The organism is Duganella rhizosphaerae, assembly GCF_040364205.1.
GTDB lineage: Bacteria > Pseudomonadota > Gammaproteobacteria > Burkholderiales > Burkholderiaceae_D > Rugamonas > Rugamonas rhizosphaerae.
The window spans coordinates 170,949-285,736 of record NZ_BPWK01000001.1; the positions used below are offsets into that span (position 1 = coordinate 170,949).

The 114,788-nt window shown below is 63.6% G+C and carries 98 protein-coding genes, 1 tRNA gene, 1 pseudogene and 1 riboswitch (1 of these 101 only partly in view); of the genes and pseudogenes, 75 read left to right on the plus strand and 25 right to left on the minus strand.

All coding sequences use genetic code 11. From position 1 onward, the window contains the following. The 4 genes in view from RUGAMON1_RS00775 to axe2C are tightly spaced (at most 24 nt apart) and all read left to right on the plus strand, a layout consistent with a single transcriptional unit that may run on beyond the window. A protein-coding gene (locus tag RUGAMON1_RS00775; protein WP_445228709.1) for a glycoside hydrolase family 3 C-terminal domain-containing protein crosses the window boundary here: on the plus strand, window positions 1-1,492 show its 3' portion. The gene continues 731 nt to the left of window position 1, outside the view; 1,492 of the gene's 2,223 nt are visible here — the last part of the coding sequence; its start codon lies off the left edge, out of view; it ends in the stop codon at window positions 1,490-1,492. Window positions 1,493-1,516: 24 nt separating this feature from the next. After that, the gene (locus RUGAMON1_RS00780) at window positions 1,517-2,851 is read left to right on the plus strand and encodes a glycoside hydrolase 5 family protein (protein WP_445228710.1); all 1,335 of its coding nucleotides are present in this window, start codon (window positions 1,517-1,519) and stop codon (window positions 2,849-2,851) included. Window positions 2,852-2,862: 11 nt separating this feature from the next. Beyond that, window positions 2,863-4,068: a glycoside hydrolase family 27 protein gene (locus RUGAMON1_RS00785; protein WP_445228711.1), complete on the plus strand. Its 1,206-nt coding sequence runs from the start codon at window positions 2,863-2,865 to the stop codon at window positions 4,066-4,068. Continuing rightward, on the plus strand, window positions 4,065-9,188 hold the full coding sequence (gene axe2C / locus RUGAMON1_RS00790; protein WP_445228712.1) for a bifunctional acetylxylan esterase/glucomannan deacetylase AxeC2: 5,124 nt from the start codon (window positions 4,065-4,067) through the stop codon (window positions 9,186-9,188). The genes RUGAMON1_RS00785 and axe2C overlap by 4 nt, the downstream gene beginning before the upstream one ends. On the opposite strand, the gene RUGAMON1_RS00795 is transcribed toward axe2C, so the two are convergent. After that, the gene (locus RUGAMON1_RS00795; RefSeq protein WP_445228713.1) at window positions 9,175-9,858 is read right to left on the minus strand and encodes an LrgB family protein; all 684 of its coding nucleotides are present in this window, start codon (window positions 9,856-9,858) and stop codon (window positions 9,175-9,177) included. The two genes, axe2C and RUGAMON1_RS00795, sit on opposite strands and share 14 nt — an antisense overlap. Continuing rightward, window positions 9,855-10,262 (minus strand): CidA/LrgA family protein, encoded by a 408-nt coding sequence (locus RUGAMON1_RS00800; RefSeq protein ID WP_445228714.1) that lies wholly within the window; start codon window positions 10,260-10,262, stop codon window positions 9,855-9,857. The genes RUGAMON1_RS00795 and RUGAMON1_RS00800 overlap by 4 nt, the downstream gene beginning before the upstream one ends. A 77-nt stretch (window positions 10,263-10,339) precedes the next feature. Between RUGAMON1_RS00800 and RUGAMON1_RS00805 the strand changes: the two genes are divergently transcribed. Further along, entirely contained in the window at window positions 10,340-11,227 is an 888-nt protein-coding gene (locus tag RUGAMON1_RS00805) for a LysR substrate-binding domain-containing protein (RefSeq protein WP_445228715.1), read from the plus strand. On the opposite strand, the gene RUGAMON1_RS00810 is transcribed toward RUGAMON1_RS00805, so the two are convergent. Continuing rightward, the gene (locus RUGAMON1_RS00810) at window positions 11,224-13,851 is read right to left on the minus strand and encodes a TonB-dependent receptor (protein ID WP_445228716.1); all 2,628 of its coding nucleotides are present in this window, start codon (window positions 13,849-13,851) and stop codon (window positions 11,224-11,226) included. The genes RUGAMON1_RS00805 and RUGAMON1_RS00810 overlap by 4 nt on opposite strands. A 529-nt stretch (window positions 13,852-14,380) precedes the next feature. Here RUGAMON1_RS00810 and RUGAMON1_RS00815 point away from each other — a divergent pair. From RUGAMON1_RS00815 to ispF, 38 genes are all read left to right on the plus strand, one after another. After that, entirely contained in the window at window positions 14,381-15,631 is a 1,251-nt protein-coding gene (locus tag RUGAMON1_RS00815) for an ABC transporter substrate-binding protein (protein WP_445228717.1), read from the plus strand. Window positions 15,632-15,766: 135 nt separating this feature from the next. After that, window positions 15,767-16,651, plus strand: a complete 885-nt coding sequence (locus tag RUGAMON1_RS00820; RefSeq protein WP_332852617.1) for a carbohydrate ABC transporter permease — start codon at window positions 15,767-15,769, stop codon at window positions 16,649-16,651. Window positions 16,652-16,661: 10 nt separating this feature from the next. Beyond that, window positions 16,662-17,528: a carbohydrate ABC transporter permease gene (locus RUGAMON1_RS00825; protein WP_445228718.1), complete on the plus strand. Its 867-nt coding sequence runs from the start codon at window positions 16,662-16,664 to the stop codon at window positions 17,526-17,528. 24 nt (window positions 17,529-17,552) lie between these two features. Beyond that, window positions 17,553-18,692: an ABC transporter ATP-binding protein gene (locus RUGAMON1_RS00830; protein ID WP_445228719.1), complete on the plus strand. Its 1,140-nt coding sequence runs from the start codon at window positions 17,553-17,555 to the stop codon at window positions 18,690-18,692. 39 nt (window positions 18,693-18,731) lie between these two features. Next, on the plus strand, window positions 18,732-21,362 hold the full coding sequence (locus RUGAMON1_RS00835) for a TonB-dependent receptor (RefSeq protein WP_445228720.1): 2,631 nt from the start codon (window positions 18,732-18,734) through the stop codon (window positions 21,360-21,362). 91 nt (window positions 21,363-21,453) lie between these two features. Then, entirely contained in the window at window positions 21,454-24,090 is a 2,637-nt protein-coding gene (locus tag RUGAMON1_RS00840) for a TonB-dependent receptor (RefSeq protein ID WP_445228721.1), read from the plus strand. Window positions 24,091-24,105: 15 nt separating this feature from the next. Further along, window positions 24,106-26,688 (plus strand): family 20 glycosylhydrolase, encoded by a 2,583-nt coding sequence (locus RUGAMON1_RS00845; protein ID WP_445228722.1) that lies wholly within the window; start codon window positions 24,106-24,108, stop codon window positions 26,686-26,688. Between the two features lie 89 nt (window positions 26,689-26,777). Continuing rightward, the gene (locus tag RUGAMON1_RS00850; protein WP_445228723.1) at window positions 26,778-28,211 is read left to right on the plus strand and encodes an ABC transporter substrate-binding protein; all 1,434 of its coding nucleotides are present in this window, start codon (window positions 26,778-26,780) and stop codon (window positions 28,209-28,211) included. Then, window positions 28,183-28,890, plus strand: a complete 708-nt coding sequence (locus RUGAMON1_RS00855; RefSeq protein ID WP_445228724.1) for a response regulator — start codon at window positions 28,183-28,185, stop codon at window positions 28,888-28,890. Before RUGAMON1_RS00850 ends, RUGAMON1_RS00855 begins: the two co-directional genes overlap by 29 nt. Continuing rightward, the gene (locus RUGAMON1_RS00860; RefSeq protein ID WP_445228725.1) at window positions 28,883-30,346 is read left to right on the plus strand and encodes an ATP-binding protein; all 1,464 of its coding nucleotides are present in this window, start codon (window positions 28,883-28,885) and stop codon (window positions 30,344-30,346) included. The genes RUGAMON1_RS00855 and RUGAMON1_RS00860 overlap by 8 nt, the downstream gene beginning before the upstream one ends. Window positions 30,347-30,565: 219 nt before the next feature. After that, window positions 30,566-31,678 (plus strand): acyltransferase family protein, encoded by a 1,113-nt coding sequence (locus RUGAMON1_RS00865; protein WP_445228726.1) that lies wholly within the window; start codon window positions 30,566-30,568, stop codon window positions 31,676-31,678. A gap of 13 nt (window positions 31,679-31,691) precedes the next feature. Further along, on the plus strand, window positions 31,692-32,846 hold the full coding sequence (locus RUGAMON1_RS00870) for a glycosyl hydrolase family 18 protein (RefSeq protein ID WP_445228727.1): 1,155 nt from the start codon (window positions 31,692-31,694) through the stop codon (window positions 32,844-32,846). A gap of 161 nt (window positions 32,847-33,007) precedes the next feature. Further along, window positions 33,008-33,208, plus strand: a complete 201-nt coding sequence (locus RUGAMON1_RS00875; RefSeq protein WP_332852557.1) for a hypothetical protein — start codon at window positions 33,008-33,010, stop codon at window positions 33,206-33,208. 99 nt (window positions 33,209-33,307) lie between these two features. Further along, window positions 33,308-34,075 (plus strand): GIN domain-containing protein, encoded by a 768-nt coding sequence (locus RUGAMON1_RS00880; RefSeq protein ID WP_445228728.1) that lies wholly within the window; start codon window positions 33,308-33,310, stop codon window positions 34,073-34,075. A 20-nt stretch (window positions 34,076-34,095) separates the two neighbouring features. Further along, entirely contained in the window at window positions 34,096-34,704 is a 609-nt protein-coding gene (locus RUGAMON1_RS00885) for a tetratricopeptide repeat protein (protein WP_445228729.1), read from the plus strand. A 94-nt stretch (window positions 34,705-34,798) separates the two neighbouring features. Then, window positions 34,799-35,779, plus strand: coding sequence for an NAD(P)H-quinone oxidoreductase (locus tag RUGAMON1_RS00890; protein WP_445228730.1), 981 nt, complete (start codon window positions 34,799-34,801; stop codon window positions 35,777-35,779). 131 nt (window positions 35,780-35,910) lie between these two features. After that, entirely contained in the window at window positions 35,911-36,657 is a 747-nt protein-coding gene (gene tpiA, locus RUGAMON1_RS00895; protein ID WP_445228731.1) for a triose-phosphate isomerase, read from the plus strand. A 60-nt stretch (window positions 36,658-36,717) separates the two neighbouring features. Further along, entirely contained in the window at window positions 36,718-37,134 is a 417-nt protein-coding gene (gene secG, locus RUGAMON1_RS00900; protein ID WP_445228732.1) for a preprotein translocase subunit SecG, read from the plus strand. Between the two features lie 204 nt (window positions 37,135-37,338). Continuing rightward, window positions 37,339-37,423: transfer RNA gene (locus RUGAMON1_RS00905), tRNA-Leu, on the plus strand. 172 nt (window positions 37,424-37,595) lie between these two features. After that, window positions 37,596-37,955, plus strand: coding sequence for an NADH-quinone oxidoreductase subunit A (locus RUGAMON1_RS00910; protein WP_116988038.1), 360 nt, complete (start codon window positions 37,596-37,598; stop codon window positions 37,953-37,955). A gap of 3 nt (window positions 37,956-37,958) precedes the next feature. Further along, window positions 37,959-38,435: a NuoB/complex I 20 kDa subunit family protein gene (locus RUGAMON1_RS00915; RefSeq protein ID WP_008450353.1), complete on the plus strand. Its 477-nt coding sequence runs from the start codon at window positions 37,959-37,961 to the stop codon at window positions 38,433-38,435. A gap of 18 nt (window positions 38,436-38,453) precedes the next feature. Continuing rightward, window positions 38,454-39,044: an NADH-quinone oxidoreductase subunit C gene (locus RUGAMON1_RS00920; RefSeq protein WP_445228733.1), complete on the plus strand. Its 591-nt coding sequence runs from the start codon at window positions 38,454-38,456 to the stop codon at window positions 39,042-39,044. Window positions 39,045-39,048: 4 nt separating this feature from the next. After that, a complete protein-coding gene (locus RUGAMON1_RS00925) occupies window positions 39,049-40,302 on the plus strand; it encodes an NADH-quinone oxidoreductase subunit D (RefSeq protein ID WP_445228734.1) in 1,254 nt (417 codons plus the stop codon). Window positions 40,303-40,311: 9 nt separating this feature from the next. Continuing rightward, complete coding sequence (gene nuoE, locus RUGAMON1_RS00930; protein ID WP_332852564.1) at window positions 40,312-40,791, plus strand: NADH-quinone oxidoreductase subunit NuoE; 480 nt, start codon at window positions 40,312-40,314, stop codon at window positions 40,789-40,791. After that, entirely contained in the window at window positions 40,788-42,083 is a 1,296-nt protein-coding gene (gene nuoF, locus RUGAMON1_RS00935) for an NADH-quinone oxidoreductase subunit NuoF (protein WP_008450345.1), read from the plus strand. Before nuoE ends, nuoF begins: the two co-directional genes overlap by 4 nt. A gap of 22 nt (window positions 42,084-42,105) precedes the next feature. Further along, a complete protein-coding gene (nuoG, locus tag RUGAMON1_RS00940) occupies window positions 42,106-44,439 on the plus strand; it encodes an NADH-quinone oxidoreductase subunit NuoG (protein ID WP_445228735.1) in 2,334 nt (777 codons plus the stop codon). After that, window positions 44,439-45,521 (plus strand): NADH-quinone oxidoreductase subunit NuoH, encoded by a 1,083-nt coding sequence (nuoH, locus tag RUGAMON1_RS00945; RefSeq protein WP_445228736.1) that lies wholly within the window; start codon window positions 44,439-44,441, stop codon window positions 45,519-45,521. The genes nuoG and nuoH overlap by 1 nt, the downstream gene beginning before the upstream one ends. A 12-nt stretch (window positions 45,522-45,533) precedes the next feature. Further along, complete coding sequence (gene nuoI, locus RUGAMON1_RS00950; RefSeq protein ID WP_020702142.1) at window positions 45,534-46,022, plus strand: NADH-quinone oxidoreductase subunit NuoI; 489 nt, start codon at window positions 45,534-45,536, stop codon at window positions 46,020-46,022. Window positions 46,023-46,100: 78 nt separating this feature from the next. Continuing rightward, entirely contained in the window at window positions 46,101-46,739 is a 639-nt protein-coding gene (locus RUGAMON1_RS00955) for an NADH-quinone oxidoreductase subunit J (RefSeq protein WP_445228737.1), read from the plus strand. Next, a complete protein-coding gene (gene nuoK, locus RUGAMON1_RS00960; RefSeq protein WP_008450334.1) occupies window positions 46,736-47,044 on the plus strand; it encodes an NADH-quinone oxidoreductase subunit NuoK in 309 nt (102 codons plus the stop codon). Before RUGAMON1_RS00955 ends, nuoK begins: the two co-directional genes overlap by 4 nt. A 48-nt stretch (window positions 47,045-47,092) precedes the next feature. Beyond that, window positions 47,093-49,180 (plus strand): NADH-quinone oxidoreductase subunit L, encoded by a 2,088-nt coding sequence (nuoL, locus tag RUGAMON1_RS00965; protein ID WP_445228738.1) that lies wholly within the window; start codon window positions 47,093-47,095, stop codon window positions 49,178-49,180. A gap of 31 nt (window positions 49,181-49,211) precedes the next feature. Continuing rightward, complete coding sequence (locus RUGAMON1_RS00970) at window positions 49,212-50,714, plus strand: NADH-quinone oxidoreductase subunit M (protein WP_445228739.1); 1,503 nt, start codon at window positions 49,212-49,214, stop codon at window positions 50,712-50,714. A gap of 16 nt (window positions 50,715-50,730) precedes the next feature. Beyond that, complete coding sequence (nuoN, locus tag RUGAMON1_RS00975) at window positions 50,731-52,236, plus strand: NADH-quinone oxidoreductase subunit NuoN (RefSeq protein ID WP_445228740.1); 1,506 nt, start codon at window positions 50,731-50,733, stop codon at window positions 52,234-52,236. Further along, window positions 52,236-52,541: a DUF2818 family protein gene (locus tag RUGAMON1_RS00980; RefSeq protein ID WP_445228741.1), complete on the plus strand. Its 306-nt coding sequence runs from the start codon at window positions 52,236-52,238 to the stop codon at window positions 52,539-52,541. The genes nuoN and RUGAMON1_RS00980 overlap by 1 nt, the downstream gene beginning before the upstream one ends. 33 nt (window positions 52,542-52,574) lie before the next feature. Further along, the gene (locus RUGAMON1_RS00985) at window positions 52,575-53,129 is read left to right on the plus strand and encodes an NUDIX domain-containing protein (RefSeq protein ID WP_445228742.1); all 555 of its coding nucleotides are present in this window, start codon (window positions 52,575-52,577) and stop codon (window positions 53,127-53,129) included. Further along, complete coding sequence (locus RUGAMON1_RS00990; protein WP_445228743.1) at window positions 53,126-53,830, plus strand: hypothetical protein; 705 nt, start codon at window positions 53,126-53,128, stop codon at window positions 53,828-53,830. The genes RUGAMON1_RS00985 and RUGAMON1_RS00990 overlap by 4 nt, the downstream gene beginning before the upstream one ends. Window positions 53,831-53,839: 9 nt before the next feature. Then, window positions 53,840-54,553, plus strand: coding sequence for a 2-C-methyl-D-erythritol 4-phosphate cytidylyltransferase (ispD, locus tag RUGAMON1_RS00995; protein ID WP_445228744.1), 714 nt, complete (start codon window positions 53,840-53,842; stop codon window positions 54,551-54,553). A 14-nt stretch (window positions 54,554-54,567) separates the two neighbouring features. Further along, entirely contained in the window at window positions 54,568-55,056 is a 489-nt protein-coding gene (gene ispF / locus RUGAMON1_RS01000) for a 2-C-methyl-D-erythritol 2,4-cyclodiphosphate synthase (RefSeq protein ID WP_445228745.1), read from the plus strand. Here the strand turns inward: ispF and RUGAMON1_RS01005 are convergent. The 3 genes from RUGAMON1_RS01005 to RUGAMON1_RS01015 form a co-directional block, all read right to left on the minus strand. Continuing rightward, window positions 54,996-55,457, minus strand: a complete 462-nt coding sequence (locus RUGAMON1_RS01005; protein ID WP_445228746.1) for a DUF433 domain-containing protein — start codon at window positions 55,455-55,457, stop codon at window positions 54,996-54,998. The two genes, ispF and RUGAMON1_RS01005, sit on opposite strands and share 61 nt — an antisense overlap. Then, on the minus strand, window positions 55,429-55,722 hold the full coding sequence (locus tag RUGAMON1_RS01010) for a BrnT family toxin (RefSeq protein ID WP_445228747.1): 294 nt from the start codon (window positions 55,720-55,722) through the stop codon (window positions 55,429-55,431). The genes RUGAMON1_RS01005 and RUGAMON1_RS01010 overlap by 29 nt, the downstream gene beginning before the upstream one ends. Window positions 55,723-55,807: 85 nt before the next feature. Then, window positions 55,808-56,545, minus strand: coding sequence for an SDR family oxidoreductase (locus RUGAMON1_RS01015; RefSeq protein WP_445228748.1), 738 nt, complete (start codon window positions 56,543-56,545; stop codon window positions 55,808-55,810). Window positions 56,546-56,674: 129 nt separating this feature from the next. On the opposite strand from RUGAMON1_RS01015, the gene RUGAMON1_RS01020 reads away from it, so the two are divergent. Both RUGAMON1_RS01020 and RUGAMON1_RS01025 read left to right on the plus strand, forming a co-directional pair. Then, window positions 56,675-57,580 (plus strand): LysR family transcriptional regulator, encoded by a 906-nt coding sequence (locus tag RUGAMON1_RS01020; protein ID WP_445228749.1) that lies wholly within the window; start codon window positions 56,675-56,677, stop codon window positions 57,578-57,580. Window positions 57,581-57,635: 55 nt separating this feature from the next. Beyond that, window positions 57,636-57,932, plus strand: a complete 297-nt coding sequence (locus RUGAMON1_RS01025) for a hypothetical protein (protein ID WP_445228750.1) — start codon at window positions 57,636-57,638, stop codon at window positions 57,930-57,932. On the opposite strand, the gene RUGAMON1_RS01030 is transcribed toward RUGAMON1_RS01025, so the two are convergent. Then, a complete protein-coding gene (locus RUGAMON1_RS01030) occupies window positions 57,933-59,174 on the minus strand; it encodes an MFS transporter (RefSeq protein ID WP_445228751.1) in 1,242 nt (413 codons plus the stop codon). It abuts the gene before it with no gap. Between the two features lie 103 nt (window positions 59,175-59,277). Here RUGAMON1_RS01030 and RUGAMON1_RS01035 point away from each other — a divergent pair, with 103 nt between their 5' ends. Further along, complete coding sequence (locus tag RUGAMON1_RS01035) at window positions 59,278-59,889, plus strand: TetR/AcrR family transcriptional regulator (RefSeq protein ID WP_445228752.1); 612 nt, start codon at window positions 59,278-59,280, stop codon at window positions 59,887-59,889. Between the two features lie 124 nt (window positions 59,890-60,013). Continuing rightward, entirely contained in the window at window positions 60,014-60,622 is a 609-nt protein-coding gene (locus tag RUGAMON1_RS01040) for a choice-of-anchor C family protein (protein ID WP_445228753.1), read from the plus strand. A gap of 98 nt (window positions 60,623-60,720) precedes the next feature. Here the strand turns inward: RUGAMON1_RS01040 and RUGAMON1_RS01045 are convergent, their stop codons facing one another. The 4 genes from RUGAMON1_RS01045 to RUGAMON1_RS01060 form a co-directional block, all read right to left on the minus strand. Then, the gene (locus RUGAMON1_RS01045) at window positions 60,721-61,710 is read right to left on the minus strand and encodes an FHA domain-containing protein (protein WP_445228754.1); all 990 of its coding nucleotides are present in this window, start codon (window positions 61,708-61,710) and stop codon (window positions 60,721-60,723) included. After that, the gene (locus RUGAMON1_RS01050) at window positions 61,707-63,146 is read right to left on the minus strand and encodes a S1 family peptidase (protein ID WP_445228755.1); all 1,440 of its coding nucleotides are present in this window, start codon (window positions 63,144-63,146) and stop codon (window positions 61,707-61,709) included. The genes RUGAMON1_RS01045 and RUGAMON1_RS01050 overlap by 4 nt, the downstream gene beginning before the upstream one ends. A 33-nt stretch (window positions 63,147-63,179) precedes the next feature. Then, complete coding sequence (gene ribA / locus RUGAMON1_RS01055; RefSeq protein WP_116988059.1) at window positions 63,180-63,833, minus strand: GTP cyclohydrolase II; 654 nt, start codon at window positions 63,831-63,833, stop codon at window positions 63,180-63,182. 123 nt (window positions 63,834-63,956) lie between these two features. After that, on the minus strand, window positions 63,957-64,658 hold the full coding sequence (locus RUGAMON1_RS01060; protein WP_445228756.1) for a pirin family protein: 702 nt from the start codon (window positions 64,656-64,658) through the stop codon (window positions 63,957-63,959). A 142-nt stretch (window positions 64,659-64,800) separates the two neighbouring features. On the opposite strand from RUGAMON1_RS01060, the gene RUGAMON1_RS01065 reads away from it, so the two are divergent. From RUGAMON1_RS01065 to RUGAMON1_RS01095, 7 genes are all read left to right on the plus strand, one after another. Next, the gene (locus RUGAMON1_RS01065; protein WP_445228757.1) at window positions 64,801-65,745 is read left to right on the plus strand and encodes a LysR substrate-binding domain-containing protein; all 945 of its coding nucleotides are present in this window, start codon (window positions 64,801-64,803) and stop codon (window positions 65,743-65,745) included. 69 nt (window positions 65,746-65,814) lie between these two features. Continuing rightward, complete coding sequence (locus tag RUGAMON1_RS01070) at window positions 65,815-66,819, plus strand: EAL and HDOD domain-containing protein (protein WP_445228758.1); 1,005 nt, start codon at window positions 65,815-65,817, stop codon at window positions 66,817-66,819. Continuing rightward, entirely contained in the window at window positions 66,812-68,974 is a 2,163-nt protein-coding gene (locus tag RUGAMON1_RS01075; protein WP_445228759.1) for a putative bifunctional diguanylate cyclase/phosphodiesterase, read from the plus strand. Before RUGAMON1_RS01070 ends, RUGAMON1_RS01075 begins: the two co-directional genes overlap by 8 nt. A 78-nt stretch (window positions 68,975-69,052) precedes the next feature. Then, entirely contained in the window at window positions 69,053-69,748 is a 696-nt protein-coding gene (locus tag RUGAMON1_RS01080) for a glutathione S-transferase N-terminal domain-containing protein (RefSeq protein WP_445228760.1), read from the plus strand. A gap of 101 nt (window positions 69,749-69,849) precedes the next feature. Further along, window positions 69,850-70,431, plus strand: a complete 582-nt coding sequence (locus RUGAMON1_RS01085) for a BPSL1445 family SYLF domain-containing lipoprotein (RefSeq protein ID WP_445228761.1) — start codon at window positions 69,850-69,852, stop codon at window positions 70,429-70,431. A gap of 96 nt (window positions 70,432-70,527) precedes the next feature. After that, window positions 70,528-70,893 carry a glutaredoxin gene (locus tag RUGAMON1_RS01090; RefSeq protein ID WP_445228762.1) on the plus strand — a complete coding sequence of 122 codons (366 nt, stop codon included), beginning with the start codon at window positions 70,528-70,530 and terminating at the stop codon, window positions 70,891-70,893. Continuing rightward, window positions 70,893-71,282 carry a PPC domain-containing DNA-binding protein gene (locus RUGAMON1_RS01095; RefSeq protein WP_445228763.1) on the plus strand — a complete coding sequence of 130 codons (390 nt, stop codon included), beginning with the start codon at window positions 70,893-70,895 and terminating at the stop codon, window positions 71,280-71,282. The genes RUGAMON1_RS01090 and RUGAMON1_RS01095 overlap by 1 nt, the downstream gene beginning before the upstream one ends. Here RUGAMON1_RS01095 and RUGAMON1_RS01100 read toward each other — a convergent pair. Both RUGAMON1_RS01100 and RUGAMON1_RS01105 read right to left on the minus strand, forming a co-directional pair. Next, window positions 71,279-71,584, minus strand: coding sequence for a protealysin inhibitor emfourin (locus RUGAMON1_RS01100; RefSeq protein ID WP_445228764.1), 306 nt, complete (start codon window positions 71,582-71,584; stop codon window positions 71,279-71,281). The two genes, RUGAMON1_RS01095 and RUGAMON1_RS01100, sit on opposite strands and share 4 nt — an antisense overlap. Before the next feature lie 9 nt (window positions 71,585-71,593). After that, window positions 71,594-72,616: a M4 family metallopeptidase gene (locus RUGAMON1_RS01105; protein ID WP_445228765.1), complete on the minus strand. Its 1,023-nt coding sequence runs from the start codon at window positions 72,614-72,616 to the stop codon at window positions 71,594-71,596. A 159-nt stretch (window positions 72,617-72,775) separates the two neighbouring features. On the opposite strand from RUGAMON1_RS01105, the gene RUGAMON1_RS01110 reads away from it, so the two are divergent. After that, window positions 72,776-73,216 (plus strand): hypothetical protein, encoded by a 441-nt coding sequence (locus tag RUGAMON1_RS01110; RefSeq protein ID WP_445228766.1) that lies wholly within the window; start codon window positions 72,776-72,778, stop codon window positions 73,214-73,216. A 1-nt stretch (window position 73,217) separates the two neighbouring features. Further along, complete coding sequence (locus RUGAMON1_RS01115) at window positions 73,218-74,150, plus strand: alpha/beta hydrolase (RefSeq protein WP_445228767.1); 933 nt, start codon at window positions 73,218-73,220, stop codon at window positions 74,148-74,150. 13 nt (window positions 74,151-74,163) lie between these two features. Here the strand turns inward: RUGAMON1_RS01115 and RUGAMON1_RS01120 are convergent, their stop codons facing one another. Then, window positions 74,164-74,385 carry a DUF3820 family protein gene (locus RUGAMON1_RS01120; protein WP_116988072.1) on the minus strand — a complete coding sequence of 74 codons (222 nt, stop codon included), beginning with the start codon at window positions 74,383-74,385 and terminating at the stop codon, window positions 74,164-74,166. 65 nt (window positions 74,386-74,450) lie between these two features. Here RUGAMON1_RS01120 and RUGAMON1_RS01125 point away from each other — a divergent pair, with 65 nt between their 5' ends. The 3 genes and pseudogenes from RUGAMON1_RS01125 (at window position 74,451) to RUGAMON1_RS01135 (ending at window position 78,111) form a co-directional block, all read left to right on the plus strand. Beyond that, the gene (locus RUGAMON1_RS01125) at window positions 74,451-74,792 is read left to right on the plus strand and encodes a hypothetical protein (protein ID WP_445228768.1); all 342 of its coding nucleotides are present in this window, start codon (window positions 74,451-74,453) and stop codon (window positions 74,790-74,792) included. Between the two features lie 91 nt (window positions 74,793-74,883). Next, complete coding sequence (locus tag RUGAMON1_RS01130) at window positions 74,884-76,800, plus strand: M61 family metallopeptidase (RefSeq protein ID WP_445228769.1); 1,917 nt, start codon at window positions 74,884-74,886, stop codon at window positions 76,798-76,800. Between the two features lie 103 nt (window positions 76,801-76,903). Further along, window positions 76,904-78,111, plus strand: a pseudogene (locus RUGAMON1_RS01135) (MFS transporter). Between the two features lie 21 nt (window positions 78,112-78,132). Here the strand turns inward: RUGAMON1_RS01135 and RUGAMON1_RS01140 are convergent. The 4 genes from RUGAMON1_RS01140 to RUGAMON1_RS01155 form a co-directional block, all read right to left on the minus strand. After that, a complete protein-coding gene (locus RUGAMON1_RS01140) occupies window positions 78,133-79,137 on the minus strand; it encodes a porin (protein WP_445228770.1) in 1,005 nt (334 codons plus the stop codon). Window positions 79,138-79,173: 36 nt separating this feature from the next. Next, window positions 79,174-80,472, minus strand: a complete 1,299-nt coding sequence (locus RUGAMON1_RS01145) for an MFS transporter (protein ID WP_445228771.1) — start codon at window positions 80,470-80,472, stop codon at window positions 79,174-79,176. A 33-nt stretch (window positions 80,473-80,505) separates the two neighbouring features. Continuing rightward, the gene (locus RUGAMON1_RS01150) at window positions 80,506-81,300 is read right to left on the minus strand and encodes a substrate-binding domain-containing protein (protein WP_445228772.1); all 795 of its coding nucleotides are present in this window, start codon (window positions 81,298-81,300) and stop codon (window positions 80,506-80,508) included. A 102-nt stretch (window positions 81,301-81,402) separates the two neighbouring features. Beyond that, on the minus strand, window positions 81,403-82,314 hold the full coding sequence (locus RUGAMON1_RS01155) for a LysR family transcriptional regulator (RefSeq protein WP_445228773.1): 912 nt from the start codon (window positions 82,312-82,314) through the stop codon (window positions 81,403-81,405). Between the two features lie 112 nt (window positions 82,315-82,426). On the opposite strand from RUGAMON1_RS01155, the gene RUGAMON1_RS01160 reads away from it, so the two are divergent. Together RUGAMON1_RS01160 and sppA are read left to right on the plus strand one after the other, a co-directional pair. Beyond that, complete coding sequence (locus RUGAMON1_RS01160) at window positions 82,427-83,872, plus strand: sodium:solute symporter (RefSeq protein ID WP_445228774.1); 1,446 nt, start codon at window positions 82,427-82,429, stop codon at window positions 83,870-83,872. Window positions 83,873-83,923: 51 nt separating this feature from the next. Further along, a complete protein-coding gene (gene sppA, locus RUGAMON1_RS01165; protein WP_445228775.1) occupies window positions 83,924-85,807 on the plus strand; it encodes a signal peptide peptidase SppA in 1,884 nt (627 codons plus the stop codon). Between the two features lie 36 nt (window positions 85,808-85,843). On the opposite strand, the gene RUGAMON1_RS01170 is transcribed toward sppA, so the two are convergent. From RUGAMON1_RS01170 to RUGAMON1_RS01180, 3 genes are all read right to left on the minus strand, one after another. Further along, the gene (locus RUGAMON1_RS01170) at window positions 85,844-87,115 is read right to left on the minus strand and encodes a sensor histidine kinase (protein ID WP_445228776.1); all 1,272 of its coding nucleotides are present in this window, start codon (window positions 87,113-87,115) and stop codon (window positions 85,844-85,846) included. Beyond that, window positions 87,115-87,828: a response regulator gene (locus RUGAMON1_RS01175; RefSeq protein WP_445228777.1), complete on the minus strand. Its 714-nt coding sequence runs from the start codon at window positions 87,826-87,828 to the stop codon at window positions 87,115-87,117. The genes RUGAMON1_RS01170 and RUGAMON1_RS01175 overlap by 1 nt, the downstream gene beginning before the upstream one ends. 77 nt (window positions 87,829-87,905) lie before the next feature. Further along, window positions 87,906-88,382 (minus strand): Spy/CpxP family protein refolding chaperone, encoded by a 477-nt coding sequence (locus RUGAMON1_RS01180; RefSeq protein WP_445228778.1) that lies wholly within the window; start codon window positions 88,380-88,382, stop codon window positions 87,906-87,908. A 251-nt stretch (window positions 88,383-88,633) separates the two neighbouring features. On the opposite strand from RUGAMON1_RS01180, the gene RUGAMON1_RS01185 reads away from it, so the two are divergent. The 12 genes from RUGAMON1_RS01185 to RUGAMON1_RS01240 all read left to right on the plus strand — a co-directional run bounded on the left by RUGAMON1_RS01185 (window position 88,634) and on the right by RUGAMON1_RS01240 (window position 108,190). Next, window positions 88,634-89,977 (plus strand): efflux RND transporter periplasmic adaptor subunit, encoded by a 1,344-nt coding sequence (locus tag RUGAMON1_RS01185; protein WP_445228779.1) that lies wholly within the window; start codon window positions 88,634-88,636, stop codon window positions 89,975-89,977. After that, the gene (locus RUGAMON1_RS01190) at window positions 89,977-93,084 is read left to right on the plus strand and encodes an efflux RND transporter permease subunit (protein WP_445228780.1); all 3,108 of its coding nucleotides are present in this window, start codon (window positions 89,977-89,979) and stop codon (window positions 93,082-93,084) included. Before RUGAMON1_RS01185 ends, RUGAMON1_RS01190 begins: the two co-directional genes overlap by 1 nt. Next, window positions 93,081-96,380, plus strand: coding sequence for an efflux RND transporter permease subunit (locus RUGAMON1_RS01195; RefSeq protein ID WP_445228781.1), 3,300 nt, complete (start codon window positions 93,081-93,083; stop codon window positions 96,378-96,380). The genes RUGAMON1_RS01190 and RUGAMON1_RS01195 overlap by 4 nt, the downstream gene beginning before the upstream one ends. Then, window positions 96,377-97,804, plus strand: coding sequence for an efflux transporter outer membrane subunit (locus RUGAMON1_RS01200; protein WP_445228782.1), 1,428 nt, complete (start codon window positions 96,377-96,379; stop codon window positions 97,802-97,804). Before RUGAMON1_RS01195 ends, RUGAMON1_RS01200 begins: the two co-directional genes overlap by 4 nt. A gap of 138 nt (window positions 97,805-97,942) precedes the next feature. After that, window positions 97,943-100,522 (plus strand): chemotaxis protein CheB, encoded by a 2,580-nt coding sequence (locus RUGAMON1_RS01205; protein WP_445228783.1) that lies wholly within the window; start codon window positions 97,943-97,945, stop codon window positions 100,520-100,522. 7 nt (window positions 100,523-100,529) lie between these two features. Then, window positions 100,530-102,275 carry a sensor histidine kinase gene (locus tag RUGAMON1_RS01210; RefSeq protein WP_445228784.1) on the plus strand — a complete coding sequence of 582 codons (1,746 nt, stop codon included), beginning with the start codon at window positions 100,530-100,532 and terminating at the stop codon, window positions 102,273-102,275. An 18-nt stretch (window positions 102,276-102,293) separates the two neighbouring features. Next, window positions 102,294-102,974: a hypothetical protein gene (locus tag RUGAMON1_RS01215; RefSeq protein WP_445228785.1), complete on the plus strand. Its 681-nt coding sequence runs from the start codon at window positions 102,294-102,296 to the stop codon at window positions 102,972-102,974. 409 nt (window positions 102,975-103,383) lie between these two features. Continuing rightward, complete coding sequence (locus tag RUGAMON1_RS01220; RefSeq protein ID WP_445228786.1) at window positions 103,384-104,118, plus strand: CPBP family intramembrane glutamic endopeptidase; 735 nt, start codon at window positions 103,384-103,386, stop codon at window positions 104,116-104,118. A 40-nt stretch (window positions 104,119-104,158) separates the two neighbouring features. Continuing rightward, window positions 104,159-106,300, plus strand: a complete 2,142-nt coding sequence (locus RUGAMON1_RS01225; RefSeq protein WP_445228787.1) for a S46 family peptidase — start codon at window positions 104,159-104,161, stop codon at window positions 106,298-106,300. After that, entirely contained in the window at window positions 106,300-106,947 is a 648-nt protein-coding gene (pnuC, locus tag RUGAMON1_RS01230; RefSeq protein WP_445228788.1) for a nicotinamide riboside transporter PnuC, read from the plus strand. Before RUGAMON1_RS01225 ends, pnuC begins: the two co-directional genes overlap by 1 nt. Then, window positions 106,944-107,468: an AAA family ATPase gene (locus tag RUGAMON1_RS01235; protein WP_445228789.1), complete on the plus strand. Its 525-nt coding sequence runs from the start codon at window positions 106,944-106,946 to the stop codon at window positions 107,466-107,468. Before pnuC ends, RUGAMON1_RS01235 begins: the two co-directional genes overlap by 4 nt. After that, a complete protein-coding gene (locus RUGAMON1_RS01240) occupies window positions 107,465-108,190 on the plus strand; it encodes a hypothetical protein (RefSeq protein ID WP_445228790.1) in 726 nt (241 codons plus the stop codon). Before RUGAMON1_RS01235 ends, RUGAMON1_RS01240 begins: the two co-directional genes overlap by 4 nt. Before the next feature lie 91 nt (window positions 108,191-108,281). Here the strand turns inward: RUGAMON1_RS01240 and RUGAMON1_RS01245 are convergent, their stop codons facing one another. Beyond that, a complete protein-coding gene (locus RUGAMON1_RS01245; protein ID WP_445228791.1) occupies window positions 108,282-110,435 on the minus strand; it encodes a TonB-dependent siderophore receptor in 2,154 nt (717 codons plus the stop codon). 54 nt (window positions 110,436-110,489) lie between these two features. After that, window positions 110,490-110,588, minus strand: a riboswitch (TPP riboswitch). Between the two features lie 166 nt (window positions 110,589-110,754). Here RUGAMON1_RS01245 and RUGAMON1_RS01250 point away from each other — a divergent pair. Then, window positions 110,755-111,285 (plus strand): Imm26 family immunity protein, encoded by a 531-nt coding sequence (locus tag RUGAMON1_RS01250; RefSeq protein ID WP_445228792.1) that lies wholly within the window; start codon window positions 110,755-110,757, stop codon window positions 111,283-111,285. Here RUGAMON1_RS01250 and RUGAMON1_RS01255 read toward each other — a convergent pair. Genes RUGAMON1_RS01255 through ompR form a run of 3 tightly spaced genes read right to left on the minus strand, consistent with a single transcriptional unit; the run spans window position 111,272 to window position 114,141 of the window. Further along, window positions 111,272-111,979: a hypothetical protein gene (locus RUGAMON1_RS01255; protein WP_445228793.1), complete on the minus strand. Its 708-nt coding sequence runs from the start codon at window positions 111,977-111,979 to the stop codon at window positions 111,272-111,274. The genes RUGAMON1_RS01250 and RUGAMON1_RS01255 overlap by 14 nt on opposite strands. Next, window positions 111,979-113,358, minus strand: coding sequence for a sensor histidine kinase family protein (locus RUGAMON1_RS01260; protein ID WP_445228794.1), 1,380 nt, complete (start codon window positions 113,356-113,358; stop codon window positions 111,979-111,981). The genes RUGAMON1_RS01255 and RUGAMON1_RS01260 overlap by 1 nt, the downstream gene beginning before the upstream one ends. Window positions 113,359-113,373: 15 nt before the next feature. Continuing rightward, entirely contained in the window at window positions 113,374-114,141 is a 768-nt protein-coding gene (ompR, locus tag RUGAMON1_RS01265) for an osmolarity response regulator transcription factor OmpR (protein ID WP_020702208.1), read from the minus strand. Window positions 114,142-114,386: 245 nt separating this feature from the next. Between ompR and RUGAMON1_RS01270 the strand changes: the two genes are divergently transcribed. After that, a complete protein-coding gene (locus RUGAMON1_RS01270; RefSeq protein ID WP_445229242.1) occupies window positions 114,387-114,689 on the plus strand; it encodes a hypothetical protein in 303 nt (100 codons plus the stop codon). Window positions 114,690-114,788 lie beyond the last annotated feature (99 nt).

A 114,788-nucleotide genomic window follows, 5' to 3' on the forward strand; every position in this document is an offset into this window, starting at 1 on the left:
CTACAACCGCCTGAACGGCGTCTACTCCTGCGAGAACGACTACCTGCTCAACCAGGTATTGAAGAAAGACTGGGGCTTCAAAGGCTACGTCATGTCCGATTGGGGGGCGGTGCACAGCACGGTCGCCGCCGCCAACGGCGGCCTCGATCAGCAGTCAGGCTGGGAATTCGACAAGAGCCGGTACTTCGGCGGCGCGCTGGAGGAGGCGGTCGCCAACGGCCACGTGCCGCAGGCGCGCTTGGACAATATGGTGTTCCGCATCCTGCGCACCATGTTTGACAAAGGCGTGGTCGATCATCCGGTAGCCGAAGGCGGGGCGATTGATTTCACGGCGCATGCGCTGGTCAGCCGCAGCGATGCCGAGGAGGGCATGGTCCTGCTGAAAAATACCGGCAGTATGCTGCCGCTGAAGGCCGGCGTGAAGAAGATCGTCGTCATCGGCGCGCACGCGGATGTGGGCGTGCTGGCCGGCGGCGGATCGTCACTGGTGTATCCGGTTGGCGGCAGCGCCGTCACCGGCATCGCGCCGGCCAGCTGGCCGGGTCCGGTGGTCTACCATCCTTCGTCGCCGCTGAAGGCGATCCAGGCGCGCGCGCCGGGCGCCAGCGTGGTTTATCACGACGGCCTGGATGCCGCAGCCGCCGCCCGCGCCGCCGCCGACGCCGACGTGGTGCTGGTGTTCGCGCAGCACTGGGTGGGCGAGGCGCTCGATGCGGTCTCGCTGTCGCTGCCGGACAATCAGGACGCGCTGATCGCCGCCGTCGCCAAGGTCAATCCAAAAACGGTGGTGGTGCTGGAGACCCCAGGTCCGGTGTTGATGCCGTGGCTGGACCAGAGCGCCGCCGTGCTGCAAGCCTGGTACGCTGGCACCAGCGGCGGCGAGGCCATCGCCCGCGTGCTGTTTGGCGAAGTCAATCCGTCGGGACGCTTGCCTGCGACGTTCCCGGCGTCGGAAAGCCAGTTGCCGCGTCCCGTGTTGGACGGCGATCCGAAGAATGAGAGCGTGCGCTTCGCCGTCAATTATCATGAGGGGGCGGCGGTCGGCTACAAGTGGTTCGACCTGAAGGGCATGAAGCCCTTGTTCCCGTTCGGTCATGGTTTGTCGTACACGCAGTTCGCCTATTCCGGCCTGTTTGCCAGCCAGAAGGACGGCAAGCTGCAACTGAGCTTCAAGGTGACCAACACCGGTGCTCTCAAAGGCAAGGATGTGCCACAGCTGTATGTGGCGCCGCAGGGAACGAAGTGGGAAGCGCCGAAGCGCCTGGCCGGCTGGGACAAGGTCGAGCTGGCGCCGGGCGAAAGCAAGGAAGTCAGCGTGAGCGTCGATCCGCGCCTGCTGGCGATGTTCGACAGCCGTTCCAGGACCTGGCGCATCGCCAAGGGCGGCAACAAGGTACTGCTGGCGCATGACGCGGCGGATACCGGGGCGGCCAGCATCACCGTGCAACTGCCGCAGCGCGTACTGGATGTCACCGGCAAAGCAAGCAAGTAAATCAACCATAAGAAAGATCGAGACATGAAACAACTGTACAAATTTTGTGCCGCCGCCCTGATGTTAAGCGCTTGCGGTATTGTTAGCGCTATCGACGCCCCTGGTAGCGCCGGCAAGGGCGATTTCGTCAGCGTCAAGAAGACGCACTTCAGCCGCAAGGGCCAGGCTTACTATATCGCCGGCGCGAACTTCTGGTACGGCGGCTACCTCGGCGCGGCCAGCGGCGTCGGCGAACGCGCGCGCCTGTTGAAGGAGTTGGACAATATGCATGCGCTGGGCATCAACAATCTGCGCGTGCTGGCGGTCTCCGAAAAGACCGAGATGAAGAGCGCCGTGCGTCCCGCCACGACTGCGGCGCCGGGCCAGTACGACGAAGACCTGCTGGTGGGCCTGGACTTCCTGCTGGCGGAAGCGGCCAAGCGCGATATGACGGTGGTGCTTTACCTGAACAACTTCTGGCAATGGTCGGGCGGCATGACGCAATACCTGAACTGGTTCGAGGGCACGCCCGCGCTGGACCCGAACGTCACCAACGACTACGACGGTTTCATGACGAAGACCGCCGGCTTCTATCGCAACCCGGCCGCGCAGGCCGAGTATCGCAACGTGATCGCGAAGATCGTCAAACGTGTCAACACCATCACCGGCAAACCGTACTCCGAGGATGCCAGCATTATGTCGTGGCAGCTGGCGAACGAGCCGCGTCCTGGCAGCGGCATGGCGACGCCGGAAGAAAAGGCGGTCTACGTCAAGTGGGTGGACGAGGTGGCGGGCTACATTCATAGCCTGGACAAGAACCACCTGGTCAGCAGCGGCAGCGAAGGCCTGGCTGGCTCCGCGCAGGATGCGCAGCTCTACCAGGATGCGCACCGCACCCACAACATCGACTACCTGACCTATCACTTGTGGCCGAAGAACTGGGGCTGGTTCGATTCGAAGAACCCGACCGGCAGCTGGAACGGCGCTATCGCCAAGAGCCGCGACTATCTGAACTCGCACATCGAACTGGCCAAGAAGCTGAACAAGCCTATCGTGCTGGAGGAGTTTGGCCTCGACCGCGATGGACCGTCGTTCAGCGTCAAGGCCACCACCAAGATCCGTGATCGCTTCTATCGCGAAGTGTTCGACATCATCCACCAGCGCGCCAGCAAGGGCGATCCGATCGCGGGCTTCAACTTCTGGGCCTGGGGCGGGGCCGGCCGCGCGGCCAACGCGGACTACTGGTGGAAACCGGGGAATGACTTCGTCGGCGATCCGCCGCAGGAAGAACAGGGCTTGTACTCGGTGTTCGACTCCGACGTCAGCTCGCTGTTACTGATCAAGGAATACGCCGACCGCCTGCACAGCATCAAACACTAAGGAGCCGCCGCATGAAACGCTTATTGTTGATCATGCTGGCGATGGTCGCCTGTGCGAACGCCAGCGCACAAAAGTTCGATGGACTGGCCGCCACGCCGCAAATGGGCTGGAACAGTTGGAACACCTTCGCCTGTAATATCAACGAAAAGCTGATACGCGACACCGCAGATGCGATGGTCAAGCTGGGTCTGAAGGATGCCGGCTACGAGTACGTCAACATCGACGATTGCTGGCACGGCACGCGCGACAAGGACGGCGTGATCCGTCCGAACGCGGAACGCTTTCCGTCGGGGATCAAGGCGCTGGCGGACTATGTGCATGGCAAGGGACTCAAGCTGGGCATCTATTCCGACGTCGGCGCCACCACCTGCGGCGGCCATCCGGGCAGCCGTGGGCATGAATACCAGGATGCGATCACCTACGCATCCTGGGGCATCGACTACGTCAAGTACGACTGGTGCGACAGCAAGGGCCTGAACGCCATCGGCGCCTACACCACCATGCGCGACGCGATCCGCAGCGCCGGCCGGCCGATGTTGTTCAGCATGTGCGAATGGGGCGAAAGCAAGCCCTGGGATTGGGCTGCCGACGTAGGCCATTCGTGGCGCACCACCGGCGATATCTATCCGTGCTGGGATTGCGAGTTCAATCACGGCTCGTGGTCGCAGTTCGGTGTGTTGCGCATACTGGACAAGCAGGCGGGCTTGCGCAAGTTCGCCGCTCCGGGGCACTGGAACGACATGGACATGCTCGAAGTGGGCAACGGCATGAGCGAGGACGAGGACCGCGCGCACTTCGCGATCTGGGCGATGCTGGCGTCGCCGCTGATCCTGGGGAACGATCTGCGCAGCATGCCCGAGGCCACGCGCCGCGTCCTGGTCAACAAGGACGTGATTGCGATCAGCCAGGACAGGCTGGGCGTGCAGGCGTTGAAGTTCATGGACGGCGCCCAGCTGGAATACTGGGCCAAGCCATTGGCCGACGGCGGCTGGGCGGTCATGCTGCTTAACCGCGGCGAGCAGGCGGCCACGATCAGCTACGACTGGAAGAAGCATGTCATCGGCGATGACCTGAGCAAGCGCGAGGCGGACTTCAAGAAGACCGTCTACGACTGGACCGAAGTCTGGAGCGGAAAAACGGGCGACACCGGCAGCAAGCTCGAAAGCAAGCTCGCGCCGCATAGCGTGCTGCTGTTACGCCTGAAGGTGCGCGGATGAACCGCCAGTTGATACTTCTGGCGGTGCTGGCATGGTCCGGTGCGCAGGCGGGCGACCATTGGGGGCCGTACAACGCGGAGTTCCCGGCCGCCAGCGATGGCCTGCTGAAGAAGGTGACGCAGGGTGATATCTTCACTTCGGCGCAATCGCAGCCGTTTAGCATGAACGGCTGGTTCAAGCCGTCGGAGGCGGCGCACGGCCGCACGTTGATGGCCGGCGTGACTGGCGCCCAGGCAGGCATTGGATGGTTCCTGTGCAGTGTGGACGGCAAGTTCGGGTTCTGCGGCTATGGCGTGGAAGTGGTTTCGGCGTTGGCGCTTGCGCCCGACGAATGGGTGCATCTGGCGGCGGGCTATGACGGCAGGAAGATGACGCTGTACGCAAACGGCAGCGTCGTCGCGCAGCGCGAGGTGGCGTTGCAGGCGTCCCGGCCGGGCGACGGCAACGCGGTTGCGCAGATATCGCTTGCGCCGCGCAGCGGATCCGGCGCGGGCTATGCCGGCCGCATCGCCGGCTTCGTGGTCGGCAGCGCGGTATTGGATGCTGACGCGGTCCGCGCCGCGGCAGCAGCCCCGCCCAGTGAAGCACTGATCAATTTCGAGACAGGCAGTCCGTCGTGGCCTATCCAGGTCCGTCAGATGTACGGCCAGACCGCCCCTCAGGATCCATGGACGCTGCCGAAATCGGGATCGCCGTTGCAGGAGCCGAAAGCCAGGCCGGCCTACAGCGGCCCGGTGCTGGCGCAGGGCGGGCCGAATCTCTGGACCATCAAATCGTGGAAGCTGCAGGTGGCGCCGCAGGTGCGGGCGGCGCCGGCGCAGATATCCTCCGCCGGTTTCGATGCCGCCGGCTGGTATCAGACCACCACGCCCGGCACCGTGCTGACCACGCTGGTCGATCGCGGCGTCTATCCCGACCCGGACTACGGCCTGAACAACCTGGCGATTCCCGAATCGCTGAACAAGCAGGATTACTGGTACCGCACGCCGTTCGAACTGCCCGCGGCATTCAAGGCCGGCCAGCACCTGTTCGTCACCTTCAAGGGGGTGAACTACGAAGCGCAAGTGTGGATCAATGGCCGCAATCTGGGCGGCATGAAGGGCGCCTTCGTGCGCGGCACCTTCGACATCAGCCCTTACTTGAAGCTCAAGGGCCAGAACGTCATCGCCGTCAAGGTCTCGCCGCCGCCGCACCCCGGTTTGCCGCAAGAGGAATCGATGACGGCCGGCGCGGGGGAGAACGGCGGCACGCTGGCGCAGGACGGCCCGACCTTCATCGCCTCCGAAGGGTGGGACTGGATACCGTCCGTGCGCGACCGCAACACCGGCCTGTGGCAGGACGTGGAACTGCGCGCCACGCGCGAGCTAAAGCTCGGCGATGCGCAAGTCATCACCGCGCTGCCCAAGGCCGACAACAGCGTGGCCGACGTCAGCATCGAAGCCGCCGTGACCAATTTGTCCAAGGCGCCGCTGCGGGCGACGGTGCGCGCCACCATCAGCCGGCGCGATGGCGGCATGAAGCCGATCCTGGTCAGCAAAAACGTAACGCTGGCGCCGGGCGAGCAAACCGTGCGCTTCACGCAGGCCGATTTCGCCGCGCTCAGGCTCCAGCATCCCAAACTGTGGTGGCCGAACGGCTACGGCGCGCCGGACCTGCACGATCTGAAGCTCGAAGTGCTGCAAGGCGCGCAGATGTCGGACCAGGCCAGCAGCCGTTTCGGCGTGCGCGCCGTGACGTACGAGCTGTCGCTGGTCGATCAAAGCGGCCATCTGCGCCGCGTGGAAGCGGACTTCACCAAGGGCCGCGAACTGGGCGTGCGCATCACCGACGGGCGCCATCAAGCTATCAGGAAGCTGTCCGACAATAACTGGGCCACCGGCTTGCGGCCCGAGGCAGAAGGCACGGCGGCGATCCGTCCGCTAGAAGAGACCACGCTCAGTCCCTTCCTGGTCATCAAGGTCAATGGCGTGCGCATCGCCGCGCGCGGTGGCAACTGGGGCACGGAAGACTGGCGCAAGCGCATCGAGCGTGAGCGGCTGGAGCCGTACTTCCGCCTGCACCGTGACGCCAACGTCAACATCATCCGCAACTGGGTGGGACAGAACACCGAGGACGCGTTCTTCGACCTGGCCGACGAATATGGCCTGATGGTGCTGAACGACTTCTGGGCTTCGACTCAGGACTACAATCTTGAGCCGCAGGACGTGAATCTGTTCGTCGACAACGCGCGCGATGTGGTCAAGCGCTATCGCAACCATCCGTCGGTGGTGTTGTGGTTCGGTCGTAACGAAGGCGTACCGCAGCCAGTGCTGAACGAGGCGCTGGAGGCGATGATCTACCAACTGGACGGCACCCGCTGGTACACCGGCAGCTCCAACCGCATCAATCTGCAGAACAGCGGGCCATACAATTACCAGGCCCCCGCCACCTATTTCACCGAGCACGCCAAGGGCTTCTCGGTGGAGGTGGGTACGCCGTCCTTGCCGACAATGGAGGCGTTGCAGGCCGTAGTGCCGGCCACCGACCAGTGGCCGCTTGGCGACACCGTCAGCTATCACGACTGGCACCCGGACGGCAACGGCAGCGTCAAATCCTTCACGGCGGCGATGGCAAACGAGTACGGTGCACCGGCCTCGCTGGCGGACTTCGAACGCAAGGCGCAGCTGCTCAACTACGAGAGCCACCGCGCCATCTTCGAAGGCATGAACGCCGGCTTGTGGCGTCAGAACAGTGGCCGCATGCTGTGGATGACGCAGCCCGCGTGGCCCAGCACCATGTGGCAGATCCTGAGCCACGATTACGACACGCACGGCGCCTACTATGGCGTCAAGAGCGCGGCCGAGCCGGTGCACGTGCAAATGAACCTGCCGGATTACCAGCTGATGGTGGTGAACAATCCCGCGACCGCCCTGAATGGCGCGATCTTGTCCTGGTTCGCCTGGACGGTTGACGGCAGGATGGTTGGCCATGGCGACCGGCCGGTGCAGGTTGCCGCGGTGTCGACATCGGAAAATATCGATGTCGGCATCGGCGCGCTGCTGGCGCAGCACAAGCTGATCGTGCTGAAACTGAGCCTGAAGGACGCCGGAGGCAAGCAGCTGTCGCAGAACGTCTACTGGCCGAGCGCCACGCCGGCCGACCAGCAGGAGCTCAACAAACTGGCCGCCGTGCATCTGGGCGTCTCCGCGCGCTGGGCCAAATCCGCACCGGACGGTGAGCGCAGGCTGGAGGTCACGCTCAGCAACCGCAACGCCGCGCCGGCGCTGGGCGGCAAGCTGACTCTATTCAACGCGGGCGGCGAGCGCATTTTACCGGTCTATTACTCGGATAACTACCTGGGCCTGATGCCAGGCGAGGCACGCACCATCACGATCGCCTTCAAAGGGCAGGGCGACGTGCGGCTGGACCTGCGCGGCTGGAACGTGGCGCCGCAATCGCAGGCCATCGGCAGCGAGGCCGGACTGACAGGCGACGGCAGCGCGTGCGGCACCACGCCATCTCCCCGCAAGGTGGAGTATTCGTGGATGACGGTGCAGCGCTGGCAGCAGAGGTTCCGCGACCAGACTGCGATCGCCGATGCTGGCGGCGTGGACCTGCTGTTCGTCGGCGACTCGATCACCGAAGGCTGGAACAAGGCGGTATGGGATCAATCCTTCGGCGGCTGGTATCCGGCCAACTTCGGCGTCGGCGGCGACCATACCGGCAACGTGCTGTGGCGGCTGGAGAACGGTCACGCGGACAAGCTGCACCCCAAGGTCGTGGTGCTGACGATAGGCGTGAACAACTTCTTCCATTGCAGCGCCACGCCGGGCGAGGTGTTCGACGGTGTGCAGGCGGTGCTGGCCAAGCTGCGCGCGCTGTACCCGGATGCCCGCGTGCTGCTGAACGCCGTGCTGCCGTATGAGCAACCGGCCAGTAGCCCCAGGCGCGCGCAGGTCGCGGAGCTGAACCGCATGATCGCCAAACTGGATGACGGCCGCCACGTCTTCTTCCACGACTACGGCGCGCGTTTCCTGCAAGCCGACGGCGACATGTCGCCCGAGGTGATGGCGGACTTCCTGCACCCGACCGCCAAGGGCTACCAGATCTGGTCCGACGCGATGTTGCCGGACATACGCCAGTTGATGGGCGCTGGGCCGATAGCCGCCGCCGATCTGCACGTGGCGCGCATGGGCCGCAGCGATCTACGCGAGGATGGCGCGGTGCGCTTCGGCTATCCCGGCGTGAGCTTCTACCTGAACTTCCAGGGTACGCGCCTGGATGCCGAAGCGGAAGCCAGCGGCGCCGACAGCTATCTGGACGTGATCGTCGACCATGGTGAGACGCGCAAAGTCAGGTTGTCACCGGGCCGCCGGACGTTGGCTCTGGTGGCGGGCGCCAGCGCCGGCCGGCACGAGGTGGAAATCGTCAACCGCTCAGAAACCTGGCATGGCACCGCCGCTCTGCTGCGCTTTGAAACAGACGGCCAGTGGCAGGCGGCCCCCGTTCTCGCGGAGCGCAAGCTGCTGATGTTGGGCGATTCCGTCACCTGCGGCGAGGCCATCGACCGGGTGCCGGGCGCGAAGAAGGAGCCTTCATGGTGGAACGCCCGCGCCTCCTACGGCATGCTGATGGCGCGCCAGCTGCATGCGCAAGTGCAGCTGGTCTGCTATGGCGGACGCGGTCTGGTGCGCACCTGGGACAACAAGACCGATGAACTGAACCTGGCCGACTACTACCAACTGGCGATTGCGGACAAGGCGCATCCGGTGCCGTGGGAGCAGCGCAACTATCTGCCGGACCTGATCGTCAGCGCCATCGGCAACAACGACGTCAATCCCGGCATACCGGAGCGCGAGCCGTATGTGCAGGCATACGTGCGCCTGGTGCAAATGCTGTTGAAGGATCACCCGCAGGCGCAGATCGTGCTGACCGAAGGCGCCCTGCAAAGCGGGGAAAAGAAGGCAGCGCTGGTGGACTACCTGAACGAGACGGTGCGCCGCGCTGGCGGTCAGCGCGTGCATTACGTCGCATCGCAAGCCTATCCCGGCGACGCCACCGACGGCCACCCGACCAGGGAGCAAAACGTCAGCATCGCCAACGACCTGCTGCCGCAGGTGCGCGCCATCATGCGCTGGTAAGCACGGTCCCGAGCCAGGGCGCCAGCAGTACCATCAGGACGCCGCTGAAGATCATGGTCAGACTGGCGACAGCGCCTTCCCGCGGGCCGATCTGGCGCGCGGTGCTCAGGCCGAAGCCATGCGCCGCCGCGCCGAATGGCGCGCAGCGCGCGATGCGCATCCGCAGCGGCATCAGGCCAAGCAGCGCCTGTCCCAGCAGGATGCCGAACAATCCGGTGATGATGACGAATATCCCCGTCAGCTGGGAGGAGCCGCCCAGGTGCCGCGTGGCCTCCAGCGCAAACGGTGTGGACACCGACCGCGCCAGCAGGCTTTGCGCCATGCTGCCGTGCAGGCCAAGCAGCCGGTCCAGCAGCAGCGTGCTGCCCACCGAGGCGGCGATGCCGGCGCAACTGCCCAGGCTCAGGGCCAGCCAATGCTGCTTCACCAGATCGCGGTGCTGGTAGATCGGCAGCGCAAAGGCCACAGTCGCGGGGCCGAGCAGCCAAGGCAGCCAGCGCGTATCGCCGAAGTATTGCGAGAACGGCGTGGACGACAGTTCCACCACAGCGATCAGGATGGCGGAAGTGGTGATGGCCGGCGTCAGCCAGAAGTAGCGATAGCGCCGGTACAGGGCCTGGTTCGCATAGAACAGGCCTAGCGTCAGCAGCAGAAACAGCAAAGGCTTCATGCCAGCGCTGCCTTGCGCTGCCCGCGCAGTCGGCGCAGGCGGCGGCCGCGGTCCATCCGGCACACCCATTCGACCGTGAACGCCGTGGCCAGCAGCACCGCGATGAAGCCCAGGCCGATCGCCGCGAACAGCCGCAGACCTTCGCTCTTCAGCAGCCCGGTGAACTGCACCACCGACACCACCAGCGGAATAAAGAACAGCAGCATATTCGACAGCAGCCAGTTCGCGCCGTGTTCGACGGCGGCCGGGCGCACCGTCCCGCTGAGCAGCAGCGCGACCATCGCCAGCAGGCCGACGATGCCGCCGGAGAAGGGCAGGCCGAACCAGGATGCGGCGCGGTCGGCGCCGTACCAGGCGGCGATCAGCAGCAGCACTTGCGCGACGGTGGAAAAGAGACGTTTCATGCCCCCATTCTAGGCCCGCCCTTTAAAAAGATAAAATGAATTAAAATTATGAAAATCATTCGAATTTGGAATAGATCATGGATATCCGTTCGCTGCGCTATTTTGTCGCCGTGGTCGAGCAGCAGAGCTTCAGCCGCGCCGCCGAGCTGCTGCACGTCACGCAGCCCACCGTCAGCAAGATGGTGCAGCAGCTCGAGCATTCGCTGGATCTGGTGCTGCTCGATCGTGTCGGCAAGCGTTTCACGCTGACCGACGCCGGCGCCGTGGTATTACAGCGCGGCCGCGCACTGCTGGCGATGCACGAAGAGATGGGCGTGGAACTGGCGGACCTGCAGCAGCTGCGGCGCGGCGATCTGCGCCTGGGCGTTACGCAGCAGGCCCATCTGCCGCTGGCGCCACTGCTGGCGGCCTACCACCGGCGCCATCCGGACATCGAACTGAAACTGTTCGAAGGCGGCTCGCAGTCCATCGAACGAGACCTGCGCAACGGCACGCTGGAGATGGGCACCACGCTCGATCACGCCGCCAACGCCGGCATCTGGCGGGAGTTCGACGCCTTCCCGCTGGTCTGTTCTCCCTTATGCCTGCTGGCGTCCGCCGATTCGGCCTGGCGCGGCCGCCGCGGCGTGGCGTTGCGCGAGCTGGCCGACAGCGCCTTCATCTTCTACGGCGAATCGTTCGCGTTGAACGAGATCGTCGAAGACGCCTGCCTGCGGGCCGGCTTCAGGCCGCGCATCAGCGGACGTAGCGGTCAGTGGGATTTCGTGGCGTCGCTGGTGCGGCTGGGCGTGGGGATCACGCTGCTGCCGAAGATATTCTGCGACACCTTGCCGCGCGGGCAATTCACCGTGGCGACGCTGGAGGAGCCGGCGATCGATTGGAGGCTGATGCTGGCCTGGCGGCGCGGCGGACATCTTTCGTTCGCCGCGCGCGCCTGGCTGGACCTGGTCCGAAGTAAAGCTTAGAAGTTGGCGCCGACGCGGACGCCGAACATGCGCGGCTCGACGAAGGTAGCTCTCATGAAGCCGCCGTAGGTCGAATCGCCGCTGGTCTTGGCGTGGCTGTCCGAGATGTTGCGGACATACAGCTCGGCGTGCCATTTGTCGTCCGGCGCCTCCAGCCGCACCGACGCATCGCCCGTCGCATACGCCTTCTGGTTACGGCCGATGTGCGCGAAGTCCGAATTGAGCAGATCGAAGTAAGCCTTGTCGCGCCAGTTCAGCTTCACGTACGGGATCACCTTGTAGCCGTTCTCCATGCCGAACTCCTGCGAGAAGTTGACGTTGACCTGGTACTTCGGCGTGTTCGGCAGATGGTTGCCCTCGATGTTGGCGAGGCGGCGGCCCAGCAGCGCTTTGTCGGAGCCGTTGTACACGGCAGGGCAGGCCGGCAGGCCGAGCTCCGTCCGCACGTCGCACTGATAGTCGTCGCTGTAGGAATTGAAGTTGTGGACGGTGGTGTTGATGTAGGCGAAGCCGCCGCCGAGACGCCCGCCGCGCCATGGCTTGTAATCCCATTCCAGTTCCAGACCCGGGATGTTCACCTTGCCGACGTTGATGGTGCGCCAGGTTTCATATACGTCGCACTTCGGCTGGTCGGCCGGGCAGGGCAGGCCGTTGTCCGGGATGATCTGGTTGACGAAGTAGGTGCCGGTCAGCTGCATGCCCTTGTACTTCATGAAGAAGGCGGTGGCCGAAAGGCTCAGCGTATTGTCCAGGAACTTGCCCTTGAAGCCCAGCTCATAGTTGGTCACGGTCTCGGGATCGTAAGGCAGGAAGGTGACCACGCCCGGCTTGCCGTCCGCGCACTTGTGGTAGTTGCAGCTGTCGGTCTTGTCGGCGAAGCCGCCGGCCTTGTAGCCGGTCGATACCGAGGCGTAGACCATCTTGTTGTTGTCGATCTGCTTCTGCAGGCCGAGACGCCAGGTGACTTTTTTCCAGTCCTGTTTATGGTCGTTGGAGGTCGGCGCGCCATACAGGTGATAGGCCGCCACGCTGCCGCCCATGCCCGGCGTGAGGTCGGTGCCGTCGTGGACATGGAAGCCCGGCGTGCCTGGCGTGCCTTGCGAGTAAAGGCCGTTGTAGTAGGCCGGATCGCCGATCCAGTTGGCGCCATAGACTTCGCCGCCCTTGTCCTGTTTGCTGTCGAGGCTGTAGCGGGCGCCGGCGGTGGCGGTCCAGGTGGGGATGAACTTCCAGTCCGCCTGCGCAAACGCGGCCTTCGCATCGACCTGGCGGTTGGGCTGGTGATACAGCACGCTGCCGACATCGCCGTACGGCTTCTGGATGGTGTTGGTGATCTCGTAGTCGATGTTGTTCCGCTCATGCATCCAGAACAAGCCGCCCACATATTGCAGATTGCCCAGCTGCTGCTTCAGCTGGGCCTCGTGCACGGTCGACAGATAGCGCGAATCGAGCGTGCGGTGGTAGGAGTCGGTGAGCGGCCAGGTGCCCCAGTTACCGCCGGCCATATTCGGATACTGGCCGTTGATCTGGAACGGCGCGGCGTTCTGCAAGCCCTTGTCGTCGTCTGTGATCTCGCTGCGGCGCTGGTCGGCCACCTGGAAGGTGTAGTCGAAGTTGGTGTGGTCGTTGATGTTCCAGTTGACGCCCGTGCGCAGCGTGCGGATCTTCATGTCGACGTGGCCTGGCACGTTGACGTTGATGTCCCACTTGCCCTGGTTGGTGCAGGCGTAGCGCGTGCCGGCGCCGGCGTCGCAGTCGCGGAAGGCGGCGCCGCCGGCGCTGGAGTCCTGGAACTCCTCGTACGATGCCTTGGCGCGGACGTCCTTGTTTACTTTCAGCTGGGCCGAGAGGCGGCCGGCCCACTCGTTCTGGTTGGTGTAGTACTCGCTCGGACCGACCGGGCGGTTGAAGCGCTGGTCGACGTCCGGCTTGCCGTTCGGGATCCAGCCCAGCGCCGGCGCGTTCGCTTCGCTCACGTCGCGGGTCTGGTTGGCGTAGCCGTCGCGCTTGACCTTCATGAACGTGGCGCGCAGCGCCAGCGCGTCGTTGACGACGACGTTCTGCACCAGCGACAGCTGTTTCTTGTTGTAGTTGCCGAGGTCCAGATCGGCCTTGCCGTAGTTGCCGGTCCAATCGGGTTTGGCGGGAATGACGTTGATGCTGCCGCCGGTGGAGTTACGGCCGAACAGCGTGCCTTGCGGGCCGCGCAGCACTTCAACCTGATCGAGGTCGAACATCAGCGCCTGCGCGCCCTGTGGACGCGGCGAATACATGCCGTCGACGTGGAAGCCGACCGCCGGGTCGCCGGTCTCGGTGAAGTTGGTCGAGGTGATGCCGCGGATGGTGATCTGCACGGCCGAATCGAGGCCGGTGTTTTCGATGACGACGTTGGGCATTTCGCCGCTCAAGTCGCGCAGGCTGGTGGCGCCTTTGCGGGTCAGCTGGTCCTGGCTCAGCGCGGTGACGGCGAGCGGGGTGCGCAGCAGTGAAGTCGAATACCGGGTCGCGGTCACTTTGACTTCGGGAATCTGGTCGGCATTGGTGATCACCGGCGCGGCGGTGGCAGCGGGGGAGGCGGTGGTGTCGTTGTTAGCGCTATCAGTGGCCTGAGCGTTAACAGCCATGGGTACCAGGCCGCAAGCACTGGCCACGGCCAGGCTCATGAGAGTCCTTCTTGTTGGAAGCAGCATTTTGTCTCCTGTATGTGGTTTTTGTTTAGTCAGTTGGGCGCTAACTCCCAAGGCGGCCGCGCTAAGGATGTAGCAATCTGACAATTCAGTATTGCATTGCCAAAAGTTGACGGTCAAACGAAACAAAAATAGCCCCCGCAGTTTAATTAGCTTTACTAAACACGCGGCGCGTCGCCTGATCTGCCGTCTCGCAACAACAACATTCCAGTCTTTTTGTTAAGTTTTGTAAGTTTTCCTTGCGAATCCTTACGAAACGCTGCGCATGGTCCTCCGCATTCCCCCTGGCGCCTGCCTTTGGGCGGTAAGGAAACGTAACGCCACGATCCTGTTGCGTAAATCAATGCCAATGAATTCAATGGCTTAAGTTGTTGGTTCTTTCAGGCAACTCAGTTCTCTGTCACAGAAAAGCCGATGCTAGAATAAATTCATCGTTGTAAATAAAGCCATGCAAAGGGACTCATACATGCAAGTACGCCGGATTGTTCGCCACGCTTTGTTGATCGCCATGTTCTCCGCCCAAGCCTCCCAGGCCGGCACCCTGGTGATCGAAAGCTGGCGCGTCGACGATAAGACGCTGTGGGAAAAAGTACTGCTGCCGGCCTTCGAAAAGAGCAACCCGGGCATCGAAGTCAAATTCGCGCCGACCGCGCCCACCGAATACGATTCCAGCCTGGCCGCGCGCCTGGCCGGCGGCACCGCCGGCGACCTGATAGCCTGCCGTCCGTTCGATGTCTCGCTGTCGCTCTACAAGAAGGGCCATCTGGAGAAGCTGGACGGCAAACCGGGCATGCAGAACTTCGCGCCCACGTCAACGGTGGCCTGGCAGACCGACGACGGCAAGGACACCTTCTGCATGCCGGTGGCCTCGGTGATCCACGGCTTCTTATACAACAAGAAGATCTTCAAGAAGCTGAACCTGCAACCGCCGAAGACCGTCGACGAATTCTTCGCCGTCCTGGAGGCGCTGAAGAAAGGTGGCGTCGCACCCCTGGCGCTGGGTACGGCCGACCAGTGGGAATCGAGCCAAATGGTTTATACCAATATCGGCCCGAACTTCTGGCGTGGCGAAGAGGGTCGCAAGGCGCTGATCTCCGGCAAAGCCAAATTGACCGACGCACCGTTCGTCGAAGCGCTGCAGTTCGAGCAGAAGATGGGCACTTATCTCAGCAAGGGCGCCAGCGCCCAAACCTACGGCGACAGCCAGAACCAGTTCGCGCTGGGCCGCGCCGCGATCTATCCGACCGGCTCCTGGGATATCTCGTACTTCGGCCAGACGCCAGGCCTGGAGTTGGGCGCGTTTGCGCCGCCGGTGCGCAAGGCCGGCGATCCGTGCTTCATCTCCGATCATATGGACATCGGCATCGGCATCAACAAAAAGTCCAAGAACAAGGAAGACGCCTACAAGTTCCTGGCCTGGGTGGGCTCGCAGGAATTCGCGGACATCTACACCAACCGCGTGACCGGCTTCTTCTCGCTGTCCAATCACCTGATCGCGGTGCGCGATCCGGTGGCCAAGCAGATGGCGGAATGGCGCGGCAGCTGCGCGTCGACGATACGCTTCAACGCACAGGTGCTCAATCGCGGGCAGCCCAGCATGGAAAGCGAATTGTGGAATGTGAACGCGCAGGTATTGAACGGCAAGCTGGCGCCCAAGGATGCCGCGGCCAAGCTGCAAAACGGTTTTGCGAAGTGGTACAAGCCACAGCAAAAGTAGTATCACACCAATCCCTCCCCCTGATTGTGTGATTCCTTTGGCCGGCGCCGGGCGCGGCGCCGGCTCTTTTTTGCCCGAATTCTGGAGGCTTACTTGAAACACGTGGTTAATACGGTGCGGCCCTGGCAGTTGCTGATGTTCCTGGCGCCGGCGGTGATCGTCTACTCCCTGTTTAGCGCGCTGCCGCTGGTGCAGACGCTGGCGCAGGGCTTCTTCAGCGCCGACGACAACGGCACGACGGTCTTCGTCGGCCTGGAAAACTTCCGTACCATCCTGCTCGATCCGGATTGGTCTGCGGGGTTCTGGAATGCGATGGCCAACAACGCCAAATTCTTCTGCATCCACATGCTGTTGCAGAATCCGATCGGCCTGCTGCTGGCGACGCTGTTTAGTCTGAAAGGTTTGCGCGGCGCCCGCACCTACCGCACGTTGATCTTTTTGCCGACGTTGCTGTCGGTGGTGATCATCGGCTTTATCTGGCAGCTGATCCTGTCGCCGCTGTGGGGCGTGGGCGAAAAGCTGATGGGCTTTGCCGGCCTGGCCGACTGGTTCGCGCCGTGGATGGGGCAGGAGGAAACCGCACTGGCGACGTTGTCGATGATCTCGGTGTGGCAGTACATCGGCATGCCGATGATGCTGATCTACGCCGCCCTGCTGGCGGTGCCGGAGGAAATCGTCGAAGCGGCCCATGTGGAAGGCGCCAGCGCGCTGCGTATCTTCTGGCAGATCAAGCTGCCGTTGATCTACCCGACACTCGGCCTGGTGACGATACTGACCTTCGTCGCCAACTTCAACGCCTTCGATTTGATCTACTCGATCAAGGGCGCGCTGGCCGGACCGAATTATTCGACCGATATCCTCGGTACGCTGTTCTACCGCACCTTCTTCGGCTACCAGGCGCAGGTCGGCAACGCCTACCTGGGTTCCGCCGTCGCCACGCTGATGTTCCTGGTGATCCTGGCTGGCGTGGGCGTCTATTTTGTCGGTGTCCAGCGCAGGCTGACCCGCTTCGCACTGTGAGGGCCGCGCCATGACCGCTATCGCCATGAACCCACCCGTACCGCTGGCCAGCCGCTTCGACCTGGGCCGCCTGATGGTGCATGCAACGCTGATCGCCTACACCGTGCTGGCGCTGTTCCCGATCGCGCTGATCCTGATTAACTCGGTCAAGAGCCGCGCCGCCATCTTCGACGATCCGCTGGCGCTGCCGACGATGGAGTCGCTGACCTTCATCGGCTTCCAGAAGGTCCTGGCCAGCACCAACTTCCTGCTCTACTTCGGCAACAGCCTGTATGTGACGCTGGTGGCGCTGCTGTGCATCGTGCTGTTCGGCGCGATGGCGGCATGGGCGCTGTCGGAATACAGCTTCATGGGCAACCGTGTGCTGACGCTGTTCCTCGCCCTCGGCATCATGATCCCGATCCGCCTTGGCACGGTGTCGATACTGGAGCTGATGGTCAAGCTGGACCTGGTCAATACGCTGGCCGCGCTGATCCTGGTGTACACGGCGCAGGGCCTGCCGCTGGCGGTCATGATCCTGTCCGAATTCATGCGCCAGGTGCCATCGGAATTGAAGGACGCGGCCCGTTGCGACGGCGTCGGCGAAATCCGCATCTTCTTTCAGGTGGTGCTGCCGCTGATACGGCCGGCGATTGCGACGGTGGCGGTGTTCACCATGATCCCGGCCTGGAACGATTTGTGGTTCCCGCTGATCCTGGCGCCGTCCGACCGCACCAAGACCGTCACGCTGGGTGTGCAGCAGTTCATCGGCCAGTACGTCACCGACTGGAATTCCGTGCTGGCGGCGCTGTCGCTGGCGGTGATTCCGATGCTGATTTTGTACGCGGTCTTTTCGCGTCAATTGATCCGCGGCCTGACGGCCGGCGCGGTCAAGTAACCCAACAACAGAAAGAGGAATGTAATGGCAAGTGTCAGCCTCAAGCAGCTGCGTAAATCCTACGATGGCAAGACCGATGTCCTGGCCGGCATCGACCTGGATATCGCGCATGGCGAGTTCGTAGTGCTGGTCGGCCCATCCGGCTGCGGCAAATCGACGCTGCTGCGGATGTTGTGCGGCCTGGAGGGCATCACCGGCGGCAGCATGTCGATTGGCGACGAGGTGGTCAACCACCTGCCGCCGGCCGAACGCGGCATCGCCATGGTGTTCCAGAGCTATGCGCTGTATCCGCATATGACGGTGTACCAGAACATGGCCTTCGGCCTGAAGGTGGCGGGGCAGGGCAAGGCGGCGATCAAGGAGCGCATCACCCGCGCCGCCGCCACGCTGAAAATCGAACACCTGCTGGAACGCCTGCCGCGCGAACTATCCGGCGGCCAGCGGCAGCGGGTGGCCATCGGCCGCGCCATCGTGCGCGAGCCGCGCCTGTTCCTGTTCGACGAGCCGCTGTCCAACCTGGACGCCGCGCTGCGCGTGCAGACCCGCCTGGAGATCGCCAAGCTGCACCGCCAGCTGGACGCCACCATCGTCTACGTCACGCACGACCAGGTCGAGGCGATGACCTTGGGCGACAAGATCGTCGTCATGCACGAAGGGCAGATCCAGCAGGCTGGCACGCCGCTAGACCTGTACCAGCAGCCGCGCAACCTGTTCGTCGCCAGCTTTATCGGCTCGCCGAAGATGAACCTGATGGCCGGCACCGTCGCCGAGGCAAGCGCCGGCGGCGTGCTGGTGCTGCTGCCCAGCGGCGAAGCGGTGCGCGCCGCCGTCGACGGCAGCGGCCTGCGCACCGGCATGAAGGTCACGCTCGGCCTGCGCGCCGAACATATCAACGAATCGCGCGCCGGTTCGGAAGTATTCAAAGGCGAGGTCAGTGTGGTCGAACACCTGGGTGAAGCCAATTACATCTACGTCAGTCGTGAAGGTGCAGAAGACGTGGTGATACGCGGAGACGGCGAACGTCACGTCGAGATCGGACAGCCCATCGTCTTCTCGGCCGACAGCACCGCCTTCCACGTGTTTGACGAAGGGGGACAGGCGCTACGACGCCTGCGTCCGGGGAATATGGTGTCGGCCGCGCGCAGCATGATGCGCAGCGTCTGATATCAATGCGGTTCACATTTTTCAAACAAGGAGAATTGAATGACTAAGCCGGTACTTAAGAAAAAACTACTACCTCACCTGATCGCACTGGCGCTGAGCGGCGGCTTCGCGCACCAGGTGTATGCAGCCGATCCAGTTGTGGCCGAAGCGGCTCAAACCAGCGAGGCTGCACCCGTTGGCGAGACAGCAACCGTCGAAGTGCGCGGCATCCGCGAACGTCTGAAGCGCAACCTGGCTGAGAAACGCGATTCCGGCAACGTCATCGATACCGTCACCGCCGAGGAAGTCGGCAAATTCCCGGACAAGAACGTCGCCGACTCGCTGCAACGCGTGCCGGGCATCTCCGTCGACCGCACCTGGGGCGAGGGCCGCGACATCTTCGTGCGCGGCACCGACAAGAACCTGAACCTGACCCAGTTGAACGGCCAGGCCGTCGCTTCCGGCTACTGGTGGAAGAACGATTCGCAAAGCCGTGGCTTCAACTACGACATCCTGGCCTCGGAACTGGTTGCCAGCATCGACGTGTATAAAAGCCCGTCGGCCGACCTGGACGAAGGCAGCATCGGCGGCCTGGTGATCGTCAAGACCCGCAAGCCGCTCCAACTGAAGCCGCTGGTGGCGCAGGTGTCGGTCGAGGAGACGTACAGCAAGCTACCGAAGAAAACCGATCCTCAGATCTCCGGTTTGCTGAGCTGGACCAATGAGCAGAAGACCTTTGGCGCGCTGGTCGCCGTCAGCCGCCAGCAGCGCACCATGCGCCGCGACGGCCTGGAAAACTTCACCGACTCGACCAAGTACAACATCGTCGACCAGAACGGCGTCGTCACGCCGGGCGCTTATGCATCGTGGGGCGGCGGCTCGGCGATCTTCCGCCAGGACCGCAAACGCACCACCGGCGACATCACCCTGCAAGCCCGCCCGAACTCGAACACCGATATCTCGCTGAACTACATGAACTCGGACATGAGCATGGACAACAGCAACCAGAACTACCTGTGGGAAGCGGGCGGCCTGGCGGATGCGAAGGGTAATATCGCCGTCACCAATCCGAAGTTCATCACCACCTCCGATGGCACCAAGGCGCTGGTCGGCGGCACCGTCGGTCCGACGGGCGGTGTGTCGTTCGAGCCTATCTTCCGCCAGTCCTACATCAAGTCGGAAGTGCTGGACCTGGAAGGCACCTACGATGCCGACAACTGGAAATTCCACGGCCAGGCCGGCACCACCAAGGGCTCGGGCGGCAGCGACCATGACCGCAACTTCTGGTTCGTCGGGAATACCCGCACCACCTTCAACATCGCGCCGGACACCTATGAGGTCAAGTACCAGGACATCAATCCGCTTGATCCGAGCAAGCTGACGCTGCAAAGCTCGCGCGACTGGATCCGCCGCATGGAGACCAAGGAAAACTATGCACAGGGCGACCTGACGCTGGACGTGAACAACGGCTTCTTCAAGTCGTTCAAGGTCGGCGCCAAGTTCCGCGACACCACGGTGCAGAACCACCGCACCATCGGCACCGACGGCCCTGGAAATCCTGGCTGGCAGTCGTTCTCGCTGGCCGACCTGTCGACCGGCGCTTCGCCGCTGCTGAGCCAGAAGGCCGCCAATCCAGGCTCGCTGACGCAGTACGCATGGGTGGATGACGGCCTGGCCTACTCCAAGGGCTTCCCTATGTATGACAAGGGCATGGTCTATGCGGAAGCGAAGGGCGAGTACTACAAGATCAAGGAAAAGATCTACGCTACCTATGCGCGCGCGGACTTCGCTGTTGGCCAATGGCGCGGCGACTTCGGCGCCCGTATCGTCAAGACCGACCAGAACTCCGAGGCCTACCAGGACTTGAAAGGCACTGGCAACTACTCGCTGGCCAACGTCAGCCGCAGCTACACCGACGTGCTGCCCAACTTGAATGCGGTCTACACCGTCAGCAAGGACCTGCTGGTGCGTGGCGCCGTGGCGCGTGTGATGGCGCGTAATACCTACAGCGATTTGAGCGCCAGTACGGAAGTCAGCGGCACCACCAACGCCGCCACGTCTGGCAATCCGCTGCTCAAGCCTTACCACGCCAACCAGGCGGAACTCGGCGCGGAGTGGTACTACGCCGATGCATCGCTGTTGTCGGCCACCGTGTTTGCGAAGAAGCTCGACACCTTCATCTACACGCAGACGACCACAGAGAATGTGGCCGGTGTGATGCGTCCGGTGACTCGCCCGTACAACGCCAACAACGGCGAAACGGTCAACGGCCTGGAACTGCAATGGCAGCAAGCGTTCAGCAGCGGCTTCGGCGCCATTGTCAACTACACCTACACCGACGCCAAGACCGGCGCCAATGCAGCTGGCGTGAGGCTGAACGTGGTCGGCAACTCGCGCAACCAGGCCAATATCACCGGCTTCTTTGAGAAGGATGGCTATAGCGCGCGGCTGTCGTACAACTACCGCTCCAAGGCCTACGGTGCGCTGGATGAAGGTGGCCAGGACGTCACCAGTGCCTATGGCCAGTGGGATGCGTCGGCCAGTTGGGATATCACGCCGAAGATCAGCCTGTACCTGACGGCGGTGAACATCACCAATGAAGTCATCCGTACCAATACGACCGACGGCCTGCCGGTGGGCGTGTATGAAAACGGCGCGCGTTACAGCGTTGGCTTGAAAGCCAAGTTCTAAAAAGCTGGACGTAACACCTTGCTGGTGGCGAGATAAATAACGTTTGATCGGGAGAGTAATGATGTCGCATCATAGTTTCAAGAGAAAATTTATGAGTCTCGCCATCGGCAGCATTTGCGCCGGTGCGGCTTACGCGCAGCAGCAGGAAGCTGATAACTCGGCCATCGCCACCAAGGACCAGGTGGCGGAGGTCAAGGTGACGGCGACGCGCCATTCCACCTCGCTGCTCAAGACGCCGGTGGCGGTAACGGCGGTGACGCAAGAGGCGCTGAGCCGCGACGGCATCACCGACGTGCGCGGATTGAGCGGCCAGATCCCCAATCTGCAACTGGGCACGTCCAACGACGGCAGCGGCGGCGTGCAGATCGCCATCCGGGGCGTGAGCAGTTCGGACTTCACGGAGATCGGCAACCCGGCCGTAGGCCTGCATGTGGCGGGCCTGTACCAGCCGCGTCCCCAGGCTGCGCTTGCGCTGATGTTCGATCTGGACCAGGTCGAGGTGCTGCGCGGTCCGCAGGGTACGCTGTTCGGCCGTAACTCGACCGGCGGCAGCATCAACATCATTCCGGCCAAGCCGGAATTCGGCAGCAGCTATGGCACTGCCGAAGCAGATCTCAGCAACTACCGTGGACGCCAGATCTCGGCGGTGCAGAATATCCCGGTCAACGATAATTTCGCGATGCGCGTCACGGCGATGAGGATCAAGCGTGACGGCTACATCAACCAGCAGCAGGACTTCTACGCGGCGAACTTCCCGGCACTGGGCATCGTGCCAGCCCGAGACTCGGCCGGCAACGTCATTCCCGACATCGACCAGCGTTTCAACCAGAAGGTCGGCGCCGACAAGTTCTACACCAACAAGGATGAATACGCGGCGCGCCTGCAGGCGCGCTGGAAAATCCGTCCTGATCTCGACTGGCGCCTGACCTACGAGAAGTACCAGAACAACGGCGCCGGCGACCTGCCGATCAAGGACTGCGAACAGGCGGCCGGCACGCCGTATGCCTGCACCGGCGGCCAGTGGGACGTGAAGGTCAACGTGCCGGGCGTGATGGACATGACCATCGACACCGTGCGCAGCGGCCTGGTATGGGATCTGAGTCCCACCACCACCATCGAATACAACGCCTCGTGGTCCAGCCAGAAGCGGCGCGAGATTCAGGACAGCGACAGCGGCTACCAGCCTATCGAGAGTGAGCTGGCCGAGCGTCCGGGCACGTCGCCGTTCAACGATTACGCGACCTACACCACGGCGTCGAAATACGTCTCCACCGTCCACGAACTGCAACTGCGCGGCAAGTACGACCGCCTGCGTTATGTGGCGGGCCTGTTCTGGATGCACGAGAAGAACAGCATCGACTACGCGCAGGATTACCTGGGCGCGTCGTGGGGCACGTATGGCTTCCCGGCCGAGTCCTACTTCTACCACCAGGCCGACCGACAGTCCGATTCCAAGGCCATCTTCGCGCAGGCCGACTGGGAGTTCGCGCCGACCTGGAACCTGACCGTGGGCGGCCGCATGACCCGCGACACCCGCAAGGACGTCGGCGGACAGTATTGGGACACGGCGTTCTCGGACGATCCGGCGATCTACTTCAAAGGCTTGCACAATCCCGGCACACCGGGTACGCCGGGCTTCGTGCCGTTTAACAGCTCCGACCTGAAGCCGGGCATGGGCGGCTACTACGGCGCCGGCGGTTTCGATTCGTCGATCCATCCGGTGGTCAGCGACGATTCGGCATCGTGGAAGAAGTTCACTTGGCGCCTGGGCTTGAGCGGCCAGCTGACGCCGCGCGACATGGTCTACACTTCGCTGTCGACCGGCTACAAGGCCGGGGGCTTCAGCGACAAGGAGGATATCTGCCGCACCGGCTTGAACGGCAACTGCGCCGGCCTGACCCCTGGACCGCATTACACCAACATGCCGTGGAATCCCGAGACGCTGACCAACTTCGAATTGGGCTACAAGGGCCGCCTGCTGAACAACAAGCTGAGTTTCTCGGCTACCGCGTTCTACAGCCGCTACAAGGACATGCAGCTGACCGGCGGCGTCACCGTCGGCAAGATCATTCCGAAAGTGCCGTGCACCGCCACCAATCCCTATTGCGACAGCGTGGTCATTTACGGCACGCAGAATGCGGCGCAGGCGAATATCTCCGGCCTGGAAATCGAGGGTGAGTACAAGCCGTGGCCTGGTTCGCATATCGGCTATTCGTATTCGCACCTGAAGGCGGTCATCAAGTCCTATCCGACTTACAGCGAGGACAGCTCGATCAGCTGTAACATCCGCGACAAGTACGGCGCGCCGCCGTGCGTGGCGTATGAAGGCACCGACCCTCTGTTCGCCGGCAAATTCCCGCTGAATATCGCGGGCAACCGCCTGCCGTATGCGCCGGCCAATACGCTGAACCTGAGCGCGTCGCAGGACTTCGAGTTGGGCGACTACACGCTGACGCCGTGGATTTCCGCGCGCTGGCAGGACAAGATGTACTTCTCGCTGCGGAATTTGGATAATCCCCACATCTCCGATGCGCAGAAGGCCTACACTACGGTCGATGCGGCGATCAAGCTGGTTTCGCCGGGCGGCAAATGGCACGTGGAGGCGTATGTGAAAAACTGGGGCCAGACGCTGGCGAAGAACTACGCAAGCGTGGTCGATCCAGGCTATGTGACGGCGTCCTATAACGATCCGCGCATCTACGGCATCCGCCTTGGCGCCACCTGGTAAAAGAAAAGGAATCGAATGCGTAAGCAGATCAAGTACAGTGGTATCGCGCTGGCCTCGTGGCTGATGGTGGCGATGGCGGGTGGAGCGGTTGTGCAGGTTGCGCAGGCCGCGCCGGCAGCAAAGGCGGCTGCCGGGCAGGGCGCGTTGGCCGGATACGCCAACGGCGCGCAGATCCGCTTGCGCTGGGAGCTGGTGCGCACTGTGTTCACGCCCGAGGCGCCGGGCGGCGGCACGCAGGCGCGCCTGATCCTGACCAATCTTGGCCAGCAGCCCTTGCCCGCGCAGGGCTGGACGCTGTACTTCAACGTCATGGATGGCGTAGCGACCGGACCGTTGGAAGGCAATCTGCTGCTGGAACAGGTTTCGGGCAATCTGTACCGCATTCGTCCCGCGCCCGGCTTTGCCGGCGTGCCGGCGGGGCAAACGCTGAACATCGCCTACTACCATCCCGACTTGGTCATCAAGCTGGCCAAGGCGCCGGCCGGGCCCTATCTGGTCTACGACGCGGCGCCGGACGTCGGTCAGGCTATCGCCGACTATCAGCTGCTGCCGGTTACGCGTCCCGAGCAGCTGGACAAGGGAACCAGCGGCGCCAAGCCGGTCGTCACCGTGCAGGACATCTATCGCCGCAACGCCAATGCGGACTGGATGCCGGCCGCCTCGCTGCCGCCGGTATTCCCGACGTCGCAGCATCTGCAAACGGGTAGCGGCAAGCTGCAACTGGCCGCGCTGCCGAAGATCGTCGCTCCCGCTGCGCTGAAGATGGAAGCTGCTTTCGCTCGTTCACTGTTCCCTGCCAATTTGCCGGCGGCCGGCGCGGGCGCGCCGACGCTGCGGCTGAGCGTGGGCGTCGTGGCCGGCTCCACTTCCCCGGAAGCCTACACGTTGACGATCAAGGATGGCATCGACATCGTCGGCAACAGCGCCGCCGGAGTCGCCTATGGCCTGCAATCGCTGCGCGACCTGCTGCCGCTGCCGGGTACCGCCAGCATCGAACTGCCGGAAGTGACGATCACCGACGCGCCGCGCTTCGAGTATCGCGGCTTTCAGCTGGACGTGGGCCGCAACTTCCACACCAAGCAGACCGTCTTCAAGCTGCTGGACCTGATGGCGCGCTACAAGCTCAATAAATTCCACTTCCACCTGACCGAGGACGAAGGCTGGCGGCTGGAGATCGGCGGCCTACCGGAGCTGACCAGCATCGGCGCGGTGCGCGGCCACAGCGCCAAGCCTGGCGTGCGGATGCAGCCAGCCTACGGCTCCGGCCCGGATCCGCTTGACGCCAGCGGCAGCGGCTACTACACCCGCGCCGAGTACATCGAGATCCTGCGTTATGCCGCCGCGCGCCACATTGAAGTGATCCCCGAAATCGAAATGCCGGGCCACGCCCGCGCCGCCGTCAAGTCGATGGAAGCGCGCTATCATCGCCTGAAGGCCGAAGGGAAGGGCGACGCCGCCAAATACCTGCTCAACGATTTGAACGACAAGTCTGTCTACAAATCGGCGCAGCTGTACACCGACCACGTGATCAATCCCGGCCTGGAGTCCAGCTTCACCTTCATCGACCACGTGATAACGCAGGTCGCGGCGATGTACAAGGAAGCGGGCGTGCCGCTGCATACCATCCACGTCGGCGGCGACGAATTGCCGAGCGGCGCATGGGAACAGTCGCCCGCCAGCCGTGCGCTCATGCAGAAGAAAAAGCTGGAGAGTACCGCCGAACTGTGGGACTACTTCTACGACCGGGTCGACGCCATCCTGCGCAAGCACGGCCTGTACGCCTCCGGCTGGGAAGAGATGGCGGCCCGTGGCACCAAGCTGCGTGGCGAGCACAAACTGATACCGAATCCGCATTTCACGCAACGCGGCTTCAGCGCCTACGTCTGGAACAACACCGAAGGCGCCGAGGACTTCGCCTACCGTCTCGCCAACGCCGGCTACGACATCGTGCTGGCGCCGGTGACCAAGATGTACATGGACATGGCCTACAACGCCAATCCCGAGGAGCCGGGCGTGAACTGGGGTGATTACGTCGAGCTGGATACGGTCTACGACTTTATCCCGCTGGACTACCTGAAGAACGCCAACCCGCCGCTGGTCGGCAAGGACTCGCTGACCGACTACGGCAAGCGCCGCATACGCGGCCTGGAAGCCACGCTGTTCACCGAAACCGTACGCACGCCGGAACGCATCGACTACCTCGTCATGCCACGCCTGCTGGCGATGGCCGAACGCTCATGGGCTCCCGATCCCGACTGGGCGACCGAGCCCGATGCAGCCAAAGCCGCCGCACTACACCGCGCCGCATGGTCCGGCTTCGTCAACACGCTGAGCCAGCGCGTGCTGCCGCGCCTCGACCTGGAACGCGCAGGCGTCGACTACCGCATCGCGCCGCCGGGTTTGATGGTGGACGGTGGCCGGGTGCTGGTCAACCACTTCCTGCCGGGCATCGCCATGCGCTACACCAGCGACGGCAGCGAGCCGAATACCAGTAGCAAACCAGTGAGCGGGCCGATATCCGACAAGGGGCAGATCAAAGTGGCGGCGTTCGACCGTAACGGCAGGATGGGCGCGGTGTCTCACATCGACAACCATTGAATGGTGAGCGCGCACGCGAAGCATACCAATTGATCCCGGCGGCGATCTTCTCCGTTATAATCATGGCACTGTTTTGTTCGGGATAACGAGTGATTGCGTCGATAGAAAAAGTAGCCTTGCCTGGGTTAGCCTGGTTGCGCTTTCGTTCGACCGCCCGCCGCGCGCCGCCTGGACGGGCGTGGACCTTCGGCCTGCTGGCCGCCGCCTGCGCTTTCAATTGCGGCGGACTGTCCATGGCTTATGCCTCGCAACAGCCGCAGCCCACCGCAGCGGGCGCCGGCGCGCCGGCCACCTCCCTCAATACGCTACAGGTACTGCATTGGTGGACTTCCAGTAGTGAGCGCAAGGCCGCCAATGTGCTGGCCACGCGCATGGCCGACGAAGGCCTCGAATGGAAGGATGCCGCCATACCGGGCGGCGCCGGCCTGGGCGCCGGCAAGGTGCTGAAGAGCCGCGTGCTGGCCGGCGATGCGCCGGAAGTCACGCAGATCATTGGCGTCTCCGTCGCCGAATGGGCGGAACTGGGCCTGTTGCTGGAAATCGACAACGTCGCCAGCGCCGGCAACTGGAACGGCTTCCTGTTCCCCACCATCCAGACCCTGATCCAGCATCGCAAGCACGTGGTGGCGGCGCCGCTCGGCATCCACCGCGTCAATACGCTGTACTACAACCGCGCGCTGTTCGCCCAGTTGAAAGTGTCGCCGCCGCAGACGTGGGAAGAATTCCAGAACGTCGCGCTCAAGTTCAAGGCCGCCGGCATCATGCCGCTGGCGCAGAGCAGCGAATCCTGGCAGGTGGCCGCGTTGTTCGAAAACCTGGTGCTGGCCGAAAGCGGCCCTGAGTTCTATCGAGACCTGTTCGTGCGTCGCAATCCGGCTGCCGCCGCCGACCGACGCACCGCCGAAGCGCTGGAGCGGCTGCGCATCGTCAAGGGCTGGATCAGCGGCCAACTTGACGAACGTCCATGGCCGGAAGTGGTGCGCCAGTTCGCTCGCCGCGAAGCCGCGATGATGATCATGGGCGACTGGGCCAAGCCCGAACTAGCCGAACGTGGCATGACGCTGGACGAGGACTACGCCTGCGGCACCGCGCCGGGCACCGCCAAATATCACCTCTACAGCGTCGACACGCTGACCATGTTCGCCGGCGACTACCGCCACATGGCGTCGCAGGAGAAGATGGCGCGCCTGCTGGTGTCGCCGACGGTGCAGGCCGAGTTCAATGCGCTGAAGGGCGCCGTGCCGGTACGGCGCGACGCCGACCCGTCGAAAATGGACAGCTGCGCGCGCGCCTCCTGGACCACCTTCGCGCAGGGCGCCGCTGTGCAGGCGCCAAGCCTGGTGCATCGAATGGCAACGGACGAAGCGAGCCGCGACGCCATCATCGCCGAAATCCACCGATATTTTCTAGACGACAGGGCCACGCCCGCCGAGGCGCAACGCCGCCTGGGCGCGTTGTTCCGACTGTTTAACCTCAGAAGCCAAGGAGCACCCGGTGCGCAAGATACTGATCGTAGACGATGACCAAAAGACCCGCGTCCTGCTCAAGACCTACCTGGAGAAAAACCAGTACGAGGTAATCCTGTCGCACAATGGCGAGAGCTTCCTGGCCGAGCTGCACGTCCACTCCGAGCAGCTGTCGCTGGTGATCCTCGACGTGATGCTGCCCGATACCGACGGCTTCGCGCTGTGCAAGCAGGTGCGCCAGCGCTCGAATGTCCCCATCATCATGCTGACGGCCAGCTCCGACGAGACCGACCGCATCGTCGGCCTGGAGCTTGGCGCGGACGACTACATCGCCAAGCCATACAGCCCGCGCGAACTGCTGGCCCGCATCAAGGCCATCCTGCGCCGCACCGCGCTGGAGACGCCGTCGGCGCGCTACTACCGCTTCGTCGGTTTCACGCTGGATCTGATGGAGCGCAAGGTGCTCGATAGCGCCGGTGCGGTCGTCGCGCTGACGGGACTGGACTTCCAGCTGTTGAAGTATTTTGTCGAACATCCGGGCGTGATCCTGGACCGCAGCGTGTTGTGCGAGGAAACCCGGGGCCGCGACGCCGGTCCGCTGGACCGTTCGCTCGATGTGCAGATCAGCCGCCTGCGCCTGCGCCTCAACGACGACGGCAAGCAGCCGGTCTTGATCAAGACCGTGCGCGGCGCCGGCTACGTGTTCTCGGCCGACGTTAGCGTCTCGCATGCGTAGGCGTGTTCTGGATCGGCTGCGCAGGATCTGGCCGCAGTCGCTGCTGGGACGTTTGATGCTGGTAATGGCGGCCGGCCTGCTGGTGACGCAGCTGGCCGCCAGCGTGATCTGGGCCAGCCAGCTGCGCGCCAAGGCGCAGGTGGAGGCGCAGTCGGCGTCGCAGTACATGGCGCACGGCGCTTCCGGCGCGATCCGCTTCTTCCGCAGCCTGCCGGCGAATTACCGTTTGCTACTGATCCAGCAGCTGCGCGAGATGGGCGGCACGCGCTTCTTCGTCAACCTCAATCACGCCTACGTGCCGGTCCAGCAGATCGCCGAGCATCCGCTGGCCAGCAGCGTGCTGGCGACGGTGGGCGCGACCTTGAAGAGCGACTTGCCGCATTCGCCTAGCTTCCGCCTGGCCTTCGCCTGGCCGGACCAGCTGGTGGTGTCGGAAGATGGCGTCCGTTTGAGCGACCTGCCGGACGCCTGGGTCCAGCACATCCTGCTGATCCAGCCGGACCCCGCGCCGATACTGGTGATCCAGACCGAGATCGAGCCTGGCAACTGGCTGTACATGGCGGCGCTGATGCCCAACCCGTACTTCTTGAGCAGTAACGATCCGCTGGCGTGGGACCGTCTGGCGCTGCAAGGCCTGTCGCTGGCCGTGGTGCTGCTGCTTTGCTTGCTCGTGGTGCGCTGGATCACGCGGCCGCTGGCCGCCTTGTCCGACGCCGCCGCCGCCTTCGGCCAGGGCCAGGACGACCGCGCGCCGCCGCTGCCGGAGACGGGCAGCCGTGAATTCATCAACACCGCGCGCGCCTTCAGCGCCATGCGCGAACGCATCCAGCGCTACATCGAGGACCGCGAGCGGCTGTTCATCTCGATCTCGCACGACCTGCGCACGCCGATCACTCGCCTGAAGCTGCGCTCCGAACTGCTGGACGACGAAGCGCTGCGTAACGAGTTCGAAGAGGATCTCGATGAACTGGACATGATGGTCAAAGGCGCGCTGCAATGCGTGAAGGACAGCGACATTCACGAGAACCCGGCCGAGGTCAAGCTCGACGCACTGCTGGGGCGCCTGGTGCGCAGCGCGCGGCTGGCGGGGCACGAGGTGGGCTATCGCGACAGCGGCATCACGGTGCGCGCCAAGCCGCTGGCCTTGAAGCGCGCCATCGGCAACCTGCTGGACAACGCCTTGTACTACGGTGACCGCGCCGAGATCAGCGTCAGCTCCGAGCCGGGTGCGGTGGCGATCGCCGTGCGCGATCACGGACCGGGTGTGCCGGAAGATGCCTTCGCCAGCCTGTTCGATCCCTACGTGCGGCTGGCGCACGGCCGCGAGCAGAACGACGCCGGCATGGGACTGGGACTGGGCATCGCCCGCAGCGTGATCGAGGCCCACGGCGGCCAGCTGCTGCTGGAAAACCATCCCGAGGGCGGCTTGAACGCCACCATCCGCCTGCCTGCCTGAGCGCCAAAGCAACAGCCGCGCAATACATTTTGTAAGGCTCTGTGAAGTTTTGTTGCAGCGGCGGACGCGCCGCCGCGCAAACCGCGCCCGTACGCGTAAAGAACTGTAAGTAATGTCGACAATAACCCAATGGAATCAAGGCCTTATATACATTCGCCGGACGCTGGCGATGATGATAACGTTTGCAACAACCCAACACGCACTGAAAGTCGACCACCAATGAAGACACAGCATCAACGCTCGCAAGCCATCGACGTGCTGCGCGGCCTGACGGTCGCGCTGATGATCATGGTGAACATGCCCGGGACTCCCGCCACCACCTACGCGCCTTTCCTGCACGCCGAATGGCATGGTCTGACGCTGACCGACCTGGTGTTCCCGACCTTTATGTTCGTGGTCGGCACGGCGCTCAGCTTCACGCTGGAGAAGTACGAGGGCATGGGCGAGGCGGCGGTGCTGAAGAAGATATTCACCCGCACCGCGCTGATCTTCCTGTGCGGCTTCCTGATGTACTGGTATCCCTTCTTCAGTACCGAGAGCGGTTCGCTGGCGATGCTGCCGTTGTCCGGCACCCGCATCTTCGGCGTGCTGCAACGGATCGCGCTGGGCTACTGCGCCGGCTCGCTGATCCTGCATTACTGGAAGGAGAAGGGCGCTATCGTGTTCGCGGTGCTGGCCTTGCTGGGCTACTGGGCCGTCATGTACTGGTTCGGCGACTACACGCTGGCCGGCAATGCGCAGCGCAAGCTGGATCTGTTGGTGCTGGGGGAAGCGCATATGTACCACGGCGAGGGCATCGCCTTCGATCCGGAAGGGATATTGAGCACGCTGCCGTCCATCGTCAACGTGCTGGCCGGTTATTTCGCAGGACGCCTGGTGCGCCGCCTGGGCGCCAGCTACGAAACCATCGCCAAGCTCACCATGTCCGCCGCGGTACTGGCTGTACTGGCGCTGTGCTGGAGCAGTGTATTCCCCCTCAATAAAAAGCTGTGGACCAGTTCCTACACGCTGATCACCATCGCCATCGACCTGTTCACGCTATCGCTGCTGCTGTACGTGATCGACATGCTGGGCAAGCGCGGTTGGACTTACTTCTTCGAAGTCTTCGGCCGCAACACGCTGTTCATCTACCTGTTCAGCGAAATCGTCGCGAGCACCTTCTTCCTGTTCAAGATCGGCGACTTGAATATCTTTGACTGGATTTACCTGAACCTGTTCCAGCCGTGGGCCGGCGCCCGCAATGGAACACTGCTGTGGGCTGTGGTGTACATGCTGGGTTGCTGGTCGGTGGGCTACGTGCTGGATCGGAAAAAAATCTACATCAAACTCTGACAGGAGAAACGCCATGAAAAAACTATTGATATCGGCCTGCGTCGCAGCTGCGCTGGCAGGATGCGGCGGCTCGGAACCCGCCGCGCAGCAATCGCCACGCGCGATGGCGCGCATGGGCAACCTGGCGGCGGCGCGCGCCGTCGCGTCGCCGGATGCGCCGGCCGATGCCGGCAGCGAGCGCGTGGTGCAGGGCAGCGCGCCAGCCAGCAAGGCGCTGGCCAACGGCAAGATGGTGCTGGCCTACTATTCGGGCTACACCAACAACTACAGTTCTCTGACCAAGTACTACGCCAACGTCAACGCGGTGGCCATCGATTTCTGGAACATCAACAGCGCCGGCGCGGTAGTCGGCAACGGCGATCCGACGCCGACCAACGCCATCACCTTCCTCAAGTCCAAGGGCATTCCGATTTACGGCTGCATCTCCAATGTCTCCAACGATGGCTGGGACCCTGTCATCTCCCATGCGGTCACCGGCGCCAGGCGCGCCACGGCTGTCGCCAACCTGGTCGCCTTCGCCAAGACCAACGGCTTCGCCGGCATCAACGTCGACTTCGAAGCGGTGGATCAGGCCGACCGCAAGAACCTCAGCGACTTTTCCACCGCGCTGGCGGCGGCCCTGCACGCGCAGGGCTTGAAGCTGATCATGACGGTGCCCGCATTCTCCGCCACCGACGAAAATGACCCGTACAACCTGCCGTTCGACCTGGCGGCGCTGGGCAAGTCGGCCGACTATATCCAGGTGATGACCTATGACGAGGCGATTCCGGATTGGGCGCCGGGTGCGGTCGCCGGTTCGGACTGGATGGAAAACGCCCTCGACTACGCCACCAGCAAGGCGCCGGCGGCCAAGGTGTTGAACGGCATTCCGGCCTATGGCTATGACTGGGTCAGGGAAGGCGAGGGCAGCCAGCTGTTCTGGCGCAACGTGCCTGCGCTGCTGACCAAGTATGGCGTCACCCCTAGGTACGACAACGGCGTCAACGCCATCACCTTCAATTACACCACCGGCGGCAAGAAGCACACGGTGTGGAACGAGAACGCCCAGAGCGTGGCCATGAAAACAGGCCTGGTCAGCGCCTACGGCCTGGCTGGCACCTCGATCTACGCCTTCGGCATGGAAGACGCCAGCTTCTGGAGCGCCGTCAATGCCGGCCTGAATCAGTAATCCCCCCTCGCGCAGCGGCGTCCGCCGCTGCGCTGCTCAGCCTTATTCCCGGTTTTCTGTCGCCCAGTCCCCCATTTGTGCAGTTCGTCGCAATCCGCATGATCGTCAGGCAAGTGATAGCTATAGTGATCACATACCGAAACGCATTCAAGGAGAGCAAAATGAACATCGCCAAAAACATGGAAGCCATCTTCGTCGTCGCCGCCGTACTGCTGGGCGCCTCCGCCTACGCCAGCGCCGCCGCCCAGGCAACCGTCGCCCTGCAACCGGCGATCCAGGTCGCCGCCGCCCAGGCTCCGATGCAAGTTGTAGTAATCAAGGCCAAGCGCCTGACCGCAGTGGAAAAAGCCAGCCTGTCGTAATTTGACAATTGGTCGTACTGCAAAGATTGCTAGAAAGCTTAGTGCACTGCTACATTAGCCGTTCGCAGCACCTAAGAACAACACCAGAGGAACCCGACAATGAACAAGCTTTTCCAATTTGGCCTGCTGTTTGCCGCTGTCTGTGCGCTGTTTGGCCGCGCCCAAGCTGCCGACGAGCCTACCGAGAAGCGCGTGATCCCGCTCGACGCCCGCGTGGTGCGCGTCAAGCTCGATGGCGTACTCGACCTTAAGCTGCGCCAGGGCGACACGCCTTCGTTGACGCTGTATGCGGACAAGCGCACCATGGAAAAGGTGACGGCATCGGCCACCGGCGACACGCTGCACCTGGAAACCGAGGGGCGCGGCCTGAAGATCGGCCGCTCCTCCACCCGTGCCGAGCTGGTGTTGCCGATGTTGCGGGAAGTGGTGTCCGAGGGCGTGGGTTCGACCGAGATCAACGGCTTCAGCGGCGATGAACTGGAATTGACGATGGATGGCGCCGGCACGATGAAGGTGGTCTGTGACTACAAGGTCCTGAAGGCCAATCTGGGCGGCGTCGGCAGCATGCATCTGTGGGTCAGCGAAAACGACATGGTGGAACTGGATTTGCGCGGCGCCGGCTACATCACCCTCGGCGGCAACAGCAAGCAACTGAAGGCGACGCTGGGTGGACTGGGCGGCCTGAATGCGCAGAAATTCCAGGCCGACTCGGTCAACGTCGAGCTCAGCGGCCTCGGCAACGCCACCGTCAACGCCAAGACCAATGCGACATTGAACTTGAGCGGCCTCGGATCGGTCACTGTCTATGGCAAGCCCCTGAACCGCAACGTGAGCGTTGACGGCCTGGGCAAGGTAAGTTGGAAGTAAAACATACACACCTAAGCGACATGAAAAAATTCATACTAGCGATCGGACTCGCACTAGGCCTGCAACAGGCTGCGACGGCCGGATTCGCCGAAGGCGCTACCGCCTACAACAACAAGAACTACGCGGCGGCCTTGAAAGAGATCTCGCCGCTGGCCAAGGCCGGCAACCCGGACGCCCAGCACCTGCTGGGCTTGATGTATTACATGGGCCGCGGCGTCACACAGGATTACAAGCAGGCGCTGGAGTGGCATCGCAAGGCCGCGCTGCAAGGCAAGGCCGACGCGCAGTATGTGGTCGGCGCCATGTACTACACCGGCAACGCGGTGATCCAGGACCACAAGCAGGCGGTGACCTGGTTCCGCAAGGCGGCCGAGCAGGGCCATCCGGACGCGCAGCAGGCGCTGGGATTGATGTACCGCTATCACATGGCCGGCATGCCGCAGGATAACGTGATCGCCTACATGCTGTGGAACCTGGCGGCGGCCAATGGCTCGATGAACGCGGCCGAGCAGCGTTCGGCCGTGGTCAAGAGCATGACACCGGAGCAGATCGAGGAGGGGCAGGCCCTGTCGGCATCCTGGAAGCCGAACACGCCGCTGCCCAAGCAGAGCCGTACTGGCGGCGGCTAACCCCTCCACCGGGCGGGGTCTGACCCCGTACGGGGTCAGACCCCAGTGTCGCCGTGCGGGGTACAATCGCCCTTTCTTCATGAGAGGGCGAGCCATGCGCGCGATTGAAATCACCCACCCCGGCCCCGCCGATGTCCTGAAACTGTGCGAGCGGCCGATGCCGGTCGTCAAAGGAGGCGAGGTGCTGATCAAGGTCCACGCGGCCGGCGTCAACCGCCCCGACGTGTTCCAGCGCATGGGCAACTATGCGCCTCCCGCCGGCGCTTCCGACCTGCCGGGCCTGGAAGTGGCCGGCGAGATCGTCGACGGCGATCTCGACTACACCACCTTCGATATCGGCGACAAGGTCTGCGCACTGGTGCAGGGCGGCGGCTATGCCGAATACGTCGTCGCTCCGCTGGAGCAGGTGCTGCCCATCCCCAAGGGCTGGAGCATGCTGGAAGCGGCCACCATTCCCGAAAACTATTTCACCGTCTGGAGCAATGTGTTCGACCGCGCCCACCTGGCCGCCGGCGAGACCTTGCTGGTGCAGGGCGGCAGCTCCGGCATCGGCGTGACGGCGATCCAGCTGGCCAGCGCACTGGGCCACCGCGTGTTCGCCACCGCCGGCAGCGACGACAAGGTCGCCGCCTGCATGCAGCTGGGCGCCGAGCGCGGCATCAACTACAAGACCGAGGATTTCGCCGTCATCGTCAAATCGCTGACCAACGACCGTGGCGCCGACGTCATCCTCGACATGGTCGGCGGCGACTACCTGCCGCGCGAAATTTCCTGCCTGGCCGACGACGGCCGCATCGCGCTGATCGCCACGCTGGGCGGCGGCAAGGCCACGGTGGATCTGGGGCAGGTGCTGCGCCGCCGGCTGACCATCACCGGTTCGACGCTGCGGCCGCGCTCGGCCGCCTTCAAGGGCGCGATCGCCAAGCAGCTGCTGGACAAGGTATGGCCGCTGATGGCGGCCAAAAAGCTCAAGCCGGTGATCTACCAAGTGTTCCCGTTGGAGCAGGCCGCTGCCGCGCATGCGCTGATGGAGACCAGCAATCATGTCGGCAAGATCATGTTGCAAGTAATCTAGATCAATTTTGGGGCGGGGCAGGTGCGGGATCGTAGCATTTTCGCCATTTTCGAGGCGACATGGACTAGCGCTGGTTTGACCGGGGTTCCAGCCTCGCGTTAAAATAGCGGGTTATTGAATTTTAGGCTACTATGCGTCGCAAACTCGTCATCGGCAACTGGAAAATGAACGGCAACCGTGCCGGCAATACGGCTCTGTTGTCCGGAATACTGGCCGGCCTGAACGACTTTGGCGCCGATTGCGCCGTGTGCGTGCCGGCCCCATACCTGGCTCAGTGCCAGGCTGAACTGCAAGACAGCCCGCTCGCGTGGGGCGGACAGGATGTGTCGGTCCATGCCAGCGGCGCCTACACGGGTGAAGTCTCGGCCGGCATGCTGGTCGATTTCGGCTCCCGCTATGTGCTGTGCGGCCACTCCGAGCGCCGCGCCTATCACAAGGAAAGCAGTGAACTGGTGGCGCAGAAGGCCGTCGCGGCGCTGGCCGCCGGCCTGACGCCGGTGGTGTGCGTGGGCGAAACGCTGGAGCAGCGCGAAGCGGGGGAGACCGAGGCGGTCATCTGCGGACAGCTGCAGGCGGTGCTGGATGTGATCGGCGCCGACGACCTGGCAAAAATCGTGGTGGCTTACGAACCGGTCTGGGCCATCGGCACCGGCAAGACCGCTACGCCGCAAATCGCCCAGGACGCGCACGCCTTCCTGCGCGCGCGCATGGCGCAAAAGAATGCGCCGGTCGCGGCGGGCGTGCAGATCTTGTACGGCGGCAGCATGAAGCCGGACAATGCAAAGGAATTGATGGCCCAGCCGGACATCGACGGCGGCCTGATAGGCGGCGCCGCATTAAAGGCGGTGGATTTCCTCGGGATTATCCAGGCCGTGTAGTGCATAAATTTAGCTGTAGAAACAAAACGATACAAATCTCTTATTTTTGAATGGAATAACATGAACTCCTTGTTCAATCTGGTTATCGTAGTGCAGGTCATTTCCGCAATTAGCATTATTGGCCTGGTATTGCTGCAGCATGGTAAGGGCGCGGATATGGGCGCGGCCTTCGGTTCGGGCGCTTCGGGCAGCCTGTTCGGCGCGACTGGTTCGTCGAACTTCATGTCCAAGTCGACCGGCGTTGCCGCCGCGATCTTCTTCAGCGCCACGTTGGCCCTGTCCTACATTTCGACCCAGCACGGCAGCGGCGCTGTCAGCGGCGGCGTGATGGACAAGGCCCTGCCAGCGGCGCCAGCTCCGGCGCCGGCGACCGGTGCGGCAGCGATTCCAACTGCGCCTGCAGCACCAGCGGCCGCGCCTGTAGCAGTTCCTGCCGCTCCGGCAGCGACCGGTCCTGCAGCATCGATCCCAAAGTAATATAATAATGAACTAGTTGTGAAGTTCAGCAGTTCCCTTAGCAACTTTTTAAGTTGTTTGCTCATTGTTTTGGCAGTACATTAGCGTCGCAAGCTAGAAAAACAATTCAGAGTGAAAAGAAGCAAAGATTTATCGTTTTTCTTCTTGTTTTAGCGCAATACGGATTAACAACGGCGTGAAAACACAGTAGAATAGCGGCCTTACGCCGACGTGGTGAAATTGGTAGACACGCTATCTTGAGGGGGTAGTGGCGCAAGCTGTACGAGTTCGAGTCTCGTCGTCGGCACCAGAAATATAAGGCCAGCAAGGGAGCACCGAAGTGTACCTGAGCTGGCTTTTTTACGAGGATGTGTCGTTCGATCCTGGTCTAAGCAGTTTTACGATTGGGACGAACGTTAAGAGCACCGCAGAGCATCGCAGTGTGTCCTTTTAACCGACCGTTCAATATAAGCTCATCAATCGTGAACCTCGAAAATTATCTCCCCGTCCTGTTGTTCATCCTCGTCGGTCTCGGCGTAGGCATCGCTCCCCAAGTTCTGGGTCACATCCTTGGGCCTAACAAGCCAGATGCGGCCAAGCTCTCCCCGTATGAATGCGGCTTCGAAGCGTTCGAAGACGCGCGCATGAAATTCGACGTGCGTTACTACCTCGTCGCAATCCTCTTTATTTTGTTCGATCTGGAAACGGCATTCTTCTTCCCGTGGGGCGTATCCATGCGCGAACTGGGCTGGAACGGATTCCTGGTGATGATGAGCTTCATCGCTGAATTCGTCGTCGGTTTTTGGTATATCTGGAAGAAAGGTGCCCTTGATTGGGAATAAGCCATGGCTATTGAAGGCGTATTAAACGAAGGTTTCATCACCACCTCGGCCGACAAGCTGATCAACTGGGCGCGTACGGGTTCGATGTTCCCGATGACGTTCGGTCTGGCATGCTGTGCGGTTGAAATGATGCACGTGGGCGCAGCCCGTTACGACATGGACCGCTTCGGCGTCGTGTTCCGTCCATCGCCACGTCAGTCCGACGTGATGATCGTGGCCGGCACGCTGTGCAACAAGATGGCTCCCGCGCTGCGCAAGGTCTACGACCAGATGCCGGAACCGCGCTGGGTCATCTCGATGGGCTCCTGCGCCAACGGCGGCGGCTACTATCACTACTCCTACTCCGTGGTGCGCGGTTGCGACCGCATCGTACCGGTGGACGTCTATGTGCCGGGCTGCCCGCCGACGGCTGAGGCTCTGCTGTACGGCATCATGCAGCTGCAAAACAAGATCAAGCGCACCAATACGATCGCACGCTAACGGGGTCGCTTCAAGAATATGACTACACATTTAGAACAACTGCAAACCGCCCTCGGCACTGCCTTGGGCGATCGCGTTTCCACTACCGTGGCGTTGGGCGAAATCACGCTGGTCGTGAAAGCCGCCGACTACTACGGCGTGATGCAAACGCTGCGCGACGACAAGTCGCTGGGCTTCGATCAGCTGATCGACCTGGCCGGCGTCGATTACCTGAGCTACGGCGAAGGCGCCTGGGACGGCCTGCGATTCGCAGTGGTCGTCCATTTGCTGTCGGTGAAGCACAACTGGCGCGTGCGCGTGCGCGCGTTCTGCGCCGACGACGACATGCCGCTGTTGCCGTCGCTGGTGCCGCTGTGGCGCGCCGTCAACTGGTACGAGCGCGAAGCGTTCGACATGTTCGGCATCCTGTTCGAAGGCCACAACGACCTGCGCCGCATCCTGACCGACTACGGTTTCATCGGCCATCCGTTCCGCAAGGACTTCCCGGTTTCGGGCTATGTCGAAATGCGCTACGACCCCGAGCAGAAGCGCGTGATCTACCAGCCGGTCACCATCGAGCCGCGTGAAAACGTGCCTCGCGTGATCCGCGAAGAAAACTACGGGAAGTAAGAACATGGCAGAAATTAAGAACTACACCCTGAACTTCGGTCCGCAACACCCGGCCGCACACGGCGTGCTGCGCCTGGTGCTGGAGCTGGACGGCGAAGTCATCCAGCGTGCCGACCCGCACATCGGCCTGCTGCACCGCGGCACCGAGAAGCTGGCGGAGCAGAAGACCTACCTGCAATCCGTGCCTTACATGGACCGCCTCGACTACGTCTCGATGATGTGCAACGAGCACGCCTACGTGATGGCCATCGAGAAGCTGTTGGGCCTGGAAGTGCCGCTGCGTGCGCAATACATCCGCGTGATGTTCGACGAGATCACCCGCATCCTGAACCACCTGATGTGGCTGGGCGCGCACGCGCTCGACGTCGGCGCCATGGGCCCGTTCCTGTACTGCTTCCGCGACCGCGAAGACCTGTTCGACTGCTACGAAGCGGTGTCGGGCGCGCGCATGCACGCGGCTTACTACCGTCCGGGCGGCGTCTATCGCGACCTGCCGGACGCGATGCCGCAGCACAAGCCGTCGATCATCCGCTCGGCCAAGGCCGTCGCCGGCCTGAACGAACACCGCCAGGGTTCGCTGCTGGACTTCATCGAAGCGTTCACCAACCGTTTCCCGACCTATGTCGACGAATACGAGACCCTGCTGACCGACAACCGTATCTGGAAACAGCGTACCGTCGGCATCGGCGTGGTGGCACCGGAAGATGCGCTGGCGATGGGCTTCACCGGCGCCATGCTGCGCGGTTCGGGCATCGAATGGGATCTGCGCAAGCACCAGCCGTACGAAGTGTACGACCTGATGGACTTCGACGTGCCGATCGGCACCAACGGCGACTGCTACGACCGCTATCTGGTGCGCGTGGAAGAACTGCGCCAGTCGAACAAGATCATCAAGCAGTGCGTGGAATGGCTGCGCAACAATCCGGGTCCGGTCATGACCGACAACCGCAAGGTGGCGCCTCCGGGCCGCGTCGACATGAAGACCAATATGGAATCGCTGATTCACCACTTCAAGCTGTTCACCGAGGGCTTCCATGTGCCGCCGGGCGAAGCGTACAGCGCGGTGGAACATCCGAAGGGCGAGTTCGGCATCTATCTGATTTCCGATGGCGCCAACAAGCCGTACCGCATGAAGCTGCGCGCTCCCGATTACGCGCACTTGCAAGCGCTGGATGAAATGGCACGCGGCCACATGATTGCCGACGCCGTGACCATCATCGGTACGCAAGATATCGTGTTCGGCAGTATCGACCGCTAAGGAAAAAGTATGTTGTTATCAGAGCAGTGCTACAAAAAAATCGACCGCGAGCTGGCCAAGTATCCGGCCGACCAGCGCCAGTCGGCCGTGATGGCCTCGCTGGCCCACGCCCAGGTTGAACTGGGTTGGATCTCGTCGGACGTGATGGCCGAGTTGGCCGACTACATCCGCATGCCGGCCATCGCCGTGCAGGAAGTCGCGACTTTCTACAATATGTACAACCTGAAGCCGGTCGGCAAGCACAAGATTTCCGTGTGCACCAACCTGCCATGCGCCTTGTCGGGCGGCGTGCGCGCGGCCAACCACCTGAAAGAAAAGCTGGGCATCGACTTCCGTGGCACCACGGACGACGGCGCTTTCACGCTGGTGGAAGGCGAGTGCATGGGCGCCTGCGGCGACGCGCCGGTGATGCTGGTGAACGATCAGCGCATGTGCAGCTTCATGTCGAACGACAAGATTGACACCCTGGTGGAGGAACTGAAGAAATGACGTCACTCCATAATCGTCACATCGACCCAGTCATTCTCGCCGGCCTCGACGGCAAGAACTGGCACCTGGAAGATTACGTCAAGCGCGGCGGCTACAGCGCCCTGCGCAAGATCCTCGAAGAAAAGATCACCCCGGAACAAATCATCGCCGACCTGAAAGCGTCGTCGTTGCGCGGCCGTGGCGGCGCGGGTTTCCCTACCGGCCTGAAGTGGAGCTTCATGCCACGCCAGTTCCCAGGCCAGAAGTACCTGGTATGCAACTCAGATGAGGGCGAGCCGGGCACTTTCAAGGACCGCGACATCATGCGCTACAACCCGCATGCGCTGATCGAAGGCATGGCCATTGGCGCCTACGCCATGGGCATCACCGTGGGCTACAACTACATCCACGGCGAGATCTTCGAGGTCTACACCCAGTTTGAAGATGCACTGGAAGAGGCGCGCGCCGCCGGCTTCCTGGGCGACAAGATCATGGGCAGCGAGTTCAGCTTCCAGCTGCACGCGCACCATGGCTACGGCGCCTACATCTGCGGCGAAGAAACCGCGCTGCTGGAATCGCTGGAAGGCAAAAAAGGCCAGCCGCGCTTCAAGCCGCCTTTCCCTGCGTCGTTCGGCCTGTACGGCAAGCCGACCACCATCAACAACACCGAGACCTTCGCGGCGGTTCCGTTCATCCTGAACATGGGTCCTGAAAAGTACCTGGGCATGGGACGTCCGAACAACGGCGGTTCGAAGATCTTCTCGATCTCGGGCGACGTTGAACTGCCGGGCAACTACGAGGTCCCGCTGGGCACCCCGTTCGCCAAACTGCTGGAACTGGCAGGCGGCATGCGCGGCGGCAAAAAGATCAAGGCTGTGATCCCTGGCGGCTCGTCCGCTCCGGTGATCCGCGGCGAACTGATGATGAACACCGACCTGGACTACGACTCGATCGCCAAAGCTGGCTCGATGCTCGGTTCGGGCGCCGTCATCGTCATGGATGAAACGCGTTGCATGGTCAAGGCAATGGAGCGTCTGGCTTACTTCTACTTTGAAGAGTCGTGCGGCCAGTGCACCCCATGCCGTGAAGGCACGGGTTGGATGTACCGCATGATTCACCGCATCGAAAACGGCCAGGGACGTCCTTCGGACCTGGACGTGCTGAACTCGATCTGCGACAACATCCAGGGCCGCACCATTTGCGCGCTGGGCGATGCCGCGGCGATGCCGATGCGCGCGTTCATCAAGCAATTCCGCGAAGAATTTGAATATCACGTCGAGCACAAGCATTGCTTAGTGCCCGCTTACATCTAAGCTGCGTCAGGTAACGATCACCATGGTTGAAATCGAAATAGACGGCAAAAAAGTCGAAGTCCCTGCTGGTAGCATGGTGATGGACGCCGCCAACAAATTGGGAACCTACATTCCGCACTTCTGCTATCACAAGAAATTGTCGATCGCTGCGAACTGCCGTATGTGCCTCGTCGAAGTGGAAAAGGCGCCTAAGCCTTTGCCAGCATGCGCAACGCCGGTCTCGGCAGGCATGATTGTGCGCTCCGCTTCGGACAAGGCCGTACAGGCACAGAAGTCCGTGATGGAATTCCTGTTGATTAACCACCCGCTGGACTGCCCGATCTGCGATCAGGGCGGCGAGTGCCAGTTGCAAGACTTGGCAGTCGGCTACGGCAAGGGCGAATCGCGCTACGAAGAAGACAAGCGCGTCGTCGTGCCGAAAGATGCCGGCCCGCTGGTCTCCATGCAGGAGATGGCGCGCTGCATCCAGTGCACCCGTTGCGTACGTTTCGGCCAGGAAGTGGCCGGCGTGATGGAACTGGGCATGATCGGCCGCGGCGAGCACTCGGAAATCACCGCCTTCGTCGGCCAGACCGTCAACTCGGAAATGTCCGGCAACATGATCGACCTGTGCCCGGTAGGCGCGCTGACGTCGAAGCCGTTCCGCTACAGCGCCCGTTCGTGGGAACTGTCGCGTCGCAAATCGGTATCGCCGCACGACGGCCTGGGCGCCAACCTGATCGTTCAGGTCAAGGCCGGCAAGGTCAAGCGCGTACTGCCGCTGGAAAACGACGCCGTCAACGAGTGCTGGATTTCCGACAAGGACCGCTTCTCGTACGAAGGCCTGGAAGCCGCCGACCGCCTGACTCAGCCTATGCTGAAGCAGGGCGGCGAGTGGAAAGAAGTCGACTGGCAGACCGCGCTGGAATACGTCGCGCACGGCCTGAAGAACATCAAGCACGAACACGGCGCCAACGCGCTGGCCGCACTGGCCACGCCGCACTCGACGCTGGAAGAACTGCACCTGCTGCAAAAGCTGACCCGCGCCATGGGCTCGGACAGCGTGGACACGCGCCTGCGTCACAGCGACTTCTCGCTGAGCGATGTGACCCCTTGGCTGGGCATGTCGATCACCGAGTTCGGCCAGTTGAACCGCGCGTTCGTCATCGGCTCGTTCCTGCGCAAGGATCACCCGCTGCTGGCTACCCGCCTGCGTACGGCAGTGAAGGGCGGCGCCAAGCTGTCCATCCTGCACGCAAGCGACGACGACCAGCTGATGAACATCGCGAACAAGATGATCGTTGCTCCTTCGGAGTGGCTGTCGGCGCTGTCGCAAGTGGTCGTCGCTGTTGCTAAAGCCAAGGAAGTTGCCGCACCTGCGGGCTTCGAAGGCGTGGTCGCATCCGATACCGCCAACGCGATCGCCGCTTCGCTGATCTCCGGCGACGCATCGTCCACAACCAAGGCTGTCTTCCTGGGTAACGCGGCAACGCAGCACCCACAGGCCGCCGCGCTGCACGCCGCCGCACAATGGATCGCCGAACAAACCGGCGCCAAGCTGGGCTACCTGACCGAAGCCGCCAACACCGTTGGCGCTTACCTGGTCAACGCCAACGGCGCCAAGGCTCCAGCGTTCTCCGAGCAGAAGCAAGCCTACGTGCTGCTGAACGCAGAACCAGAACTGGACGCGCACAACCCGCAAGCCGCCGCCGCCGCACTGAAACACGCGGAGATGGTCGTCGTCATGTCGGCCTACAAGCACGGCATGGACTACGCCGACGTGTTGCTGCCGGTATCGCCGTTCAGCGAAACCTCGGGCACCTTCGTCAACTGCGAAGGCCGCGCGCAAAGCTTCAACGGCACCGTCAAGCCGCTGCTGGAAACCCGCCCTGCGTGGAAAGTCCTGCGCGTGCTGGGTAACATCCTCGGCCTGTCCGGTTTCGACTACGACACTTCCGAAGCGATCCGCGACGAAGTGCTGGGCGCCGGCGTGACCGACCTGTCGGCCAAGCTGAACAACACCACCAAGCAAGCTGTCGTCGCCGCCTCCGCTGCTTCCACCGGTACGGAACGTATTGCAGACGTGCCTATCTACTTCGCCGACGCCGTAGTGCGTCGCGCCGAGTCGCTGCAGAAGATGGCCGATGCGGCTGCGCCTAAAGCGCACCTGTCGACCGCCCTGGCGCAGCAGCTGGGTGTCGCCGCCGGCGACAAGGTCAAGGTAACGCAAGGTTCCGGCAGCGCGATCCTGGTCGCCGCTGTTGATGCCAAACTGCCTGCCAACGCAGTCCGTGTCGCCGCCGCTCACGCGTCGACCGCTGCACTGGGCGGCATGTTCGGTTCCATCACCGTTGAAAAAGCAGGGGAGGGTAAATAATGGCTCTGCCTGAATTCGTCAATACCATCAATGCCACCGGCGCGCAAACGCTGGGGCAGTTCTGGCCGCTGGCTTGGGCGCTGATCCGCGTCATCGTCGTGCTGCTGCCGCTGATGGGCCTGGTTGCCTATCTGACGCTGTGGGAACGTAAGTTCATCGGCTGGATCCAGATCCGCGTCGGCCCTAACCGCGTCGGTCCGATGGGCCTGCTGCAGCCGATCGCCGATGCGCTCAAGCTGCTGTTCAAAGAGATCATCACCCCGGCCAAGGCCAACCGCGGCCTGTTCGTGATCGGTCCTATCATGACCATCATGCCGGCGCTGGCCGCATGGGCGGTGGTGCCGTTCGGCGCCGAAGCGGTACTGGCCAACGTCAACGCCGGCCTGCTGTTGCTGATGGCGATCACCTCGATGGAAGTCTACGGCATCATCATCGCCGGCTGGGCTTCGAACTCGAAGTACTCGTTCATGGGCGCGATGCGCGCCTCGGCCCAGATGATCTCCTACGAAATCCCGATGGGCTTCGTACTGGTGGTCGTGCTGATGGTGTCCGGTTCGCTGAACTTCGGCGACATCGTCGCCGGCCAGCAGAAGGGCATGTTCGCCGACCACGGCCTGAACATCCTGTCGTGGAACTGGCTGCCGCTGCTGCCGCTGTTCGTGGTCTACCTGACCTCGGGCCTGGCGGAGTGCAACCGTCACCCGTTCGACGTGGTCGAGGGCGAGTCCGAGATCGTTGCCGGCCACATGGTCGAATACTCGGGCATGGCCTACGCCATGTTCATGCTGGCCGAATACGCCAACATGATTTTGATCGCGACCCTGGGTTCGATCATGTTCCTGGGCGGCTGGTCCGCACCGTTTGCCTTCCTCGAATTCTGGGGCGGTTTCGGCGGCTTCTTCTGGTTGTTCGCCAAGGCGTTCTTCCTGGTGTCCGTCTTCATCTGGGTGCGCGGTACTTTCCCACGCTACCGTTATGACCAGATCATGCGTCTGGGCTGGAAAGTGTTTATCCCTCTGACGCTGGTGTACCTGGTGTTCGTGGCCGGCTGGATGCAGACATCCTGGAATATCTGGAAGTAAGGACTGGAAAAAATGGAACGTTTAAAAGACTTCATCGGCAGCTTCATGCTGACCGAATTGATCAAAGGGATGGCGCTGACGGGCAAGTATATGTTCTCGCGCAAGATCACCGTGCAGTACCCGGAAGAGAAGACGCCTATGTCGCCACGCTTCCGCGGCCTGCACGCACTGCGCCGCTATCCGAATGGTGAAGAGCGCTGCATCGCCTGCAAACTGTGCGAAGCAGTGTGCCCGGCGATGGCGATCACCATCGAATCCGAGCAGCGCGACGATGGTTCGCGCCGCACCACGCGTTACGACATCGATCTGACCAAGTGCATCTTCTGCGGTTTCTGCGAAGAGTCGTGCCCGGTTGATTCGATCGTTGAAACGCACGTGCTGGAATACCACGGCGAGAAACGCGGCGATCTGTACTACACGAAAGAGATGCTGCTGGCCGTTGGCGATCGTTACGAAAACGAGATCGCCGCAGCCCGCGCAGCGGACGCTCCTTACCGCTGATGAAAGGCGGGCTCCGGCTTCGGCCGGCCCGCCGCAGCGGTGTGTTGATCAATAAACTGTACATCTCTTGGGTTAGTTATGGAATTTAAAACTGCTTTGTTCTACGCCTTCTCAGCCATCATGATATTGGCTGCGACGCGCGTTATCACGGCCCGCAATCCGGTCCACGCCGCACTGTTCCTGGTGCTGGCGTTCTTCTCGGCTGCCGGCATCTGGATGCTGCTGGAGGCTGAGTTCCTCGCCATCGTGCTGGTTCTGGTCTACGTTGGCGCCGTCATGGTGCTGTTCCTGTTCGTGGTCATGATGCTCGACATCGACACCGACAAGATGCGCGAAGGCTTCTGGGGCTACCTGCCGCTGGCGTCCTTCGTCGGCGTCATCATCGTGCTGGAAATGGCCGCCGTGCTGTGGCGCTCCTTCCTGTCGTTCGACCAGCAGGCGGTCAACGCCGGCAACATCGGCGGCACCAAGGAACTGGGCATCCTGATCTACACCAAATACATCTACGGCTTTGAGATCGCCGGCGTCATCCTGCTGGTCGCGATCATCGCCGCCGTGGCGCTGACCCTGCGCAAGCGCAAGGACACCAAACATTTCGACCCGGCTGACGCAGTGCGCGTCAAACGTAACGACCGCCTGAAGATCGTCAAGATCGCTCCGGTCACCACACGCGGCCAAGATGCTGCAGGGTCGGCAGAAGTTAAGGAGGCACCATGACTTTATCGCTCGCTCACTACCTCGTTCTCGGCGCGATACTGTTCGCGATCTCGATCGTTGGTATTTTCCTGAACCGCAAGAACATCATCGTTCTGCTGATGGCCATCGAATTGATGCTGCTGGCAGTGAACATGAACTTCATCGCGTTCTCGCACTACCTGGGCGATGCGGCCGGGCAGATCTTTGTGTTCTTCATCTTGACCGTGGCGGCTGCTGAATCGGCAATCGGCCTCGCGATCCTGGTGGTGATGTTCCGTAACCTGGACACCATCAACGTTGAAGACCTCGATAGCCTGAAGGGTTGATCCCGTGGCTAAAGTTCAAACCTCGAAAAATAACGATTAAGGTTCATCATGGCGGTTACACTTAACCCTAATCTCCTGCTAGCCGTACCCTTGGCGCCGCTGGCCGGCGCCGCGATTGCGGGCTTGTTAGGAACTCAATTCTTCGGCAACGTCGTAGGTCGCAAGACCTCGCACACCGCGACCATTTTGGGCGTGCTGGTTGCCTTCATCCTGTCGGCGCTGACGCTGAACGACGTGGTCAACGGCGCCTACTACAACGGCACCGTCTACAACTGGATGACCGTCGCCGGCCTGAAGCTGGAAGTCGGCTTCCAGATCGACGCGCTGTCGGCGATGATGATGTGCGTGGTGACCTTCGTGTCGCTGATGGTGCACATCTATACCATCGGCTACATGGCGGAAGACGAAGGCTACAACCGCTTCTTCGCCTACATCTCGCTGTTCACGTTCTCGATGCTGATGCTGGTCATGGCGAACAACTTCCTGCAACTGTTCTTCGGTTGGGAAGCAGTGGGCTTGGTTTCCTACCTGCTGATCGGTTTCTGGTACACCCGCCCAACGGCGATCGTGGCCAACATGAAGGCTTTCCTGGTCAACCGCGTCGGCGACTTCGGTTTCATCCTGGGTATCGGCCTGCTGCTGGCCTACGCCGGTTCGATGGACTATCAGGAAGTGTTCCACAAGAAGGAACAGCTGATGGCGATGACCCTGCCGGGCACCGACTGGGCGCTGCTGACCGTCGCCTGTATCTGCCTGTTCATCGGCGCGATGGGCAAGTCGGCGCAGTTCCCGCTGCACGTCTGGCTGCCTGACTCGATGGAAGGCCCAACCCCGATCTCGGCACTGATTCACGCCGCGACCATGGTTACCGCCGGTATCTTCATGGTGACCCGCATGTCGCCGCTGTTCGAACTGTCGGACACCGCGCTGTCCTTCATCCTGGTCATCGGCTCGATCACCGCGTTGTTCATGGGCTTCCTGGGCATCATCCAGAACGACATCAAGCGCGTGGTCGCTTACTCGACCCTGTCGCAGCTGGGCTACATGACCGTGGCGCTGGGTTCGTCCGCTTACTCGGTGGCTGTGTTCCACCTGATGACCCACGCATTCTTCAAAGCGCTGCTGTTCCTGGGCGCCGGTTCGGTCATCATCGGCATGCACCACGACCAGGACATCCGCAACATGGGCGGCCTGCGCAAGTACATGCCTATCACCTGGATCACTTCCTTGCTGGGTTCCCTGGCGCTGATCGGCACCCCGTTCTTCTCGGGCTTCTACTCGAAGGATTCGATCATCGAAGCCGTCGCCGCGACCCATATCTGGGGCGCAGGCTTCGCTAACTTCGCCGTGCTGGCTGGCGTGTTCGTGACCGCGTTCTACTCGTTCCGTATGTACTTCCTGGTATTCCACGGCGAAGAGCGTTTCGGCAAGGCCCATGCGCATGACGACCACCATCATGTTCCGGCAGCTGCCCACGACGATGGCCACGGTCACGACGACCATGGTCACGACGAGGAAGACGACCACGCACACCATGGCCTGGCCCCAGGTCAGAAGCCGCATGAATCGCCATTCGTGGTCTGGTTCCCGCTGGCGATGCTGGCCATCCCTTCGGTCATCATCGGCTACCTGACCATCGGTCCTATGCTGTTCGGCGACTTCTTCAAAGGCGTGATCGCCTTCGGTGAAAACCATCCTGCGATGGAAGAACTGGCGCACGAGTTCCACGGCCCGATGGCGATGGCGATGCACTCGCTGACGTCGCTGCCGCTGTGGCTGGCCATCTCCGGTGTCGCATCGGCGTACTACTGCTACATGATCAATCCACGCGTACCGGCCTGGTTCTACGCCAAGTTCAAGTTCCTGCACACGCTGCTGGAGAACAAGTACTACATGGACAAGTTCAACGAGGTCGTATTCGCCGGCGGCGCGCGCATGCTGGGCAATGGCCTGTGGAACATCGGCGACAAGACCCTGATCGACGGCTTGCTGGTCAACGGCAGCGCCAAAGTAGTGGCCTGGTTCTCGTCGCTGACCCGCCTGGCGCAGACTGGTTACATCTACCACTATGCGTTCGTCATGATCCTCGGCATTCTGGGGTTCCTGGTCTACTTCCTGCCGTTTTGGCACGCTTAATTAGCTGATACGCAAAGAGATAACGATAACCATGATGCAGTCAATTACATCCTATCCTCCGTTCCTGAGCCTGGCGATCTGGCTCCCGATCCTGTTCGGCCTGATCGTGCTGGCCCTGGGCCGCGATTCCAATGCGGGCCTGGTCCGCGTTGGTTCGCTGATCGCTTCCATCGTCAGCTTCGTCGCCACGCTGCCGCTGATCGTCCACTTCAACAACGCGGCCCACGGCATGCAGTTCGTCGAGAAGTCGCCGTGGATCGAGCGCTTCAACATCTACTACTCGCTGGGCATCGACGGCCTGTCGCTGTGGTTCGTGCCGCTGACCGCCTTCATCACCGTGATCGTCGTGATCTCGGCCTGGCAGGTGATCCAGAAGCGCGTCGCTCAGTACATGGGCGCCTTCCTGATCCTGTCCGGCCTGATGATCGGCGTGTTCTGCGCCATGGACGGCCTGCTGTTCTACTTCTTCTTCGAAGCCACGCTGATCCCGATGTACATCATCATCGGTATCTGGGGCGGCGATAACCGCGTGTATGCGTCGTTCAAGTTCTTCCTGTACACCTTCTTCGGTTCGCTGCTGACGCTGGTCGCCATCATCTACCTGTACAAGGTATCGGGCGGCAGCTTCGACATCCTGATGTGGCACAAGATCGCCCTGACGATGAAAGAGCAGATCTTCATCTTCATCGCCTTCTTCATGGCCTTCGCCGTTAAAGTGCCGATGTTCCCGGTCCACACCTGGCTGCCGGACGTCCACGTGGAAGCGCCTACCGGCGGTTCCGCCGTGCTGGCCGCGATCATGCTGAAGCTGGGCGCTTACGGTTTCCTGCGATTCTCGCTGCCTATCGTGCCGGATGCATCGCACTACATGGCGCCGTTCGTCATCACCCTGTCGCTGATCGCCGTGATCTACATCGGCCTGGTCGCGCTGGTCCAGAAGGACATGAAAAAACTGGTCGCCTATTCGTCGATCGCGCACATGGGCTTCGTCACCCTGGGCTTCTTCATCTTCAATAACATCGGTGTGCAGGGCGCCATCGCACAAATGATCTCGCACGGCTTCATCTCCGGCGCGATGTTCCTGTGCATCGGCGTACTGTACGACCAGGCGCACTCGCGCCAGATCGCCGATTACGGTGGTGTGGTCAACAAGATGCCGAAGTTCGCCGCGCTGTTCATCTTCTTCTCGATGGCCAACTGCGGTCTGCCAGCGACTTCCGGCTTCGTCGGCGAGTTCATGGTGATCCTGGGCGCGACCCAGTACAACTTCTGGATTGGCCTGCTGGCCGCGACCGCGCTGATCCTGGGCGCAGCCTACTCGCTGTGGATGGCCAAGCGCGTCATCTTCGGCAAGGTCGCCAACCACCATGTGGCTGAACTGGTCGACGTCAACGGCCGCGAATTCCTGATGCTGGGCATTCTGGCGGTCGCTGTTCTGTTCATGGGCCTGTACCCAGCGCCATTCACCGACACGATGCAAACCTCGGTTGCAGACCTGCTGGCTCACGTTGCACACAGCAAGCTGCCTTACTGAAAACGGAAACACATAAATGACTACTCCACTTCCACAAACAGTTATCGACATGGTGCCGGTGTCCGCGGAAATCGCTCTGCTGGTCGGCACCTGCGCGATCCTGTTGATCGATATGTTCCTGTCGCAGGGTAAGCGCTCGGTGACCTACGTGCTGTCGCTGCTGACGCTGCTGGTCTGCGGCGCCTTGAGCTACCACGACTTCGCGGCCGGCACCACGGTCTACACCTTCAACGGCATGTTCGTGTCCGACCCGATGTCGAACCTGCTCAAGCTGTTCACCTACCTGGCCGTCGGCCTGACCCTGGTCTATTCGCGCCAATACGCGGACGACCGCGGCATGTTGAGCGGTAACCTGGGCGGCGAGTTCTATGTGCTGGCGCTGTTCGCCACGCTGGGCCAGATGGTCATGATCTCCGGCTCCAACTTCCTGTCCGTGTACCTGGGCGTGGAACTGATGTCGCTGTCGCTGTACGCGCTGGTGGCGATCCGCCGCGACAACCACAAGGCTACCGAAGCCGCGATGAAGTACTTCATCCTGGGCGCGCTGGCCTCCGGTTTCCTGTTGTACGGCATCTCGATGCTGTACGGCGCGACCGGCACGCTGGACATCGCCAAAGTGGCTACCGCTGTTGCAGCCGGCACCATCAAGCCGACCATCCTGGTCTTCGGCCTGGTGTTCCTGGTCGCCGGCCTGGCGTTCAAGCTGGGTGCGGTACCGTTCCACATGTGGGTACCGGACGTGTATGAAGGTTCGCCAACCGCAGTGACCCTGCTGCTGGGCGGCGCACCGAAGATCGCCACCTTCGCCATCTGCATCCGCCTGCTGGTGGAAGGCCTGCTGCCGATGGCAGTCGATTGGCAACAGATGCTGATGGTGCTGGCGGTTATGTCGCTGGCCATCGGTAACCTGACCGCGATCGCGCAGACCAACTTGAAGCGCATGCTGGCTTACTCCACCATCGCGCAAATGGGCTTCGTGCTGCTTGGCCTGCTCGCTGGCGTTGCCGGCACCACCGACCGTACCGGCGCCGCCGCTGCCTACAGCGCCGCGATGTACTACACCATCACCTACGTGCTGACCACCATCGGCAGCTTCGGCGTGTTGATGCTGTTGTCGCGCGCCGGCTTCGAAGCGGAAAACCTGGCCGACTTCAAGGGCCTGAGCAAGCGTAACGGCTGGTTCGCGGCTGTGATGTCGATCCTGCTGTTCTCGCTGGCCGGCGTGCCACCGATGATGGGCTTTGCCGCCAAGTTCTCGGTGCTGACCGCGGTGCTGGGCACCGGCCAGATCTGGCTGACCGTGCTGGCGGTGATGTTCTCGCTGATCGGCGCGTTCTACTACCTGCGCGTGGTCAAGATGATGTGGTTCGATGAGCCGACCGACAATGCGCCGATCGTGGTCAAGGGCGACATGAGCTTTGCACTGAGCCTGAACGGCATCGCCATCATCGCTCTGGGCTTGCTGCCAGGCCCGCTGCTGGCGGCCTGCCTGAAAGCCATCACCCTGACGCTGAACACCTGATGGATGTTTCCGTCGCAAGCTGGTTGGTGATCGCCGCTGCACTGGTGGCCGCCAACCTGCCGTTTTTCAATGACAAAGTATTCGCGCTGGTGGCCATCAAGTGGCCCCGCAAGCCGCTGTTCGTGCGGCTGGCGGAAATGGCGGTGCTGTACTTTGTCGTCGGCGCCATCGGCTTCGCCCTCGAAGCGCAGATCGGCAACCGCTTCCCGCAAACGTGGGAATTCTACGCAATCGCCGCCTGCATCTTCATCGTCCTGGGCTTCCCGGGATTCATTGTCCGCTACCTGCGCAAGCGTCACGGCTGATACACTATCGTTCTTCAACGACGTGGAGCAGGCATGGACAAGCATCTGACAGAAACCCGTATCGACGGTGAATTGGTCTACAACGGCCACTTCCTCAAAGTCCAACGCGACACCATCGCTCTCCCTGACGGCAAGCACACCGCGCGTGAATACGTGCTGCACCCTGGCGCCGTGGTGATCCTGCCGCTGCTGGACGACGGCACGGTGCTGATGGAACGCCAGTACCGCTACCCGCTGCATCAGGTGTTCATCGAATTCCCGGCCGGGAAAATCGACCATGACGAAGACCCTCTGGCGAGCGCCAAGCGCGAACTGGAAGAAGAAACCGGCTACACCGCCAGCGAGTGGCAGTTCGTCAGCACCATCCACAACGCCATCGCCTATTCGGACGAGCACCTGGACCTGTATCTGGCGCGCGGCCTGAAAGCCGGCCCGCAGAAGCTGGACGAAGGCGAGTTCCTGGAAACCTTCACCGCCACCATCGACGAGCTGCTGCAATGGGTGCGCGAAGGGAAAATCACCGACGTCAAAACCGTCATCGGCATCTTCTGGCTGGACAAGCTGCGCGCGGGCGACTGGAAGCTATGAAGCTCCTCATCCTCGTCGGACTCGGACTCTGTCTCGGCCTGCTGGCCAGCGGCACGGCAAGCGCCGCCGCGCAGCGCACGCCGTTCCAGATCCGCTGCGAGGATACGATAGCGAAAACGGTGTCGGTGCTGTCGGCCAAACAGAACGGCTACACCATCAACAACCAGCTGCCATACCGCGCGTTGACCGCGAAGTCCGGCAACATGGACAACAAGATGGTGACGCTGGGGCTGACCGTGACCAAGGGCCAGTATTCGGTCGACCTTGGCGGGCCGGTGCTGCAGGATCCGGTCAGCGGCTACGAATGCATCGCGCCGCGCGTGGACCTGAAGCTGAATTATTCGCCGGTGTTGATTTATGTCGGCAACGAGTTTGCGCCGGGCACCTGCGCGTACCAGGCGATCCTCGAACACGAACAACGGCATCTGCAGGCCTACATGGAAAACCTGGCCCGCGTGGAGCAGGTGGTGCGCGAGGCCTTGAACAAACGCTTCGAAGCCAAGCCGCTGTATGCGCCGTCGGGCACGGCGATGTCGGCGCTGGAGCACGAGATCAACGGCACCTGGTTCCCCTTCATCCGCGATGAATTCGACAAGGGCAGGGCCAAACAGGCGGAGATCGATACGCCGGAAGAATACGCCCGCATGGGTAAGGTCTGCGATGGCGAGATCGCCGCCATCCTGCTGCGTCGCCATAAATAACTGAACACTATGACTGCACCCAAACACACACCGCGCTACTTTGCATTGCTGCCCGCCGCCGGCGTCGGCGCGCGCATGGCGGCGGACGGACCCAAACAATACCTGACAGTAGGCGGCAAGCCGATGCTGCGTCACGCGGTGGACGCCTTCCGCGCCAGCGAACTGGTGGCGCATACTTATGTGGTGGTCAGCGCTACCGACGGCCAGATCGACGGCGTGCTGCCGGCTGACCTGGACGGCGTGACGGTGCTGCGCTGCGGCGGCGCCACCCGCATGGACACGGTGCTCAATGCCCTGCGCGAGCTTCAAGGCGTAGTCGCCGGCGGCGACATGATCATGGTGCACGACGCCGCGCGCCCCGGCCTGACGCCGGCCCTGATCGCCAAGCTGATAGTCGGTGTGGGCGACGATGCCGCAGGCGGCCTGCTGGCGCTGCCGGTGGTGGACACGGTCAAGCGCGCGACCGGCGTGGTGCCGGTGGCGGCGACGACGGTGTCGCGCAACGGCCTGTGGCTGGCGCAGACGCCGCAGATGTTCAGCTACGAGCTGCTGCTGCGCGCCCTGGGCAGCGCGCCGGACGCCAACGCCATCACCGACGACGCCAGCGCCGTCGAGATGCTGGGCCTGTCGCCGCGGCTGATCGAAGGCCATCCACGTAATTTGAAAGTCACGCTGCCGGCCGACATCCGCATCGCGGAAATGTACCTGGCCGCCGGCGAATAACACAGGATAGAAAAATGACCAAACTCCCATTCCGCATCGGCCAGGGCTACGATTGCCACGCACTGGTGGAAGGCCGCAAACTGATTATCGGCGGCGTCGATATCCCGCATCATGTGGGTCTGCTGGGTCACTCGGACGCCGATGTGCTGCTGCACGCGATCACCGATTCGATACTGGGCGCCGCGGCGCTGGGCGACATCGGCAAGCACTTCCCGGACACCGATCCGCAGTTCAAGGGCGCCGATTCGCGCACCTTGCTGAAGGAAGCCGCGCGGCGCGTGGTGGCCACCGGCTACAGCATCGGCAACATCGACGCGACCATCATCGCGCAGCGGCCGAAGATGGCGCCGCACATCGCCAGCATGTGCGCCAACATCGCGCAGGATCTGGGCGTGGCCGTCGGCCAAGTCAACATCAAGGCCAAGACCAATGAAAAGCTGGGCTACCTGGGCAGGGAAGAGGGCATCGCGGCCGAGTCCATCGCTTTGCTGATTTCCTCGTAAAACAAGGTCGCCTCTGACTCGAGTACGCCGATAGCCAAGTCACGGGACACCGCGGGATAGTCCGTTAAAAACTCGTCCATTGTTTTTTTTCTCAGTAGATAGTCGAACATACGTTTGATTGGCACGAGTGTGTTTTTAAATACGGGCATACCGCCCAAAATAGCCGGTTCCATTTGAACCAAAGGCGTTAGCGATCTCATGAAGGCAAGCACCTCAGGGTCATACGGATCGGTGGGCGACTTTCGCGGCGGAATAATTCTCCCGTTAAACCGATGTATCGGTTCTGAGTAGACGCCGGATTCCAAAGGAGGGCAATCTTCATCATATTCGATCTCGTCTTCGGGAATAGGCATAACGCTCGTCCAGTCACCATCATTTTCCGAACAGGGTCCGTCTTTCATGGCGATTTGCTTTCCGAAATGAGATAAGTCTGATTTCATCATCGTGCTCCGTATAGATAACTGCAACTTCGCGGCCGGCGAAATGTCCAATCGTAATAAAACGCTGTTCGCCATAGTGAAAACGCGTGCCCTCCGCCGTATAGCATTCCGCGCCAAACACGGTATGTGCGTCGGCGAAATCCAGGCCGTGCTTGCGCAGGTTGCTCAGGCGCTTGGCTTCGTCCCACGTGTACGTAGTCATTTCAGTGTAGTGGCTTAAAGACATCCTTCAAGCGCCACCGAAAAAAAATGCCAGGTCGCCAGGACATCGTTTCGATATCCTGTGCCTGGCATTCTCAACCGTCCTTCGATTAGATCAATAGTGCGCCGCCGTCGACGACGTGAACCTGTCCGGTGGCGTAGCCGCTGCTCATCAGGAACAGGTAGGCGGCGGCGACGTCTTCCGCTGAACCCACTCGCCCTACCAGCAGCGCCTCACTGACGTCGGTAAACAACTGCTCGCGCTGCGCTTGCGCCATGTCCGCCCACAGATTCGTTGCGACCACCCCCGGCGATACTGCGTTGACCCGCAGCGGCGCCAACTCCACCGCCAGCGCCCGCGTCAGCGACTCCACCGCGCCGCACACGCTGGACATCAGCGACCATCCGCTCTGCGGACGCGCCGATGCGATGCCGGTCGTGAAGGTGATCGAGCCACCCGCCCGGATATGGCGCGCGCCGTATTTGGCCGCCGCCAGCGCGCCCCAGTAGCGCAAGTCAAACACCGAGCGCGACGCCGCCAGGTCGAAGCCGGTCAAGGCGCCGATCGTGAGCGCGTCGCCCGCCGTATAAACCAGATGATCGAATTCGCCGACGGTGGCGAAGAAGCGCTCGATGGCCCGCTCATCGTGCAGATCCAGCGCGCAGCCCTGCGCCTTGCCGCCGAGGTAGTCCAGCGCCTTCTCGATGCGCGAGATCTGGCTCGACACCACCAGCACCTCAGCTCCCTCGCGCACGGCTTCGCGCGCCACAGCCAGTCCGATACCGGAAGAAGCGCCGAGCACAATCACACGCTGTCCAAGCAAGCGGCCGCTCGTGCCTGATTTCATATCGTTCGTTGCATGCATCGTGATCTCCTTGAATGAGGCGGAAAGTCCGCATGCAAGAATTTTGCTGCAAAACTGTCTATACTCCGATAGCATGGAACTCATATCATTCATGACAAATCGGCATACATCATGGCGTTCGACGAACGGGTAGTAAACGGCATGCGCGTGCTGGCGGCGATCGTCGATGCCGGCAGCTTCGTGCGCGCGGGCGAGGCCTTGGAGATGTCGCAGTCCGGCGTCAGCCGCGCCATCGCCAAGCTGGAGGCGCGGCTCAACATCCGGCTGTTCGACCGCACCACGCGCAAAGTATCGCTGACGGACGAAGGGCGCCGCTTCTACGCGCAAATCGGGCCGCTGCTGGCGGGGCTGGAGGAGGCGGTGGCCTCGGCGGGAGAGGGCGCGGTCGTGGTGCGCGGCCGCCTGCGCGTCAACATCGAGCCGCTATTGGCGCGGCTGCTGCTGGGCCCCAAACTGGGCGCCTTCCTGAAGCGGCATCCGGAGCTGGATCTGGACCTGGTGGCGCGCGACCAGTTGGGCGACATGGTGGGCGATGGCTTCGACCTGGCGATACGTTTCGGCGATCCGCAATCGTCGTCGCTGATCGCCCGCAAGCTGATGGACACGCGCGTGCTGACGGTTGCCACGCCGGCCTACCTGCGCCGCCACGGCGTGCCGAAGAAGCCGTCCGACCTTGAAAGCGAAGACCACACCTGCATCCATTTCCGCAATCCGGCGACGGGCCGTCCCTACGATTGGGAGTTCCATCGCGGCGGCAAAACCACGGTGGTCAACCCGCGCGGCCAGCTGACGCTGAACGACGCCGGCACCATGGAAAGCGTACTGCTGGCCGGCTACGGCCTGGCGCAGGTGATCGACCTGGCGGTGGAGCCGCTGTTGCGCTCAGGCGCGCTGACGCCGGTGCTGACGGCATGGCCGGACGAGCGCTTCCCGATGTATGCCTACTACCCGTCACGCTATCATCCGCCGGCGAAAACGCTGGCCTTCCTGGAGTTCGTCACTTCGCTGGTGCGATAGCCAGTATCGATAAACGATCTGCTACCATGGCGCTTTTGACGGCGAAGGATGGACGATGGCGCGTGATATCTACGCTTATCGGCAGGTGGCGGTGCATTCGGTGGAACGGGCGGGCAGGGTGGAGATTCATCCGGTGCCGGGACAGGCGTTCTCGCCGGAGCTGCATGTGCAGTGTTCGCGCCGCATGAGCGACGAGTACCCGCTTGGCACCTGCTTCCTGCTCGACGCCAAGTTGACCGACCGCCTGGGCGGCACGCCATATCTGTACGCCTGGCACGGCGACGAAATCAAGGTGCTGTCGGCCAGGGAGACCAAGGCCTTCCTGGCTGAATTCAGACGCGGCCGGATCTGATCAGTGAACCGCGTGCAGCTTGGCCAAGGGTTTGCCGTCGTCCCGCGCCCACGCCGCGATGACGGCGGCCATCGCCAGCGCAAACACGCCGCCGACCACCATCGCGCTCGACACGCCCAGATAGTCGACCGACACTCCGCCCACCAGCGCGCCGCTGGCCAGCGAGATCTGCGCGGTGGCGACGAACACCGCGCCGCCGCTCTCCATCGCATCCGGCGCGGCCTTGAACATCCAGGTCTGCACCGAGATCGGCATCATGCCGAAGGCCAGACCCCAGATCACGATCAACACCGTGGCGCCGGCGGCCGTGGCGCCGAACAGCGGCATCGCCGCGGCGGACAAGCCCATGACCACGCCGGTGGCGATCAGTGAATTCTTCACGCTCCGGGCCACCGCCCAGCCGCCGATCAGATTACCGACGAAACCTGCCGCGCCGTAAATCAGCAGCAGCACGCTGATGGTCTTGGCGCTCAAGCCGGCGACCTGGCTCAGGAACGGCGTCACATAAGTGTAGGCGGCGAACTGGCCGATGAAGATCAGCAGCGTGGCCAGCATGCCCAGCCGCGCCTTCTGCACGCGCAGCAGCGCCGGCAGCTGGGCGAAGGTCAGGGCCGACGTGGTCGGCAGCCGTGGCAGCAGCCACATTTGCGCCGCCAGCACCAGCAGCGACACCGCGCTGGCGGTGAAGAAGGCCATGCGCCAGCCGACCATCTCGCCGATCATCGCGCCGGCCGGCACGCCGGCCACGGTGCCCAGCGAGATGCCGGCAAAGATGATCGAGGTGGCGCGCGCGGCCGACGCTTCCGGCACCAGCCGGTTGCCCAGCGCGCCGCCGATGGCCCAGAAGCCGCCGACGCCTATGCCCAGCAGCGCGCGTCCGGCCAGCACCAGCGGATAGCTGTGCGACAGCGCGACGATCAGGTTGGAGACGATCAGCGTGGCGGTCAGGGCCCAGATGACGTAGCGGCGGTCGGTCTTGCCGACGCCGATGGTGACCAGAATGGCGGCGAACGCGGCCACCAGGCCAGGGACGGTCACCATCATGCCGGCGATGCCTTCGGTCACGCCCAGTTCGGCTGCGATGGACGGCAGCAGGCCGACCGGCAGGAACTCCGTGGTCACCAGCGCGAACGAGCCGACGGCGACCGACAGCACGGCCAGCCAGGCGGCGCGGGTGGGTGTGGAAATGGGCGAGGGCGCGTCGTCAGGCAGGACGGCCTGGGCGTTGGTGTGGTTTTGCATATGAGTTATTCCCTATGAGCTGTAAAAATACTTGAGTTTTTTACTGATCGGTTCATAATGAAGTCCGCAAAGAACTTTGTCAATGAATTTTTAACCGATCGGTATGAAAGATATTTCCGCAACAGCTCGCAAGTCCGGCCGCCCGCGCACCTTTGATGCGGAGACGGCGCTGGACAAGGCCATGAAAGTGTTCTGGGAGAAGGGCTACGAAGGCAGCTCGCTGCCGGAGCTGACCGAGGCGATGGGCATGAACCGTCCCAGCCTGTACGCCGTGTTCGGCAACAAGGAAAACCTGTTCCGCATGGCGCTGGAGCGCTATGGCGCTTCCCACGATCCGCTGTTCAACGCGGCGCTGGAGCAGCCGACCGCGCGCGCCGTGGTCGAGCATTTTTTGCGTGGCAATGCCGACGCCCAGACCGAATCCGAGAACCCGCACGGCTGCCTGGTGATCAACGGCGCGCTCGCTTGCAGCGACGATGCGTTGCCAATACGCGACTCTTTGATCGAACGCCGCGCCGCCAGCGAGGCCAAATTGCGCGCGCGCCTGGAGCGCGCCAAGGCCGACGGCGACCTGCCGGCCGACAGTTGCTCGGGCCAGTTGGCGCGCTATGTGATGACCGTTTCCAATGGCATGGCAGTGCAGGCGGCGGCCGGCGCCACCCGCAAACAGTTGCAGGAAGTGGTGGACCAGGTGCTGCGCGGCTGGCCTTCTTAGGCTTCTGAAAATATTGCCTAAGAAATATATTCAGTATCAAAATGAAATTTTAGTTGTGTCTTTGAAATTAATAGGTAGAATAGCGTCATTGAGTCGCCGTTCCCTCCTTTTTGAAAGTCACAACATGAAAATGTCCAAACTGATCCTGGCAGCAGCCATTGCCGCAGCAAGCGTTTCGGGCGCCGCATCGGCCGCCAACCTGATCCAGAACGGCGACTTTGAAATCGCCAGCGGCGTCAATCTGAACAACTACGTCCGAGTGGGCGCAGGCGAGAGCGCGATTGCCTTCTGGACCGTCGGCGGCAACTCGGTCGACGTCATCAACAACAGCTACAACTCGATCTCGGGCAACAGCATCGACATGCTGGGCACGCCAGGTCCGGGTGCACTGTCGCAGTCGTTCACCGCAGTCGCCGGCGCCACCTACACACTGTCGTTCGACCTGACCCACAATCCCTACTCGCACGGCGCCGGTCTGGACGTGTTCGTTGGCGGCAACCACTACGCGTTCGATGGCAGCACTCCTGTCACCAACTACAGCTTCAACTTCACCACCGCCGGCGGTTCGCAAGCGCTGGTGTTCAGCAGCGTTGGCGGCGACGGCTACTCGGGCGCGGTGCTGGACAATGTGTCCGTCACCGCCGCCGTACCTGAGCCGGAAACCTACGCTATGATGTTGGCCGGCCTGGGCCTGGTAGGCGCCATCGCCCGCCGCCGCAAAGCAGCCAAGTAACAGACAGCAAGTAAAAAAAGCCCGCCGGCACTGAGCGCGATATGAAGCGCGTTCAGTCTGGCGGGCTTTTTTATCCGGGGTCAGATCTGACCCCGGGGTTATTCGTTGCCGTCGTCGTCGTCGGTTTCCGGCGTGCCGTCCTTGACCGCGCGGACGCGGGCGGCGTCGGCGCCGGTTTTCAGCTTGGCGGCGTCGGCCATGAACTGGTCGACGCTGCGATCGGGACTGTGACGGACTTCCGGCGGCAGCAGCACCGACATGTACAGCTCGTCCGAGGCGCGCCCCGTGCTTTGCAGATTGGTCATCAGCATCAGGCCGGCGCCGCCCACCAGCATCACCCAGCAGCTGATCGCGAAGCGACGCGGATGGTGGGGCTTGATGGTGATCAGGTGGAAGAACAGCATGCCGCAGGCGATCGCCAGCGTGACCAGGTTGCCGTAGCGGGTGAACGCTTCGGCCGACCACGCATACGCCAGCGCCGCGCCGCCGACCCGCCATACACCCAGCACCGCCAGGCCGCTGCCGAGGATGAACAAGTGCCGGCCCAGCCGCGCGTGGCTGCCGAACAGGCGGTTGGCCAGCGCCCACACGCCGCTCCACAGCAGGCCGGCGGCCAGGCTGCTGGCCAGCACCAGCAGGTAGCGTATCAGCGCGAACGGCTCGACGTCGGACAGCCAGGTTTCCGCGCAGGTGAAGATGGCGATCAGCGCCAGGCCGATGGTGGCCGGCGCCGCGCCTTCCCAGCCGTGCATGGTGGTGTCGGCCAGTTCGTCGGCGACCGGAAAGTCGGCCGCGCGCACCCGCAGCCGCGTGTGGCCCAGGCGCACCATGGTGTCGCCGCCCAGCACCACGCTGGTCTGGCGCTTGCCCTGCAGGTAAGTGCCGTTCTTGCTGCCCAGGTCGCGCAGCACCAGCTCGCCTTGTTCGTTGGCGTCGACCACCGCGTGGGCGGCGGCGCTGTGGGCGTCGTCGAGGATGACGTCGTTGTCGTAGCTGCGGCCCAGGCGGATCGGCAGCGCATCTACCTTGTGACGATGCAGCACGTCGCCGTTGCGGGCCAGGATCTCGATGAAGTAGGGGGCTTTCATTGCTTGCCCCCCTTAGCCGGAACGGCCGCCACGGCGGGCTTCTTGACCACCGGCGCCAGGCCCAGCGATTCGATGAACACGCGCGACAGGCGCAAGCCGTTTTCATACGAGACGCCGCGCGCGTCGAGCCGGCTTTGCAGGCTCATCAAGCCTTGGTCGGTGCTGGCGGTCAGCAGCGCGAAGTCGTACAGGCCGGCGAACTTGCGGTAGGCGCGCACGCACAGCACGGCGCGCAGCGGCAGGTCCTTGCTCTTGACGAAGTCCTCGGTGCACTGCGGGCCGGTCAGGCGGGTATCCTTGTTGGTGCCGAAATGCTCGTTCTTGAACGAGGAGCTGGCCAGTTGCGCAAAGCGCAGCTTGTCCAGGCCGGTGCTGCGCAGGTACTGGTGGCGTATGCTCAGCTGGCCTGTCTGCAGCGAGCCGCTGACGAAGATCGCCGACTCCATCGCGCAGCTGGCGTCGTCCACCGTGAACGGCTTGTCGGCCTTGACGTTGGAGCGGCCCCAGCAGCGCATCTGCTCGGACTCGCGCACCGGCACTTGATACGGGCCCATCGGTTTCAGGCTCAGCGGGCTGGCCAGCAACTGGTCGACCATGGCGCGCTGATGATTCAGCAACTGGGCGGCGACGACGGCGGTGAAGTCGGTCGGGGTTTTCTTTTGCTGCTCGACGCGCTTGAGCAAGTCCTGCGCGAAGCGGGCCGGCACCAGGAAGCTGACCAGTTCGCCATCGAGGCGCTTGGAGACGTTGACGCCGGCCACCGCGCCATCGACCGTCACGCTGGGGCCGCCGCTCATGCCGGAGTTGATCGGGCCGGTGAACATCAGCTGGTCGTAGAAGCTGCGCGCGATCACGCCGTTGTAGGCGCCTTCGGAAATGGCGAAGCCCAGGTCGAGCGGATTGCCCAGCGAGTACAGGTACTGGCCCTGGGTCAGCTTGGCCAGCTGCTCGGGGATCTTGAAGAAGCCGGTGCCGTTGCGGCTTACGCGCAGCACGGCCAGGTCGTGCAGCACGTCCACCGCCAGCAGTTCGACGTTGCCGCGCTGGCCGCTGGTGTCCACCCATTCGCCGACGTAGGTGTCGGGATCGAGCGCGAACTGAGAGACCACGTGGTAATTGGTGACCACCAGGTTGCTGGTGCCGATCAAAAAGCCGGAGCCGACCGACGATTGCGTGCGGCCGCTCTTGAGCAGCGAGCGCACTTGCAGGATGTCGTTTTTGGCGGAACCGTAGAGATGCTGGGCCGCGGTGGAGGGCGGAGGCAGCGGGGCGGCGTCGGCGTTGTCGGCAGCGGCGGCGGGCGCCGAGGCCTTGGCGGAAGACTGCGCGGCCGCCAGTTGCGGCGGCGAGGGCGGCGCATTCGCGGCCGATGCCGCCAGCGCGGCGGTGTTGGCCCAGCTCAGGGCGATGGCAATAGCAAGCTTGTTAAATTTCATGCAGTCCTTAAAATCAAGCTTTAAAAACCAAACTTACAGCGCGCCATCCTCCACCGGCGCCGGCGTCAGCGGCGTCATCATGTGGCCCAGCTTGGCTGCCTTGGTGTTCAGGTAGTGCTGGTTGAAGGCGTTGCGGTTGACCAGCAGCGGAACGCGCTCGGCCACCTCGATGCCCAGTTTAGTCATGGCATCGATCTTACGCGGATTATTGGTCATCAGGCGTAAGCTTTTGACGCCGAACTGCGCCAGCATCGGCTGCACCAGGCCATAGGTGCGCTGGTCCGGCTTGAAGCCCAGCTGCTCGTTGGCCTGCACCGTGTCGGCGCCGGCTTCCTGCAGGCGGTAGGCGCGGATCTTGTTGATCAGGCCAATGCCGCGGCCTTCCTGGCGCAGGTACAGCAGCACGCCGCGGCCTTCGGCGGCGATCTTCTTCAGCGCGCCTTCGAGCTGGGCGCCGCAGTCGCAGCGCTGCGAGAACAGCACGTCGCCGGTCAGGCACTCGGAATGCACGCGCGCCAGCACCGGCTCGCCGTTGCCGATGTCGCCCAGCACCATTGCCAGGTGCTCCTTGCCGGTTGCCTTTTCGACAAAGGCGTGCAGCGTGAACTGGGCCCAAGGGGTCGGCAGGGCGCAAGAAGTCATGTAATCCAGTTCGTCTGTTGCCGGGGTTGCTGCGCTCTGCGACATAGCTATGCTCTTCAATTAATGGATATTCAAGGTAAAAAAGGCGCGCCGGGCTGTTCGAACAGACCCGGCGCGCCCTTCATGATACCAAAACTGGCGGAAAGTTTTTTTAGGCCGGCCTCTAGCTTACGAAGGCAGGTCGAACACCAGTACTTCGGCCGCTTTGGCGTCTTGCAGCGTCACCAGCGTTTCCCCGCTGATTTTCAGCGCATCGCCGCCTTTAAGCGCCGTGCCGTTGACCGTCACCTCGCCACGGATCACGTGGACATAGGACTGGCGTCCCTGGGCCAGTTCATGCTTCAGACTGTCGCCCGCCGTCATGATGGTGGCGTAGATCGCCGCATCCTGATGAATCAGCACCGAGCCTTCGCGGCCGTCGTTGGAGGCGATCAGGCGCAGCTGGCCCAGCTTGCTCTCCGGCGTGAAGTGCTTTTCCTCGTAGCTCGGCGGAATGCCGGTCTGGTTGGGCTGGATCCAGATCTGCAGGAAATGCACCTGTTCGCTCGGCGAGTGGTTAAACTCGCTGTGACGCACGCCGTTGCCGGCGCTCATGCGCTGGACGTCGCCGTAATGCAGCACCGAGCCGGTGCCCATGCTGTCCTTGTGTTCCAGCGCGCCGCTGAGCACGTAGGAAATGATTTCCATGTCGCGGTGGCCGTGGGTGCCGAAACCCTGGCCGCCCAGCACCTGGTCTTCGTTGATGACCAGCAGCGGGCCGAAACCGGTGTGCTTCGGATCGTGATAGCTGCCGAACGAGAAGGTGTGGCGCGATTGCAGCCAGCCGTGGTTGGCGACGCCGCGTTCTTCACTTTTACGAATTTGCAACATGGTAGGGCTCCGTTTCTTGTAAGTTAATGTGCGATAATTTTGAAAGCTGTTTTCTTATCGCTGCATCCATGAATCACAGTATAAACGGGTGCTGCGGAATAAAAAAACGGAAAATTTACCGCTTTACTATCGAAAAAATCGAATGCTCAGACTCAGCCTCGAAGCCCTGCAAATCGTCGACGCCATCGACCGCCGCGGATCGTTCTCCGCCGCCGGCAAGGAGTTGCACCGCGTGCCCTCGACCATTTCCTACACCGTCGGCAAGCTGGAGGACGACCTCGGCGTGCAGGTGTTCGAGCGCAACGGCCCGCGCGTGGTGCTGACGGCGGCCGGCGTCGAGCTGCTGAAAGAAGGGCGCTACCTGCTCAAAGCCGCGCAAGACCTGGAGCACCGCGTGCGCCGGGTGGCCTCCGGCTGGGAGACCGAGCTGGCGGTCGGCATGGATTCGATGTTCTCGGCCTGCATGTTCCACGACGATATCCAGGCCTTCTACCAGGTCGCCCAGCAGACCCGGCTGCGCATCGTGCAGGAAGCCCTGTCCGGGGCCTGGGAGGCGCTGCTGGACCGCCGCGCCGACCTGCTGGTGGGCGTGGCGGGCGACGGCCCGGCCGGCGGCGGCTACGTCTCCCTGCCGATCGGCAAGATCGGTTTCGTGTTCGCGGTGGCGCCGTCGCATCCGCTGGCGGCGGTGCAGGGCAGGCTGGACCGCGTGCAATTACAGCAATACCGCGCCGTCAGCGTGGCCGACTCGGCGCGCCAGATGGCGCCGCGCACCGTCGGCCTGCTGCTGGGCCAGGACACGCTGACCGTGCCCGACATGGCGACCAAGTTCCAGTTCCAGCTGGCTGGCATGGGTTTCGGCTTCCTGCCGGAGCCGTGCGCGCGCGCCGCCATCGCCGCCGGCCTGCTGGTGGAGAAGCAGGTGGAAGAGCCCAAACCGGCCGAAACCTTCTACCTGGCCTGGCGCAGCGGCGAGCACGGCGCCGCGCTGCAGTGGTGGCTGGACCGCATGAAGCAGCCGGGACTGTTCGAGCGTCTGCTCGGACATTTGCCACACCGTTTGATATTGCCCGGCTCGCCAGCATAATGTTGGCCGACGCCAATAATTTCGGAGTACCATAGCGGGATCACCGACCGCTTACGCTGGACACGCTCAATGACCGCTACGACTGCCATGCCGCCTGTGTTTTTGCATCCTTTGGCCGACCGCAACGGCGTGCCGTCGGCGTTGCTGCTCGATGCCAGTGGCTTGCAGGTCGATACGGTGCCGGCCAGCGTCCTGCAGGAGCTGGCCTCCGGCAGCATGAGCTGCTACTACCGCCTGCGCCTTGGCGCCGGCCCGGCCGACGCCAAGGCGCAGGCGGTCCATCAATTGCTGGACGAGGCCGGCTGGAAAGCGCTGCCCGCCGACAAAGTCCACCATAGCGATGGCGCGCTGGCCGCCGAGCTGCCCACCGGCGTATCGTGGATCGAGGGCGACTGGTTCCTGGCGCCGCCGCCCAAGCCGGTCGGCAACCAGGCCGCCTCGCGCGCGCTGGCGCTCAAGCTGGTGCAACTGGTCTCGGCCGACGCCGACACCCACGAAATCGAAGCGCTGCTGCGCCAGGATCCGACGCTGTCCTACCACCTGCTGCGGCTGGTGAACTCGCTGGGCATGGGCACCGGCCGCCGCGTCACCAGTTTTTCGCAGGCCATCTTGATTTTGGGCCGCTCGCAGCTGCGCCGCTGGCTCAACCTGATGCTGTTCTCGTCGCGCGAGGCCGACCAGCGCTCGGCCATGCTGCTGGCGCGCGTGTCGGTGCGGGCGCGGGCGATGGAGCTGCTGTCCAAGGCCGCCGGACAAGACAAGCCGCACCAGGAGCAGGCCTTCATGGCCGGCATGTTCTCGCTGCTGGGCGTGTTGTTCGGCATGCCGCTGGCCGAGGTGCTGAAACCGCTGACCATCAGCGAAGCCGTGCAGCAGGCGCTGCTGTCGCGCGAAGGCGAACTGGGCCAGCTGCTCGGCGTGGTCGAAGCCGCCGAACACGACGATGTCGCGGCGCTGACGCAAGGCTTGCAGGCGCTACAGATCGACAACGCCAGCTTCAACCAGATCCTGGCCGACGCCTACTTGTGGATGCAGGGCGTATCGGCGGGCAAGGCGGGTGCTCCCCATGCATGACGCGATCGAGCGTTGCCTTGCGCTGAGCCGGCAGGCGCGCGGCGAATCGGGCGAGGCGCTGGCGGCGACGCTGGCCCAGCTCGATGCCGCGCTGGCCGCAGCCGGCGTTGGCGCGGCCTCCAAGTCAGCGGCCCCGGTCGATGCCGAACTGGAACTGGACCTGGCCGGCTACCTGACCGGCTGGAACGCCGGCGCCCAGCAGATGTTCGGCTACACCGCCGCCGAGGCCGTGGGCCAGCACGTGCTGTTCCTGTACGCCGAGGGCGACGACGACGGCAACATCGCCGAGCTGTTCTTCGAGACCGACGGCAACCCGGCCGGCGGCGCGCACACCGAGGTGCGCCGGCGCAAGAAGAGTGGCGAGCTGATCTGGGTGAACCTGCACATCCTGCTGCGCCACGACGACGGCGGCGATCCGGTCGGCATGCTGATCAAGCTCAGCAAGGTCAACGAAGCCTTGTCGGAGGAGGACAAGCTCAACCTGCATGCCCGCATCATCGAGGACAGCGACCAGGGCGTGCTGATCACCGACGCCCACGAGCGCATCGTCTCGATCAATTCCTCGTTCACCCGCATCACCGGCTACACGCCGGAAGAATCGATCGGCAAGACGCCCGACCTGCTGCGCTCGGGCGTGCACGACGCCGAGTTCCGCGCCAAGGTGCGCTCGGCCATGCAGGGCCAGGGGCCGTGGCGCGGCGAGATCATCGGCAAGCGCAAGAACGGCGAGCTGTTCCCGCAGTCGGTGACCATCAGCGTGGTGCGCGACGAGCAGGGCAAGATCAGCCACACCTTCTCGCTGTTTTCCGACATCAGCGTGCACAAGGACGCCGAGGCGCGCATGCAGCGCATGGCCAACTACGACACGCTGACCGGCCTGCCCAATCTGTGCCTGCTGAACCAGCTGGTCGGCCAGGCGCTGACCGAGACCAAGCGCTCGCAGGAACACGGCGCGCTGCTGGTGATCGAGATCACCCGCATCGGCGCCATCAGCGACACGCTGGGCCACGATATCGGCAACGGCCTGCTGTGCGAGATCGGCCGCCTGTTCCGGCTGTCGCTGCGCGAGGCCGACGTGCTGGCGCGGCTCGACGGCAACAAGTTCGCGGTCGCGCTGCTGCACATCGAAAAGCGCGAACACGCCGCCATCGTCGCGCAAAAGCTGTTGGCCGCGCTGGTCGCGCCCATCGTCATCGGCGGTCATCGCCTGCAGGTCGGCGCCCACATCGGCATCACCGTGTACACCGAGGACGGCACCGAGGTCTCGACCCTGATCCGCTACGCCGACGTGGCGATGAGCAAGGCCGCGCAGAATATCGAATCGGCCTTCCTGTTCTACAGCGAGGAGATGAACCAGCGCGCCAAGGAACACCTGCGCATCGAGAGCGAGCTGCGCCAGGCGCTCAGCAACAACGAGCTGATGCTGTATTACCAGCCCAAGGTCAGCTTGCGCAGCGGCCGCATCGTCGGCGCCGAGGCGCTGCTGCGCTGGCGCCATCCGGTGCGCGGGCTGGTGTCGCCGGGCGTGTTCATCCCGGTGGCGGAGGAGACCGGCCTGATCCTCGACCTCGGCAGCTGGGTGCTGGAAGAAGCCTGCCGCCAGGTGCGCGAGTGGAAGGACGCCAACCTGATCATGCCGCCGATCGCGGTCAACCTGTCGGCGCGCCAGTTCGACAACCAGCTGCCCAAGCGCATCGCGGCGGTGCTGGAGCGGCACGGCGTGCAGCCGGACCAGATCAACCTGGAGATCACCGAGAGCCTGCTGGTGCGCGGCACCGACAATGTGATCGCCATCATGAACGAGCTGGTGGCGATGGGCATGGCGCTGGCGCTGGACGACTTCGGCACCGGCTATTCCAGCCTGGCCTACCTGAAGAAATTCCCGATCAGCACCCTGAAGATCGACCGCTCCTTCGTCATCGGCCTGCCGTACGAAGAAAACGATTGCGCCATCGCGCGCGCCATCGTCACCATGGCGCAGCAGCTGCGCCAGGAGATCGTGGCCGAGGGCGTGGAGACGGCCGAGCAGATGAGCTTCCTGCGCGAGCTGGGCTGCGACCAGCTGCAAGGCTATCTGTTCAGCCAGCCGATCCCGGCGGCCGACTTCGCCGGCATGCTGCGCGAAGGCAAACGGCTGGCGTTCGGCGGCCGCTGACACGCGGCCTGATTGGCCTCCTGAAAAATCCCGCGATTGGCATCCCGCCGCCGGGCCGTCGGCGTGCACAATACAACCATGATAGATCTCTACTACGCCGCCACCCCCAACGGCTTAAAAATGACCATGTACCTGGAAGAGGCCGGTCTCGACTACCGGCTGATCCGCGTGAACATCGGCAAGGGGGAACAGTTTGCGCCGGAATACCTGCGCATTTCGCCGAACAACAAGATCCCGGCGCTGGTGGACCACGCGCCGGCCGACGGCGGCGCGCCGCTGAGCATGTTCGAGTCCGGCGCCATGCTGCAATACCTGGCCGACAAGAGCGGCTTCGGCCTGCCGCGCGATCCGCGCGCGCGGCTGGAGGCGCTGCAATGGCTGACCTGGCAGGTGGCCGGGCTGGGACCGATGGCGGGCCAGATCGGCCACTTCAACATCTACGCGCCGGAGACCGTGCCTTACGCCATCGACCGCTACACCCGCGAGACCAGCCGCCTGTACGGCGTGCTGGACAAGCAACTACGGGGCCGCGACTTCATCGCCGGCGAGTTCTCGATCGCCGACATCGCCTGCTATCCGTGGATCGTGCCGCACGAGGGGCACGGGCAGACGCTGGCCGATTTCCCCGACCTGCAACGCTGGTTCGAAGCGATGCGCGCGCGGCCGGCCACCGTCAAGGCCTACGACGGCGTGGAGAACGTCTACGCCCGCAAGGAGCGTAGCATGTCGGCCGAGGAGCGCGCCATTCTGTTCGGCCACGCCCGGCCCGTTTGATACGGATGGGACAAAGCACGAAATCCCGGAAGATGACAGAATAGGGACGGCCATGGTGATTATGGCAACCTACAGCTCATTCATTTTTTTCGGAGACTTCCATGCAAAAACGTACTTTCCTGGTCCGTAGCACCGCAGCGCTGATGTTCGCCGGCCTGGCGCTGGGCGGTTGCACCACCACCACCACGGCCGGCAAGGCCGATTCGGCCGCCGTGCGCACCGAGATCGAACAGGGTTCCTACTCGACGCTGGAGCGCCTGTATTCGGAAGTGAAGGGTTCGCGCGAGCTGGTGCGCAAATCGGCCGGCGTGCTGGTGTTCCCGCGCGTGCTGGCGGCCGGCCTGGTGGTGGGCGGCGAATACGGCAAGGGCGTGTTGCGCAGCGGCGGCCAGACGGTCGATTACTACAGCGTGGCTTCGGTGTCGGTCGGCTTCCAGGCCGGCGCGCAGTCGAAGGCCGTGGTGCTGCTGTTCATGACCAGGGAAGCGCTGGATAAATTCCGCGCCAGCAAAGGCTGGACGGCCGGCGTCGACGGTTCGGTGGCGCTGCTGAAAGTAGGCGCCAACGGCGAGATCGACACCACCACCGCCAACAATCCGGTGCAGGCGCTGGTGCTGACCAACGCCGGCCTGATGGCCAACCTCAACCTCGAAGGCACCAAGATCTCCAAGCTGGAGCTCTGATCCTGCATGGTCCTTTGCCCCCGGCGCGGAAAAGGCTATGCCGCCGCGCCGGTTGCGGCTACTCTTACGCTCATCAATCATTCATGAGGAATACCGATGAGCCGTAACATCCTGGACGAAGCCCACATCCACCCAGCCGTGCGCGAGCGCGTGAGCGGCTATCACCGCGACCTGGTGGCCGAAGTGCAGGCCGCCGTGGCCGCCAACACCGTGGTGGTGGTCGGCATGGGCTTGAATCCTTTCCCGCGCAAGGCCCGCAAAATCCTCGACGGCCTGGGCACTCCCTACCAATACCTGAGCTATGGCAGTTACCTGTCCGAATGGCGTCCGCGCACGGCGCTGAAGATGTGGACCGGCTGGCCGAGCTTCCCGATGATCTTCGTGAAGGGCACGCTGATCGGCGGCGCCGACGACCTGCAGAAGCTGGTCGAGCAGGGCGAATTCGCGCGCATGGTGGCCTGATGCAAACGCTGGCGTTGCGGCTGGCTCCCGGCGACGATCTGCGCGCGGCGGTGGTGGCGGCGCTGGCCGCCAGCGGCCATCAGGCGGGCTTCGTGTTGCAGGGCATCGGCAGCCTGAACGTGGCGCAGTTGCGCTACGCCGGTGTGCCGCAGCCGGACGAACTGCGCGGCGACCTGGAAATCCTGACCTTGGCCGGATCGATCTCGGCCGACGGCGCCCATCTGCACATGTCGGTGTCAGACGCGCAGGGGCGGGTGCTGGGCGGCCATGTGTGCGCGGGCTGCATCGTGCGCACCACGGCGGAACTGCTGCTGGCGCTGCTGCCCGGCCAGCGCTTCACGCGCGAGCTCGATCCGCGCACCGGTTATCCGGAATTGAAGATAGGCTAGTCGGGATCGGCTTCGGAGAGCTTGTCGGTCAGTTCCTTGAGCGGCGCCGGCGCGGCGTCCAGGTGGTAGCGGATGCAGTGCGCCTGCTGGCCCTGGTCCACCTTGAGGTCGTACAGAAAATCCGACGAGCATGGCGCTGGCTTGAGCAGCTTGTCCGGCAGCGCGAAGAAGTCGCTGGCCGTCAGCAGGTGCTCCAGCTCATGCGCCTGATGCGGCGGCAGCAGCGACAGATCGACGGTGCGCGTCTGCGCGCCGGCCGGGCCGGTAAATCCTCCGGTGCATCGCAACGATAATCGTGTCATATCATTCTCCTAAACGACGCCGACGCCTTTCCAGGCCGCCTGCACCGCATGCTGCTCGGCCGAATCGGCGCCATACAGCAGCACGGCCGCCTGCGTGGTGGCCTTGGCCATGTCGGCAAAGGTGGCGTTGGACGTCAACAGGCCGAGCGCCTTGTACCAGATGGGGCCGGCCTTGTCCCAGGAGTTGCCCTTGAGTCCCATGGCCGCCGCGTGAAAAGCATGGTTGGGGATGCCAGAATTGGTGTGCACATCGCCGCCGTCCACATATCCTGCCATGGTTTTCGGTTGATCGTCGCCCGACCAGGTTAATTCCTTGTTGCCGGGATCGGCCATCGAGCGCAGCGCCTTGCCGACGCTGGACGCCAGGATGCCGGCGCCGATCAGCCAGTCGGCCTGGTCGACGCTTTGCTTGAGCTTCCATTGTTTGACGATACTGCCGAACACGTCCGAGATCGATTCGTTCAGCGCGCCGCTCTGGTTTTCGTAGACCAGGCCGCCGGGAACGGCATGTTGGGTTACGCCGTGGGTCAGTTCGTGCGCGATGACGTCGAGTGCGCCGGTGAAGCCGAGGAACAGTTTGCCGTCGCCGTCGCCGTAGACCATTTGCTGGCCGTTCCAGAAGGCGTTGTTGAACTTGTTCAGGTAGTGGACGGTGGAATCGATGCGCAAGCCCTTGTTGTCGATGGAGTTGCGCTTGAGGACTTCGCGATAGAAATCATAGGTGGCGCCGGCGCCGTCGTAGGCCTGGTTGACGGAGGCATCGGCCACCGCCAGGCCACCTTCGCTGCGCGCCAGCTTGCCGGGCAGGGTGGATTTGTGGCGGGCGTCGAAGATGGTGCGGCGCTTTTCACCGACCGAGGCGATACCGGCCGTGACCGGTGCGACCGAGCGCTGGCCGCGCAGATAGGCCGAGCTTTCGCACTGGTCCAGCAGCAGGCAGCGTTCCTCCGGCGAGGCGGCGGCGTCGGCCAGCTTGCGCAGCATGCTGGCCGGGATGATGAAGCAAGTGCAGCTGTGCGGCTGGTTCGCCATGACGTTCTCCTTCGGAATTGCAATAGTGTCTTCTTTATACACTTGTTTGCTGGGGCAGCATGTCACGATTGCCATGGATACGGAGACGGCCAAATATTTTATAAAAATGATATTCTTGCATGATGTGCCAGCAGTCAATGCAACCATCAGGAGGATATTTTGCCATCGATTACCTTTTCGACTTATGCCGCCGTATTCGATTTTAAACAGACTGATCCGGAGAGCGGCGACGAAGGGCTCTTCATTGAAGATGCCGCCATCCTGAAAACGCTGGACGGCCTCTCCTACGACGAGGAAGTCTTTTCAGACTATCTGTTCGACGGCGAAGCTGCGGGTGAGCTGGAAGACGCCGGCATCAGCGGCGGCAGCCTGGACTTCACATTCGACAGCGCCACTGGCCGACTGATCGGCCGTACCGAGTACCAGCTTGAGCGGGCGCTGAACCCCGACCAGATCGCCGTGCTGAAGGATTACACCGTCGGCCAGTGGAGCGACGGCATCGGCTCCAATTTCTTCCAGGAGCGCATGAGAAAAGGCCTGGCGCCGCAGTTGCTGGTCGCGGATGACAGCGCGGTCCAGGTCGAACAGCGGGCGCACTAGCATGTCCAACTTCAGCATCATCTCGTTTGTGTTGGTTCTCTTGATGGCAAACGTTCCGGCACAGGCCGAGACCTGGCAACCGTCGCCGGGGCAGGTGCAGGTGCCGATCTGGCCCGGAGCGGTTCCTGATGCGATAGCCGCTCCCAAGGCGGAGTCCGTCGGCCCCGGCGCCGGACACGGAGGGTGGATCCAGGCCCGCGATGTCAGCCAGCCGACCATGACGGTGTACGCGCCCAAGGGCTGGAACACCGAGGCGGCGGTCGTGGTATTTCCCGGCGGCGGATTCAAGGTGCTGGCCATGGACTTGGAGGGCACCGAAATCTGCGACTGGCTGACATCACGCGGCATCACCTGCGTGCTGCTCAAGTACCGCGTCCCCAACGGCAATCACTACTGGGACGAGAAATGCCAATGCCACGTGACGCCCAGGATTGCGCGCGCGTTGCAGGACGCGCAAAGAACGATCAAGCTGGTCCGATCCAGGGCTGCGGAACTGCACATCAATCCCGCCAAAATCGGCGTGATCGGCTTCTCGGCCGGCGGCTATCTGGTGGCGCAGACCAGCAACATATTCGCCCCGGCGTACCAGCCGGTCGATGCGATTGACAAGCTCAGCAGCCGCCCCGACTTTGCGATTGCGCTGTATCCGGGCCACCTGTGCCGCGCTGGCGGCAAGTTCGATTCCGGCATCCACGTCACCGGGCAAGCGCCGCCTACGTTCCTGTTGCAAGCCTGGGACGACCCCGTCGACCCCATCTGCAACAGTACGCTCTACGCGCAGGCGCTAGGCCAGGCAGGCGTATCGGCGGAGGTCCATCTGTTTGCCAAGGGTGGGCACGCCTTCGGCCTCAGGGACAAGCAGCATCCGGTGTCGTCCTGGCCGTCGCTGATGGAAAACTGGCTCAAGGATATCGGCATCCTGTCCGCTCCCTGAACGCATGGGCCGCTCAGCGCGACCGGGCCTGGCGCAGCGGATCGAGCAGGCTGCGCAGGTCGTTGTGGTCGAGCTCGTACATCAGCGCGATCAGGCCGCCCAGTTCGCCGGAAGGAAAGCCCTCGCGCGCGAACCAGCCCAGGTAGTGGCCGGGCAGGTCGGCGATGACGCGGCCTTTGTATTTACCATAGGGCATTTCACGCGTCAGCAGCAGGGCAAGTTTTTCGGAATTCATCGTTGAGCTACAGTACAATCGGATTGCTATTTTAACTATCTTAACGCTGATCGAAGAGGACTGTCATGTCATTCAAATCCGTTTTTCTGCTGTGCGCGCTGGCCGCGCCAATGCTGGCGCAAGCCGATCCACAGCCTGTCCCGGCCGCCAAGCGCGCCTACATCGGCGACTGGAAGGGCAAGGACATGGAGCTTAACATCGAAGCCGGTGGCAAGCTGCATTACAAGCGCAACCAGCCAGGCAAGAACCTCGATCTCAACGTCGACATCCTGGAGTTCAATGGCGATAACTTCGACGTTGGCGTCGGCATCATCCGCAGCACCTTCGTCGTTACCCAGCCGCCCCATCTGCAAGAAAAGAAGATGAAGATGACGGTCGACGGCGTCGAGCTGACCAAGGTGGAATAAGGTCTCGGCCAATTTTGCCTAAACATTACGAATTGTAAGCGGGCCTGCGTTTTGTGCGTGAAAGGTTTCCAACCTTTGTACAATGGCGGGTATGAAAAATCTGCTACCCGCACTATTCACCGCCATCTGGATCGCGGCGCCCGTCCATGCCAGCGTCGGCCCGCAGCCCGCACCGGCCGCCGCCCAGATTGAAACGCCGCGCGACCGGCCTTTTCGCGGGGTCATCCAGCTGAAGGTCGATGCGACCGATACCGTCCACAAGATATTCCGCGTGCGTGAAACCATCCCCGTGCAAAAGCCCGGCCCGATGACGCTGCTGTATCCGCAGTGGGAAACCGGCAGCCACTCGCCGACCCAGGAGGCCGCGCCGCTGGCCGGTCTGGTGATCAGGGCCGGCGCGCAGCGGCTGGACTGGCGGCGCGATCCGGCCAACCCGTTCGCCTTTCACATTAACGTGCCGGCGGGTGTCAGCGAGCTGGCCGTCGAATTCCAGTTCCTGCCTGGCTTGTCCGGCCCCAAGCTCATTTCGCCGCAGATGTTGACGCTGCCCTGGCACAAGGTCGCGCTGTATCCGGCCGGCTGGTTCATCCGAAATATCGCGGTCGACGCGGAACTGACGCTCCCCAAGGATTTCCAATACGCCACGTCGATGGAGACGGCGCAGGCCGCAGCCAACCGGATCAGTTTCAGGCAGACGAACTTCGAAGATCTGGTCGATGCCCCGGTCTACGCCGGCCTGCACTACAAGCGCATCGACCTGGCCTCGGCGCCAGCGATACCGGTACGCCTGAATTTGTTCGGCGACTCCGACGCGGCGCTGGAATTGTCGCCCGAATGGCTGGCCCGATTCAGCAAGATGGTCGGCGCGGTACCTCAGCTGTTCCGCTCGCAGCACTATCGCCATTTCGATTTCCTGATGTCGCTGTCGGACGTGATGCAATCCGGCGGCGGCTATGAACACCAGGAGTCGACCGAGATTAATGTGTCGGCCGGCTATGCGCATAATCCTGGCGAGCAGATGTTCCTGGCCAACCTGATCGTGCATGAGTTCACGCATTCCTGGAACGGCCGCACGCTCCAGCCGGCCGACTTGTGGGTGCCGAACCTAAACTTGCCGATGCGCGGCAGCTTGTTGTGGGTCTATGAAGGACAGACCGAGTTCTGGGCCCACGTAATGACGCCACGCCTGGGCATGCGTACGATGCAGCAAAGCCTGGACGCGCTGGCGGTGGACGCATCGCTGATGAGCGAGCGCAAGGGAAGGCAGTGGAAATCGCTGCAGGACAGCACCATCGACGCGCTGTACATGCCGGGCAAACCGGTGAACTGGCGCGACTGGCAGCGGCGCGAAGATTACTATCCCGAAGGCGTGATGTTGTGGCTGGACGTGGACATGCTGCTGCGCGAACTGAGCAGCGACAAGAAAAGCCTCGAGGATTTTGCCGCCGTGTTCTTTGGCGCGGGGCAGAGCAGCCGCGTGATATCGACCTACACCTTCGAAGATGTCTGCAATACCCTGAATCGCATTGCGCCCTACGACTGGACGGCGTACTTCAACAGCCGCTTGAATGCGCATGACGATACTCATCTGCTGGATGGCCTGAAACGTGGCGGCTATCGTCTTGTGTACGGTGACCAGCCCAGCGAGTTCTTTGTGCAGCACGAGGCGGACCTTGGCGGTGCGGATCTTTCCACTTCACTGGGCGTGGTGATGGGGCGGAATGGCGCGGTCAAGAGTGTCGCATGGGACAGCCCGGCTTTCCGCGCGGGGATCAGCATCGGCGCCAGGCTGCTGACCGTCGGCAAGCAGGCTTATAGCGATGAGGTCTTGAGACAGGCTATCCTGTCGGCCGCCGCCACCAGGCAGGCCATAGGGTTGACCTTTGCCGCGGATGGCACGGAACACGCTGCGAGCATCGACTATTTCGGCTCGCTGCGCTACCCGAGGCTGGAGCGTATTCCGGGCTCCGTCGACCGTCTCACGCGCCTGCTGGGCAAGGAAAACTGACGATTGTTGACTATAGGGAAAATATGTTTGGTATTTTGAGGTCTTTTTCTCATTAAAGAAAATCCCGATACTGCATGACATCAACTTTTCAGGAGTGAATGTCATGCCTATTGCCTTGCTGGCGCTGACCATCAGCGCTTTTGCCATCGGGACCACCGAATTTGTCATCGTCGGCCTGCTGCCGACCATCGCCGCCGATCTGGGCGTGAACCTGCCGTCGGCCGGCCTGCTGGTCAGCCTGTATGCGCTGGGCGTCGCCGTCGGCGCGCCGGTGCTGACCGCGTTGACCGGCAAAGTGCCGCGCAAGGCGCTGCTGGTGTCGCTGATGGTGCTGTTCACCCTCGGCAATCTGCTGGCGTGGAAAGCGCCCGGCTACGAATCGCTGGTGATCGCCCGCATCCTGACCGGCCTGGCACACGGCGTGTTCTTCTCGATCGGTTCGACCATCGCCACCTCGCTGGTGCCGAAGGAGAAGGCCGCCAGCGCGATCGCCATCATGTTCACCGGCCTGACCGTGGCGCTGGTGACCGGCGTGCCGTTGGGCACCTTCATCGGCCAGCACTTCGGCTGGCGCGAGACTTCCTGGCCGTGTCCGCGCTGGGCGTGCTGGCCTTCGTCGGCAGCCTGCTGTTCGTGCCGTCGACCATCAAGCACAGCAAGCCGGCCTCGCTGCTGCAACAGGTCAAGGTGCTGGGCGAGCCGCGCCTGCTACTGGTGTATGCGATCACCGCGCTGGGCTACGGCGGTTCCTTCACCGCCTTCACCTACCTGGCGCCGATCCTGCAAGACGTCACCGGTTTCAGCGCCAACACCGTGGGCCTGGTGATGCTGGTGTACGGCGTCTCTGTCGCGGTGGGCAATATCTGGGGCGGCAAGCTGGCCGACCGGCGCGGCCCGGTCGGCGCGCTGAAGATCATCTTCCTCGGCCTGGCCGCGGTGCTGTTCGTGCTGAGTTTTGCCGCGCCGTACAAATGGCTGGTGCTGGCGACCGTGCTGGCGTGGGGCGCCGTGGCCTTCGGTAATGTCGCCGGCTTGCAAGTGTACGTGGTGCAGCAGGCCGAACACTTCACGCCGCGCGCCGTCGATGTGGCCTCGGGCCTGAACATCGCCGCCTTCAACGTCGGCATCGCCGGCGGCGCCTGGGGCGGCGGGCTGATCGTCGATCACTTCGGCCTGGTGCATACCGGCTGGGTCGGCGGCCTGGTGGTGTTGGGCGCGCTGGGCCTGACTGTGCTCAGCGGCCGCCTGGACCGCCTGAATCCGCGCCCCGCCAGCATCGGCGAGAAATCGCTCCAGGCGCTGGCCCACTAGCAGAAGGTGGACTGAACACCGTCAGAAGGAGTGACGCACGCCGAGATTGGCCGCCTTGCTGCCAGTCCCCTTGTCGGTCGCGTTGCCGACCTTGTAGGCGGCGCCGTGGCGATTGCGGATGGTAGCGTAGGCCGTGTATAAATCGGTGCGCGGCGACAGCGCGTGAAAGTATCCTATTCCCCACTGCGTCGCGTCCTGAGCGGCAGGGGTGCGATCGGCATGCCGCACGCGCGACAGCAGCAGTCTGTCGGCGCCCAACGGCACCGTCGCTCCGGCCACCAGATCCCTGCTGTCTGCCGTGCCAGTCCCCTTGTTGACGGCGACCGCCGCGTGCAGGATCAGCGCGCCGGCGTCGTAGCTGGCTGCGAGCAAGGTGTTGCTGGCGTGGTCGGTGGCGGTTGCATTGTTCAGCTGATGACGCGCCAACTGCACGCGCAACGGCCCGCGCCCATAGGCCAGCGCAGCACTGAGCGCGCGATTGCCTGCGCTGTCGCCGGCCGTCTCGCCAGCGACATAGGCCAGGTCGGCCTGCAGCCCCATCGTGTTGGGTGTGATGTACTCCACCGTATTGTCCACGCGCGTATTGGTGGCCATGATATTGCCGGAACGGCCAGCCAGGTTGACCGCGCCGAACGGATCGCCGACATCGCGCAATGCCTTGTAGTAGGGCGAGTACTGGCGTCCCAGCGTCAGCGCGCCGAAGCCGCCGCTCAAGCCCGCATAGGATTGCCGTCCAAACAGCAGTCCGCCTTGTCCGGCCGCGCCGGTATCGGCGTTAAAGCCGTTCTCCAACACGAAGCTGGCCTTGATACCGCCGCCCAGGTTTTCGCTGCCCTTGAAACCGAGACGCGAGCCGGAAGCGATACCGCTGTTCAAATTGGTGACGCTGCCTTTCGGCGCATCGCTTTCACGCACCAGGCCGACATCGACGATGCCGTACACGTTCAGCTCGGTTTGCGCCTGGGCCGGGGCGCAAGCCATCAGCGCCAGTGCCGTCAGCAGCGGCGCGCAGTTATTTTTTTTCATTGTGGTCGTCTCGTTGTTGTTATGGCTGTCGCGCGCTCAGGCTTGCGTCGGCAATGCTTGCTGGCGTGTCTGGTGATAGCGGTACAGCTTCAACGTTGCAGCCAGGCTGCAGGCGGCTGCAAAACTCAGCCACAATGCCGGAGCAGCCTTGTCGCCGCTGGCTTCGATCAGTGCCGTGGCGATGGCCGGCGTGAACCCGCCGAAGACCGCCGTGGCCAGGCTATACGCCAGCGAGAAGCCGGCGGTGCGCACCGACACCGGCATCACCTCGGTGAGCGCCACCACCATCGCGCCGTTGTAGCTGCCGTACAGGAAGGACAGCCACAACTCCACCATCAGCATCCGCTCGAAGCCGGGATCGGCCACCAGCCAGCGCATCGCCGGATAGGCGCTGGCCATGGTCAGCGCGGCAAACACGATCAGCAGCGGGCGGCGGCCGACGCGGTCCGACAGCGCGCCCATCACCGGCAGCCAGATGAAGTTGGACAGGCCGACACACAGCGTGACGATCAGGCTGTCGCCGGTGCTGAGCTTGAGCACCGTCTTGCCGAAGGTCGGCGTGTAGATCGTGATCAGGTAGAACGACACGGTGGTCAGCGCCACCAGCATCATCCCGGCCAGCACCAGGCCCCAGTTGTCCAGCATCGAGCGCAGGATGGCGCGCAGGTCCGGCTTATGGGTGCGGCGCTTGAATTCCTCGGTCTCCTGCAGCGAGCGGCGGATCACGAACAGCACCGGCACGATCAGGCAGCCGATGAAGAAGGGAATGCGCCAGCCCCAGGCGCCCATTTCGGCCGGCGTGAACCACAGGTTCAAGCCATAGCCCAGCGCCGCCGCCACGATGATGGCGACCTGCTGGCTGGCCGACTGCCAGCTGACGTAAAAGCCCTTGTTGCCCGGCGTCGCCATCTCGGACAGGTAGACCGACACCCCGCCCAGTTCCGCGCCGGCCGAGAAGCCCTGCAGCAGGCGGCCGGCCAGCACCAGCGCCGGCGCCAGCGCGCCGATGCTGGCGTAGCCGGGAACGCAGGCGATCAGCACGGTCCCCAGCGCCATCAGGGCCAGCGTGACGATCAGGCCCTGGCGGCGGCCGACCCGGTCGACATAGGCGCCCAGGATGATGGCGCCGAGGGGACGCATCAGGAAGCCGGCGCCGAAGGTCATCAGCGTCATCATCAGCGACGCCACCTCGTTATCGGCCGGGAAGAAGGTCTTGGCGATGGCGGTCGCGTAGAAACCGAACAGGAAAAAATCGAACATTTCCATGAAATTGCCGCTGGTAACACGCAGCACCATACCGACGCGGGACGGCGTCGCCATTGATTGGGCAGTCATCGTAGTATCTCCGGAGGGAAGGGAAGGACGGGCTTAGCGCGCGGCGGCTGTGGCGGCCGGGACCGGATCGAGACCGCTGCCGGTGACCGCGTCGCGCGACTGCGGCGACGCCAGGAAGTCCAGCAGGCGGCGCGCCGCCTGCGGATGGCGCGCGCCGACCGGAATGCCGGCCGCAAAGCGGGTGACGCTCTGCACCGGTTCCGGCAGGCGGGCGACGAAGGTGGCGCCAGGCACCGGCAGGATTTCGCTCACCTGCTGGAAGCCCAGTTCATACTTGCCCTCGGCCACCGTGACGGCGACCGGGGTCTTTTGCACCATGTGCGCCTTGGGTTTGACGGCCGCTTCGATGTCGAGCTTTTTCAGCAACTCACGCTCGATGTAGACCCCGCTGGCGCTGTCGGAATAGGCGATCGACTCGGCCTGCAACATCGTCTGGCGCAGCGCCGCCACGGTGGAGATGTCCGGCAGCGCGTGGCCGCTGCGCACCACCAGCCCGATGCGCGAGTCGGCCAGTTCGGTGCGGCTGGCGCGGTCGACCTTGCCCTCGGCGATCAACTGGTCCAGCGCGTAGCCGACCATGATGACGACATCGGCCGGCTCGCCGCGCGCCAGGCGATTCGGGATCGCCTCCGGCGCCTTGCCCATCGACGGACCCCAGGCGGTGGTTAGCGTGTCGCCGCTGGCCGCTTCGTAGCGTGGCTGCAGCGCTTTGTAGGCGGCGGTGAAACCGCCCGAATTCATGACGTCGATTTGTTCGGCGTTGGCGGCCGATGCGGCCAGCGCGAACACGATCGATACAGCGGTGGCGGGGATGGTACGGCGATGCATGCTGGTCTCCTGATTGGTTTAACTCCATTTATCAGGCGATTATCTGGGCTTGCACAGATAATGTATATTGCATAATTTATTGCAACTGATCAGCTAAACGCATCAATGGGATTTGCTTGCCAGCTCCTCCTTCAGCAGTTCATACAGGCGCTGCGCGGCGGGCGAGAAGATGCGGCCGGAACGGCGGATCACCCCCAGCGTGCGCTCGATGCCCTGGCCCGCCAGCGGTACCGCGCGCAGCATGGCGCCGGCGGCGCCGGCCGGCATCGACAGCTGCGGCACGACCGCGATGCCGAGGCCCGAGCGCACCAGCTCCAGCAAGGTGGAGACGTGGCGCGCCTCGATGAAGGAGCTGGGGCGTTGCTCGGCCGGCGCCATCGCCTGGTCCAGCACCATGCGGTTGCCGCTGGATTTGGCGACGGTCATATAGGGGTGCTTGCCGATCTCGTCCCAACTGACGCTGCGTTTGCGCGCCAACGGATGGGTGGCCAGGCAGGCCAGCACAAAGCGTTCTTTCAGTATCGGCTCGAAATCGATGCCTTGCTCGCCGTCGCCCAGGAAGTTGATGCCGAAATCGGCGTCGCCGCGGGCGACGATGTTCAGCACTTCATGTGCGCCTTCGTCGGCCACGCGCAGGCGGATGCCGGGCAGCTCGCTGTAGAAGCGCTGCAGGATAGGCGGCAGGAAGTTGTGCGCGACCGACGGCACGCAGGCGACGGTGACCTGGCCGAAATGGCTGCGCGAGATGTCGCTGATCTTGTGCAGCGAGCGCTCCACGCCGTCCAGGATCTCGACCGCCTTGGTGAAGAACTCTCGGCCCATCAAGGTCAGCGCCACGCGCCGCGTGCTGCGTTCGAACAGCTTGACGTTGAGCGCTTCCTCCAGCTTGCTGATGCGGCGCGACAGCGCGGGCTGCGACAGGTTCATGGTGGCGGCCGCGGCGCGGAAGCCGCCTTGTTCGACCACGGCGACCATGGCCTGCAAATCGTTCAGATCAAACCGCAGTTGGTTCATAGTGTCGTATCAATGATAAAGAGCGCGCAGCCGGCTGGCGAGGCCAATCATTGTACCGGTCGCTGCGGCAGGTGTATATTGGCGGCGAATTGAATCATTGGATCGCCCCCTCATGTCTGCTGTTTCCCTGTTTTGCCTGGTCTTCGCCTATTTCGCCTTGCTGCTGGCCGTGGCCTGGCGCACCTCCCGCAACGCCACCAACGACAGCTTCTTCATCGGTAACAAGCGCAGCAACTGGATGCTGGTGGCGTTCGGCATGGTCGGCACCACGCTGAGCGGCGTCACCTTCATCAGCGTGCCCGGCGCCGTCGGCCGCGACGGCTTCGGCTACCTGCAAGTGATACTCGGCTATGTGCTCGGCTACATCGCCGTTGCTTATATTCTGCTGCCGCTGTACTACCGCCTCAAGCTGACCTCGATCTACAGCTATCTCGACCAGCGGCTGGGCCATCGCTCCTACCAGAGCGGCGCCGCCTTCTTCATCCTGTCGCGCACCTTGAGCGCGTCGGCGCGGCTGTACCTGGTGGTCAACATCCTGCAGGCGACCATCCTCGACAGCCTGGGCGTGCCGTTCTGGCTGACCACGCTGGTGATCCTGGCCATGATCCTGCTGTACACCTACGAAGGCGGCGTCAAGACCATCGTCTGGACCGACACGCTGCAAACCGCCGGCATGCTGCTGGGCCTGGTGATCTGCGCCGGCTGGCTGCTGGGCCAGCTGGACCTGAGCCCGGCAGCCAGCCTGGCGGCGATGGCAGCGCGCGGCCTGACCCATGTCGTCACCAGCTCGGTCGACAGCCCGGCGTATTTCTGGAAGCAGCTGCTGGCCGGCTTCTTCATCGTGCTGGCGATGACCGGCATGGACCAGGAGATCATGCAGAAAAATATCTCGGTGCAGACGCTGCGCGATTCGCAAAAGAACATGCTGCTGCTGACCGTGATCCTGACCGGCGTGCTGCTGCTGTTCATGTTCCTCGGCGGCCTGTTGACCTTGTACGCGCCCACGGTGGGCCTGGCGGCGAGCGGCGACAAGCTGTTTCCGGCGGTGGTGATGCAGCACATGCCGGCCGCCGTGCAGCTGATCTTCTTCATCGGCCTGGTCTCCGCACTGTTCCCCAGCGCGGACGGCGCCATGACCGCGCTGACCTCCAGCTTCTGCATCGACATGCTCGGCATGCAGCGCCGCGCCGACCTGCCGGAAGCGGCCAAGGTGGGCCTGCGCCACCGCGTCCACCTGGGCTTCGGCGCGCTGTTCCTGCTGCTGGTGCTGCTGTTCAAATGGCTGGACAACGCCAGCATGATCGGCCTTGTATTGAAGCTGACCGGCTATACCTATGGACCATTGCTTGGCCTGTTCGCCTTCGGCATCCTGACCCGCCGCAGCGTGCGCGACCGCTGGGTGCCGCTGGTGGCGCTGGCCGGTCCGGCCCTGTGCTATGTTATTGATTACAATCAAAAATTGCTGTTCGGCAGCTATCGTCTGGGCCTGGAGCTGCTTACCATGAACGGATTGCTGGTGTTCACCGGGCTGCTGCTGATCTCCAAACCGAGACAGTAACGATGGCATGCAGTATCATTCTTGCAAATTACGCAATCACCTGGAGTACAAATGAGCAGATCCCCGTTTTCCTACATTCGTAGCGGCTTCGCCTTTTGCTGGCGCGCGCTGGACACCGGCCGCCGCGCGTTGCTGAACCTGCTGTTCCTGCTGATGCTGATCATTCTGCTGTATGCCATCTTCGGCGGCGGCGCCAAGCCGCTGTTGCCCAAGACCACGCTGGTGCTGAACCTGAAGGGCCAGCTGGTTGAACAGTCCAACAACAACGCGCGCGACGCACTGCTGACCAGCGTGCGCGGCGGCGAGACCCACAAGATGATGCAGCTGCGCGACGTGCTGTCCGTGCTGGAGACGGCCGCCAAGGATCCCGAGATCACCGGCGCCGTCCTGCTGACCGACGAGATGGAGGGCGGCGGCCAGGCCATGCTGCGCGAAGTGGCGGCCGGCATCGAGCGCTTCAAGGCTTCCGGCAAGCCGGTGGTGGCCTGGGGCGCCAGCTATGACCAGCGCCAGTACCTGCTGGCCGCGCATGCCAGCGAGGTGTATCTGCATCCGATGGGCATGGTGCTGCTGGAAGGCTTTGGCCGTTATCGCAACTACTACCGCGATGCGCTCGACAAGCTGGGCGTGACGGTCAACTTGCTGCGCGTGGGCACCTACAAGAGCTTCGGCGAACCGTACATCGCCAACGGCCCGTCGCCGGCGGCGGTCGAGGCGGAATCGTATCTGAACAACGCGCTGTGGGCTTCCTACACCGGCGACGTCGAGAAGGCGCGCAAGCTGCCGCAAGGCCAGGTCATGAAGACCATCAACGACCTGCCGGCGCAAGTGGCCGCCGCCAACGGCGACCTGGCCAAGGTGACGCTGGCGGCTAAATGGGTAGACGGCCTGAAGACCAAGGACGAAGTGCGCGACATGATGATCAAGCGCGGCGCGCGCGACACCGAAGGCAAGAGCTTCCGCCAGATCAGCTTCGACGACTACCTGGCCCGCGTGCACACCAAGTTCACCGGCGACGCCATCGGCGTGATCGTGGCGCAGGGCGAGATCAGCGACGGCACCGCCGGTCCGGGCGCCATCGGCGGCGACTCCACGTCCAAGCTGATCCGCGCAGCGCGCGAGGACGACCATATCAAGGCCGTGGTGTTGCGCGTCGATTCGCCTGGCGGCAGCGCCTTCGCTTCGGAGCTGATCCGCCGCGAGCTGGAACTGACCCGCGCCGCCGGCAAGCCGGTGGTGGTCTCGATGGGTAATGTCGCCGCATCCGGCGGCTACTGGATCTCGATGTCGTCCGACGAAGTGATCGCCGACCCGAACACCATCACCGGCTCGATCGGCGTGTTCGCCATCCTGCCCACCGCCGACAAGGTGATCGACAAGCTGGGCATCCACACCGCCGGCCAGCCGACCACCTGGCTGGGCGACGCCGGCAATCCACTGCGTCCGCTGGACCCGCGCTTCGGCCAGGTGATCCAGGGCAGCATCAACCACATCTACGCCGAGTTCACCGGCCGCGCCGCCAAGGCCCGCAAGACCACGCCGGAGAAGATCGACGCCGTGGCGCAGGGCCGCGTATGGACCGGCGCGCAAGCCAAGGAACGCGGCCTGGTCGATACGCTGGGCAGCTACAACGACGCGCTGAAGTCGGCCGCCAAGCGCGCCAAGCTGACCGACTACCGCGTGGTCTATATCGAACGCGAAGCGAGCAAATTCGACCGCGTGATCGAAATGGTGGGCGGTTCGGCGGCGCAGGCGGTGGCGCAGGCAGTGACGCAAACCATCGGTGCGCAGGTCAAGCTGGGCATGACCGCCAGCACCGGCCTGCCGCCTAACGCGGCGGCCGGCATCGTCAACGACCTGGGTTGGTTGTCGGAGATTACGGCGGCGCACAAGCCGTTCACCGCGATCACCCACTGCCTGTGCGAATCGCCTTGATAATGAGATGGGTTGGCGATAGCGGCTACGACGACATCATGCTGGCGCCGTCGCCAGCGGCAGCGTAATCTCGAAACTGCTGCGGCCATCGGGCATCAGCACGCAACGGGCCTCGCCGCCGTGACGGCGGGCGATCTGGCGCACCAGCGCCAGGCCGAGGCCCGCGCCGCTGTTGTCGCGCGTGCCGCGCCGGCGATAGAACGGCTCGAACACCCGCTCGAACTCCGCTTCCGGTATCCCCGGACCGCTATCCCATACTTTTAACGTCGCCAGCCTCTCGTCGCACGAGATGCTGACATGCGCCGGCGGCACGCCGTGGCGGTGCGCGTTCTCCAATAGGTTGCGCAGCAGCCGGCGCAGCAGGCGCGGGTCGCCCTGCATCACGGCGGAGGCGCCGTTGAGCACCGCGTCGTCGTAGCGCGCGCATTCCTCGGCGGCCAGCGCCAACAGGTCCAGCTCTTCCAGTTCGGCGTTGTCGCAGACGGCGCCGAGGCGGCTGGCCAGCAGGATCTCGTCCAGCAGGTCGTTCAACTCGGCGATGTCCTGTTCCAATCCGGCGCGGCGCTTCGGATCGACGCCATCCTTGATCAGCTCCAGCGCCAGGCGGATGCGCGCCAGCGGCGTGCGCAGCTCGTGCGAGGCGTTGGCCAGCAGCGTCTTGTGCGCGCCCACCAGTTGCTCGATCTGGTCGGCGGCGCGGTTGAAGCTCTGCGCCAGCCGCGCGATTTCGTCCTTGCCTTCGACCGGCACGCGCGCCTTCAGGTCGCCTGCGCCCAGCGATTCCACGCCTTGCTGCAAACGCTCCAGCCGCTTGGTCAGCCGCCGCACCAGCGGGAAGGCGGCGATGCCTATGCCGAGCGCCAGCAACAGCAGGGCGTTGTGCAGCATGGCCTTGGGCCGCGTGAAGCCCAGCGGCTCGCTCGACAGCAAGCGGCGGCCGTCCGGCAGGTGCACATAGGATTCGGGTGGCGGTCCGCCCATGCCGTGCTGCTGCCAATGATGCGAGGGCAGGGGCATGCCGACCATGGCCAGCGGCTCCCAGTTGCGGCTGAACAGCGTCATGTGCGCATGCAGGCCGGCGGCCATGCGCTCCAGCGCGGCCTGCTGTTCGGCCGGCGGCGCGTTGGCCGGCGCCAGCGAATTCTGGATCACCATTGCCAGCGTGGCGTTGGAGCGCTCCAGCGGCCCACCGCTGCGGTTCCACACCAGCACCACCGCCAGCGCGAACAGCAGCAGGCTGAAAAGCAGGGCCACGTAAAAGCGGAAGTAGAGGCGCGGCAGGCCCCAGCTGAAGCGCGGGGCGGCCATCAGTCCTGCACCTTGGCGAACAGGTAGCCGGCGCCGCGCACGGTGATGATGCGGCGCGGTTTCTTGGGATCGTCCTCGACGGCGGCGCGGATGCGCGACATGTGGACGTCGATCGAGCGGTCGAACGCTTCCAGCGGTTCGCCCTTGAGCAGGTCCATCAGGCTCTCGCGCGACAGCACGCGGCCGGCGTGGCGGGCCAGCACCAGCAACAGGTCGAACTGATAGGAAGTCAGTTCGCAGGAAGCGCCGTCCAGCCGCGCGGCGTGGGCGGCCGGATCGATCTCCAGGCGGCCGAAGCGCAGAAACTCGGCGTCGCGCTGGGCCGCGCCGTCGGGCTGGTGGCGATGCTCGACGCGGCGGCGCAGGATGGCGCGCAAGCGGGCCAGCAGCTCGCGCGGTTCAAAGGGTTTGGGCAGGTAATCGTCGGCGCCGATCTCCAGGCCGATGATGCGGTCGATGGCGTCGCCGCGCGCGGTCAGCATCAGTACCGGAATGTCGGACACGGCGCGCAGCTGGCGGCAGACATCGAGGCCGTCCATATCGGGCAGCATCAGGTCCAGGATCACGGCGTCGACGTCGCCGGCCGTGATGTGCTCCAGCGCCGCGCGGCCGTTGGGCGCGTGGGTGACGCGAAAAGCCGCCTGGCTCAGGTACTCGGTGAGCATCTCGGCCAGGCGCGGGTCGTCTTCGACCAACAGAATGTGATCAGCCATGCGGGTCAGCCATTAGGTTTATGTATGAGGTTCATTCGGACCATTCTACGGACAGGCGACCCGCTTCACAAGACGGCTTAGCCGTGATGGCCACGGCGTTCGTGCATCTTGCCCAGGTGGTCGGCCAGTTTCTGGCGCTGCGCCGGGGTAAGGGTGTCACCTACGTCGGCCAGCAGCTGCACGATGCGCTTCGACGCCTGGTCGGCCAGCGCCAAGCCTGAGGCCCGGGTGGTTTCCAGCGCCGAGCGGTCGATGGTGGCGGCGGACATCTGCTGGATCAGCTGTGCATGCAGCTGGTGTACCTGCTCGTGCAGAGGCTTGATGTCGGCCATCGCGGCCTTGAGCAGCGGTTCGATCTTGGCCTTCTGCGCATCGGTGGCGTCGACTTCGACGTACAGGTGCTTGAGCATGTGGTCCATATGGGCGCTGCTGTCGATGGCGGCGTGCGGCCCGGCCATGCCCATGTGGCGCTCGACAGCGAAGGCCCCGACGCCCACGACCAGCGTGGAGCCCAGCAGGAATGCGGCGACGGTTTGGCGGTTAAAGATACTCATGGTTTATCCTCGTTGGGTGAATGTGGGAGACAACGAGGCCAGTGTGCGCCGCCCGCGTGAAGCGGCGATGTCGCGCCGGTAAAGATATGTAAAGCTACCTTAACGCTATGTGCGCAAAGTCCTTGATTTGTATCGAGTTTGTAACCTCCGGGGGGCCGCGACTGACAGCGGCAGGGTGCGTGTGCTAGAGTCCACGCATTGATCGCCGTGGTGTATTTGCCATGGACACGCACGCATAAAAAAGGACCAAGATGGAATCGCAAGCCAAGCCGAGTTTGAACGCCACCCCACCGCAGCGCAGTCGTCGTTCCAAGGTCGTCGGCAGCGTCATCGCCGTCGCCGCCATGGCGGGGTTGGGCGGCCTGGCGTGGTACCTGACGCACCAGGCGCCAGGCACCGGCGCACCGGGTGCGCCAGGCGCAGGCGGTCCTCCCGGTCCGGGCGGCCCCGGCGGCGCTGGCGGCCGACGCGGCGGCCCGGCCACCACGGTAGGCGTGGCAACGGCCGACAAGGCGGACATCCCGGTCACGCTGGAGGCGCTGGGCACGGTGACCGCCGCGGCCACCACCACCGTGCGTCCGCAAGTGTCGGGCATCCTGCAGCAGGTGCTGTTCAAGGAAGGCCAGATGGTCAAGGCCGGGCAGGTGCTGGCGCAGATCGATCCGCGCCAGTTCGAAATGGCGTTGTTGCAGGCTTCCGGCCAACGCCAGCGCGACGAGGCGCAGCTGGAAAACGCCAAGCTGACGTTGAACCGCTATCGCACGCTGCTGGGCCAGGACTCGATCGCCCGCCAGGACGTCGATACGCAGGCGGCGCTGGTCAAGCAGCTGGAAGGCACGGTCATGACCGACCGCGCGCAGGAAGGCACGGCCAAGCTGAATCTGGGCTACACCAAAGTGATCGCGCCGATCACCGGCCGGGTGGGCTTGCGCGTGGTCGATATCGGTAATCTGGTGGGTTCCGGTGACGCCAACGGCCTTGCCGTGATTACCCAGCTGTCGCCTATCGACGTGGAATTCTCGATCCCGCAGGACAGCGTGCCGATGGTGATGCAGCAGGTGAACGGTGGCGCGCAGCTGCCGGCTATCGCGCTGGACCGCACCCGCACCAATGCGCTGGACAACGGCAAGTTTGCCGCCATGGACAACCAGGTCGACGTGCAGACCGGCACCGTCAAGGCCAAGGCGCGCTTCGCCAACGCCAAGTCGACGCTGTTCCCGAGCCAGTTCGTCAACGTGCGGCTGGAACTGCGCACCATCAAGGACGCGGTCATGGTGCCGGTGACGGCGGTGCGCCACGGCGCCAGCGGCGATTTCGTCTACGTGCTCAAGGAAGACAAGACCGTCACCGTCCGTCCGGTCACGCGCGGCCAGGCCACGGTCGACAAAGTGCAGATCGCCAGCGGCCTGCAAGTGGGCGAGCAGGTCATCACCGAGGGCGGTGACCGCCTGAAGGAAGGCGCCAAGGTTACGTTGCCGGGCGCCGGCGGCAAGGGTAAACGCGACGGCGCTGCGGCGGCCGATGGCGCTTCCGCCTCCGCTCCGGCGGAAGGTGAACGCCGTCATCGTCGCAAAGAACAGGGCGCGGCACAATAATGAGTCCATCAGCACCATTCATCCAGCGGCCGGTAGCGACATCGCTGCTGATGCTGGCGATCGTCCTGGCCGGCATCGTCGGCTTCAAGTTCCTGCCGCTGTCCGCGCTGCCGCAGGTTGACTTCCCCACCATCCAGGTGCAGACGCTGTACCCCGGCGGCAGCCCCGAAGTGATGGGCCAGACCGTGACCGCGCCGCTGGAACGCCAGTTCGGCCAGATGGCCGGCTTGCAGCGCATGAGTTCCACCAGCGCCGCCGGCGTCTCCATCATCACCTTGCAGTTCGGCCTGGGCCAGACGCTGGACGTCGCCGAGCAGGAAGTGCAGGCCGCGATCAACGCCGGCGCCTCGCTGCTGCCGACCGACTTGCCGGCGCCGCCGGTGTACGCCAAGGTCAACCCGGCCGACGCGCCGGTGCTGACGCTGGCCATCACCTCGGACACGATGCCGCTGACCGAAGTGCAGAACGTGGTCAACACCCGCCTGGCGCTGAAGATCAGCCAGGTCTCCGGCGTAGGCCTGGTCACGCTCAGCGGCGGCCAGCGTCCCGCCGTGCGCATCCAGGCCGACACCAACGCGCTGGCGTCCTACGGCCTGGGGCTGGACACGCTGCGCACCGCGATCACCGCCGCCAACGCCAACGGCGCCAAGGGCAGCTTCGACGGCCCGACCCGCGCCTACAGCATCAACGCCAACGACCAGTTGGTGACCGCCAAGGATTACAAGGACCTGATCCTGGCCTACAAGAACGGCGCCCCGGTGCGCCTGGCCGATGTCGCCACCGTCAAGGACAGCGCCGAAAACGTCGAACTGGGCGCATGGTCCGGCAACAAGAAAGCCATCATCCTCAACGTGCAGCGCCAGCCTGGCGCCAACGTCATCGCCACCGTCGATGCGATCAAGGCCCGCCTGCCGGAACTGCAAGCCGGCCTGCCGGGCGCGATGAAGGTCGAGGTGCTGAGCGACCGCACCACCGGCATCCGCGCCTCGGTCGAACACGTGGAGATGGAGCTGCTGCTGGCCGTGGTGCTGGTGGTGCTGGTGATCTTCGCCTTCCTGCATAGCCTGCGCGCCACCGTGATCGCCAGCCTGTCGGTGCCGATTTCGCTGATCGGCACCTGCGGCGTGATGTATTTGCTCGGCTATAGCCTGAACAACCTGTCGCTGATGGCGCTGACCATCGCCACCGGCTTCGTGGTCGACGATGCGATCGTCATGATCGAGAACATCGCCCGCTACATCGAAGAGGGCGAAACGCCGATGGCGGCAGCGCTCAAGGGCGCCAAGCAGATCGGTTTCACCATCATCTCGCTGACGGTGTCGCTGATCGCTGTGCTGATCCCGCTGCTGTTCATGGGCGACGTGGTGGGCCGCCTGTTCCGCGAATTCGCGATCTCGCTGGCGATCACCATCCTGATTTCCGCCGTGGTGTCGCTGACGCTGGTGCCGATGATGTCGGCGCGCTGGCTGAAGAGCCACGCCGAGGAAAAGCCGAGCCGCTTCGCCCGCCGCTTCCAGCAGTTCTTCGACTGGGTGATCAACCACTACGACCGTTCGCTGACCTGGGTGCTGAACCATGCCGGCCTGACGCTGCTGGTCGCATTGGGCACGATGGCGCTGACGGTGCTGCTGTACGTGGTGATCCCGAAAGGCCTGTTCCCGACCCAGGACACCGGCCAGCTGCAAGCGCGCCTGGAAACCGGCAAGGCCGTTTCCTACGCCAAGATGGCGGACCTGCAGCAGCAGGCCGCGCGCCTGATCCTGGAAGATCCGGACGTCGGCACGCTCAGCTCCGTGGTCGGTGTGGACGCCGCCAACAACACCATGCTCCACACCGGCAGCATGCTGATCAACCTGAAGCACCAGCGCACCGGCAGCCAGCAGGAAACCATGGACCGCCTGCGCCAGCGCGTGGCGCAGATCCCCGGCCTGACCTTGTACCTGCAACCGACCCAGGACTTGACCATCGACGCCGAATCCGGCCCGACCCAGTTCCGCGTGTCGATCGAAGGCGCGGACAACGCCACCGTCAACCAGTGGGCGACCAAGCTGGCGGAGCAGATGCGCACCAAGCACGAGCTGCGCAACGTGGTGTCGGACGTCGGCGCCAGCGCCAACGCCGCCTACGTCAGCGTGGACCGCGACAGCGCCTCGCGCATGTCGATCACCGCCGCCTCCATCGACGACGCCTTGTACAGCGCCTTCGGCCAGCGCATCGTCTCGACCATCTTCACCGAGACCAATCAGTACCGCGTGATCCTGGAAGCGCGCCGCGACGACATCACCACCCCGGCCGACCTGGGCAACCTGCAGATCCGCACCGGCTCCGGCAAGGCCACGCCGCTGTCGGCGGTGGCCACCATCAGCGAGCGCGCCGCGCCGTTGCAGGTGACCCACGTGGCGCAGTATCCGGCCACCACGCTGGGCTTCGACACGGCGCCCGGCGTTTCGCTGGGCACGGCGGTGGACTCCATCAAGCAGGCCGCCGCCGAGATCAAGTTCCCGGCCTCGGTCACGCTGACCTTCCTCGGCGCGTCCGGCGCCTACCAGGCCTCGCTGTCGAATCAACTGTGGCTGATCCTGGCCGCCGTGATCTGCGTCTACATCGTGCTGGGCGTGCTGTATGAGAGCTACATCCATCCGCTGACGATTTTGTCGACGCTGCCGTCGGCCGGCGTCGGCGCCTTGCTGGCGCTGCTGGTCAGCGGCCAGGACCTGGGTGTGATCGGCATCATCGGCATCATCCTCTTGATCGGTATCGTCAAGAAGAACGCCATCATGATGATCGACTTCGCCATCGAGGCGGAGCGCGAGCAGGGCAAGCCGCCGCGCGAGGCGATCCACCAGGCCGCGCTGCTGCGTTTTCGCCCGATTTTGATGACGACGCTGGCCGCGCTGTTCGCCGCCGTGCCGCTGATGCTGGGTTGGGGCGAGGGCGCCGAACTGCGTCGTCCCTTGGGCTTGGCCATCTTCGGCGGATTGATCGTCAGCCAGATGCTGACGCTGTTCACCACGCCGGTGATTTACCTGGGCTTCGACAGCCTGGCGCGCCGGGTCCGACGCAGGATGGGAAACCCGCCAGCGCAAGTTGAAGGTGGCGCGCTGTGAATCTGTCGTCACCCTTCGTCAAGCGGCCGATCGCCACCGTCCTGTTGACGTGTGGCCTGGCGTTGGCCGGCATCGGTGCGTTCTTCGTGCTGCCGGTGGCGCCGCTGCCGCAGGTGGATTTCCCTGTCATCTCGGTCAACGCCAATCTGCCGGGCGCCAGTCCATCCACCATGGCCACCAGCGTCTCCACGCCGCTGGAGCGCCACCTGGGCGTGATCGCCGGCGTCAACGAGATGACGTCGCAATCGAATACTGGTTCGTCCAGCGTGACCTTGCAGTTTGACTTGAACCGCAACGTCGACTCGGTCGCGCGCGAGGTGCAGGCGGCGATCAACGCCAGCCGCGTCGACCTGCCGGCCACGCTGCGCAGCAACCCGACCTACCGCAAGGCCAATACCTCCGGCATTCCGGTGATGATCCTGGCGCTGACGTCGGACACCCGCACGCCGGGGCAGATATTCGACGCTGTCTCCAACACCGTGCTGCAACGCCTGTCGCAGGTGACCGGCGTGGGCGACGTGGAACTGGGCGGCAGCTCGCTGCCGGCGGTGCGGGTCGAACTGAATCCATATGCATTGAACCGCTACGGCCTGTCGGCGGAAGACGTGCGCGCGGCGATCCAGGCCACCAACGCCAACCGTCCGCGCGGCGCCTTGCAGGGCAACGGCCGCCGTTTGCAGATCTATTCCGTGTCGGCCAACGCCAGCGGCGGGCGCTCCGCCGCCGACTACCGCAACCTGGTGGTCGGCTGGCGCAACGACACCGCGATCCGCTTGCAGGACGTGGCTCAGGTGATCGACGGCGTCGAAGACAACAACAACCTCGGCCTGTTCAACGGCAAGCCGGCGATCATCGTCATCCTGCGCTCGCAGGCCGGCGCCAACGTCATCGAAACCGTCAACAGCGTGCGCGCGCAGCTGCCGCTGTTGCAGGCGCAGTTGCCATCGGACGTCAAGATCGACGTCGCCAGCGACAGCACCAATTCGATCCGCTCGTCGCTGCACGAGATCGAGATCACGCTGATCATCTCCATCCTGCTGGTGGTGCTGGTGGTGAGCGCCTTCCTGCGCAACGTGCGCGCCACCATCGTGCCGGCGGTGGCCACCATCGTCTCGCTGCTGGGCACCTTCGGCGCCATGTATTTGCTGGGTTTCAGCCTGAACAACCTGTCGCTGATGGCGCTGACGGTGGCCACCGGCTTCGTCGTCGACGACGCCATCGTGGTGCTGGAAAATACCACCCGCCATATCGAGGCCGGCATGGACCGCTTCGAGGCGGCGCTGCTGGGCGCGCGCGAGGTGGGCTTCACCGTGCTGTCGATCAGCCTGTCGTTGATCGCCGTGTTTATTCCGCTGCTGTTCATGGGCGGCCAGTTCGGCGCGCTGTTCAAGGAATTCGCCGTCACGCTGTCGGCGGCGGTGATGATTTCGCTGGTGATCTCGCTGACCACCACGCCGATGATGTGCGCCTGGCTGCTCAAGCCCGGCCATGTCCACGCCAAGCCGCCGGGCCGTATCGCCCGCTTCTTCGAGCGCGGTTTCGACTTCATCCTCAAGGGTTACGAGCATAGCCTGGACTGGGCGCTGTCGAGCGTCTGGCTGGTGATGCTGAGCCTTGTGTTCGTGATCGGCCTGAACTTCTACCTGTTCGCGGCGATACCGAAGGGCGGCTTCCCGCAGCAGGACACGGGCCAGATCAACGGCGGCATCCGCGCCGACCAGAGCATCTCGTTCCAGGCCATGCAGGGCAAGCTGAAACAGCTGGTCAACATCATCAAGGACGATCCCGATGTCGCCACGGTGGTCGGCTTTACCGGCGGCCGTCGCGCCGGCGGCGGCTTCATGTTCATCAACTTGAAGCCGGCCAACCAGCGCACCGTGGCCGGGCAGGCGGTGATCGCGCGCCTGCGTCCCAAGCTTGCCAGGGTGACCGGCGTGAGCCTGTTCCTGAGTCCCGTGCAGGATCTGCGGGCCGGCGGACGCCAGGCCAATTCGAACTACCAGTACACGCTCAAGAGCGACAACCAGGTCGACTTGAAGAAGTGGGCCAGCCGTCTGGCCGATGCGATGAAGGGCCAGAAAGCGCTGACCGACGTCGACACCGACCAGGCGGACAACGGCGTCGAGACCTTCGTCACCATCGACAAGAACAGCGCCTCGCGCCTCGGCCTGTCGGCGCGCGACGTGGACAACGCCCTGTACAACAGCTTCGGCCAGCGTCAGGTGGCGACCATTTACTCGGAGCTGAACCAGTATCAAGTCATCATGGAAGTGCCGCGCGAGTTTGCCAAGAGCCCGGAGGCGCTGAACGATGTGTATGTGCCGTCGAAAGGATTGCCTGCGCCGAGCGCCAGCAATCCTAACGGCGCACCGGTGGCGGTGACGGTGGCTGCCACCGGCGGTGCCGGAACCAGCACGAGCAGCAGCACTAGCACCACCAGCGCCACCCCGGCCAACGTGGCCGCGCCGGCGGTCAAGGATGCGTCGTCCGGCTCCGCGCTGAGCACCAAGGCCACCACCATGGTGCCGCTGTCGGCGCTGGCCAGCTTCGCCGAAAGCTCGGCGCCGACCTCGATCAATCACCAGGACGGCGAACTGGCGACCACCATCGCCTTCAACCTGCAACCGGGTACCAGCCTGTCCGATGCGGCGGAGCAGATCAAGGCTGCCGAAGCGGAAATCGGCATGCCGAACAATGTGCGCGGCAGCTTCCAGGGTTCGGCCAAGGCCGCGCAGGACAGCAACAAGTCGCTGCCGCTGCTGATCCTGGCCGCCATCGTGGTGATCTACATCGTGCTCGGCATCCTGTATGAAAGCCTGGTGCACCCGATCACCGTGCTGACCACGCTGCCGTCGGCGGGCGTGGGCGCGGTACTGGCGCTACTGATCTTCAAGATGGAGTTCTCGACCATTTCGCTGATCGGCATCTTCCTGCTGATCGGCATCGTCAAGAAGAACGCCATCCTGATCATCGACTTCGCGCTGGAGGCGGAACGCTCGCGCGGCCTGACGCCGTTGCAGGCGGTGCGCGAAGCGTGCCTGCTGCGCTTCCGCCCGATCCTGATGACGACGCTGGCCGCCGCGCTGGGCGCGCTGCCGCTGGCGATCGGCTTCGGCGAAGGTTCCGAGCTGCGTCAGCCGCTGGGCGTGGCCATCATCGGCGGTCTGATTGCCAGCCAGGTATTGACGCTGCTGACCACACCGGTGGTCTACATCCTGATGGACAAGCTGCGCCGCCGCGGCGCGTCCGAACAACATTTAAGCCGCATCCACAGCGAAGCGCCAAGCACACCATGAACAACTACGCACCAACCTTCCGTTACTCCCTGATCGCCATGGCGGTGCTGCTGGCCAGCGGCTGCGCGGTCGGCCCGGCATACCAGCTGCCGTCCACGCCGCAGCCGTCGGCCTACAAGGAAACCGCCAGCGAGGCCGAGAAGGTCGCCGCCGGCTGGACCGCCGCCGCGCCGGCCGACACGCTGGAACGCGGCCCTTGGTGGCAGCTGTTCGGCGATCCGCTGCTGAACCAGATGGCCGACAGCATCGAAGTCTCGAACCAGAACGTGGCCGCCGCCGTCGCCAACTACGCGCAGGCCCGGGCGCTGGTCGAGCAGCAGCGCGCCTCGCTGTTCCCGTCGGCGACGCTGAACGGCAGCGCCAACCGCTCCGGCGGGGGAGGCGACACGCCCACCGGCAACCAGTACCGTGCCAACATCGGCGGCAGCTGGGAGCCGGACGTCTGGGGCAAGCTGCGCGCCGGCGCCAGCAACGCCAAGGCCGGCATGCAGGCCAGCGCCGCCGAACTGGCCGCCGCGCGCCTGTCGGCGCAGGGTGAGCTGGCCACCAACTACTTCTCGTTGCGCCAGACCGACGCCCAGAAGGCGCTGCTGGACGCCACCACCGAAGGCTACGCGCGCGTGCTTCAGATCACGCAGAACCGCTTCGACGCCGGCATCGCCGCCAAGTCCGACCTGCTGCAGGCGCAAACCCAGCTGGCCAACGCCCGCATCGACCAGGTGACGCTGGGCCGCCAGCGCGCCACGCTGGAGCATGCGATCGCGGTCCTGCTGGGCAAGGCCGCCAGCGATTTCACGCTGCCGCCGGCGCCGTGGACGGTGGTGGTGCCCGACGTGCCGACCGGCGTGCCGTCGACGCTGTTGCAGCGCCGTCCGGACATCGCCGCCGCCGAGCGCCGCGTGGCCGCCGCCAATGAGCAGATCGGTGTGGCCCGCAGCGCCTACTTCCCGAGCCTGAACCTGACCGGCTCCTTCGGTTACGGTTCCAGCTCCACCGGCGGCTTGTTCAACGCCTCCAACAACCTGTGGTCGCTGGGCTTGTCGGCGGCGCAGACGCTGTTCGACGCCGGCGCCACCAGGGCCCGCGTCAGCGGCGCCGAGGCCGCGCGCGACGCCGCCATCGCCCAATACCGCCAGACGGTGCTGAGCGCCTTTGCCGACGTCGAGAACCAGCTGGCCGCGACCCGCGCGCTGGCCCAGCAGCAGGACTTGCGCAAGATCGCCTCCGAGGCGGCCGACCAGGTCGAGGCGCAGATGCTCAACCGCTACCGTGCCGGCCAGGTTGGTTACAGCGACGTGGTAACCGCGCAGAACACCGCGCTGGCGGCGCGCCGCGCGCTGGTGCAATCGCAGGCCGACCGCCAGACCACGGCGGTGGCGCTGATCCAGTCGCTGGGCGGCGGCTGGCATGCTGCTAGCGAATAAAGCGGTGTAGCGCGGGCGACACAGTTTGGTTTTTGGGCGCGGTGTTTGTATAATCATCTGGCAAGATGTCAACAATTGCCACTTTTCCGAGACGCCTGACCGCCGGTGCAGGGTTGTTCCGGCGGTCGCCAAGCCACAATGACGAAACAAACCGCTCATGCAGCCGCTGTCGCCGCCATCGATATCCCGACGGCGAAGTCCTCCCTCGGCCTGGTGCCGGTGGTGGGCATCGGCGCGTCGGCGGGCGGTCTCGATCCGATCTGCGAATTCCTGGTCAGCGTGCCGCCGGCCAGCGGCTTCGCCTATGTCGTCGTGCAGCACCTCGATCCTACCCACAAGGCCATGCTGCCGGAGCTGCTGCAACGGGTCACGCGCATGCCGGTGCACGAGATCGAGGACGGCATGGCGGTCGAAGCCGACCATGTGTATGTGATCCCGCCCGGCCGCGACCTCGGATTCGACGGCGCCAATTTCGCCGTGCTGCCGGCTTTCGGCGAGCGTGGCCACCGCTTCCCGATCGATAGCTTTTTCAAGGCGCTGGCTGCGCGCAGCCGCGAACATGCGGTGGCCGTGGTATTTTCCGGCATGGGCTCCGACGGCACACTGGGCATGACCGCGGTGCGCGAGGCCGGCGGCCTGACGCTGGCGCAGCGGCCTTCTTCGGCGCGCTTCGATCCGATGCCGCTCAGCGCCATCGGCGCCGGCGTGGTCGACGTCGTGATGCTGCCGGGCGAGATGGCGGCCCACATCGCCGGCTGGTGGAGCAGCCACGAAACCAGCCTGCTGACCCAGGCGATCGTCCAGCGCGACGCGCTACGGCAGCTGTTCCAGGTGCTGCTCAAGCAGACCGGCGCCAATTTTTCGGACTACAAGCTGAGCACCGTGCTGCGCCGCATCGAGCGCAGGATGAAGGTGCGCCAGCGCCAGACGCTGGCCGACTACGTCGTCTTCCTGCGCGCCAATCCGGCCGAGGTCGAACTGCTGTTCAAGGAACTGCTGATCGGCGTGACCAACTTCTTCCGCGACCCCAGGGTGTGGGACTACTTGATGGCGACTGCCTTGCCGCAGCTGCTGGAAGCGCATCCGGACGGCGCCACCTTCAAGGCCTGGGTGCCGGCCTGCTCGACCGGCGAAGAGGCGTATTCGCTGGCGATCGCCTTCAACGAGGTGCTGGAGCGGCTGCGGCCGACGGCGCACTACACGCTGCAGATCTTCGCCACCGATCTCGATGACGACGCCATCGACCGCGCGCGCCAGGGTGTGTTTGGCGCGGGGATCGAGGCGGAAGTGTCGCCGGATCTGCTGCGGCGCTACTTCATGCCGGCCGAGAAGGGCGGCTACCGCGTCCGCAAGGATGTGCGCAACACCATCATCTTTGCGCGCCAGAACATCATTTCCGACCCGCCGTTCACCAAGCTCGATATACTGTGCTGTCGCAATCTGCTGATTTATTTCACGGCCAAGCTGCAGGAGCAGTTGATCCCGCTGTTCCACTATGCGCTGAAACCCGAGGGACTGCTGATGCTGGGCAGCGCCGACACGCCCGGCAATTTTCATGAGCTGTTCGCGCCGACCACCAGCGCGGGCCGCATCTATCGGCGCCTGGACGCCTCGGTGCACCGTGTCGCCAACTATTTTCCGACCCGCGTCAACAGCGTGTCGCTTCCCACTGCCAGTGAATCCCAACCATCATCCATGAACGGTAATCTCCAACTCCAGGTCGAACAGCAGCTGCTCAAGAAGCATACGCCGGCCGCCGTGCTGCTCAACGCCCATGGTGACATCCTGTACATCCATGGCCGCACCGGGGCCTATCTGGAACCGGCCGCCGGCAAGGCCAACTGGAACATCCATGCGATGGCGCGCGAGACCCTGCGGCACGAGCTGGCCGACCTGCTCACGCGCGCGGCGCAGGGCGAAGGCCAGATCGCCGTGCGCGGCCTGGTCCAGAACGACGACGCAGGCAAGCCCTCGCAGGCGCTGGACCTGACGGCCGAGCCTATGCCCGACAACGGCCCGCTGGCCGGCACCATCATGCTGACGCTGACCAGCGCGCCGCTGCCACCGAAAAAGCGCCGCACCCGCTCGAGCAATCCGCAGGTGCTGGAACTGGAGCAGCAGCTGGCGCAGGCGCGGCTGGAGATCCAGGCGGTGCGCGCCGAGATGCAGGCCTCGCGCGAGGAGCTCAAGTCGGCCAACGAAGAGCTTCAGTCGACCAACGAGGAGCTGCAATCGACCAACGAGGAGCTGACCACCTCCAAGGAGGAGATGCAGTCGCTGAACGAGGAGCTGTACACCGTCAACGCCGAGCTGCAATCGAAGGTCGACGACTTGTCGGTGGTGAACGGCGACATGAAGAATCTGCTCAACAGCACCGACATCGCCACCATCTTCCTCGACGGTGAACTGCGCATCCGCCGCTTCACGGACCAGAGCAAGCAGATATACCGGCTGATACCGAGCGATATGCACCGCCCGCTGAGCGATATCGTCAACGATTTGCAGTACCCCGAACTGGAGGCCGACGCGCGCGAGGTGTTGCGCACGCTGGTGTTTCGCGAGCGCCAGGTGCCGACCAATGGCGGCGGCTGGTACACGGTGCGCATCATGCCTTACCGGACCGTGGACAATGTGATCGACGGCGTCGTAGTCACCTTCATCAACATCACCGAATCGAAACAGCTGGAGGCTCAGCTGCGATCGATGCAGAAAGGATAGGTCCAGCATGAAAAAGCGCCAGCGCCCCGAACTCGATCCTGTCCAGTTGCGTGAGATCGCCGAACTGACGGTGGCGGCGCTGCCGAAAGTGAAGCCGCCGGCCGACGGCGCCGGCAGCGATGAGCTCAAGCGCTGGCATGAGCTCCAGGTCAGCCAGATTGAGCTGGATATGCAGAACCTGGCGCTGGCCGAGCTGCAGATCGAGCGCGACCAGGCCGAGGAGGGCCGCGACAGCTACGCCGCGCTGTACGACCAGGCGCCGGCCGGCTACTTGTCGCTCGATGCCGACGGCCGCATCACGCGCGCCAACCAGGCCGCCGCCGTGCTGCTGGCGCGCCCGCAGGGCGATTTGCCGGGCCGGCGCTTCGAGCAGTTCGTGGCGCCGCAATCGCAGGCGCTGTTGCGCGGCTTCCTGCTCGACCTGATCGACAGCGGCGGGCGCGGCGTGCTGGAGGCGCCGCTGTTCGATTCGTACACGCGCGGCGCCATGCGCGGACTGCGCCAGGTCCGCATCGAAGCCAATATGGATGCGGCGGGGCGCTCCTGCCGCATGATCCTGACCGACATCGGCACCGAGGATGTGCGCGAGGATGCGCGGCGGCGCGCCTTTCAGGTACTCGACAGCATCAACGAGGCGGTGCTGGTGTGCGACGCCGGGCAGAACATCGTGTTCGTCAATCCCGCCTTCACCATGCTGACCGGCTACGCGGTGGAGGAGGCGCTGGGCCGCAATCCGCGCTTCCTGGGCCGCCCCGGCGCCCACCCGGTCGGCTATCACGCGGAGGCGCTGCGCTGCCTGCGCAGCTACGGCAAATGGCAGGGCGAGGTGTACAACCGGCGACGCGACGGCACGCCGTATGTGGCCTCGATGTCGCTGACGGTGGTGCGCGATGATGATGGTTCGATCAGCCATTTCATCGGCGTGTTCTCCGACGTCACGGCGCGCCAGCAGGCCGAGGCGGCGTTGCTGAAACTGTCGCGCGAGCTCGATGCGCGGGTGGCGGCGCGCACCGCCGAACTGACCGAGGCCAATCGCCAGCTGATGCTGGAAGTGGTGGAGCGCAAACGCACCGAGGCGGCACTGCACGAATCGCGCGAGCAGTTGCGCAAGCTGGCCGAGCACATGGAGATGGTCAAGGAAAACGAACGTACCCGCATCGCGCGTGACATCCACGACGAGCTGGGACAAAACCTGATGGCGCTGCGCATCGATATCTCCATGCTCAGCGCCCGCACCAGCGAGCGCCACGCGCGCCTGCACCAGCGGGTCGACGCGGTGCTGGAGAACGTCGACACCACCATCAGCAGCGTGCGCGGGATCATGAACGAGCTGCGGCCGGCGGTGCTGGACCTGGGCTTGCAGGCGGCGCTGGAATGGCAGGTGGGCGAGTTCCGCAAGCGCAGCGGCCTGGCCTGCGCGCTGACGCTGCCGGACGACGCGGTGTTTGCCGCGATCGCGCCGGAGATGGAGATTGTGCTGTTCCGCAGTTTGCAGGAGGCGCTGAGCAATGTGCGGCGCCATGCGGGCGCCAGCCGGGTCGAGGTGCTGCTGGCGCGGCGCGACGGCCGCCTGGTGTTCAGCGTCAGCGACAACGGCGTCGGTATCGCGCCGCATCACCGCGACAAGAGCGACTCCTTCGGTTTGCTAGGCATGGCGCAGCGCGTGGAATCGCTGGGCGGCCGGCTCGATATCGGCCAGTACGCGCCGGGGCGCGGCTGCACGCTGACGATGGACTTTGTGCTGCCTGTTTAAAGTTTGGAGCTTATGCGTATGGGTGTTGAATATAGACATTTTATGGTGGTGGACGACGCAGACTGGCGTCCCCAAAGCGACACAGCGGCCAGAGTCGAAGCGGTATTGCGCGACTGGTCGCTCATAGACGGGGCAGGGCACACGATAGACTTCTCGGTGTCTCAAGAAAAGCGGGGTGGCAGTTCGAACAGTGCGGCTTCGCCGGGCCCGGGAGTCGCCGTTGTCTATCCTGGCGCAACCGGAGCAGCGATAGAGGTTGTCGCGGGGCCTTCTTTGTTTGCCGATATGGCATCGGATGACCGTTACCTGATGAGAGCGACGTTGGTCATTGGAGACGACTTCCGGGTGCAATGGAGTTCGGACAGCGTCTATTTCGAGCTTGTGTCGCCACCTCTGGCCAATGGTGTGCCGATTGAAGGGGAGGATGTGGATTTTAATGACAGCCTGTTTGCAGCGTCCTTCCCGTCCGAGGGCGCAAGCTCGCCTCCGGTCGTAGTTGCACACATAGAGGATCGCGCCAAGTCGAGTGTCGCATGGGACTCCTGCCTTGGTTTCTGGCGAGGTGCGCTCCTGCTGACCTTTGGCAAGGACCTCCCTGCGTTTAGCGAAAAGGTGCAAGCTCTTCCCTCCCGCGAATTTGTCGCCGCGATCAGTGCGGCGCTGCGCGGAAGGCTGGTCGAAATTGGAGAGTTTTACTAACCGTTTCCGCGTTGGCGAGGACGGCGGGTTTATTCGATGTGCCCTCAAATCCGAGCGGGCTTGGAATATGTTATCTTGTCAAATTGGCAGCCCTGATTACTGTGGAGAGATAACAATGTCGGTAGCGAAATCGTGTACGGAATGTGGCAATCACGAGCATTTCTCGAAGGAAGTCGCTCCCGGTGAGCTACTCCCGATAGGCGGTCTGCATGGCGCTAAATACCGGGTCGTTGTCTGCGGAGCTTGTGGATTTACTCGATGGTTCGTCGCCGAGCGATTTCTGCCGCTTGTAAAAGAAAAATTTGAAGCATTGCAATGAGTATTCTGCCGTTTCAGCCGCCTTCGGTACGGGAACCGACCCCGAGTTTCGTCGATATTTTATTACCTTGTTTTGATCGGCCCAACAGGAATGACACTGCAATTTTTAAATCACTCTATCCCTGACATCATTTTCACTTTGTACTTGCTGGTGTATTTTCCTGTCGATAGCATTTGGCGCAGTTTATCCACGACGCCGCCCAAGCCAAAACTGCCCAATTTACAGAGCTACTGGCGGCAGGGGTGTTTTGTTCTGGTACTCCTCGCTGCGTTTATGCTGGTGAAGTGGTCGGGAAATTACTCTGCCAATCAGCTTGGCTTGGATATTCCGCTGTCGCCTGGCGGGACTTGGGGGCTGGTGATCGTTACCGTTCTCATTGCGGTGATGCATGTTCTGGGCAAGCGGGCGGAATCCAAAATGACTCCGGAAGATCGCCTCAAGCAAGAGGACAAACTACGAGAGTTGCAGATTTCAATGCCACAGACGCGCATTGAAATCGCGGCGTACTTCGTGACCATGGTCGGCATGACCGCGACTTGGGAACTGTTATTCCGGGGCTATTTGCTGCTTGTGCTCACGCCCCTCACCGGATTGCCGCTCGCAATCGCACTGGCCGCTATGTCTTATGGGGCCGGACACGGTTTTAAGAACTTCAAGCAATTCTTTGCCTCTATCGTTGTAGCCTTTGCGTTCACAATTGGATATGCGTTGACAGGTAGTTTGTGGTGGCTGATGGTGCTGCACGCAGCTGTGCCGATAACGATGTTCTATAGCGCGCGTAAGTTGGGGCCCTCCGAACAAAAGCATTTTCAGCTTTCCCCATAAGGAATATACTGCCGCCAGAACTCAAACTGGGGTGTATATCTTGTTAAAATATCTAGTACTTCCGGTGGCCCTGATGGGCGCCGCTGCGGCCCAGGCCGACGAAGGTCAATGGCAGCCGTACCAGCTGCCACAGCTGAAATCCGAATTGAAGCGCATCGGCATCACCATCCCGGCAGAGAAATTGTCCGATCTGTCCAAGCATCCGATGAGCGCCATCGTTTCGCTGGGCGGCTGCTCGGCGTCGTTCGTGTCGGACGCCGGCCTGGTGGTGACCAATCACCATTGCGCATATGGCGCGATCCAGCGCAACGCCACCCCTGAACACAATTACATCGTCGACGGCTACCTGGCCAAGACCCGCGCCGAAGAGCTGCCGGGCGGCCCGAACACGCTGGTCTATGTGACCGACAAGGTCGAAAACGTCACCGACCGCGTGCTCAAGGGCGTGAGCGACACCATGAGCGGCAAGCAGCGCCACGAGGCCGTGGAAAAATCGATCAAGGCGCTGATCGCCGAATGCGAGAGCGACAAGTTCTATCGCTGCTCGGTGCCGGCCTTCCACCGCGGCCTGGAGTACTACCGCATCCGCCAGATGATGATACGCGACGTGCGGCTGGTGTACGCGCCGGCCGACATGATCGGTAACTTCGGCGGCGACATCGACAACTACGAATGGCCACGCCAGGGCGGCGACTACTCCTTCCTGCGCGCCTACGTGGGCAAGGACGGCCGCCCGGCCGATCCGTCGCCGGACAACGTGCCTTACCACTCCAAGGACTTCCTGGTGGTCTCCGCCGCCGGCCTGAAAAACGGCGACCCGGTGCTGCTGGCCGGCTATCCTGGCCGCACCAGCCGCTACAAGCTGCCGTCGGAAATCCGCGCCGCGCGCGACTCCGCCTATCCGGCCAAGGTGGCCGAGATCCAGGCCGACCTGGACGTGATCGCCGCCGCCACCAAGGGCAATGCCGCCGCCGCCGTGCGTTACGCCAGCGTCGACAAGGGCATGAACAACGTGATGAAGAAAACCCAGGGCCTGCTGGACGGCTTTGCGCGCAAGGACATTGCCGCCATCAAGGACGCGCAGGATGCGCAGTTCCGCGCCTGGTACGCCAAGCAGCCGGGCGTATCGAAAACCCTGCTGGCCGAACTGGATGCGGTGATCGCCGCCGACCTGGCGCTGAGCGACGAGGAATTCGGCTACAGCGTCGCCACCACCGGCGATCTGCTGAAGAGCGCGAACACCCTGTACCGCCTGGCGCGCGAAAGCGCCAAGCCGGACGCGGAACGCGAAACCGGTTACCAGGAGCGCGACCTGACCTTCATCAAGGCCCGCCTGAACCGCCTGGAGCAGTCGTATGTGGGGAGCGTCGACCAGGCGCGCCAGGTGGCCGCCTTGCAGCGCTACGCCAAGCTGCCGAAGTCCATGCACGTCCTCGGCATGGATGCGTTGCTGCCGGCCGTCGAGACGGTGCCGGCCCTGTATCTCAAGTCGTCGCTGGGCGATACCGCCAAGCGCCTGGCGTGGGTGGGCAAGGACGCCGCCGCGCTGGCCGCGTCGGACGACGCCTTCCTGCACCTGGCCGTCAAGCTGGACGGCGTGACGCAGTCGTTGATCGAACGCCGCAAGGAACTGGACGGCAACCTGGAACGCGTGATCCCGCAATACATGCAGGCCGTGATCGCATGGAAGAAGTCGCAGGGCAAGCCGGTCTATCCTGATGCGAATTCGACGCTGCGCGTGACCTACGGCACGGTGTCGCCTTACTCGCCGAAGGACGGCATCACCAAGGGCCCGTTCACCACGGTCGAGGGCATCGTCGAGAAGAACACCGGCAAGGACCCGTTCAACGCGCCGCAAAAGCTGCTCGATGCGATCAAGGCCAAGCGCTACGGCCAGTTCATGGATCCTGTGCTGGGCACGGTGCCGGTCGATTTCCTGACCAGCGCCGACACCACCGGCGGCAATTCCGGCTCGGCGGTGATGAACAAGAACGGCGAGTTGATCGGCCTGAATTTCGATTCGACCTACGAGTCCATCACCAAGGACTGGTACTTCGACACCGCCATCACCCGCGCCATCCACATGGATATCCGCTATATGCTGTGGGTGATGGCCGAAGTGGACCATGCTGATAACGTGCTCAAAGAGCTGACCATCAAGTATCCGGCCAAGAAAAAATAATGAACGAGCTATCGGTTCTATTGGGGTACCTGAACATGCCGTGGCACCTGGCAGGCGTGGCCACGTCCCCGCTGGAACTGGTGTCCTTCGTTTTGTCGGTGGCCACGGTGTGGCTGAACATCCGCCAGAGCCATTGGGGCTGGCTGTTCGCCATCATCTCGTCGGCCACCTACGGGCTGGTGTTCTTCGGATCGCGGCTGTATGGCGACATGGGGTTGCAACTGGTGTTCATCGCCGTGTCGTTCTTCGGCTGGTACCAGTGGCTGCACGGCGACGACAGTCACGAGCGGCTGCCCGTCTCCACGCTGGACGCGCGCGGCCGCTGGTGGGCCGCAGGCGGCTGGCTGGCCGGCTTCGCGCTGTTGGCCTGGTTCCTCAAAACCTATACCGATACCGACGTGCCCAACTCCGATGGTTTCCTGACCGCCGGCAGCCTGGTCGGGCAGCTGCTGCTGTCGCGTAAAAAGGTCGAGAACTGGCATGTGTGGATCATCGTCGACGTGCTGTACGTGGCGCTGTACCTGCACAAGCACCTGGTGCTGACGGCGGTGCTGTACGCGGTATTCGTAGGCATGGCGGTGATCGGCCTGCGTGCCTGGAGCCATGACACCACTGACGGCGGCAACGGCCGCATGGCGCTGGAATGAGCGCGCGCGCGCCGCTGCGGGTGGCGATACTGGGCACCACATCGTCCGGCAAATCGACGCTGGCGGCCGCGTTGGCCGAGCACTATCAAACGCTGTGGGTGCCGGAGTATCTGCGCGAGTTCGTCGACACCGAGGCCAGGATACCGGTGGCGGCGGACCAGTTCCACATCGCCGAGACGCAGCGCGACCGCGAGAATGCGGCCGCGCCGCGCGCCAACAAGTATCTTTTTTGCGACACCGCACCGCTGATGACAGTGGTCTACGGCCGCCATTATTTCGGCGGCATCGACGACCAGTTGGCCGCGCTGGCGGCCAGCCACCAGCAGGACTATGCCTGCACGCTGGTGATGGCGCCGGACATCCCCTGGGTGGCCGACGGCTTGCAGCGTGAATCCGAAGAAGTGAGCGTCATCATCAACCGCATGCTGCTGGACGAGCTGGCGGCGCGTGGGATACCCTATCTGCTGGTGTCGGGCGATCCCGGCGAGCGACTATCCCAAGTGGAGCGGCATCTACCATGAAGCAACGGCTGGCGGCGATATTGATGTGCGTGTCCCCGCTGGCGTTGGCCGATACCGGCTACTACCTGGTCTCCACCTACGACGTGGAAGGCCAGGCATCCATCGATTACAAATACTGGAACGCCCACTACAAGGGCTTTACCGTGGCGGCGCCGGAAATCGGCGTCGGCTACGGCGTCACGTCGCGCTGGTACAGCGAGGTGTACGCCAAATGGACCAAATTCAACGGCGGCGCAAGCCACTGGGTGGAGACGGCCTGGCAGAACGATTACCTGCTGACACAAGGTCAGTACGACTTCGACCTGGCGCTGCACACCAAAGTGGAAAAGGCGCGCGACAACGCCGGCGGCTACGCGCTTGAATGGGGCCCGGTGCTGCAAACGGAAATCGGCCGCACGCAGTTCAACGCCAACCTGTTCTTCCAGCGCGACTATGGCGTGGCGCCAGGCGGTGGCGAGCATCCGATGGAGCTGACCTACCAGCTGCAAGTCAAACATAACTGGAAGCCGTGGCTGCAGCCCGGCGTGCAGGCTTTCGGCGAAGTGGGGAAGTGGAACGACTGGCTGCCATACCGGCAGCAGTCGCACCGCGCCGGGCCGGCGGTGTTCGGGCACCGCGATATCGGCCGGCAGGAGATCAAGTACGAATTCGCTTACCTGATCGGCAGGAATTCGGCACGCGCAGCGAAGAGTTTTTCGATGCGCGTGCAGCTGGTCTTTTAGGTCTTTTACCCCACAAGGCCAATGGGGTCAGACCCCGTCCGGGGTCTGACCCCTATGCGGCGCGGCTGGCATATCGCTCAGGGATGCGGGGTTAAAAGTCCATCTGGGCCGACACGCGGAAGGTGCGCGAGGCGCCCGGCATCAGGTAACCGCCCAGTTCCGGCGTGACGTCGCGCCAGTAGAACTTGTCGAAGGCGTTGTCGATGCTGGCGCGCAGCGTGGTTTGGACGCCGCCGATGCGGGTGGCGTAGGCGCCGCCCAGGTTCATCACGTGGTAGCTCGGCACGAACACCTGGTTCGCCTTGTCGAACGCCTTCTTGCCCGAGTAGATCCAGTTCGCGCTGACCGACAGGCCGGCCACTTGCGGCACCGCGTAGTCGGCGTAGACGGTCGACTTGAAGGCCGGGACGTCGGCCACGCGCTTGCCGTCCAGTTCCGCCGAGCCGGTGTCGCGCTGCTGCGAGTTCAGCGCCATGGCCGATACGCCCACCGTCAGTTCACGCGAGGCGCGGCCGTTCAGCGCGATTTCCAGTCCGCGATGGCGGGCCTGGCCGTTGCGTACGAAGTAGTTCTGGGCGTCGGTGTATTCGAGGCCTTTGCGGATCTCGAACAGGGCCACGCTGGCGCTCAGGTCGGGATGGACGTCGGCCTTGACGCCCACTTCGGCCTGCTTCGATTTGCCCGGCGCCATTGCGCGGCCGGGGTTCTTGGTGCCGATCGGCGCGAGGCCGCCATGCTCCAGGCCCTGCGCATACGAGGTGTAGACCGAGACGTTGGGACGCAGGCTGTACACCAGCGCCACATTCGGCAGCCAGAAGCCGACGTCGGTGCGGGCGTCCGGCAGCAGAACGTCATTTTCGTCCTTGCCGACATATTCGACGCGCTTGACCTGCACATAGCGCGCGCCGGCGTGCAGCTTGAGCTGCTCGTTGATGCTCAGGATGTCCTGCGCGAACAAGGCGCGTTCGTTGTCGCTGCGGCGTTCGGAAACCGGGCCGCTGGTGCCGCCGTTCGGCGCCACCATGATCGGGTGATAGATGTTGCTGAACGCGTCGCCTTTCGGGCCGGCCTGGGTGTACAGGTAATCGCCCCATTTCTCGCTGTTCTTGAACAGCGATGCGCCGCCGGTGAACTCATGCTTGAGCGAGCCGGTGCTGAACTTGCCCTGCACCAGCGCCTGCACGGTCAGCGGCGATTTCTTCTCGCCCAGGCTGACGTAGTCGTAGACGTCGTAGTCGCCGTTGCCGCAGTAGCCGGGGTACAGGCCTTGCGCGCCGCAGCCGTAAGGGAAGGCGGTGTAGTCGTCACGCTTGAACTGGTGCTGGTTGGCGCTGACGGTGGTGCTCCAGTCGGGCGTGAACTTGTATTCGAAGCGGGCGCCGATATTGCTGCTGGTGGTCTCGACCGGACGACTCCACGGCTGGTTGTTGAGCATGGTGTCGGCCGGGATGTTCGGCAGCGTTGTGTTGTTCAGCAGCTGGAAGCCGGGCGCGGTCACTTGCGATTTCTTCTGGTAGTCGGCGTCCACTTGCAGCAGCGCCTGCGGCGAGATCTTCCAGTCGAAGGCGGCCGAGACGAACTTGCGGTTGCCGTCGGCGCCCTTGATGTAGGAACGCAGGCGCTCGGCGGCGGCGTTGAAGCGGTAGCCGAAGCGCTGGTCCTCGAAGCGGCCGCCCAGGTCGACGGCGCCGTACAGCGTGCCGCGTTCGCGTTCTTCCAGCACCACCGTGCGCACCGGCGTATCGGTCGGGCGTTTGGTGACGTAGTTGACGATGCCGCCCGGCGCCGAGACGCCCGATTGCAGGCCGGACAGGCCTTTCAGCACTTCCAGGCGCTCCTTGTTTTCCAGCGGAATCTGGGTGTCGGCCGAGATGGCCATGCCGTCCTTGCGGTAGCTGGAGGCGTTGTCCAGCTTGAAGCCGCGGATCGAGAACTGTTCCGAGTAACCGACCGCGTTGTAGGAATCGCCGATGCTGGCGTCGTAGCGGGCGGCGTCGGTGGTGGAGCGGATTTGCAGGTCCAGCATCTGCTGCGCGGTTAGCACGCTGACCGAGGCCGGGGTTTCCAGCAGCGGCGCGCTGGAGAAGCCGGCCACGCTGGCGCGGCTGGCCTGCGCCTTGGCGCCGGTGATCACCACTTCGGGCATGGCTTGCTCGGCGGCGGAGGAGGCAGCGACGGCGGCGCCAGGAAAAGCCTGTAACACCGCCAGGGCGATGACGGAAACTGCAAATTTTGGTGTGGACATATGGACTCTCTACGTGTTCGGCTGGGAGCCGCGAGGAGAGCCATCAAAGGAGGGGAGAACCACTTTGCGCTTTCCTTCGCTGGCATTATCCAGATCAGGTACGAAGGGTATCTCTCACCCGGAAGCAAAGCTCCAGGACCCCTAGCGAGGCGCTAGTGTAGCACATGCGGTGCCGTGCGCCGCGATCCGCGCCGCGCCGCTACACTTGCGTTTTGCGCCGCAGGGCGCCAACGAAGCAGACACAGCTTTTAACGGAGGCGCCATCATGTCAATACATTTTGGCGACACTCTGCTGCATCGTGCAAGTGAAAGGGCAGGAATGAGGCAGTCGTATCAAGAGGGAAGCTGGTTTGCCATACCGTTGCTGGATGGCGGCTATGGCTGGGGTCTGGTGGCGCGTTTGTCGCCGGGCAGCAAGATCATGCTGGCGTATCTGTTCGGTCCCAAGCTGCCGCGCTTGCCGTCGCTGGAGGAGCTCAATACGCTGCAACCGCAGGACGCCGTCAAGGTGCTGCGGGTGGGCGACATGGCGCTGGCCAGTGGCCATTGGCGCGTGCTGGGCGATATCGCCGACTGGAATCCGGCGATGTGGCCGATGCCGCAGTTCCTGCGCCGCGCCGACGCGCTCAAGCGCGCCTGGCGCGTGACGTATTCGGATGCGGACCCGAGCCGCTCGGAGCGCGAAGAGTCCGTGCCTTACGACACACAGGGCCTGGAGACGGATTCGCTGTACGGCTACGGCTCGACCGAGCTGCTGCTGACCCGGCTGCTGGAGCCGCAGGACCATCCGATCAACCGCGGCAGCGGTAGCGGCAGTAGCGGCAGCAGCGGCAGCGTCAGTCGCAGCTGACGTTCCAGGCCGCATACTCGCCGCGGTGCTTGCGCACGGCGACGCGGGCGATCGTGTCGCGGTCGCTCTCAAATACCAGACTGAACATGACGGGCGCGCCGGACGCTGGCGGCGCCGGTGCGATCGCGCGCAGCGTGAACGGCAGCGCGCGCTGGCGGATGCATTGCGAGTTGCCGGCGAACAGCAGGCGCGCGCGGCTCAGCAGTTCGGGATACTGGCGCAGCAGCGCCACCACGTCTTCCGGCGGCAGCGTCTGGTCCATCAACACCGTGTGCGGGGCGGCGGTGCAGATGGTCTTGGGCTGGGCCAGCCATACATGCCAGCTCGGCGGCTGGGCCGATTCGGTCCAGCGGCCATCCCTGGGCGCCTTGGCGTCGTAGACAAAACTCGAACGGATTTGCCGGCACAGGTCGACCGCCGAATGGCGCGGCGCCGAATCGACGCGGGCGATGACCTGCCACGGCTTGCCGCGCTGGCGCTGGATGTCGAAGTCCGGCGCGAACAGCGGCGGCACCGGACGCGCGCCCCGGGATTCGGCCAGCATCTTCTGGCGGAAATAGTCGTCGAAGGAGTTGCGTTCCTCGTCGCTGGGGGCGCGTTGTTCGATGGGCGGCGGCGCGGACGGTTTGGCCGGCTTGGCGGCCACGGCGGGGCCGGCGGCAGCCAGCAGCACTGCAAAATACATTGCCCGCATCAAGCCGCCTTCATCACGATCTGGATCAGCAGGCCGCCGCCGTCGCGGTTGCGCACGTGCAGCTCGGCGCCGTGGCGCAGCATCACGCGGTCGACGATGGCCAGGCCCAGGCCGGCGCCGTTGGCCTGGCCGCGCGCGCTGTCGAGCCGGGTGAAGGGCTTGAGCAGCTGCTCGATCTGGTCGGCCGGCACGCCGCTGCCGTGGTCCTGCACCTCGACGATCACGCGGCGCGAGGTGTGCATGCCCTTCATGCTGCACTTGATGTCGATCTCGGTCAGCTCGCTGCCGGGCGTCTTGCCGTAGCGGCGGGCGTTCTCGATCAGGTTGTTGATGACGCGCTTGATGTCGGTGGCGTTGCCCATCACGTGGGCGTTGGCGACGATGTCGGTGCTGATGCGCACGTCCGGCAGGCGGCCGGCTTCATGCGCGGTCTCCTCTAGCAGTTCGCTGAGGTCGACGTTGATGAAGCTCGACACCTCGGTCGGCTTGGCGTAGTCGAGGAACTGGCCGATGATGTCGTCCATCTGGCCGATGTCGGACTGGATGCCTTCGCGCGCCTCGTTCGACAGGTTGGCCATCTCCACCTCCAGCTGCATGCGCGCCAGCGGCGTGCGCAGGTCGTGCGAGATGCCGGCCAGGATCACGGCGCGGTCCGACTCCACCTGCTGCAGCTGCACCACCATCTGGTTGAAGCTGCGGTTCGCTTCCATGATCTCCATCGGGCCTTTTTCTGGCAGCGGGTCGGGACGCTTGCCCTGCGCGAAGGCGCGCGTGGCTTGCGTCAGGCGCCGCAGCGGCAGGTTGATCAGGCTGGAGATGAAGGCCGCGCCCAGCAGCGACACCACCGACACCACGCTGGCCCAGCCCAGCCACTGGATGCCGGTCAGGCCGCGGATGCGTTCGCGTTCCAGCATCAGCCAGTAGGCGTCGTCGTCGATCTTGAAGCTGACCCAGAAGCCGGCCACGCCGTTGACGCGCGCCGAGAAGCGGGTATCCTCGCCCAGCTTGGCCTTGACCAGCTTCTGGATGTCGGGCATCAGCGCGTTGTCGGGCGGCGGATCGACCTTGTCGTCGTCCTCCAGCGTGAACACGCGGATGCCTTCGTTGGACACCAGGTCGAACAGCAGCTCGCGCCGCAGTTCGGGCGCCGAGTGGGTGAGGGCGGCGTGGGTGATGGTGACCACCGAGATCACCTGCGAGGAGATCTGCTGCACCTGCGGCTCGTGCTGCACCGCGCTGATCATGCCGACCCAGGCGGTCATGCTGGTGGTGGTCAGAGCGCCCAGCAGGAAAAAGGTGCGCCAGAACAGGCCGCTTTTCAGGCTGGCGGCCCTGAACGTAAACGGAAACTTCGACGGAAACTTCGATGGAAACTTCATGCGCACGCCCGCGCCTTAGCGCGGCTGCCCCTCCGGAATGAACACATAGCCCAGGCCCCAGACGGTCTGGATGTACAGCGGGCTCGACGGATCGGGCTCGATCAGCTTGCGCAGGCGCGAGATCTGCACGTCCAGGCTGCGGTCGAACACTTCGTATTCGCGGCCGCGCGCCAGTTCCATCAGCTTCTCGCGCGACAGCGGCTGGCGCGCGTGGCGGGCGAATACTTTTAGTACCGAAAATTCGCCGGTGGTCAGCGGCACGGTCTCGCCGGCCTTCTTCAGCGTGCGGGTCCCCAGGTCCAGTACGAACTGGCCGAACTCGAACGACTGCGGGGTTTCCGACGGCGCGCCGGGGATCTCGTCCGGGCCGCGGCGGCGCAGCACGGCGCCGATGCGGGCCACCAGCTCGCGCGGGTTGAACGGCTTCGGCAGGTAGTCGTCGGCGCCCATTTCCAGGCCGACGATGCGGTCCACGTCTTCGCCCTTGGCGGTCAGCATGATGATCGGCGTCTGGTCGCCGGCGCCGCGCAGGCGGCGGCAGATCGACAGGCCGTCTTCGCCCGGCAGCATCAGGTCCAGCACCAGCAGGTCGTAGCGTTCGCGCAGCCACAGCTTGTTCATGGCCGTCGCGCTTTCGGCGGTGAAGACGTTGAAGCCTTGCTCGGTCAGGTAGCGGCGCAGCAGGTCGCGCAGCCGCACGTCGTCGTCCACTACCATGATCTTGGCCTGATGGCCATGCTGGTTGGCGGAAGTGTTGCCGGATTCAGTCGTTGTGCTAGTCATTTGCCTGCCAGATTTGTCATATTCATGTTGCTATGGTAACGTCATATTCGCATTGCGAAAACGTCTGTGACAACCCATTACAAAGTGTTACAAACTTTACCCAATTCGTCTTACCCCCTCAGGTAAAGCATCATACACTCTGGGCATGGATTCAGCTTTTTAGGAACGTCATGGGCATCGATCACAAAAAAAACTACGCGGCAGCAGGCGCAAATTTTTGCGTGCGATCCCTCTTGGGCGTTCTGTTGCTGAGTGGCGCCGCGATGGCGCACGACGGCTCGTCTGAGCGCGACGCGCCGCGCCGCGAAGAGCCACGCACCCTGCCTGCGCGCGATGCGCAGCCGGTGCGCCAGGCCGATCCGCGCCAGCTCGATCCGCGCAGCTATGAGGCCCGCGCCGAAGAGCAGCGCCGCGCCATGCAGGAAGCCGGCCGCAACGCCGAAATGAATCGTCGTGCCGGCCGTCTGACGCCGGACGAGCGCCGCGACCTGCGCCGCCAGATCAACGAAGTCGGCCAGGATATCTACGCCAACCCACCCCGTCACTAAGAAGTCGTCTCAAAAAGACCGCGGCGTCGTTGCGGTCCCTCGCCGTGCATTCGCACTGGTTTCGGGACCGCGCCTGGCCGCGCTCATTTTGAAACAACT

Bases quoted from the DNA above. Each gene is read 5' to 3' on its own strand.
- RUGAMON1_RS00820 (WP_332852617.1), top strand. From the start codon at position 15,767: ATGTTCCTGGCGCCGGCGGTGATCGTCTACTCCCTGTTTAGCGCGCTG.
- RUGAMON1_RS01260 (WP_445228794.1), bottom strand. From the start codon at position 113,358: ATGAAGTTTCCATCGAAGTTTCCGTCGAAGTTTCCGTTTACGTTCAGG.
- RUGAMON1_RS00875 (WP_332852557.1), top strand. From the start codon at position 33,008: ATGAACATCGCCAAAAACATGGAAGCCATCTTCGTCGTCGCCGCCGTA.
- RUGAMON1_RS00880 (WP_445228728.1), top strand. From the start codon at position 33,308: ATGAACAAGCTTTTCCAATTTGGCCTGCTGTTTGCCGCTGTCTGTGCG.
- RUGAMON1_RS01170 (WP_445228776.1), bottom strand. From the start codon at position 87,115: ATGGCCGCCCCGCGCTTCAGCTGGGGCCTGCCGCGCCTCTACTTCCGC.
- RUGAMON1_RS01155 (WP_445228773.1), bottom strand. From the start codon at position 82,314: ATGAACCAACTGCGGTTTGATCTGAACGATTTGCAGGCCATGGTCGCC.
- nuoE (WP_332852564.1), top strand. From the start codon at position 40,312: ATGTTGTTATCAGAGCAGTGCTACAAAAAAATCGACCGCGAGCTGGCC.
- RUGAMON1_RS00985 (WP_445228742.1), top strand. From the start codon at position 52,575: ATGGACAAGCATCTGACAGAAACCCGTATCGACGGTGAATTGGTCTAC.
- RUGAMON1_RS01030 (WP_445228751.1), bottom strand. From the start codon at position 59,174: ATGCAAAACCACACCAACGCCCAGGCCGTCCTGCCTGACGACGCGCCC.
- RUGAMON1_RS00785 (WP_445228711.1), top strand. From the start codon at position 2,863: ATGAAACGCTTATTGTTGATCATGCTGGCGATGGTCGCCTGTGCGAAC.
- RUGAMON1_RS00810 (WP_445228716.1), bottom strand. From the start codon at position 13,851: ATGGCTGTTAACGCTCAGGCCACTGATAGCGCTAACAACGACACCACC.
- RUGAMON1_RS01130 (WP_445228769.1), top strand. From the start codon at position 74,884: ATGAAAAATCTGCTACCCGCACTATTCACCGCCATCTGGATCGCGGCG.
- nuoI (WP_020702142.1), top strand. From the start codon at position 45,534: ATGGAACGTTTAAAAGACTTCATCGGCAGCTTCATGCTGACCGAATTG.
- nuoH (WP_445228736.1), top strand. From the start codon at position 44,439: ATGGCTCTGCCTGAATTCGTCAATACCATCAATGCCACCGGCGCGCAA.
- RUGAMON1_RS01070 (WP_445228758.1), top strand. From the start codon at position 65,815: ATGACCGCTACGACTGCCATGCCGCCTGTGTTTTTGCATCCTTTGGCC.
- RUGAMON1_RS01145 (WP_445228771.1), bottom strand. From the start codon at position 80,472: ATGACTGCCCAATCAATGGCGACGCCGTCCCGCGTCGGTATGGTGCTG.
- RUGAMON1_RS01235 (WP_445228789.1), top strand. From the start codon at position 106,944: ATGAGCGCGCGCGCGCCGCTGCGGGTGGCGATACTGGGCACCACATCG.
- RUGAMON1_RS00830 (WP_445228719.1), top strand. From the start codon at position 17,553: ATGGCAAGTGTCAGCCTCAAGCAGCTGCGTAAATCCTACGATGGCAAG.
- RUGAMON1_RS00920 (WP_445228733.1), top strand. From the start codon at position 38,454: ATGACTACACATTTAGAACAACTGCAAACCGCCCTCGGCACTGCCTTG.
- RUGAMON1_RS01065 (WP_445228757.1), top strand. From the start codon at position 64,801: ATGCTCAGACTCAGCCTCGAAGCCCTGCAAATCGTCGACGCCATCGAC.
- RUGAMON1_RS00925 (WP_445228734.1), top strand. From the start codon at position 39,049: ATGGCAGAAATTAAGAACTACACCCTGAACTTCGGTCCGCAACACCCG.
- RUGAMON1_RS01010 (WP_445228747.1), bottom strand. From the start codon at position 55,722: ATGTCTTTAAGCCACTACACTGAAATGACTACGTACACGTGGGACGAA.
- RUGAMON1_RS01015 (WP_445228748.1), bottom strand. From the start codon at position 56,545: ATGAAATCAGGCACGAGCGGCCGCTTGCTTGGACAGCGTGTGATTGTG.
- RUGAMON1_RS01095 (WP_445228763.1), top strand. From the start codon at position 70,893: ATGCAAACGCTGGCGTTGCGGCTGGCTCCCGGCGACGATCTGCGCGCG.
- RUGAMON1_RS01205 (WP_445228783.1), top strand. From the start codon at position 97,943: ATGACGAAACAAACCGCTCATGCAGCCGCTGTCGCCGCCATCGATATC.
- RUGAMON1_RS00800 (WP_445228714.1), bottom strand. From the start codon at position 10,262: ATGAAACGTCTCTTTTCCACCGTCGCGCAAGTGCTGCTGCTGATCGCC.
- RUGAMON1_RS00915 (WP_008450353.1), top strand. From the start codon at position 37,959: ATGGCTATTGAAGGCGTATTAAACGAAGGTTTCATCACCACCTCGGCC.
- RUGAMON1_RS00955 (WP_445228737.1), top strand. From the start codon at position 46,101: ATGGAATTTAAAACTGCTTTGTTCTACGCCTTCTCAGCCATCATGATA.
- nuoK (WP_008450334.1), top strand. From the start codon at position 46,736: ATGACTTTATCGCTCGCTCACTACCTCGTTCTCGGCGCGATACTGTTC.
- RUGAMON1_RS01150 (WP_445228772.1), bottom strand. From the start codon at position 81,300: ATGCATCGCCGTACCATCCCCGCCACCGCTGTATCGATCGTGTTCGCG.
- RUGAMON1_RS01255 (WP_445228793.1), bottom strand. From the start codon at position 111,979: ATGCGGGCAATGTATTTTGCAGTGCTGCTGGCTGCCGCCGGCCCCGCC.
- RUGAMON1_RS01080 (WP_445228760.1), top strand. From the start codon at position 69,053: ATGATAGATCTCTACTACGCCGCCACCCCCAACGGCTTAAAAATGACC.
- sppA (WP_445228775.1), top strand. From the start codon at position 83,924: ATGAGCAGATCCCCGTTTTCCTACATTCGTAGCGGCTTCGCCTTTTGC.
- RUGAMON1_RS01245 (WP_445228791.1), bottom strand. From the start codon at position 110,435: ATGTCCACACCAAAATTTGCAGTTTCCGTCATCGCCCTGGCGGTGTTA.
- RUGAMON1_RS00970 (WP_445228739.1), top strand. From the start codon at position 49,212: ATGATGCAGTCAATTACATCCTATCCTCCGTTCCTGAGCCTGGCGATC.
- RUGAMON1_RS01180 (WP_445228778.1), bottom strand. From the start codon at position 88,382: ATGAGTATCTTTAACCGCCAAACCGTCGCCGCATTCCTGCTGGGCTCC.
- RUGAMON1_RS01045 (WP_445228754.1), bottom strand. From the start codon at position 61,710: ATGAAAGCCCCCTACTTCATCGAGATCCTGGCCCGCAACGGCGACGTG.
- RUGAMON1_RS00815 (WP_445228717.1), top strand. From the start codon at position 14,381: ATGCAAGTACGCCGGATTGTTCGCCACGCTTTGTTGATCGCCATGTTC.
- RUGAMON1_RS01160 (WP_445228774.1), top strand. From the start codon at position 82,427: ATGTCTGCTGTTTCCCTGTTTTGCCTGGTCTTCGCCTATTTCGCCTTG.
- RUGAMON1_RS01050 (WP_445228755.1), bottom strand. From the start codon at position 63,146: ATGAAATTTAACAAGCTTGCTATTGCCATCGCCCTGAGCTGGGCCAAC.
- RUGAMON1_RS00780 (WP_445228710.1), top strand. From the start codon at position 1,517: ATGAAACAACTGTACAAATTTTGTGCCGCCGCCCTGATGTTAAGCGCT.
- RUGAMON1_RS00845 (WP_445228722.1), top strand. From the start codon at position 24,106: ATGCGTAAGCAGATCAAGTACAGTGGTATCGCGCTGGCCTCGTGGCTG.
- RUGAMON1_RS01185 (WP_445228779.1), top strand. From the start codon at position 88,634: ATGGAATCGCAAGCCAAGCCGAGTTTGAACGCCACCCCACCGCAGCGC.
- RUGAMON1_RS01175 (WP_445228777.1), bottom strand. From the start codon at position 87,828: ATGGCTGATCACATTCTGTTGGTCGAAGACGACCCGCGCCTGGCCGAG.
- RUGAMON1_RS01105 (WP_445228765.1), bottom strand. From the start codon at position 72,616: ATGGCGAACCAGCCGCACAGCTGCACTTGCTTCATCATCCCGGCCAGC.
- RUGAMON1_RS01125 (WP_445228768.1), top strand. From the start codon at position 74,451: ATGTCATTCAAATCCGTTTTTCTGCTGTGCGCGCTGGCCGCGCCAATG.
- RUGAMON1_RS00860 (WP_445228725.1), top strand. From the start codon at position 28,883: ATGCGTAGGCGTGTTCTGGATCGGCTGCGCAGGATCTGGCCGCAGTCG.
- ribA (WP_116988059.1), bottom strand. From the start codon at position 63,833: ATGTCGCAGAGCGCAGCAACCCCGGCAACAGACGAACTGGATTACATG.
- secG (WP_445228732.1), top strand. From the start codon at position 36,718: ATGAACTCCTTGTTCAATCTGGTTATCGTAGTGCAGGTCATTTCCGCA.
- RUGAMON1_RS00980 (WP_445228741.1), top strand. From the start codon at position 52,236: ATGGATGTTTCCGTCGCAAGCTGGTTGGTGATCGCCGCTGCACTGGTG.
- RUGAMON1_RS01220 (WP_445228786.1), top strand. From the start codon at position 103,384: ATGACACTGCAATTTTTAAATCACTCTATCCCTGACATCATTTTCACT.
- RUGAMON1_RS00805 (WP_445228715.1), top strand. From the start codon at position 10,340: ATGGATATCCGTTCGCTGCGCTATTTTGTCGCCGTGGTCGAGCAGCAG.
- RUGAMON1_RS00840 (WP_445228721.1), top strand. From the start codon at position 21,454: ATGAGTCTCGCCATCGGCAGCATTTGCGCCGGTGCGGCTTACGCGCAG.
- RUGAMON1_RS01215 (WP_445228785.1), top strand. From the start codon at position 102,294: ATGGGTGTTGAATATAGACATTTTATGGTGGTGGACGACGCAGACTGG.
- RUGAMON1_RS01190 (WP_445228780.1), top strand. From the start codon at position 89,977: ATGAGTCCATCAGCACCATTCATCCAGCGGCCGGTAGCGACATCGCTG.
- RUGAMON1_RS01040 (WP_445228753.1), top strand. From the start codon at position 60,014: ATGAAAATGTCCAAACTGATCCTGGCAGCAGCCATTGCCGCAGCAAGC.
- RUGAMON1_RS00825 (WP_445228718.1), top strand. From the start codon at position 16,662: ATGACCGCTATCGCCATGAACCCACCCGTACCGCTGGCCAGCCGCTTC.
- nuoG (WP_445228735.1), top strand. From the start codon at position 42,106: ATGGTTGAAATCGAAATAGACGGCAAAAAAGTCGAAGTCCCTGCTGGT.
- RUGAMON1_RS00865 (WP_445228726.1), top strand. From the start codon at position 30,566: ATGAAGACACAGCATCAACGCTCGCAAGCCATCGACGTGCTGCGCGGC.
- ompR (WP_020702208.1), bottom strand. From the start codon at position 114,141: ATGACTAGCACAACGACTGAATCCGGCAACACTTCCGCCAACCAGCAT.
- tpiA (WP_445228731.1), top strand. From the start codon at position 35,911: ATGCGTCGCAAACTCGTCATCGGCAACTGGAAAATGAACGGCAACCGT.
- RUGAMON1_RS00890 (WP_445228730.1), top strand. From the start codon at position 34,799: ATGCGCGCGATTGAAATCACCCACCCCGGCCCCGCCGATGTCCTGAAA.
- RUGAMON1_RS01090 (WP_445228762.1), top strand. From the start codon at position 70,528: ATGAGCCGTAACATCCTGGACGAAGCCCACATCCACCCAGCCGTGCGC.
- RUGAMON1_RS01060 (WP_445228756.1), bottom strand. From the start codon at position 64,658: ATGTTGCAAATTCGTAAAAGTGAAGAACGCGGCGTCGCCAACCACGGC.
- RUGAMON1_RS01210 (WP_445228784.1), top strand. From the start codon at position 100,530: ATGAAAAAGCGCCAGCGCCCCGAACTCGATCCTGTCCAGTTGCGTGAG.
- RUGAMON1_RS01115 (WP_445228767.1), top strand. From the start codon at position 73,218: ATGTCCAACTTCAGCATCATCTCGTTTGTGTTGGTTCTCTTGATGGCA.
- axe2C (WP_445228712.1), top strand. From the start codon at position 4,065: ATGAACCGCCAGTTGATACTTCTGGCGGTGCTGGCATGGTCCGGTGCG.
- RUGAMON1_RS00835 (WP_445228720.1), top strand. From the start codon at position 18,732: ATGACTAAGCCGGTACTTAAGAAAAAACTACTACCTCACCTGATCGCA.
- ispD (WP_445228744.1), top strand. From the start codon at position 53,840: ATGACTGCACCCAAACACACACCGCGCTACTTTGCATTGCTGCCCGCC.
- RUGAMON1_RS01085 (WP_445228761.1), top strand. From the start codon at position 69,850: ATGCAAAAACGTACTTTCCTGGTCCGTAGCACCGCAGCGCTGATGTTC.
- nuoL (WP_445228738.1), top strand. From the start codon at position 47,093: ATGGCGGTTACACTTAACCCTAATCTCCTGCTAGCCGTACCCTTGGCG.
- pnuC (WP_445228788.1), top strand. From the start codon at position 106,300: ATGAACGAGCTATCGGTTCTATTGGGGTACCTGAACATGCCGTGGCAC.
- RUGAMON1_RS01240 (WP_445228790.1), top strand. From the start codon at position 107,465: ATGAAGCAACGGCTGGCGGCGATATTGATGTGCGTGTCCCCGCTGGCG.
- RUGAMON1_RS01250 (WP_445228792.1), top strand. From the start codon at position 110,755: ATGAGGCAGTCGTATCAAGAGGGAAGCTGGTTTGCCATACCGTTGCTG.
- RUGAMON1_RS00795 (WP_445228713.1), bottom strand. From the start codon at position 9,858: ATGAAGCCTTTGCTGTTTCTGCTGCTGACGCTAGGCCTGTTCTATGCG.
- RUGAMON1_RS01025 (WP_445228750.1), top strand. From the start codon at position 57,636: ATGGCGCGTGATATCTACGCTTATCGGCAGGTGGCGGTGCATTCGGTG.
- RUGAMON1_RS01005 (WP_445228746.1), bottom strand. From the start codon at position 55,457: ATGAAAGACGGACCCTGTTCGGAAAATGATGGTGACTGGACGAGCGTT.
- RUGAMON1_RS00885 (WP_445228729.1), top strand. From the start codon at position 34,096: ATGAAAAAATTCATACTAGCGATCGGACTCGCACTAGGCCTGCAACAG.
- RUGAMON1_RS01200 (WP_445228782.1), top strand. From the start codon at position 96,377: ATGAACAACTACGCACCAACCTTCCGTTACTCCCTGATCGCCATGGCG.
- RUGAMON1_RS00990 (WP_445228743.1), top strand. From the start codon at position 53,126: ATGAAGCTCCTCATCCTCGTCGGACTCGGACTCTGTCTCGGCCTGCTG.
- nuoF (WP_008450345.1), top strand. From the start codon at position 40,788: ATGACGTCACTCCATAATCGTCACATCGACCCAGTCATTCTCGCCGGC.
- RUGAMON1_RS01075 (WP_445228759.1), top strand. From the start codon at position 66,812: ATGCATGACGCGATCGAGCGTTGCCTTGCGCTGAGCCGGCAGGCGCGC.
- RUGAMON1_RS01120 (WP_116988072.1), bottom strand. From the start codon at position 74,385: ATGAATTCCGAAAAACTTGCCCTGCTGCTGACGCGTGAAATGCCCTAT.
- RUGAMON1_RS01100 (WP_445228764.1), bottom strand. From the start codon at position 71,584: ATGACACGATTATCGTTGCGATGCACCGGAGGATTTACCGGCCCGGCC.
- nuoN (WP_445228740.1), top strand. From the start codon at position 50,731: ATGACTACTCCACTTCCACAAACAGTTATCGACATGGTGCCGGTGTCC.
- RUGAMON1_RS01035 (WP_445228752.1), top strand. From the start codon at position 59,278: ATGAAAGATATTTCCGCAACAGCTCGCAAGTCCGGCCGCCCGCGCACC.
- ispF (WP_445228745.1), top strand. From the start codon at position 54,568: ATGACCAAACTCCCATTCCGCATCGGCCAGGGCTACGATTGCCACGCA.
- RUGAMON1_RS01020 (WP_445228749.1), top strand. From the start codon at position 56,675: ATGGCGTTCGACGAACGGGTAGTAAACGGCATGCGCGTGCTGGCGGCG.
- RUGAMON1_RS01140 (WP_445228770.1), bottom strand. From the start codon at position 79,137: ATGAAAAAAAATAACTGCGCGCCGCTGCTGACGGCACTGGCGCTGATG.
- RUGAMON1_RS00870 (WP_445228727.1), top strand. From the start codon at position 31,692: ATGAAAAAACTATTGATATCGGCCTGCGTCGCAGCTGCGCTGGCAGGA.